The organism is Njordella aestuarii (genome assembly GCF_056494165.1).
Genome location: NZ_CM151397.1, coordinates 1,672,468 through 1,787,810, shown reverse-complemented (window position 1 = coordinate 1,787,810; position 115,343 = coordinate 1,672,468). Strand labels below are relative to the sequence as shown.

At 51.0% G+C, this 115,343-nt stretch carries 76 protein-coding genes (1 of these 76 running past the window's edge); 43 read left to right on the top strand and 33 right to left on the bottom strand.

What is annotated here, in order from left to right:
• Positions 1 to 70: the 3' portion of a hypothetical protein gene (locus SH451x_RS06780; RefSeq protein WP_479361688.1), read on the top strand. Its footprint begins 893 nt before the window's first position; the window shows 70 of its 963 coding nt (coding positions 894-963); its start codon lies beyond the left edge, outside the window; the stop codon is at positions 68 to 70.
• A 249-nt stretch (positions 71 to 319) separates the two neighbouring features.
• Positions 320 to 1,972 carry a sigma 54-interacting transcriptional regulator gene (locus SH451x_RS06775; RefSeq protein WP_479361687.1) on the top strand — a complete coding sequence of 551 codons (1,653 nt, stop codon included), beginning with the start codon at positions 320 to 322 and terminating at the stop codon, positions 1,970 to 1,972.
• Between the two features lie 35 nt (positions 1,973 to 2,007).
• Here SH451x_RS06775 and SH451x_RS06770 read toward each other — a convergent pair whose 3' ends face one another.
• The 7 genes from SH451x_RS06770 to SH451x_RS06740 form a co-directional block, all read right to left on the bottom strand.
• Positions 2,008 to 3,051: a tail fiber domain-containing protein gene (locus tag SH451x_RS06770; protein ID WP_479361686.1), complete on the bottom strand. Its 1,044-nt coding sequence runs from the start codon at positions 3,049 to 3,051 to the stop codon at positions 2,008 to 2,010.
• 251 nt (positions 3,052 to 3,302) lie between these two features.
• On the bottom strand, positions 3,303 to 4,091 hold the full coding sequence (locus SH451x_RS06765) for a hypothetical protein (protein WP_479361685.1): 789 nt from the start codon (positions 4,089 to 4,091) through the stop codon (positions 3,303 to 3,305).
• Complete coding sequence (locus SH451x_RS06760) at positions 4,088 to 5,020, bottom strand: ABC transporter ATP-binding protein (RefSeq protein ID WP_479361684.1); 933 nt, start codon at positions 5,018 to 5,020, stop codon at positions 4,088 to 4,090. Before SH451x_RS06760 ends, SH451x_RS06765 begins: the two co-directional genes overlap by 4 nt.
• A 19-nt stretch (positions 5,021 to 5,039) precedes the next feature.
• A complete protein-coding gene (locus tag SH451x_RS06755) occupies positions 5,040 to 6,023 on the bottom strand; it encodes an ABC transporter permease subunit (RefSeq protein ID WP_479361683.1) in 984 nt (327 codons plus the stop codon).
• Positions 6,010 to 7,014 (bottom strand): ABC transporter ATP-binding protein, encoded by a 1,005-nt coding sequence (locus SH451x_RS06750; RefSeq protein WP_479361682.1) that lies wholly within the window; start codon positions 7,012 to 7,014, stop codon positions 6,010 to 6,012. The genes SH451x_RS06755 and SH451x_RS06750 overlap by 14 nt, the downstream gene beginning before the upstream one ends.
• A 229-nt stretch (positions 7,015 to 7,243) precedes the next feature.
• Positions 7,244 to 8,626, bottom strand: a complete 1,383-nt coding sequence (locus tag SH451x_RS06745) for an outer membrane protein assembly factor BamB family protein (RefSeq protein ID WP_479361681.1) — start codon at positions 8,624 to 8,626, stop codon at positions 7,244 to 7,246.
• Positions 8,627 to 8,783: 157 nt separating this feature from the next.
• Positions 8,784 to 10,460: a trypsin-like peptidase domain-containing protein gene (locus SH451x_RS06740; RefSeq protein ID WP_479361680.1), complete on the bottom strand. Its 1,677-nt coding sequence runs from the start codon at positions 10,458 to 10,460 to the stop codon at positions 8,784 to 8,786.
• Between the two features lie 510 nt (positions 10,461 to 10,970).
• Between SH451x_RS06740 and SH451x_RS06735 the strand changes: the two genes are divergently transcribed.
• Positions 10,971 to 11,936 carry an AAA family ATPase gene (locus tag SH451x_RS06735; RefSeq protein WP_479362891.1) on the top strand — a complete coding sequence of 322 codons (966 nt, stop codon included), beginning with the start codon at positions 10,971 to 10,973 and terminating at the stop codon, positions 11,934 to 11,936.
• A 3-nt stretch (positions 11,937 to 11,939) separates the two neighbouring features.
• Positions 11,940 to 13,253, top strand: coding sequence for a DUF58 domain-containing protein (locus SH451x_RS06730; protein WP_479361679.1), 1,314 nt, complete (start codon positions 11,940 to 11,942; stop codon positions 13,251 to 13,253).
• 47 nt (positions 13,254 to 13,300) lie between these two features.
• On the opposite strand, the gene SH451x_RS06725 is transcribed toward SH451x_RS06730, so the two are convergent.
• Positions 13,301 to 13,741: a hypothetical protein gene (locus tag SH451x_RS06725; protein WP_479361678.1), complete on the bottom strand. Its 441-nt coding sequence runs from the start codon at positions 13,739 to 13,741 to the stop codon at positions 13,301 to 13,303.
• Between the two features lie 109 nt (positions 13,742 to 13,850).
• Here SH451x_RS06725 and SH451x_RS06720 point away from each other — a divergent pair, with 109 nt between their 5' ends.
• Together SH451x_RS06720 and SH451x_RS06715 are read left to right on the top strand one after the other, a co-directional pair.
• The gene (locus tag SH451x_RS06720; protein ID WP_479361677.1) at positions 13,851 to 14,576 is read left to right on the top strand and encodes a sugar-binding protein; all 726 of its coding nucleotides are present in this window, start codon (positions 13,851 to 13,853) and stop codon (positions 14,574 to 14,576) included.
• 61 nt (positions 14,577 to 14,637) lie between these two features.
• Positions 14,638 to 15,258 (top strand): 3-keto-disaccharide hydrolase, encoded by a 621-nt coding sequence (locus SH451x_RS06715; RefSeq protein ID WP_479361676.1) that lies wholly within the window; start codon positions 14,638 to 14,640, stop codon positions 15,256 to 15,258.
• A gap of 47 nt (positions 15,259 to 15,305) precedes the next feature.
• Here the strand turns inward: SH451x_RS06715 and SH451x_RS06710 are convergent, their stop codons facing one another.
• Positions 15,306 to 16,679, bottom strand: a complete 1,374-nt coding sequence (locus SH451x_RS06710) for a glycoside hydrolase family 183 protein (RefSeq protein ID WP_479361675.1) — start codon at positions 16,677 to 16,679, stop codon at positions 15,306 to 15,308.
• Positions 16,680 to 17,152: 473 nt separating this feature from the next.
• Positions 17,153 to 17,743 (bottom strand): hypothetical protein, encoded by a 591-nt coding sequence (locus SH451x_RS06705; RefSeq protein WP_479361674.1) that lies wholly within the window; start codon positions 17,741 to 17,743, stop codon positions 17,153 to 17,155.
• A gap of 638 nt (positions 17,744 to 18,381) precedes the next feature.
• Between SH451x_RS06705 and SH451x_RS06700 the strand changes: the two genes are divergently transcribed.
• Entirely contained in the window at positions 18,382 to 19,818 is a 1,437-nt protein-coding gene (locus tag SH451x_RS06700; RefSeq protein ID WP_479358038.1) for an IS4 family transposase, read from the top strand.
• On the opposite strand, the gene SH451x_RS06695 is transcribed toward SH451x_RS06700, so the two are convergent.
• Together SH451x_RS06695 and SH451x_RS06690 are read right to left on the bottom strand one after the other, a co-directional pair.
• Positions 19,815 to 20,384 carry a transposase gene (locus tag SH451x_RS06695; RefSeq protein ID WP_479361673.1) on the bottom strand — a complete coding sequence of 190 codons (570 nt, stop codon included), beginning with the start codon at positions 20,382 to 20,384 and terminating at the stop codon, positions 19,815 to 19,817. The two genes, SH451x_RS06700 and SH451x_RS06695, sit on opposite strands and share 4 nt — an antisense overlap.
• Before the next feature lie 328 nt (positions 20,385 to 20,712).
• Positions 20,713 to 21,654, bottom strand: coding sequence for a PEP-CTERM sorting domain-containing protein (locus SH451x_RS06690; protein WP_479361672.1), 942 nt, complete (start codon positions 21,652 to 21,654; stop codon positions 20,713 to 20,715).
• Positions 21,655 to 22,196: 542 nt separating this feature from the next.
• On the opposite strand from SH451x_RS06690, the gene SH451x_RS06685 reads away from it, so the two are divergent.
• Positions 22,197 to 22,421 carry a hypothetical protein gene (locus SH451x_RS06685; RefSeq protein ID WP_479361671.1) on the top strand — a complete coding sequence of 75 codons (225 nt, stop codon included), beginning with the start codon at positions 22,197 to 22,199 and terminating at the stop codon, positions 22,419 to 22,421.
• A 297-nt stretch (positions 22,422 to 22,718) separates the two neighbouring features.
• On the opposite strand, the gene SH451x_RS06680 is transcribed toward SH451x_RS06685, so the two are convergent.
• The 6 genes from SH451x_RS06680 to purN form a co-directional block, all read right to left on the bottom strand.
• Entirely contained in the window at positions 22,719 to 23,162 is a 444-nt protein-coding gene (locus tag SH451x_RS06680; protein WP_479361670.1) for a hypothetical protein, read from the bottom strand.
• A 62-nt stretch (positions 23,163 to 23,224) separates the two neighbouring features.
• The gene (locus tag SH451x_RS06675; protein ID WP_479362890.1) at positions 23,225 to 23,443 is read right to left on the bottom strand and encodes a zinc ribbon domain-containing protein; all 219 of its coding nucleotides are present in this window, start codon (positions 23,441 to 23,443) and stop codon (positions 23,225 to 23,227) included.
• Between the two features lie 348 nt (positions 23,444 to 23,791).
• A complete protein-coding gene (locus SH451x_RS06670; protein WP_479361669.1) occupies positions 23,792 to 24,133 on the bottom strand; it encodes a hypothetical protein in 342 nt (113 codons plus the stop codon).
• Positions 24,134 to 24,714: 581 nt separating this feature from the next.
• Entirely contained in the window at positions 24,715 to 25,500 is a 786-nt protein-coding gene (locus SH451x_RS06665) for a hypothetical protein (RefSeq protein WP_479361668.1), read from the bottom strand.
• A 492-nt stretch (positions 25,501 to 25,992) separates the two neighbouring features.
• Positions 25,993 to 27,801, bottom strand: coding sequence for an alpha-amylase family glycosyl hydrolase (locus SH451x_RS06660; RefSeq protein WP_479361667.1), 1,809 nt, complete (start codon positions 27,799 to 27,801; stop codon positions 25,993 to 25,995).
• Positions 27,802 to 27,990: 189 nt separating this feature from the next.
• Entirely contained in the window at positions 27,991 to 28,626 is a 636-nt protein-coding gene (gene purN / locus SH451x_RS06655) for a phosphoribosylglycinamide formyltransferase (RefSeq protein WP_479361666.1), read from the bottom strand.
• Between the two features lie 167 nt (positions 28,627 to 28,793).
• On the opposite strand from purN, the gene SH451x_RS06650 reads away from it, so the two are divergent.
• From SH451x_RS06650 to SH451x_RS06640, 3 genes are all read left to right on the top strand, one after another.
• The gene (locus SH451x_RS06650) at positions 28,794 to 30,122 is read left to right on the top strand and encodes an outer membrane protein assembly factor BamB family protein (RefSeq protein ID WP_479361665.1); all 1,329 of its coding nucleotides are present in this window, start codon (positions 28,794 to 28,796) and stop codon (positions 30,120 to 30,122) included.
• 412 nt (positions 30,123 to 30,534) lie between these two features.
• Positions 30,535 to 31,149 (top strand): DsrE/DsrF/DrsH-like family protein, encoded by a 615-nt coding sequence (locus SH451x_RS06645; protein WP_479361664.1) that lies wholly within the window; start codon positions 30,535 to 30,537, stop codon positions 31,147 to 31,149.
• 10 nt (positions 31,150 to 31,159) lie between these two features.
• Positions 31,160 to 33,961, top strand: a complete 2,802-nt coding sequence (locus SH451x_RS06640) for a sensor domain-containing protein (protein ID WP_479361663.1) — start codon at positions 31,160 to 31,162, stop codon at positions 33,959 to 33,961.
• A gap of 47 nt (positions 33,962 to 34,008) precedes the next feature.
• Here the strand turns inward: SH451x_RS06640 and SH451x_RS06635 are convergent, their stop codons facing one another.
• The 6 genes from SH451x_RS06635 to SH451x_RS06610 form a co-directional block, all read right to left on the bottom strand.
• Positions 34,009 to 34,395, bottom strand: a complete 387-nt coding sequence (locus SH451x_RS06635) for a DsrE family protein (RefSeq protein ID WP_479361662.1) — start codon at positions 34,393 to 34,395, stop codon at positions 34,009 to 34,011.
• Between the two features lie 28 nt (positions 34,396 to 34,423).
• The gene (locus SH451x_RS06630) at positions 34,424 to 34,645 is read right to left on the bottom strand and encodes a sulfurtransferase TusA family protein (protein ID WP_479361661.1); all 222 of its coding nucleotides are present in this window, start codon (positions 34,643 to 34,645) and stop codon (positions 34,424 to 34,426) included.
• A 184-nt stretch (positions 34,646 to 34,829) separates the two neighbouring features.
• Positions 34,830 to 37,304 carry a glycogen/starch/alpha-glucan phosphorylase gene (locus SH451x_RS06625; RefSeq protein WP_479361660.1) on the bottom strand — a complete coding sequence of 825 codons (2,475 nt, stop codon included), beginning with the start codon at positions 37,302 to 37,304 and terminating at the stop codon, positions 34,830 to 34,832.
• Between the two features lie 306 nt (positions 37,305 to 37,610).
• Positions 37,611 to 39,794: a S9 family peptidase gene (locus tag SH451x_RS06620; protein ID WP_479361659.1), complete on the bottom strand. Its 2,184-nt coding sequence runs from the start codon at positions 39,792 to 39,794 to the stop codon at positions 37,611 to 37,613.
• An 8-nt stretch (positions 39,795 to 39,802) separates the two neighbouring features.
• Positions 39,803 to 40,747, bottom strand: coding sequence for a putative 2-dehydropantoate 2-reductase (locus tag SH451x_RS06615; RefSeq protein ID WP_479361658.1), 945 nt, complete (start codon positions 40,745 to 40,747; stop codon positions 39,803 to 39,805).
• Positions 40,748 to 40,912: 165 nt separating this feature from the next.
• Complete coding sequence (locus SH451x_RS06610; RefSeq protein ID WP_479361657.1) at positions 40,913 to 43,633, bottom strand: DEAD/DEAH box helicase; 2,721 nt, start codon at positions 43,631 to 43,633, stop codon at positions 40,913 to 40,915.
• Positions 43,634 to 44,091: 458 nt separating this feature from the next.
• Here SH451x_RS06610 and SH451x_RS06605 point away from each other — a divergent pair, with 458 nt between their 5' ends.
• The 10 genes from SH451x_RS06605 to SH451x_RS06560 all read left to right on the top strand — a co-directional run bounded on the left by SH451x_RS06605 (position 44,092) and on the right by SH451x_RS06560 (position 60,834).
• Positions 44,092 to 45,114, top strand: a complete 1,023-nt coding sequence (locus tag SH451x_RS06605) for an AAA family ATPase (RefSeq protein WP_479361656.1) — start codon at positions 44,092 to 44,094, stop codon at positions 45,112 to 45,114.
• Positions 45,111 to 46,022, top strand: a complete 912-nt coding sequence (locus SH451x_RS06600) for a DUF58 domain-containing protein (RefSeq protein WP_479361655.1) — start codon at positions 45,111 to 45,113, stop codon at positions 46,020 to 46,022. Before SH451x_RS06605 ends, SH451x_RS06600 begins: the two co-directional genes overlap by 4 nt.
• Positions 46,019 to 48,043 carry a BatA domain-containing protein gene (locus tag SH451x_RS06595; RefSeq protein WP_479361654.1) on the top strand — a complete coding sequence of 675 codons (2,025 nt, stop codon included), beginning with the start codon at positions 46,019 to 46,021 and terminating at the stop codon, positions 48,041 to 48,043. The genes SH451x_RS06600 and SH451x_RS06595 overlap by 4 nt, the downstream gene beginning before the upstream one ends.
• Before the next feature lie 40 nt (positions 48,044 to 48,083).
• Positions 48,084 to 50,279 carry a hypothetical protein gene (locus tag SH451x_RS06590; RefSeq protein WP_479361653.1) on the top strand — a complete coding sequence of 732 codons (2,196 nt, stop codon included), beginning with the start codon at positions 48,084 to 48,086 and terminating at the stop codon, positions 50,277 to 50,279.
• 21 nt (positions 50,280 to 50,300) lie between these two features.
• Complete coding sequence (locus SH451x_RS06585) at positions 50,301 to 53,564, top strand: hypothetical protein (protein ID WP_479361652.1); 3,264 nt, start codon at positions 50,301 to 50,303, stop codon at positions 53,562 to 53,564.
• A 92-nt stretch (positions 53,565 to 53,656) separates the two neighbouring features.
• Positions 53,657 to 54,502, top strand: a complete 846-nt coding sequence (locus SH451x_RS06580) for a hypothetical protein (protein WP_479361651.1) — start codon at positions 53,657 to 53,659, stop codon at positions 54,500 to 54,502.
• A gap of 7 nt (positions 54,503 to 54,509) precedes the next feature.
• Complete coding sequence (locus SH451x_RS06575; protein WP_479361650.1) at positions 54,510 to 55,346, top strand: hypothetical protein; 837 nt, start codon at positions 54,510 to 54,512, stop codon at positions 55,344 to 55,346.
• Entirely contained in the window at positions 55,340 to 56,449 is a 1,110-nt protein-coding gene (locus SH451x_RS06570; protein WP_479361649.1) for a DUF6288 domain-containing protein, read from the top strand. Before SH451x_RS06575 ends, SH451x_RS06570 begins: the two co-directional genes overlap by 7 nt.
• A 4-nt stretch (positions 56,450 to 56,453) precedes the next feature.
• Positions 56,454 to 59,303 (top strand): TlpA family protein disulfide reductase, encoded by a 2,850-nt coding sequence (locus tag SH451x_RS06565; RefSeq protein ID WP_479361648.1) that lies wholly within the window; start codon positions 56,454 to 56,456, stop codon positions 59,301 to 59,303.
• 406 nt (positions 59,304 to 59,709) lie between these two features.
• Positions 59,710 to 60,834, top strand: a complete 1,125-nt coding sequence (locus SH451x_RS06560) for a hypothetical protein (RefSeq protein WP_479361647.1) — start codon at positions 59,710 to 59,712, stop codon at positions 60,832 to 60,834.
• Positions 60,835 to 61,374: 540 nt separating this feature from the next.
• Here SH451x_RS06560 and SH451x_RS06555 read toward each other — a convergent pair.
• The 3 genes from SH451x_RS06555 to SH451x_RS06545 all read right to left on the bottom strand — a co-directional run bounded on the left by SH451x_RS06555 (position 61,375) and on the right by SH451x_RS06545 (position 64,574).
• On the bottom strand, positions 61,375 to 62,367 hold the full coding sequence (locus SH451x_RS06555; RefSeq protein ID WP_479361646.1) for a hypothetical protein: 993 nt from the start codon (positions 62,365 to 62,367) through the stop codon (positions 61,375 to 61,377).
• 17 nt (positions 62,368 to 62,384) lie between these two features.
• Entirely contained in the window at positions 62,385 to 63,041 is a 657-nt protein-coding gene (locus SH451x_RS06550; RefSeq protein WP_479361645.1) for a hypothetical protein, read from the bottom strand.
• Between the two features lie 99 nt (positions 63,042 to 63,140).
• Complete coding sequence (locus tag SH451x_RS06545; protein ID WP_479361644.1) at positions 63,141 to 64,574, bottom strand: Gfo/Idh/MocA family protein; 1,434 nt, start codon at positions 64,572 to 64,574, stop codon at positions 63,141 to 63,143.
• A 311-nt stretch (positions 64,575 to 64,885) separates the two neighbouring features.
• Between SH451x_RS06545 and SH451x_RS06540 the strand changes: the two genes are divergently transcribed.
• The 4 genes from SH451x_RS06540 (at position 64,886) to glgB (ending at position 70,919) form a co-directional block, all read left to right on the top strand.
• A complete protein-coding gene (locus SH451x_RS06540; protein ID WP_479361643.1) occupies positions 64,886 to 65,899 on the top strand; it encodes a hypothetical protein in 1,014 nt (337 codons plus the stop codon).
• Between the two features lie 156 nt (positions 65,900 to 66,055).
• On the top strand, positions 66,056 to 67,516 hold the full coding sequence (locus tag SH451x_RS06535; protein ID WP_479361642.1) for a glycosyltransferase family 39 protein: 1,461 nt from the start codon (positions 66,056 to 66,058) through the stop codon (positions 67,514 to 67,516).
• A 242-nt stretch (positions 67,517 to 67,758) separates the two neighbouring features.
• On the top strand, positions 67,759 to 68,487 hold the full coding sequence (locus SH451x_RS06530; RefSeq protein ID WP_479361641.1) for an RNase H family protein: 729 nt from the start codon (positions 67,759 to 67,761) through the stop codon (positions 68,485 to 68,487).
• A gap of 170 nt (positions 68,488 to 68,657) precedes the next feature.
• Positions 68,658 to 70,919, top strand: coding sequence for a 1,4-alpha-glucan branching protein GlgB (glgB, locus tag SH451x_RS06525; RefSeq protein ID WP_479362889.1), 2,262 nt, complete (start codon positions 68,658 to 68,660; stop codon positions 70,917 to 70,919).
• Positions 70,920 to 71,026: 107 nt separating this feature from the next.
• Here the strand turns inward: glgB and SH451x_RS06520 are convergent, their stop codons facing one another.
• Both SH451x_RS06520 and SH451x_RS06515 read right to left on the bottom strand, forming a co-directional pair.
• Positions 71,027 to 73,117, bottom strand: a complete 2,091-nt coding sequence (locus tag SH451x_RS06520; RefSeq protein WP_479361640.1) for a hypothetical protein — start codon at positions 73,115 to 73,117, stop codon at positions 71,027 to 71,029.
• Positions 73,118 to 73,268: 151 nt separating this feature from the next.
• Positions 73,269 to 73,988, bottom strand: coding sequence for a hypothetical protein (locus SH451x_RS06515; protein ID WP_479361639.1), 720 nt, complete (start codon positions 73,986 to 73,988; stop codon positions 73,269 to 73,271).
• Between the two features lie 216 nt (positions 73,989 to 74,204).
• Between SH451x_RS06515 and SH451x_RS06510 the strand changes: the two genes are divergently transcribed.
• From SH451x_RS06510 to SH451x_RS06455, 12 genes are all read left to right on the top strand, one after another.
• Positions 74,205 to 75,179 (top strand): glycosyl hydrolase family 18 protein, encoded by a 975-nt coding sequence (locus SH451x_RS06510; protein WP_479361638.1) that lies wholly within the window; start codon positions 74,205 to 74,207, stop codon positions 75,177 to 75,179.
• A 743-nt stretch (positions 75,180 to 75,922) separates the two neighbouring features.
• On the top strand, positions 75,923 to 76,912 hold the full coding sequence (locus tag SH451x_RS06505; RefSeq protein ID WP_479361637.1) for an AAA family ATPase: 990 nt from the start codon (positions 75,923 to 75,925) through the stop codon (positions 76,910 to 76,912).
• Between the two features lie 40 nt (positions 76,913 to 76,952).
• Positions 76,953 to 77,858 carry a DUF58 domain-containing protein gene (locus SH451x_RS06500; RefSeq protein ID WP_479361636.1) on the top strand — a complete coding sequence of 302 codons (906 nt, stop codon included), beginning with the start codon at positions 76,953 to 76,955 and terminating at the stop codon, positions 77,856 to 77,858.
• Between the two features lie 3 nt (positions 77,859 to 77,861).
• Positions 77,862 to 79,982 carry a vWA domain-containing protein gene (locus SH451x_RS06495; RefSeq protein WP_479361635.1) on the top strand — a complete coding sequence of 707 codons (2,121 nt, stop codon included), beginning with the start codon at positions 77,862 to 77,864 and terminating at the stop codon, positions 79,980 to 79,982.
• A complete protein-coding gene (locus tag SH451x_RS06490; RefSeq protein ID WP_479361634.1) occupies positions 79,982 to 82,375 on the top strand; it encodes a hypothetical protein in 2,394 nt (797 codons plus the stop codon). Before SH451x_RS06495 ends, SH451x_RS06490 begins: the two co-directional genes overlap by 1 nt.
• A gap of 7 nt (positions 82,376 to 82,382) precedes the next feature.
• A complete protein-coding gene (locus SH451x_RS06485; protein ID WP_479361633.1) occupies positions 82,383 to 85,232 on the top strand; it encodes a coiled-coil domain-containing protein in 2,850 nt (949 codons plus the stop codon).
• 32 nt (positions 85,233 to 85,264) lie between these two features.
• A complete protein-coding gene (locus tag SH451x_RS06480; protein WP_479361632.1) occupies positions 85,265 to 86,032 on the top strand; it encodes a DUF4159 domain-containing protein in 768 nt (255 codons plus the stop codon).
• Complete coding sequence (locus SH451x_RS06475; RefSeq protein WP_479361631.1) at positions 86,029 to 87,450, top strand: multiheme c-type cytochrome; 1,422 nt, start codon at positions 86,029 to 86,031, stop codon at positions 87,448 to 87,450. The genes SH451x_RS06480 and SH451x_RS06475 overlap by 4 nt, the downstream gene beginning before the upstream one ends.
• Complete coding sequence (locus SH451x_RS06470; protein ID WP_479361630.1) at positions 87,440 to 91,279, top strand: HEAT repeat domain-containing protein; 3,840 nt, start codon at positions 87,440 to 87,442, stop codon at positions 91,277 to 91,279. Before SH451x_RS06475 ends, SH451x_RS06470 begins: the two co-directional genes overlap by 11 nt.
• A 48-nt stretch (positions 91,280 to 91,327) precedes the next feature.
• A complete protein-coding gene (locus SH451x_RS06465) occupies positions 91,328 to 92,341 on the top strand; it encodes a hypothetical protein (RefSeq protein WP_479361629.1) in 1,014 nt (337 codons plus the stop codon).
• A gap of 758 nt (positions 92,342 to 93,099) precedes the next feature.
• The gene (locus SH451x_RS06460; protein WP_479361628.1) at positions 93,100 to 93,378 is read left to right on the top strand and encodes a hypothetical protein; all 279 of its coding nucleotides are present in this window, start codon (positions 93,100 to 93,102) and stop codon (positions 93,376 to 93,378) included.
• A gap of 58 nt (positions 93,379 to 93,436) precedes the next feature.
• The gene (locus tag SH451x_RS06455) at positions 93,437 to 94,720 is read left to right on the top strand and encodes a DUF5722 domain-containing protein (protein WP_479361627.1); all 1,284 of its coding nucleotides are present in this window, start codon (positions 93,437 to 93,439) and stop codon (positions 94,718 to 94,720) included.
• Here SH451x_RS06455 and SH451x_RS06450 read toward each other — a convergent pair.
• The gene (locus SH451x_RS06450; protein ID WP_479361626.1) at positions 94,710 to 97,229 is read right to left on the bottom strand and encodes a U32 family peptidase; all 2,520 of its coding nucleotides are present in this window, start codon (positions 97,227 to 97,229) and stop codon (positions 94,710 to 94,712) included. The two genes, SH451x_RS06455 and SH451x_RS06450, sit on opposite strands and share 11 nt — an antisense overlap.
• 313 nt (positions 97,230 to 97,542) lie before the next feature.
• Here SH451x_RS06450 and SH451x_RS06445 point away from each other — a divergent pair, with 313 nt between their 5' ends.
• A complete protein-coding gene (locus SH451x_RS06445) occupies positions 97,543 to 100,521 on the top strand; it encodes a TolC family protein (RefSeq protein WP_479361625.1) in 2,979 nt (992 codons plus the stop codon).
• 569 nt (positions 100,522 to 101,090) lie between these two features.
• On the opposite strand, the gene SH451x_RS06440 is transcribed toward SH451x_RS06445, so the two are convergent.
• Positions 101,091 to 101,540, bottom strand: a complete 450-nt coding sequence (locus SH451x_RS06440; RefSeq protein WP_479361624.1) for a hypothetical protein — start codon at positions 101,538 to 101,540, stop codon at positions 101,091 to 101,093.
• A 267-nt stretch (positions 101,541 to 101,807) separates the two neighbouring features.
• On the opposite strand from SH451x_RS06440, the gene SH451x_RS06435 reads away from it, so the two are divergent.
• Complete coding sequence (locus SH451x_RS06435) at positions 101,808 to 102,146, top strand: hypothetical protein (protein WP_479361623.1); 339 nt, start codon at positions 101,808 to 101,810, stop codon at positions 102,144 to 102,146.
• A 474-nt stretch (positions 102,147 to 102,620) separates the two neighbouring features.
• Here the strand turns inward: SH451x_RS06435 and SH451x_RS06430 are convergent, their stop codons facing one another.
• The gene (locus tag SH451x_RS06430; RefSeq protein WP_479361622.1) at positions 102,621 to 104,447 is read right to left on the bottom strand and encodes a phospho-sugar mutase; all 1,827 of its coding nucleotides are present in this window, start codon (positions 104,445 to 104,447) and stop codon (positions 102,621 to 102,623) included.
• A 291-nt stretch (positions 104,448 to 104,738) separates the two neighbouring features.
• Here SH451x_RS06430 and SH451x_RS06425 point away from each other — a divergent pair, with 291 nt between their 5' ends.
• The 4 genes from SH451x_RS06425 (at position 104,739) to SH451x_RS06410 (ending at position 111,965) form a co-directional block, all read left to right on the top strand.
• On the top strand, positions 104,739 to 105,977 hold the full coding sequence (locus SH451x_RS06425; RefSeq protein ID WP_479361621.1) for a PQQ-binding-like beta-propeller repeat protein: 1,239 nt from the start codon (positions 104,739 to 104,741) through the stop codon (positions 105,975 to 105,977).
• A gap of 63 nt (positions 105,978 to 106,040) precedes the next feature.
• Positions 106,041 to 106,883: a DUF1559 domain-containing protein gene (locus tag SH451x_RS06420; protein WP_479361620.1), complete on the top strand. Its 843-nt coding sequence runs from the start codon at positions 106,041 to 106,043 to the stop codon at positions 106,881 to 106,883.
• A 534-nt stretch (positions 106,884 to 107,417) separates the two neighbouring features.
• Positions 107,418 to 110,552: a PSD1 and planctomycete cytochrome C domain-containing protein gene (locus tag SH451x_RS06415; RefSeq protein WP_479361619.1), complete on the top strand. Its 3,135-nt coding sequence runs from the start codon at positions 107,418 to 107,420 to the stop codon at positions 110,550 to 110,552.
• 15 nt (positions 110,553 to 110,567) lie between these two features.
• Positions 110,568 to 111,965, top strand: coding sequence for a DUF1501 domain-containing protein (locus SH451x_RS06410; RefSeq protein WP_479361618.1), 1,398 nt, complete (start codon positions 110,568 to 110,570; stop codon positions 111,963 to 111,965).
• A 1-nt stretch (position 111,966) separates the two neighbouring features.
• Here SH451x_RS06410 and SH451x_RS06405 read toward each other — a convergent pair whose 3' ends face one another.
• Positions 111,967 to 115,044, bottom strand: a complete 3,078-nt coding sequence (locus SH451x_RS06405) for a beta strand repeat-containing protein (RefSeq protein WP_479361617.1) — start codon at positions 115,042 to 115,044, stop codon at positions 111,967 to 111,969.
• Between the last annotated feature and the right edge of the window lie 299 nt (positions 115,045 to 115,343).

Here is a 115,343-nt window from a genome sequence, read left to right as displayed (position 1 = left end):
TTTTTTACAGACCAAGCCAAGCTGGCTCATCGCACTAACGGCCTTGAGTCGAGCGTTAGATCCCGACTGAGCCCGTTCATCTCGCATAACTTATGCGGCTTGCGTAAACCCGTACGTGGACAAGGGTTGCGGCAACCGACAACGGTCTTTTGGTGCGCCAATATGTGGATTTCCGCGTTCAGTGGCACGGGCTCTGCAATTGTAGTTGAAAGCGTGATATTCTTAATTGATCGATTATCGTACAGTTATTGGTCGTCCAGTCACCGCAGGACTGGTGCCTTTGCCTGTGCTCCCCCTCAAAATTTGAAGGATAGTATCGTTGCCAAATAAGGTCCTAGTTATTGACGACGATCGAAGCGCCCGGCTGCTCGTCGAATCCGCATTTCGCAATCAAGCCGATATTGAAGTGACAAGCGTCGGGACCGGTGAAGATGGTCTGCGGATTCTTGAACAACTCAATCCGAGCGTTGCACTACTCGATATCTACCTGCCTGGTTTAAATGGCCTCGAACTGTTTAAAAAGCTAAAGGCACTGGATCGTAAACTGCCGGTAATCTTCATGACGGGAGATACATCTAGCGAGACCGCCATCGAAGCGATGCGTGCGGGAGCGTTTGATTACATCGGAAAACCCTTCAAACTCGAACAACTTCGCAATCTAGTTCGCAGTGCAATTGCGTCTCGCCGCCTGATGGACGAACCGGTCGCATTGCACGTGAATGAGCAAGGGGCAATGGGCGAACAGTTCATTGGCCGATCGCCGACGATGATCGAAGTATTTAAACAGATTGGCCGCGTGGCTGCCCAAAATGTCACGGTACTCGTCCGCGGTGAAAGCGGATGCGGCAAGGAACTCGTGGCACGGGCATTGGTTCAACACAGCGACCGCTCCGACAAGCCTTTTATTGCCGTCAATTGCGCGGCGATACCAGACCAGCTTTTAGAAAGTGAATTGTTTGGGCATGAGAAAGGCGCTTTCACGGGTGCAGAAAAGCGTAGAATCGGAAAGTTCGAACAATGCGACGGCGGTACGATTTTCCTCGACGAAGTCGGCGATATGGCGTCGATGGTGCAAGGCAAAGTCCTGCGGCTCCTTCAGGAACAAAAGTTTGAGCGCGTCGGTGGTAACGAAGAGATATCAACCAACGTCCGTATCATAACCGCGACCAATCGCCCTCTCGAACAAATGGTTGAGACAGGGGACTTTCGCGAAGACTTGCTCTATCGTCTAAATGGTTTCACCATCCAGTTGCCGCCGCTTCGAAATCGCAAAGAAGATATCCCGTTGTTGCTTGAGTATTTCTTGCGACGTGCTCGAAGCGAGATGAAAAAGAACGATATCAAAGGCATTGCTCCCTCCGCGCTCGAAATGCTGACGAATTACAGCTGGCCAGGCAATGTCCGGCAGCTGCAGTCGGTTGTTCGGCAAGCGGTCTTGAAAGCAACTGGGACTGTTATTAGCCCTCAGACACTACCGGACTTTGTCCAAGGCTATTCGGCAACGCCACCCGATCTCCCAGAGAGCGGATTGAGCGAACCGCCGATTGCCCAGGACGCTGTGCCAACGAACCAAATTGATATTCTGGAGCCAGCGACCGATTTCGCGACAGTTCCCAATGGGTTCGACGCAGAAGCACCGCAGCCATTTAGTTACGGTGCAATTATCCCAGGTAGCGTGCTCCCATCAGAACCGGATCCAGAACTCCAGATTGAATCCGAGGACATGTCCCTGCGTTCAGCTATTCGAAGAATTGACCAGTTTATCGAAGAACGCTTGGGAGAAAACAGTACAGACCTTTATTCGGAGACTGTCGAATTGCTCGAGCGGTATCTCTTTACACGCGTTCTAGAACATACAGGTGGCAATCAATCGAAGACGGCCGAAATTCTCGGAATTACGCGAGGCAAGGTTCGAGACAGAATCGCTTCGTTTAATATTCAGGTGGACAAAACGGTAACTTTGGTCGACTAGGCATTCAGCGGCTTAGAAGGTTAGACTGCTCTTCATCATTGCTTGGTCGCTGCTTGACTGGTCAATGCCTCGAGCAGTTTGCTGTGCTTGGCAATCAGTTCAGCCTGCTCTTTCAGGACAGCTTGTTGTTCGGCAATAACATGCTCTTGCTCTTGGACTACTTTCGTCAAAACTGCGACGAAGTCCATGGGAGAAAGGTCGCGACGTTCATTGGTTGCGACTAGGTCGGGAACCTCTTCGGCAATAAAGCCAGCGTGCTGTTCATTCGGTTCGGCTCTATATTCATAGAGAACAGGTTGCAGCTTCGAAAGCGTTTCTTTCGCATCTTCGAGCGACAGTTCTTCAATGTTGTCCTTGAGTTTTCGACTGCTCGCGTTCGTCCAAACTCCACCAATAGTGCATCGCGCACCATTCTTCAAAACGAGTGGGCTGGTTGGGTTGTTAAGCCCAAGTCCGATGTTACCGTCCTTAATGACAATCGAACTAATATTCTTGTTGCTCGGAAAAATGATCATTGGAATAACTCCATTGACATTATCGCGAATCAAATAGCTGCTTCCAAGTGTGTGTGAAAAATCCGCTTTGGTAGTTGCCATCCGAATCGAAGTGCCGTGCGCAGGAGAGAAAGTCTCAAGATAAAGCTGCGTTTTGGTATTTGCGTTGACCGCGTGAATCGTCGCCGTGGCCGAAGGGTTGCCTGGATCGATCGTAACTTCACCTGGTTCAGTCGCGCTGAAAATCGTACCCACATGCAATTTTGCATCAGGAAAGCCTCCACCTCGTATGCTGACGCCCCCTTCATTGATTGATATGCTACCTGATTTAGCTGCCGCGGTGGTTACAATCACACCAGCGTTAATCGGACCATCCAGTTTCCATAGTACATTGTTGGCGGGCAACGACCACAAAAGGCTCCCCTGAGTATCACGGTAATTGAGCCTCGGCAGATTGCCTTGTACTGTGAGGACTTCTGTCTGAGCTGCAGCCCAACCAGAGAATAGGCCTGACGTGCAGATTGCGAGTGTGAGTACAAAATGGCAGCAAGCCTTGGATCTGCACGCTATTAAACCGGTAAACATACGACAGCCTCGACGCCAAAAACATTAAATCTGAAAAATCGACGAATATAGAGCATATGTCGCCAACCACATGCCAACAAGCTTTTTCGATTTAATTTGCTGTTTTCTGGACAACGCAACTCCTGTCCGTTGAATAAAAAACAGTGACAGAACGGAAGTCCAACATAGAGAACCGTCCGGTGCCACAAAACCGGCGGGCTCGCGTCCGACCGCTACAATTGCGTTGCGGAACTTATTTACAGGCCAATACCTCAGATGTCCGTTTCCGCGGCAGATGTAAACTCGCGATAACGAAGGAGGAATGCGGCTCCTGACAAGAAGAGCAGCGAAATCAAAAATAGCACCATGACATGGTAACTGGCAGGCGTATCACCAAAATAGATAGCCATCGGTTGATTCCCACCTCGCTCCGGAAAACTGATTCCAGCCCAATCCACCAGTAAGCATCGCAGGCGATATTGGATCGTCAGTAAATTGACAACGGCTGGCACTGACGAAAGAGCTACTTCAACAAAAATGGTGTACACAATTCCTAGCACCATGGCACGCTTGGGCACAACTACGCCAAGGAACAGGTAAAGCGCGGCGTAGGTCACACACGATAACACCACTAATTTGGCTTCAACGACAAAATTGAATAAGAACGAACTGCCCTGCAGGACGAACAAGCTGAGCCCTGATGAAACGATGCCTACGGGTATCGCCCAGCTTACTGCAACCAGGTATTTGCCTATCAACACTGCGAGTGGGCCGTAGGGACGAACAGACAAATAGGTCCAGCTGCGGCCTTCTAGTTCTGCAGCTACTGCCGGTGACGCGATTAAGAAAACGCTCATCATGCATGCAGCGCCGGGACATAAGACAAACACAACAACTGCGGATACGGCGTCAGGCGGACTCGTGACAGTCGACCATTTGACGACAAGCATCAGGATCGGAGGCAAAAAGCAAAGGACCAGCATCCAAGCCATGCGTGGAACCGTCATCGCACGGCGCCATTCGAATTCAAACACAGCGGGAACGCGTAAGAGCGTATTCAAGCGACACCTCGATGGATCTTCATGAGTGAATTGAATACATCCTGCAACGAATCATCAGACGAACGGAACTCATATATCATGAACCGCTCGCTCTTTACGGAATGAGCTAAGTATTCGTTGAGTTTTACTGAGTTTGAAGTTCGTACGCACAACTCGCTATTCTTCGTAAAACTCACAGTATCAACGAGTGCCTCCCGAATGAGTTCAGCTGCGAGCAATCGGTTGTTATCAGTCTTTAGAAAAATATCGGTCGGCATATTCCCAAGTAGAGGTGTTATATCATCCGTCGATCCAGAAGCTAACAACCGACCGCCGCTTAATAGAAGAAACGATCTAGTCAGACTTTCGATCTCATACAAAACGTGACTTGAAATAAGCAAATCTCGACCATCCGAAATCCATTGCTGCAAGAAAGTCGTCATGGAGTGCCGCGCAATAGGATCAAGACCACTGAACGGTTCGTCCAGAATCAAGAACTGGGGCTTGTGAGCAATGGCCTGAGCCAACCGCGTACGCTGTCGCATGCCTCGCGAAAAAGTTGAAATCTTGCGGTTCTGATGCTCGGCTAATTGGACACGCTCAAGTGCTTCAGTAGCCAGTCTCCCTGCTTCCGAGCGGGAGTACCCTTGAATTCGCGTGAGGTAAGTCACCCACTCAATCGCCGACACATCTGCATACATACCCTCTGTCCCAGGCAGGTATCCTATCTTTCGATACAAGTTCGGGTTTGCTCTAGGCGATTCTCCCAACACTTGCAGCTTACCGATCGTGGTCGTTAGCTGTCCGGTGATCAGATTCAGTAAAGTGGTCTTTCCAGCGCCATTGGGGCCTAACAAACCGTGCGCACCACTTGGAAGATCAAGAGTAATATCGTTGACCCCAATTACGGTTCCGTAAAGGCGCGTAACATTTTGCAGCTTGATTAACATTAGACTGAAAGTACTCCTCTCAAGCGCGCATAGGTGCTTGGACACGATTGAAGAGGACCGCGGTCGAGACGCCGCTTGCGACCACTAATGCGATGACGCTAGCCGCTAGCTTTGCGAACCCCACATCAAACCCGAAGATGTACGCTTGAACGACGCCTAGGATTTGGTACGGCGACACCAGGAATCGCATGCCGGGGTCTTGCAAATGCTGCAACGACTGGTTCGAAAAACTCATCGAAGCGTATAAAACGGAATACGTGATGTGACCGGCAATCCAAAGCGAGAACCATGCGAACGATGCATACCGACTTTCCAATGTCAACGAAGAAATCGCTAACGCAACGAGAGTTGTCGGAACAATCAAGGTTACGGCCGCGATGACGATGCGCACCGGCAAATCCCAAGTCTCAAAAATCTCACCGGTGTTGGGTGACAGCAATATCCCCATAACGTACAACAGCAGCGGAGGCAGCACGCTAATAATGGCAAGGAAGAAGCTGACTACGCCGAACTTCCCAATGATGTACTCAAAACGTGAAATGGGCCTAGAAAAATAGATCAAGTAAGCTCGCGTCCGTAAGTCCTGCGAGATTAAGGGTGGCGCTACAATTCCCACCAAAATAACCATCAACACTAACTGAGGCAGCCGTAGCAGACTCAAAAATAAAAACGACCAAATGTCGCGTCTAATCACAGACAGCTCTTGCGCATCGGGTGTATAAGACACGCTGCCCATTCGATCTTGCAACATCTGGCTTTGCGGCATTCTCTGGACAAACTGCATAACCCACAGAAATGATTCTTGATCGCGTGTCGATTGCTCGAAAAGCATAAAGGGAATCGCAAAAAACAGCAGCGGGATCGTTGAAACAGCAAGGAGTCGGCGCAGCCACTTAGACTGATACGCCCTGCGAACTCCTGTCGAACAAATCGTCGTCCAGCGTGTCAATCTGCTGACACGATTGCCCTCCCACGCGCGATAGCCTGTATCATGAATCGGCATGATTTGCTCCTTGCGTCGCGTTCTGGACTGCTTCGAGGAAGATTGTCTCCATAGAGTTCTTTGCAGGTGTCAAGGAACGGATGACAATCTGATTGGTGACAGCTATGTCCCAAATTTTTCGAATGCATCGCGCAGAATCATCAGCGACAATTACTCCCCCTAAAGCTCCGACCGACACATCAATCCCCTCCCCAATCAAACATTCTGCCAACTTCGCAGGGGAACCCAAAGTACGTACCATCAATGACGGGGATTGCGGCCGAGATAACTCGGCAAGCGTTTTTGCGACAGAAACGCGGCCCGCCGCCAAGATGACGACAAAATCACTCACGTGCTGAACATCAGGTAGGATATGAGTGCAAATTACGATGCTCTTCCCATGATTATCCGCCAGCGATCGAATACGATTGAGCATTGCATCACGCTCATCAGGATCAAGTCCTGACGTCGGCTCGTCCAGGATCAGAAGCGGTGGGTCATGCACGAGCGCTTGTGCAAACTTTAGCTTCTGACGCATGCCCGTAGAATAAGTCTCAACAGTACGGTAGCGTTCTTGCCCTGCTCCGCAAAAGTCTAAGATTTCGTGCGACCGACGAAGAGCTTCGATGGCGGGAATACAGTTCAGGCGAGCCGCGAACTGGACGCACTCAACGCCGCTGAGTGATGGTAGGTAACAATCATCTTCGGGCATATAACCGACTAGCTCGCGAATACGCGTATTTGTTCTGCCAATCGGTAGTTCAAGCAATGTACCTGAACCACTAGTTGCTCTCAGAAGTCCGAGCAAAATTTTTATCAGCGTACTTTTACCTGCACCGTTGGGGCCGAGCAACCCAGTAACTCCCTGCGGAATATCAACGGAGATATCGTGAAGCGCCTTGTAACCCGAATACGATTTCGAGATCGCTCGAAGTGAAATTACAGGACTATTCTGGAGACCAGATTTGCTAAATCGCTCGTGTGCTTGAATCGCGTTCAAAGCGTTGCTCAATGAGAATTCTTAACTAGGTTTCGTAGATGCACGTTGCGTCTCTTCAGATTCGTTCCAGGTCAACTAATCTTGGAACGACGACGTGTAACTTGTTTCGCTTTAATGCGATGCTACAACTCAGATCGGACGAACCACTATTCTGCTTAGATTCCGCTTGTCGGCTAGTCCGTGCCCGACATTTCAAACAAAGGTTTCGGCAATTGTGGTTTGATGCACTCGAAATGCAACGCTAATCGACTGCGGCATTGTCGTCGCTTACATCAGAAGCCGTAGAATTGCTCGATTCGCTAATGCAATATAGTTTGGAAGCGGTTCGAATTAACAGATTCCCTTGAGCGATCGCAGGCGTTGACAAACACAACTCGTCCAGCATATTCGTGCCACTAATCGCAAAATTGGAACCGGTCTCCACGACATAAGTTAGACCATCTTCATTCAAGCAAAAGATCTTTCCGTTGTAAGCCCACGGCGAGGCTGTGAACGTACCACTGGGACGGAATCGTGTCTTTCCGTAGACCTCTTCACCTGTCTTGGCATTATGGCACGTCATAAAGCCGAGATCATAAAGCGTGTACAGATAGTCTCCAAGGACAATTTGAGACGTATTGTAAGGCGCAGATTTAGGTTGATGCCATGCGACAAACTGATTCTTCGAGAAGTCGCCATTGCCAGTAATATCTCCTGAGGCTCCAGGCTTCATCGCAATCGTGGGGCGATTCGCATCGACGACGTAGCCTGACGCTATGTAACAAAATCCGTGAGCAGCGAAAGGCGACGGAATAACCAAATTGGACATCTTTCCATTCAGTTCCCACAAGACCTCGCCAGACAACGTATAAGAACGAATCTTCTTCTGACCAGGAACCACAATCTCCGTTCGCTCAGTATTCTTCCAGACGAACGGAGTGGACCACGAATGCGTTTCATCGCGATCCGTCTGCCACCGCCTTTCGCCCGTCGCGCAGTCGAATGCCGCCAGCCACGATGCTTCTAAATTGTCATACACTACAAAAACTTGATCGTCATGAACCACGGGAGAAGCAGCGGCACCGTAGTCCCAGAATGTCTTCTTGGACTCGATCTCCTGAGACCACAACAGATTGCCGTCAAAATCACAACAGTAGAGCCCCACGTCTCCGAACAAAACAAACAGTCGCTCGCCATCGGTCGTAGGCGTTTCCGAAGCGTAAGAACTCTTCGGATGTCGCGGCACTGGTGCTGGTCCAGATTTAGCCTCATATGACCAAAGCTGCTTTCCGGTTGCCAAATCAAGGCAGTAAATCATCCAGTGATGTATGCCCGCTGCCGGCGCTCGTACGCCTTCACCAAGATAAAGCCCCTTCTGCGGCTTTTGGCCATCCGCCTCACTTACTACCGAAGTGACGAATACTCGATCCTTACAAACAATTGGCGAAGACCATCCGTTGCCAGGCAGGTCGACGACCCATTTGACGTTCTTTTCTGGCCCCCACGTCAATGGCAACCGCGGGTCATCGTCAACCACACCTGTTGCGTCATCACCGCGAAAACGCGTCCAATTCTCCTGCGCTACGGCTTGGTTAAGCGACGCCAATACTGCTAGTATCCAACACGTACCCGCCAAGTACTTCATTTCTCAGTCCGCCTTGCCTAACTGTTGATCGGAGCCTGCCTGGTCCGAATTATATCAAATCTGACGTGCACAAGTTGCCACGAAAGATTTAGCTCCCAGCCGACGAACTAAAATTGTCCAACCACCACGCCGCGGTGGACTTGCGATTTTTCACCAGTTACTTGCCGGAAACAAATCGCTGATCGACGTCACATAAGGCTTTCAGAGGCACGTCAATAACTTTTCCATCGTCGATTTTCTTCAGCTTAACTTTTCCACTTTTGGCATCGTACGAGACCAAACTCGCGTTCACCGTGAACTTGCCGTCACGGGACATCCAGATTCGTCCAGCATCCGCCTCGGGTGCAAAAGCAGCCGCGAACGACGAGTCAGAAGAACTTCGCGATTCACCTGTTAAGCCATCTGTCGAACCCGATGCGCCACTACTTGCAACCGCACTCGAGGCACTCGGTGCCACTTTGGCCGCTCGCTGAATCTTTTCAATAGGAACAGAAGCCAGTAGCGTTACATTGATGCTCGATCCGCTGCGAGGCACGACCTGATTGCCCGCCACAAACACCGGCATCGGCGGGATTTCCGAACCTGGGAACAGCCCTGTTGTCGCATCTAGCTTCAGTAAGTAAGGCCGATCTTCATATTCGATGACTACGAGAAATTCATTTGCGACGTCGATCACTTGCACGTTGGACATAAATCCAACGCTACCTGCCTTGCGAGTATCAAGTGGCGGCCCAAAGCCTAACGCGAATTTGGCAACGACTTCATTCGTAGCACCTTGCGATTGCAGCTTGCCCAGTTCAATCAACTCATTGGCGCGAGTCTCACGCGCTCGCATATATCTCTGCCGCACTTCTTCGGTTCTAAATACAAACGAAGTAAAAGATCGCCCTGAACTGCGATCGGTATAGCGGACCAAGCCCGCATCACCTTCAATCGCACCGTTGATGGGAGCCTTGTTGTATTGAACGCGCGTCTCACGCTGCTTCTTAACTTCCGTACGAGTCGACTTCATTAGCGATTCGAGGTCACGACGTGTCGCATCGACGTATTGTTGAACGGCGCTGCTTGGAATCTCGAGTTCATCATCTTGCTGAGCATCGGGCATCTCGGACTTAGCTGCCCCGGCCGAGAGCGGAACGAGCGGCAAAGATTTCGCTGTGCGAATCGCCTGGTTAATGTCAATACAAGAAATCCCAAAGTTCATGTTCTGAGCTTTGTTGGCAATCATGAAAGTATTCATCGCCACAACTTCGCCAGCGCGATTCACCAATGGTCCACCACTGTTGCCAGGCGAAATGGATGCGTCGAACTGCAACCACTGACCTTCGTGATCGTTCCGACCGCCATTCACTTCTGCTGCCGAACGAACACCACTCACAATACCGTTTGAAACTGAAAAATTGAAACCGATCGGGCAACCAAGCGCCATCACGGATTCACCCTTCCGCGGAAGGGTCTGGGCGACTGGCAGCGACGTCAGATTTTGCCCTTCAATCTTCCCGATCACCAAATCCCTTTTTGGATCCATCAGGTATGTTCCAAGAATCTTAAACTTGCGGCCATCGTTGAAGATAGCGGTGCCTTCAGACGCACCAGCCATCACATGAAAGTTTGTGCAGAACGTGCCATTGCCGTCGACTACGAAACCACTGCCAAGCCCATCAGGAATGTCGATACGAACGACTGCCTTTTCACATCGTTCGATCAGATCCGCTAGCTCTTCACCATTCGTCGCATTTGCCAGGCATAGCACTAGAGCGACTGAGGCGAACCGAAACAGTCGGCCTGGGAGATCAAAAGAAAGACGCGCTGATATCTTGTTATCGTTTCGCATTCAGATCGCCTAACTCGTGAATGGTTGTTGATGCTGAGGAGTCCAAAATGGCTCGTACTCCGCCTCATACTTGAGGCCCAGCCAAGCCCAGCTGAAACTCGTCGTCCCCAGTCAGCAAGTATAATAGAGCCGGGAAAGGCAAAACAACTGGTTCGACTTGACTTTTGCAAAAAAGTCAACTTTCTCCAACGGAGCCGCTCGTATGTTCAGCGGCCAGGCGCAGACTCCCCAGCTTAACGCTCAGCGCTTCCGGCATAGGTCGCGGCGTAAGGAGTGTTGCCCAACTGCTTCACCCGGGCGTTTATTTGTAAATCGTAGAGCAAACCCGAAGGGTGTCCGCTCGGAAAATGGGCAAGCGTTTTTGATTAGGCCGATAATTCAAGCGCCATGGAACGTCCTGTGGCGTTGCATGTTGGTGCCTCGTTGTTCATCATGGTTAATCCGCTTATGGCGGTAGCCCTGTCGACAAAATCCGGAAACGTGAACAATGGTATCAGCATCGAGGCTCGAATGTCCGCGATCGTAAACGATGTTTCAAAACGAATTATTGCCAATGTTGAAAAAGCAATTGTCGGTAAACGCCGCCAAACAATCCTCGCATTGATCGCTTGGTTCTCCGAAGGTCACGTATTGCTGGAAGATGTGCCAGGTGTTGCTAAGACAATGCTGGCCCGCGCACTTGCTCGCAGCGTCGGCTGTAGTTTCAAACGCGTGCAATGTACACCCGATTTGCTACCAACCGATATTACAGGCGCTTCAATCTTCGACCCAAAACAAGTGGAATTCGTATTTCGGCCCGGGCCAGTCTTTTCAAACATTTTGCTTGCCGACGAAATCAATCGTGCGACTCCTCGAACACAATCAGCGTTTCTTGAGGCGATGGCTGAAGGCCGCGTCACGGTCGACGGGACCTCCCACACGCTCGCGAAACCGTTCTTGGTCATCGCAACTCAAAACCCAATCGACCATGAAGGTACTTTTCCTCTTCCGGAAGCACAACTCGACCGCTTTATCATGCGATTCTCATTGGGCTACCCAAGTTATGACGAAGAGCTGAAGATGCTCGAAGTATTGCAGCGCGGTGATCCGACTTCTTTCCTAGAGCCAGTGGTAAGCGCCCAAGAGCTCGTTGAATGCCAGACTGCGATTCGTTCGATTCATGTGGATCCGAAAGTAGCGCGGTACATTTTGGACATTATTCACGCAACGCGTAAGCACGAAGACCTTGCACTGGGAGGGGGGCCACGCGCTTCGATTGCTCTCTATCGTACTGCCCAGGCAATGGCTGCAATTCGTGGACATGATTTCGTTCAGCCCGATGATGTAAAACGCGTAGTTGCTCCCGTGCTTGGGCACCGGCTAATCCTTCGGCCTGAAAGTCGTTTGCGGAAGATGACTGCTGACAAGATCGTCGAGGACATCGTCGCCGAAATCGCAGTCCCCTTGCTTGAAGCCGCTACCTCAGGTGGAAGATAGCCCATGCAGATTGTTGCACTGATCGCTGCAATCCTGCTGGTGGGACTTCTGACGGGTGCCAACTTTTTTGCGTTTGGTGCTTGCATCCTCTTGCTCGTCTTCCAGCTTGCCAGGTTCTTTACGCAGCGCTGGACGGGGAACCTAACAGCTCGAAGATCAGTGAGTGCTCACGACATCGAGGCGGGAGAAACCTTCAACGTCGCTGTCGAGATCCATAATCAAGGCCGTTGGTACGTGCCTTGGACCATCGTCGAAGACATCTTGCCCCGCCGCGATATCTTTCTACCGCCAAAATCGCTGCAGTTGCACGGAAAGGCAGCCAAGCTCGAATCGATGGGGCGTGACCGCCGGACATTTATCAACTACAAGCTTGAGGCCAAGCGACGCGGCTACTTTCAAATAGGTCCTACCGTCTGCGAAACAGGTGACCTCCTCGGACTCCATCGACAGTATCGTATTTTACAATCACCGGAGTACGTTCTGGTTAGGCCAAAGATCGAGCCGATTTCCAGCTATCAGATCGCTTCAAGGAGGCCGGTCGGAGAAATCCGTGTCGCTTACAGAAGTGTCGAAGATCCAACTCTACTGGTCGGCATTCGAGAATACCAAAGCGGCGATCCAATCAATCGCGTGCACTGGGCAGCTACCGCAAGAACGGGGAAACTGCATACGAAGATCTTTCAGCCGACGACAGTGGCAGGAGCGATGCTGATACTTGATATGCACGCCGATAGCAATCCTGATCGACATGAGCCGATGCGCACGGATCTCGCCGCAACGTTGGCCGCGAGCATTGCAAACTATCTTTATCTTCAAAACCAGCAGTTTGGTTTAATTAGCAACGGTCGCGATGCAGCCGATCGCATCGCGTTTGAATCAGAACATAGCGTTGCATCTGAGGATCGCGAGTCGCTGCTGGAGGGCACTGAGATGCTTGCGAAGTCCGATCGCTTGCGTCCGATCGTGATTCCAGCCGATCGCGGCCCTGAGCATTTTGACGAGCTTCATCGGTTGTTAGGTCGGCTGGAACGGACCGACGGGCTGATGTTGCCCGACATGCTCAACGAGGTCCGCAGTCGATTGCCACGCGATACAAGCCTCATCTTTATTGTCCAAGCGGTCGACGAATCTGCGGCGATTGCCATGGGAATGCTAGTCCAATCCGGCTTCGCAGTCTCCGCCATCGTCAATGAACCTGACGATGTCCAAGCGTCCGAAACCGCTGGCATGCTGATCGCCCAGCGCGTTTCGACGCATATTCTGAGCGATCCACAACAATTGCAAGACGTCTGTCGATCTGCCGTGCGATTGAGATAGCCGCTCTTGCTCAGCAACGTGTACTGACCTCGATCGTAAACGTTTGTCTATTTGCCGCAACTCTCGAGCGAGTTGGTCGAGTCGCCAAGAGCCTTGTACTTTTTTGCGTAACGCTTTGAAAGTTTGACAACTTTGCTGCAACGCATGTCTATGACGCAGCGCTCGCCGCCGGTTTGACGCGTCAGAATAAAAGGCAAACAAATCGCTTTTACTTTTAGCGGCACTCCACTTGAATCCCGTTCCTGAACTTGGACAGAAGGCTGGGAAGGGAACGAACACGATCCGTACAACCACGCAGGATATTCCTGCGTGCAGCTGATGACCGCCAGCCAATCGCCAATTCCGATATCTTCAGGGGCAACTGTCGCGGCCAGTAACGTTGGGGCTTTCTGTTTTACCGTCGCTGGATTCATACTACGAGGGACAATCCGGACCAGTAGAGGTTCAGCGTCAGAATCTAAGGATGCAGAAAATTGCAGAAGCTTCACCTTTTACTGATCTACCCGTGATTGCTTTTCATCTTGTCACCCCTGACAATAGTTGACTTCGGCACAGTGCCGGAAAGCTCTTCAGTTTCTCGATTCTGGTAGGTTTAATATGAAGTTTCAATTTTCGCAGCAGCGTTTCCTCCGTCTTCTCGCAATCGTCGCGATGGGTTTAGCTCCCGCAACCCTGGTCCAGGCGGAAGATGAAAAGTCCGAAGGGGCAAGCACCGCCGAGGCTAAACACGACGTAGAGCCTGTTGCAATTCACGGTACGCCAAAGGTTGATGGCGAGATTGACGAAGCGTGGGAACACGCAGTTGAATTCGATGTCAGTAAACCTGCGACTAGCGAAACAACGATCGCTAAGGACAAGATGGCAACAGCCAAAGTAAAACTGATGTGGGACGCCGAGCATTTGTATGCTCTATTCCAAGTTAAAGATCCAAAGCTTTCCGATTCTTCCTTCGAAGATCACCAACAAGACTCCATTGAGTTTTTCGTCGACGAGTTGAACGAGAAAGCCGGTTCGTATCAGGACGACGATGCTCAGTATCGCGTATCCTACAAGGGCAAAGTATCTGGCGGCGAATCGACCAAGACTGAGAACCTAACGGCTGTTACCAAAACGACAGACGATGGCTACCTTGTCGAATTGTCGGTAAAACTCACTCATTTGAAACCTGAAGCTGGAAAAAAGGTCGGCATCGAGCTACAAGTGAATGATGATTCAGGTTCCGGAAGTCGCGGTGCAGTCGCAAAATGGCACCATGACGAAAACGATTCTTACTTGAGCACTTCGGATTTCGGCACCGTGACGCTGAAAGAAAAAGCAGAGTAGTCACTTGATACGTTAAGATCCTACCTCGCGTCGTCCAATCACTTAATCAAACAACGTAGCTATGAAAAAGTTTGCTCTCTTATTCTTTGTCTTCATGTTGTCGCCAGCAATCGCGCAGGAGCCAAACCGTTTCGATGCGGCTTGGCAACAGCTCTTTAACGGTAAAGACTTGACTGGCTGGACAGAAGTTGGAAAAGAAAAGTGGGTTGTTGAGGACGGCGCGATTTATGGTGAAGGCGTTACTCCCGAGTATGGCTATCTGGCCACGGAGAAAACTTACCGCAATTTCCATCTGTCTTTGCGTTTCAAATGCGAAGCAGATGGCAATAGCGGAGTCTACTTGCATACGACTTTTGAGCCAGGCACAGCGACGGTAACTGCCGGTCGCCAGATCGAAATCGACCGCACGATCGGTCACCATACTGGCGGCATCTATGGCGATGACAAAGCCTGGATTGCTTGGCCAGCGCCTCATCTTGAAACAGTTATCAAGCCGCATGATTGGAACGACATGCTGATTCGCGTAGAAGGCAAACGCTACGTTGTAGTGCTGAACGGTGTCCAAATTCTCGACTTTACGTATCCTTCGCCCGAATCCGAAGAAGGCGTCATTGCGCTGCAGCTCCACTCCGGCGGAGAAGGGCGGATGCGATTCAAAGACATCTGGATCCGCGAACTCTAATGATTCGTCGAGCGGCGTTTTGATGTAAAGTCTGCTCGGTTGACGATTTACTCGGTCGACTTTTGGGCGATGTCGTCCAAATCCAGGCGATAGAGGATTTGGTTGTAGTCGTAACGCGGAGTTGCTTGCGTAGCTGAAGAGAATGTCTTGGTATAGGTCGCTTCGAAAAGGATGAAGTCGGCGTCTGCATCGTTCATTTCTGGATGCAAGTGCGGGTTGTAGAAGGTGTAGTCGGCATGCGTCACTACCTTGACAGCGTCATGCCATGGCCCGGTCGGCGCGTCTGCTTCGGCATACCAAAGTTCTCCGAATGCAGATGGCTTTCCATACCGTTCGCAAAAAACTGAAATCCATTTTCCGCGGTACGCATTCCAAGCGATTGCGCCGCGATGCGGTTCGATTTGAAGGCCATCGCGTGTGGGCACTTTTGATTGCGGCTGCAATTTTTGCCATGCTTCTGGATTCGACCAAGCTTCATAGGTCGCTTCACATTTAAGAGATGGGAACGGGTCACCAAAAAGAGCCCATCGCTTTCCCTCTTCATCGACAATATTCACATGTCCTGTGGGAAACAGTTCAGGTTCTGGAAAGCCCGAACGTTCGTGCCACAATTCAACGGTCTTTTCGAACGTTTGCGTCTGTTCATTCCAAACGCACAACCCTAATTCATAAACAGCAAGTGGCGGAGATATTTTTGCATAGCTTGCCACAAGGATATGGTTGCCGTGCTGATCTGGCAGACTAACAAATCCACCTAACCACGTTGGTCCTTCTCCTTCAATGGGAGCAATAACTCGCGGATTCTGATGCTCGTCGTCGAAATAGTCGAATTTCAATTGTATGGGAGGCACAAACGACTGCAGCGGTTGACGCGCAGTCGTTGCACCAATCATATGATACAGCCCCAGCGGATACTTCGCGATCGCCGTGTCGCCCCAGCTCCAGAACAACCGCTCGTTATGCATTGCTGTTTGGACGCTATCGCAGCCCATAATCTTTGCATCTTGCCATTCCAAGTACTCGCCCAGTTTTTGACTCTCGGCGAATAGCCCAGTCCCAGTAAGCCGACCAAGACGTTTCGCAGCAAGTTGGCGATCCACCTGCACTGTCAGTGCCTCGCCTGGCTTGGGCACGAGGACCACACCTGCGTTGCCGAAGCCATCTTTTTCGACTCCGTACCCGTGCCCTTCGATTGTAAAAAAGGTCTCTCGCTCCATAAGTTCCGGCAGATCGAAAGCGATAACACCCGCATTGTCTGAAACAAAGGAAACGTTATGCGTTGTTCGCAACTCCACCATCGGAACCGGCCAGCCATTGGCAGCGTCAAGGACAGTGATTTTGCAAGGTTCGATGCACCAAGCACGCCCGGAAATAGCGAGCAACAATACTGCAGTTAAGGCACAATGAGCTTTGATCTGCATTGCCATTATCCAGCAATCTTAAAAAGGGCAAAGAAGGCAACCATTTTGGGACAACTGCCAAAGCTATAGCGATTCGCCTTGAAGTTGTTGTTGCCAGTATCGGCCTCTAGAGACCAAATTCAACCTAAACTCCACTCAATACTTGGTATTTACCGGAACTAAGTTTCAACAGAGCGACTTTTGATTTACCAGAACAAGCGGCATGACAACGAAGTAAGTTGACATTTTTACGTAAACTCAGCCTGCCATCATTCTTCTGCCATATATCTTCCGCTGCATCTCGAGCTACGAAGTAGCGGTATTTTCTAGCCTGGGGTGGAGCTGAGGGACGAAGCGGAACCCCAGGTTGCCAGTCGCCTCTAATCATGAGCTGCGAAGCTGCGCCATTCATTGATGCAAATTAAAAAGCGCGTCCAATCGAGTTCGTTCTGATTCGCGTTTAACCTCCTGCGTTACTGATTCGTAAACGCAAACTAACCGCCCGCAAAGCAACTGGCGGCGGCTCTTTGGCCGCGAACCCATGCACGACCACTTCTTTCGGCTTCGTTACGCATACTCGCTGGACGTCCAGCACTCTTGCCAAAGTACTTTTTAAAATTCCACACCAGATCGCACCACATCGATGACTCAATACCAAGCCGCTGCAAGATAGGCTTGAGCCCATCAGGAACCGAACCTCGCTTATCGAGCCGCCCTTGACGCCCAGTCCAGTCAAGCAGCGATAAGTAATCCGACAGCGACATCGGCAAGAAGCCTTTGTTACTCGCCCTCACTCCAGACTTGTTTGCATAGATTCCCGACGTCTTACGTTCATCGACAGTAAAGACCGCCAACCATGCATCACGCAGAATACGCCCCCCATTCTTTTTCCTCCCCTCGCCCCGTTTCGGGGAGAGGGGGCGGGGGTGAGGGGCATCCTCAAGCGCATCGCCTTGCACACGTATCACTGCCAGATCTGCTGCCGCCGAATCGATCTGTTCACCCTTCAAAGCCTGGATGCGATCATACGCCGACGTATGCACCGATTCCCAGGGTCGCGCAGCGCACCCTGGGAATCGGTGCATACGTCACGTGCGAACCCCAACGGGGTTCAACACGGCGACATGTTCAACCCCCTCGGGGTTGGCGCGGTGGTGTTGCGTCTTGACCCGGGGTGCGCTGCGCGACCCCGGGCTTAATTGTTCAACCCCTTCGGGATTGATGCGCCGGTTGCATGCGAACACCAATGAGGTTCAATATTTGCGAACCCCAACGGGGTTCAATATCAGAGCCCAGGGTCGCGCAGCGCACCCTGGGAATCGGGGCATGCGTCACGTGCGAACCCCAACGGGGTTCAACACTGCGACATGTTCAACCCCTTCGGGGTTGGTGCGATGGTGTTGCGTCTTGAACCGGGGTGCGCTGCGCGACCCCGGGCTTTGTTGTTAGACCCCTTCGGGGTTGATGCGCCGGTTGCGTGCGAACACCAATGAGGTTCAATATTTGCGAACCCCTGAAAACAAAAGGTGCGAAAACAAGAGGTGCCACCCACGAATGGCACTGTTGAAATTCCATCGGCGCAGAAGTCGTCTAGTGGCAGATCGAAATTTTCTGTAAAATCTCGATCGTCATTGCGAGTGATCTAGTCATAATCCCTTGCTTTGGCGTATTTTCTAAGAACCTTCTTTGGTGAGCTGCAACTACAACCAAGGAAGGTTTTTCTATGCGCACTATATCGCATCGACCTGTCTATCGCAGCTTCAGTTTTGCCGATGCACTGCAACCATTCTTGCTGCAGGATGGACTCCCGTTCTCGCAAGTACTCGCTCCCGAGCGGATCGCTACCGTGTTCCAAAAACACGGAAGCTTGTTTGGCGGTATCTATACCACCGCCATTACGCTGTGGGCTTTCATCGGGCAAGTCTTACGCGATGGGAAAGAAGCGGCCTGCCAAGCTGCCGTGGCGAACGTGGTCGCCTACTGCCAGCTTACTGGGAAACCGGCTCCCACCCACGATACCGGCGACTACTGCGTCGCACGTGCAAAGCTCTCCGAGCATGCACTGCGTGAGCTGAGCTGCGAAGTTGCAGCTGATGCACAAAGCGACGCAGATTCCGCTTGGCTTTGGCAAGGCCGCAACGTTTTTTTGATCGATGGCTTTACCTTCATGATGGCCGACACGCCTGAGAACCAAGCAGAGTATCCTCAGCATACCGCACAGAAGCCAGGTGTTGGCTTTCCTATCGCTCGCGTGCTAAGCATCCTCTCTTTAGCAACGGGATGTTTGGTAGATGCCGCAGTCGGTCCTTTTGCGGGCAAAGGCACTGGCGAAACGGCTTTACTAAGGAAGCTCTTGGATGTTTTCAAGCCAGGAGATGTCGTGGTTGCCGATCGCTACTTCTGCAACTACTGGCTGATCGCTATGCTCATGCAGCGAGGTGTGCATGTTTGCTTCCGCAAGCATCAGAAACGGCCTACGGACTTTCGCAAAGGAAAGCGATTGGGATGGGACGATCACTTGGTCAGTTGGGTACGACCGGCCCGACCATCGTGGATGTCGGCTGAGCAATACGCAAGCATGCCCGAGAGGATTGAGCTTCGAGAACTACGTTACGTGATAAGTGCACCGGGGCGCAAGCAAAGTTCGATTATTGTCATTTCGACGTTTGTGCAAGATCAAGGCGAGGAAGGCGTGAGCTTTGAAGAGATCGCCGAGTTATATTCCTTTCGTTGGAATGCCGAGTTGGATATCAGAAGTATCAAGACGTTTTTGAACTTGAATCATCTCCGCTGTAAAACCCCCGCGATGGTTCGTCGAGAATTCTGGACGACCATGCTGGCATACAATCTAATTCGCGTCGTGATAGCGGGAGCGGCAGCGCTGCATGAGCGTCGACCGCGAGAAATCAGTTTTACGACGGCATGTCAATATGTGCTTGTTGGTTGGCTCAACGCGATGCTAAACTTGAGCGAAGCCGAGAGGCTGTCATACAGCGTGAGATTGCTGGCGCAAATAGCAGCTTGTCGCATCGCCAATCGCCCGGATCGTTTGGAGCCGCGCGTCGTCAAGAAACGCCGGGACAGTTATCGCTTGATGATGGAGCCGCGACCGACCCTCCAGGCTAGACTACTAAAAGGCGATAACCTCTTCGAAACTTAACAGTTACGTACGCAACAGTGACATTCGTGCCACCCACCCATTGCGATAGGAAAGCCAACACCTGGCTTCTGTGCGGTATGCTGAGGATACTCTGCTTGGTTCTCAGGCGTGTCGGCCATCATGAAGGTAAAGCCATCGATCAAAAAAACGTTGCGGCCTTGCCAAAGCCAAGCGGAATCTGCGTCGCTTTGTGCATCAGCTGCAACTTCGCAGCTCAGCTCACGCAGTGCATGCTCGGAGAGCTTTGCACGTGCGACGCAGTAGTCGCCGGTATCGTGGGTGGGAGCCGGTTTCCCAGTAAGCTGGCAGTAGGCGACCACGTTCGCCACGGCAGCTTGGCAGGCCGCTTCTTTCCCATCGCGTAAGACTTGCCCGATGAAAGCCCACAGCGTAATGGCGGTGGTATAGATACCGCCAAACAAGCTTCCGTGTTTTTGGAACACGGTAGCGATCCGCTCGGGAGCGAGTACTTGCGAGAACGGGAGTCCATCCTGCAGCAAGAATGGTTGCAGTGCATCGGCAAAACTGAAGCTGCGATAGACAGGTCGATGCGATATAGTGCGCATAGAAAAACCTTCCTTGGTTGTAGTTGCAGCTCACCAAAGAAGGTTCTTAGAAAATACGCCAAAGCAAGGGATTATGACTAGATCACTCGCAATGACGATCGAGATTTTACAGAAAATTTCGATCTGCCACTAGACGACTTCTGCGCCGATGGAATTTCAACAGTGCCATTCGTGGGTGGCACCTTTTGTCGCACCTTTTGTCGCACCTTTTGTCCACGTTTTGTCCATTGAATCGTTCGATTGATTCGTAGCAAGACTCTATATCACGTGAGAACACGCTAGAAAATGGTAAATCCTGTACGAACGAAATTGCATATTCGTTCTCAATTCAGCTTTGGTGATTTCGTTTCGTTCGATGTCTTAAGAACATGGCTCCGAATGCGCAACCAAGGAGCACTGCAGATGACGGCTCGGGAACCGAACTAGTCGGGTAGACTGTTCCCGACGCGGAAGTTACCGACCAACTAGCGGTGGGAACCAAATTATTAAATTCATCGAATAAGTCAATTCGCTGCAGGACTGCAGTAGCCGAGAAATCAGAACTTCCGGCAAGATTCGAGCCATCTGGCACCTGAGTCAGATCTACGTCGAAAGAGGAAAGTGCCAATACGGTGATCTCCTGCGCAAACGATCCGTTGATCGCGTGCAATCCGGTCCCATATTGAGTAAAAAATGCCCCGGTGTATCCCGCTGGTGTATTAAAACGTTCGATAACACCATCAGGGAATTGTGCAGCTAGGGTAAAATTGCTGTTTGTACCTGACAAATTGCCGGATATACCAAACACGTAACGAGATTTGTAACCCGACTTTAACTCCCCATTAAATTGCAAGATGTCCTTGAATTGAGCCCGACCAAAAGTAGTTAAGTCACTGGGGGATCCGTCTGGGTTGAACGCGCCGTTCACATCGAATATCGAAACATTCGACGGATTGAAGTAGGTGTTACTCACCGATCCTTGTCCCGACACCTTAAGTCGACCAAAATCTGCCGACGCAGAACCATATCCACTATATGACATAGTTTGATCCACTTCACTGGAGTCCACGCCCGTAAAATCCATGCTTCCACTCGCAGAGACAAAACTGCCGACAGAGCTGCTATCAGATGCAAAGCCGACAATTGCGAGACTTGGTGCGGATTTAGCGCCGATGATTACGCTCGAATTCAAACTCGGCGCCGTCTGGCCGATGGCGTTAGAACAAAGAGATAGAATGATCGTCCCAAAAATCGTTGGACAAAATATTTGCCAAAAAAAACTTCGCAACATGATTGACCTCTAGTAGATATGTTTGCAAGGCAATTTATCCATACAAACCTTTGAGATGATATAAATCGTAACGCTTTTTTATAGATGTATGGTTGGCCAAAGTCAACAAAATCTTGGAGTGAGATACGTGGAAAGGGACACAGAGAAATATTGACAGCTGGTTCAACACGTGAAGAGGGGTCAGCGACGAATGGCACGAGGTTAAGACGTAAGCATTCCTTGGGTTTCGTTACGCTTCACCGTAACCGTAAACCAGAGCCATTTTCGCTCGGTGGTTGCGTCGCTGGTGGTCGGGTGGTAGGCGCGAAGATGCTTCGGTCGGGGACGGTAGGCTAGCCGCTACTTAGTAATCGCCTACGGGCGCGTTGTACTCGCTTGCGGTCGGCGGCCTGACGCCGCTCGTCCTGGCGATAAGTGCGAATTGCTTCAGGATGTGACTGCTTCCAATTGTGGGGGAGAAGCATGGGGACACAGCATATTACTGGCAGGTGGGTCAGATTCGCTAAACTTTGCAGGTCGTACTTGTATTGAGGAGGTGGAATGTGGCTCGGTTAGCTCGTGTCGAAAACTTTGCGCCCGATGAAATCGCTATCGTTCATGTCATGAATCGGACGGTTCGACGTTGCTTCTTGATAGGAATCGATCCGCTTACCGGGAAGAATTTCGATCACCGTAAAGCTTGGATGGAAATCGAACTCAAGCACCTCGCCGCCCACTTCGGATCGACCTTCTTTGCTATGCGATTCTCTCCAATCACTTTCATCTAGTGCTCAGATCGCGCCCCGATGTCGTGGCTGCTTGGGACGACACTTAAGTCGCTGGGCACTGGCTCTTGCTATGCCCTAAACGCAAGGATGCTGACAAGCGACCCGAAGAACCAAACGAATTTGAACTGAACGCAATCCGTAACGATCCAGCGAAACTCAAAGAGATCCGCTCTCGGTTAAGCGATGTTTCTTGGTGGATGCGATTGCTTAGCCAAAAGATTGCATAGAGAGCCAATCATGACGATGAAGAAGTCGGCAAGTTCTGGTGGTTGAAGCATGGTGCTACAACAGGCAGTCTCAGATTTGTTTGACGCGCCTAATTACAGACTCACGATCAGAAACCAAAAATATACTTCCACTGGAATGCATTGCGAATCCATAAGCCATAATCGCCGAGCCAGCAACAAAGCCTCGAATGCTCAGCGTTAGAAGAAAACCAACACCAATCAGGATGACAACGATTCCAGCAATCTGACTTGATCGCTTCATACGGTAGGCATCTAACAAAAGAGATCGCCGGATCGTAATCCTGGTGAGTAGATCGTCAACCTCTTGTTGGGACATACCAATCCCTAAACAATGAGCGTCAAACTTGGATGGATGCACGCGATCCAGAATAAGCTTGCGGATCTGATGCTTCTCGCTCACCGTAAGTTCACGCCCCAATCCGGAAGCGTTAGATACTTCGCTGCTTGATGATTCGGAAGAGAACGATGGTGGCTTATAAGGATCAATGTTCATGAGAGTCTTGTGTTAAAATTGTATCAATCACCTAGCCGAAGTGGTAACCATTGAATTTATCGTCAAAAAAACCTGTGTCCACAACGCGGGCAGATGCGTGACGATCTTGACAATTGACGATTGCATTTCGGACAACCATGAACATTTTGTTCTTCGAATTCCTTTTCAGCGATGTTACGTTTGCTGTTGCTCCAGATTATCGCGTAGATGATGGCAAAAGGCCAACCACAAGTAAAGAACACGAGACCGGTGACGCACCAAACGATTGCGCCAGTAAACATTTTTGATAAAGTCTTCCGCGGTCGTCGTTCGTCGTCGCCGGTTTCGGAGGTAGGTGGCGTATAGGGGGTGCTCATTTTATTATCCAATGGGAGGGACGCGGTAAAGTAAACGACCTCTCAGTATTGCCGATTGCTTTCGCTGATTGCTCACTTGAATCTTTGGCCTAGAGGCTTTTTTCAAGTCTCAGTTCCAACGCCAAGTTAGCAAACCCGGTCTTCAAGCTCTCGGAGGAGAGTGCTGAGAGTCGAGTTTCCAGCCAATCGGGCATCGGATTCGGTTATTGATCTCAGCGAAATCTTCTGGAGTCGCAGAATGCTGAACACACCCAAGCCGGTACCGCAATTCACTTAACAAATGAACAGTTTAGCGTTCTCCAAGCAAGAAGCACGGGGACATAGCAAAATGTTGACGGCGGGGGTAAATTTGCTAAATTTGGCAGGTCGTACTTGATTTTGAGAAGGTGGGATATGGCTCGATTGGCTCGTATCGAAATCTTTGCGCCTGATGAAATTGCTATCGTTCATGTCATGAATCGGACTGTTCGGCGTTGCTTCTTGTTGGGAATCGATCCACTCATCCGGAAGAATTTCGATCACCGTAAGGCTTGGATGGAATCCGAACTCAAGCACCTCGCCGCGCACTTTGGAATCGACCTTCTTTGCTATGCGATTCTCTCCAATCACTTTCATCTAGTGCTCCGATCGCGCCCCGATGTTGTTAGCGCAATAGGTGGCACCTTTTGTTTCCTTTTGTTTCCCTTTTGTCTTTTGTCATTCTAAAGAGTAGATGATGGCAGCTAGTGGCTTTTTATGGCAGCTACGCTCCCACGGGGCCAATAACAAGTGTCACTCTCGTGAGAGTTCGAGTTCACAGACAGAACTGGGCGAGAAACACAAGAAGAAAAAGGAAACCCGCCGCCAAGTACCCAGCGGCATCACCTCGAAAACGCGCTGGATCAAATATCTCTACAAATTCATTCTTCTCCACCAATCTCAAGTCTATCATACTCCCAATAGACAACTCTTTTTTCTCGTAAGGCAACTGCGACACAAACTGACGCAACTCGCCATCATTTCTGAATTCTATCCTTGGAAAGTAGGTCCACCCTGCCTCTGAATCTACTGCCTCGAGGGCAATTACTTTGCCCTGAAGCGGTTTCCCATGGATGTACCGACAGTACCGTATGTATTTCACCAATCCCATATGCATACTGAGAATTGATAAAATGATGGAAAAATAGCCGAACAAAATCATATTTGTATCAAACAACTTAAGGAAAGGCTGCGTCCGTGGCGAAGGTATTTAAGAGCGGACTACCGCCGCGATATCGGAGGCAGACACGATCTGCAAGATATAGCCAAACCGGTGCGAGATAAGCTATTATTTCGGCTAGTCTCTGCTGATCCTCGGGAGATAGCTGAATGATAAAGCGGCTCTCAATTGCGTGGGAAATTTCACGAAGGCGTCCTACGACCATCAGACGCTCGTAAACCGTGAGATTGCCGAGCATTATCGAAGCTTGAACATCTTTCCATTCCGCGAGGTACGGTGAGCTTATACTAGAAAGTTTCTCGCTGACCGCCGCATGATCGGCAAACATAGACTTATAAGCATGGTGACACAACTCGATGAACCCACCGCGACACAAGCAATACAAGCACAATTCGAGGTTGGACAAATCGCGCCGCCCGATTCCAAAAAACTCCGAACTAAATGCAATTGAGGCAAATCGACTTCCTTGCTCGCATTGAAATCCATTTTCTACTGATAACAGGAATCGTGCATCCAGCTTGGCAGACGCTTGCTCAAGACGTCTGCGAAATTCAACGTCATCTAATAGCCATGCTAACAAATGCAGTTCGGACGGTTTAAACTGTGCGATATCCCTATCAATGAACCAATTCAACGCCACATACGCACCCAGGAGATTGCTACTCGATGCATCTCCGCTTGCGCCAGAACAAAGAGCAGGAAATCCACTCAAAAACAACGTTGCTGTTGTACAGATCGTCACGCGGCGATTTGCAGCAATTTTCAGTTTCGATTCTTCCGGCATTTCGGGGTTCATCTCCTTAGACATCGTACAAAAAATAACTTCCGGCGCCAGACCGTTATTTACTCCGCCGCCTCGGCTTAGAGAAACCGCCGATTATCGATTACGAGCAATCAACAAAGGTCGCGTTGTCGAGTGGTGAAGCTTCTGGATCTCTACTAAGAGATTGGAAGAGACGGAAAATTGATTAACAAAAATCTTCGCTGAAATCACGCCATGTCGCAACGGTACTTTCGGGAATTCATTATAGGGTGCTCAATTGTTGGTTATTACTGATGCCCATTCATGGGAAGGAAGCATGGGGACACCGTAAAATGTTGACGGCGGGGCAGAGTTGCCAGACTTTGCAGGTCGTACTTGATTTTGATGAGGTGGAATATGGCTTGACTGGCTCGTGTCGAAATCTTTGCGCTCATGTTTTTCGCGATTTCGGTTAGTGGCGAGCATCAGAAAGCCGATCTGCGAAAATATGAGATCGCATCGAAATAGTGAACTCTATTGCTGAGCTGCCAATCCTGCTTTTGCCGAAGCGTTTTGTAAGTTTTCATGCGATCTTTCTAAACGAAAGATTGCAATTGAGTACGCCCCAAGTTCAATCGTATCGTTTTCTGGCGTCACATTTTCCGGGCTACAGTCCACGTTTGCGAAATCTTTACCGTAACGTTTGTTGTCAGAATTGAAGATGCATTTCCAACTGCCTTCCGACGGCAGCGGCAATTCCAGTTGCTCGCGAATCACGTTCGAAAAATTCACCACGACTAAGGATTCCAAGCCGTCCTCTTCATGCCAGCGTCTAAAAACACATAGGTTATCGCCGTTGTGGGTTTGAAGAATTTCAATGTTAGGTGTTTGGAGCTCTTTCAATCCATCTGTTTCGGACGCTCGAAGCCTTATGAGGTCACGGTAGAAGTTACCGACGCCAGGGAAACGCTCCCTCTTTTCCCAGTCCAATTCAACAGTGTCTTGAAACCAACCTTCTTCCAGAAACTCTTGACCTTGAAACAACATTGGAACTCCGGGGCAGAGCAATGCCATGCCTGCGGCCAGCGTGCTGCGTTTGCGGGCAAAATATCCATCCGGACCATTTTCGTCAATTTCGTAAGGTACTCGAGCTTTACCGTTTGCGACTTCATCATGTGATTCGGAATAGACGACTCTTTGGAAAGCATCGCCGTTGTAACGATGGCACAGCGAATGGGCAAGCGTGTCCATATTTCGTTCGTTATCGTGTACTGCGATAGCGATGTTGCGAATCGGATGGACGAATTTTGCATCCCATTGCATGGTAAATCCAGCTCCTCCCTCCTCAGGACTTTTGGTCATCCATTCGTTATTTTGCAAATCCTCTGCGATCGTAATGCGGCCTGGATACTCATCGCGGACTATGCGATTAATCTCTTGCGTCAACGACCAACCTTCCGGAATTTCCGCGCCAGGATCCGAATCGCCCCGAACGTGACGGATATAAAGCGTCATATCGAAACGAAGTCCGTCGGCATGAAACTCATCGAGAAAATATCTCGCGTTGTCGATGATGTAGTGCCGAACCTCTTCGCGGCCATAGTCTGGTCGTGTGTCGCCCCAAGGCGTTGAACTTCGCCAATCATTGAAGAAGTAGATCCCACCTTTGTCGTTTTGAGACCAACCGTCAAACTGCCAAAGCGACAAGTCACTCGGGCCAAAATGGTTGTAAACGACGTCGACAATGACAGCTAGAGATCGTTTGTGACACTCGCGCACGAAACGCTTTAGCCCCAGCGGTCCACCATACGCTTGTTCAATCGAAAAAGGATGAGCCGGGTTATATCCCCATGAAATATCGCCGGCGAATTCCGCACATGGCATAATCTCGATCGTATTGATCCCGAGCTTCACCAAGTGATCTAGACGTTCAATCGCATCGTCGAACGTCCCAGGCACGTCAGCAGACTTGCGATTGTAGGTCCCAATATGCATTTCATAGATGACCATTCTTTCGCGGGGAATCGCCACCGTAGTTGTCTGCTCCCAGTCAAATTCATGGTTGCTGATTATTCCATTTCCAACAGAATTGGTGACTTCCACCGCGTAGGGATCGACCCGCGTAAATTCGTTGTCGCCATTCTTGATCCAGTATCGATACTCATCCTCAAAGCTGGCACTCTCGATTTCTGCGTACCAGAAACCACCTTCATTGCGCATGGGATGAGCAGTCTTGTTCCATTCGTTAAAGGTGCCAACGACGCTGACTTCGTCGGCGTGCGGCGCCCAGACACCAAAAGCAAATCCCTTTTCGACCTTGCGACATCCCAGGTTTTTGTACATAGACTTCAACTACCTACGGCCATTAAAATTTCGGAGCGGACACGGTTCGATCCTCCGATTGAAGGATCTCGGGGGCCCACAAGAGCAAAAGGCGTGCGCAAAATTGTAAAGCAGCAATTTCGACCACGTTCGTAGTCGTCCAAATGGTCGATGCACCGCCCTAGCGTAGATGGATTTCAGTGACAATCGTCAAGGCATAACGCTGATCGTTCGCTGGTCAGCAAGGACTGTAATCCTATTTTCTGCGAATGCTTGTAAGACGTCCGGCAGCAATTCCCGTTCGAGCTCCCCAACGCGTTGTTGCAACGACTCTGCAGTATCCGCTGGTTCTACCGAACATACCTTTTGCGCGATGATTGGACCGTGGTCGTACTGATTGTCAACAAAATGGACGGTACATCCCGAAACTTTGACGCCATAGTCGATCGCAGCTTGATGAACAGCTAAACCGTAATAGCCCTTGCCACAGAACGACGGAATCAGTGACGGATGAATATTGATCACGCGAAACATAAAGTCATCGGGTATCAACAGATGTTGTAAGTATCCTCCCATGACGACCGCTTGCAGCTCGCACTTCCGCAGTTCCGCGAACATGGCGTCGCGAAACGTCTCGCTGTCGGGATAGCTGCGCCGCGAGATAACTTGAAAGGGAATCCCATTCTGTTCGGCATACTTGATTCCACCGGCGTCTGGGCGAGACGCGACCACAAGCCTGATTTCGACGTCCAAAAGACCTGCTGAAATGCGGTCGAGCAAGTTCTTGAGAGTACTGCCGCTGCCTGAAATTAAGACTGCGATTGGTAATTTTTTTCTACTATTCATTCTTAAACAGTCAATTTTCAGGCTCAAATACGTTGCTTCCGCTTTCTTTCCAGCGGCAAACTGCAGCGTGCCGAGCGGCGATTCGGTAGAATACCGAAGTGTTTTTCCGAACGCAAAACTAGCAATCGCTATTTTACGCTTATCAACAGATTACCAAAGGAGTCTATATGAGCTATCGGTATCTTCAATTGTCCCTGTTGTCCTTTGCTGCCCTTGCTGGCCAAACATGCTTCGCCGAAACGAACGACTGGAACCCATGGCGAGGTCCTGACGGCAGCGGCGCTGTGGAATCGGCCGATCTACCGACGGAGTGGAGCGAGACCAAGAATGTCGCATGGAAGTCTGAAATTCCGGGGAAGGGCTCTTCAACTCCGATTATCTTAGGCAATAAAGTTTTCGTTCTATCTGCCATTGAAACCGATCGCAAAGATCCTCAAGCAAGTCCGCCTGCAGACGCAGATGGCGGCGGAGGCCGTCGATTCTCCGGCCCGCCACCCAGCAATTTTTATCAGTTCGTCGTCCTTTGCTTTGATCGCACCAACGGCAAGCTCCTCTGGCAACAGGTTGCAACGGAGGAAGTTCCTCACGAAGGCGGGCACGCTACTAACACCTTCGCGTCATCTTCGCCCGTAACCGATGGCAAGTATTTGTACGTTGATTTTGGCTCGCGAGGCATATTTTGTTATGACCTTGATGGCAAAAAGATTTGGGAAGAAAAATTTGGCAAGATGCAAACCCGCGCCTCCTTTGGCGAAGGCTCATCTCCAGCCGTTTATAAAGATACTCTGATTGTCCCGTGGGATCACGAAGGCCAATCGTTTATCGCCGCTTTGGACACCGCGACCGGCAAGCAAAAATGGAAGGTTGATCGTGACGAACGAACAACTTGGAGCACGCCACTGATCGTTGAACACAAGGGCACGGTCCAAGTCATTACCAATGGTAACACCGTTCGAAGCTACGACCTGAAAGATGGCTCGCTGATCTGGCAATGCAGCGGACAGGTTCAGAATCCAATCCCGACACCTGTGTTGTATGGAGACCACGTGATCTGCATGACAGGATATCAAGGTGACGCGATTCAATCGATATCGCTTGACTCCAAAGGTGACGTCACCGGAAAATCGGAGATCGCTTGGTCGCGCACGGATGCAGCTCCATACGTGCCTTCTCCGGTGCTGTACAAAGGCGTGCTGTACTTTACCAAGCAAAACAATGCAGTAATCTCAGCAGTCGACGCTGCTACTGGCGAGGTTTTTATGAAACAGCAACGTCTTCAAGGGATTCAAAGCGTCTATTCATCTCCCATTGCTGCGTCAGACCGAATTTACTTTACCGGCCGTGATGGCACGACAGTTGTGATTCGCCATGCAGAAAATGTTGATATCATCGCGACAAATACTCTGAACGAAACTGTCGATTCTTCGATCGCCGTGTCGGGTAATCAGCTCTTTATTCGCGGCGAGAAACATCTCTTTTGCATCGCTAACCCGTAACGCTTGGCTCACGCCAACTCTTTTGCCGTCGCAATTCTTACTCGGCTCCGTCCACCTCCATTCGGATTGGACGGAGCCTACTGCGACGCTGCTCTACGCTTATTCTAAAGTACACTGCTTCTAAAGCACACTGCGTAATCATCTCGTTGGTTTCCAAAGAGGTGTCGTCTTCAAATCACTTTCAAACGCGGCGACCAAGCGACTTTAGGTACGTTGCTCGAATCGACAATGCAAAGTGTGCAACTGGCTTTACAAATGGCACAATCCGCAAACTTGATGCGGGGAATACGACGGTTTGAGGTTTCTACGATGCGAAGGCGCTTTCGAAGTGACTTAAGGCGTACATTCTTCAGACGCATCATTCCGCCCAGTCGGACAAACGCCAGTCGTGTAAAGCCCTACAAACATCAAAATGGTTGCAACTCCTATTAACGACGATTCCCAGACGTACGCAGGCGTCAAGACGGACGAAGTAGTTAGCGCTGCGGTGTTTGCTAGTTTGGAAACTCGGTTGAAGGCTGTTGAGAATCGTATAGCAAGCCTGCCTGACGCAAACAAAATCAATCTGCTCGTGTTCGATGGCAGTCTCGACAAATTGTTAGCTGCATTTGTTATGGCAACTGGTGCGGCAGCGACTGGTTTCGAAGTCAGCATGTTCTTCACCTTTTGGGGAACTTCTGCGTTACGTAAATCTCCGTCCAAGCCAACCGGGAAGACTTGGGTCGAGTCCGCATTCGGTTGGATGCTGCCAAAGGGCCCACATGCGGCCAAGCTTTCCAAGATGGATATGTGCGGACTTGGACGTTGGATGATGAAACGTGAGATGCGTCAAAAGAACGTCGCGGACTTAGAAAAACTGATTGAGACGGCCGCTGAACTGGGCGTACAAATCAGCGTCTGCGAAATGTCCATGAAGCTGATGGGAATACAGAGAGCCGAACTCATGGATTATCCCAACTTGACATTTTGTGGTGTTGCAAGTTTTGCTGAACTAGCATCCCAAGCCAACACTACGTTGTTTATCTAACTCGTTTCCAATGCCTGATCGCGATAACTTACTTGACGAACATACAGACGCCTCAGTCGTCGGAATCGAATGCGATTTCGAAGACTCGCTGGATGTTGCGCAGCGTTTATCGCAACAGCTTGAGGCCTTTCAAGAAGTACTGTCAAACGCGCCACTCGAAGACAAAAGCGATCTTGCCTACCAGCGTTTGTTTCAACAGTTTCAAGATCTGCGAGACAGCGCAGTAACCACTGCGGAAGAGTTGCATTCGATCAAAGCCAGATCGGAATCGCTTGCTCGGGCGCAAGCAGATGCGATCGTGCATTCTGCCGAAATAATTCAGGAATTGGAAGATACCAAACTGCAGCTCAGTAAGGCAACGGCTGCAGCAGAAAAGGCGGCGAACGACACGCAGTGCTTGGCCGATACGATTTTCTCGCGAACCAATGACGCAGTTCTAATCATGCGTAATCGCGAGTGTATCGCCTGCAATGATAATGTTTTCAAAATGTTCGGATGCGAGGAAAGCGATGTCGTCGGGCGGTGGCCGCTGCCGCTGTCAGCCGAACGCATTCAGGCCGACTCTACAGAAAAATGGCGACTGCAGTCTGCATACGAAGCCGCAGCAGATGGCGAAGCTCAAACGATCGAACTTGCGTTTTTGCATCCACATCAAGACTTGATCTGGTGCGAAATCAAATTCACTCGCTTCTACATGCAAGAAGTCCTGCATATCTTGCTGACAATCGTTGATATCACCGGTCGGAAAAGTTTCGAAGATGAATTGCGTCGCAATCGCGATTTTCTCCATAACGTTATCAACGCAGTTCCCGATCCGATTTTCGTCAGCGATGACCAACAAAAGTTACTCGTAGCCAATGATTCGTACTGTGCTTCATTCGCCGTCGATCGGAATAAAATACTCGGACAACATCTAGGTGTAGTCTTTCCTGAGTACAGTGTCGACGATGTCGTTGAACACGACGTGTGCTCGATCCGCGACGTTAGCACTTGCGAAGTCGAACGCATTCACGTCCGCGAGGATGGTAGCAAGCGTGTGCACTCGATTCGTCGCTCAACTTTCGGCGACACATCGACTGGAAAGTATACGGTCGGAATCGCCCGCGATGTCACGATCGAGCGAGAGCACCAAAAGCGCTTAAAAGTATTGGCAAACGTTTTCAATCATGCCGCAGAAGGAGTCGCAATCCTTTCCCGCAGCGGTGTAATTCTAGAGGCGAACCCGCGTCTCCGAGAAATGTTCAATTGCAGTGAGTTAATTGACACATTTCTGCTCGATGTTGTTGATCTGGGGATCAAAGATTTCCTGAATGAACTGACCGAAGTCCATCACGGAAAGTCTTGGTCGGGAAAGGTCGTAGCGAAAACCAACGATGGAAGCGAACATTGGTACTGGCTGTCCCTGAGTGCTAGCGAGACGTCAGAAGATGCGACGGCGCAAATTATCGCTCTCTTTTCCGATGTCACACAACTGGAAAATTCACAACAGCAGCTTCAACTTCAAGCTCTTCACGACAACCTAACCGGATTGCCGAATCGCCGTTTCTTCCGTCAATATGTTGACGAACTAGTCCTGAAGCAGCAAGGTAAGAACTCGTCCTTCTCGATCTGCTTTATGGATTTGGACGACTTTAAAATAGTAAACGACTCGTTGGGACACGGCGTAGGCGATCAGTTACTAATCGCCGTCGCACAGCGGCTGACGGCTACAATTGGCAGCCAAGCCTTCATCGCTCGTTTTGGCGGTGATGAATTTGCAGCCGTCTTTCCCCAACGCAGAAGTAGCGACGAGTCCGTAGAAAGCTGCGTTCAGCGCTTAATAACGGCTTTCCAAGAAACGTTCCAACTTGACAGTAATGAAGTCACCATTGGGCTCAGCATCGGACTGTCTACATACTCTCCCGAATGCAGTGACTCAGAAACGTTAATGGCTAACGCTGATATCGCGATGTACGCGGCCAAGGCGGCTGGCAAGAACCACGCTCGCGACTTCTCGCCCGAGATGCAAGAGCGTGCCGACCAACGCCATCTGTTGCTCGCAGAATTGCGTAAAGTATTGCAAGGTGGCGGTATCTCGCTCGCATTCCAGCCCAAAGCCTGTGCTATCACAGGAGCAACACGTGGTTGTGAAGCGCTCGCACGCTGGATTCGTCCAGACGGAACGACTGTTTCTCCAGCGGAATTCATCCCCATCGCAGAACAGTCTGGAGTCATTCTGGCGCTTGGCGAATATGTCTTCTGCAAAGCCTTAGAGACGTGCCGCGACTGGGCTGATCGAGGCATCGACCTTTTCCCACTCGCAGTCAATATCTCTCCACAACAGTTAAGATCGGTACGGTTCGTCGATACCCTTGTCGAACTGATGGAACAGTACGGCGCTAAACCGGAATGGTTGGATATCGAAATCACCGAAAATGCGATGGTCGATGACATCGAACATGCGATCGAAACGATTAACCGCTTGAAAAACCTTGGCTTCCGTGTGGCCATTGACGACTTCGGCACCGGCTACTCATCTCTGAACTACCTAAGATTTTTCCGGATCAGTACGCTAAAAATCGACCGGTCATTCGTATCAGAAATTGCAGACGACCGAAATTGCTTGGCTATCGCGAACTCCATCATTTCGCTGGGCCACGGGCTTGGTCTCACGATCGTTGCCGAAGGTGTTGAGACTCCGGAGCAAGTCAAAATTTTGGGTGAAATTGGTTGCGATCTAATCCAGGGCTACTATCTTGCCAAGCCGATGGGCAAAGATCAAATCGAGAACTGGGTTGCCGAAAGACAACTCAAATCAGGCTGGGGTTTCTAGCGCGAGCGATATTTCTCGCCCAGCACCTGAAACTTGCAAACTCGTGACTAGAACGAGATACATACGCCTTGCAACGCAAGTTCGACCATTGCTGTAAAGCCACCGATCGACACTTGCGGAATCTTCTGCGCCGAAGGAACAACCCCTGGCCCACCTGCACTACAAGTTCGGTGACAGACAGAACATAACATAATATTGCCACCAGATTCGATGTACTGCGAGATCAGCGTCTCAAGCGAATCGAAGCCCTGTACGGTTATACCACTGGCGCTCCCTTCGTATCCCCAGACAGCACCATCACTAGTCAGAAAGACAGTGACTTCTTGGCCAAGCGATAGGGCGGACAATGCGCAGCTGAACGCCAGTGTAGCGTTTTTGCCATTGTCGGACTTCCCAGTCGTCAGCGCTACGACAACAGTCTTGGCTCTTTCCAATTTCTACATCCTTGTATTAGATTCGCCTTTAGGAAACAACGATAACGGCCCGTTGCGTTTCTTCTCCTTCGAACGATTCAATTCGATGACCGGTCCGACGTGACCACGCTTCCAAGTCCAGCTTGAAGGCCAGATCCGTTGCAAAGACTTCCAGCCGTTGCCCACTGGTCATCGTCTTAACTGCTTTTGTAAGCTGCACGATTGGCATCGGACAGTTCATGCCCTTGCAGTCGAGTGTTTGGTCCGTCATATGAGTCCGCCTTCCTTGCAACCCGATGAGTCATTGCGATAAACCGCAAGTTCGTTGGCGACAGAATGCAAAATTCTGCCACAAGAATCAAGACGAATCGCGACGAACCACATACTTCCTACGCCTGAGCGTACAGCGCCGACTTAATCGACGCCGCAGTCCGACGGTATTTTAGCAGAGCGCGCTAGCTGATCGGTTTAGCGTTCCAGATTTCGTCTGCATACTGCTGGATTGTCCGATCACTGGAGAACCAACCGCTATTGGCAGCATTCAAAATGCTCATTCGCGTCCACGCGTCTTGATCCAAGTACGCTTCACTGACGCTCTGTTGGGCGTCGATAAAGCTGCGAAGATCAGCGATCGTCAGCCACTGGTCACGAGGATTGCGGAGGCCAGAGGTAAGTAAATCAAAGATGCCGGGCTCTTCGGCATTGAACATACCACCTTCGATATTTTCCATAATACGACGAATGTCCGCATCTGCAGCAATGATCGCGTTCGGATCATAGCTTTTCTTCGCTTCGTCAACCTGGTCCGCAGTCAAGCCGAACAAGAAGAAGTTTTCTGCTCCGGCTTTCTCACGAATCTCAATGTTAGCGCCATCTAACGTTCCAATCGTCAGTGCACCATTCATCATGAACTTCATGTTGCCTGTGCCGGACGCTTCCTTGCCCGCAGTAGAAATTTGCTCAGAAAGTTCCGTTCCCGGGCAGATGACTTCCATCGCCGAGACGCGATAGTTCGGAAAGAAAACGCATTTTAAAAGGTCATTGGCAAGTGGGTCGGCATTGATGACTTTCCCTACGTTATTGACCAACTTCACGATAAGCTTAGCCACATGATACCCCGGAGCCGCCTTGCCGCCGATCAGCACACAGCGAGGAACCAAACCTTTAGTATCGCCGCGTCGAATCCTATCATACAAATGCACAACGTGTAGCACGTTTAGGAGTTGTCGTTTGTACTCGTGAATACGTTTTACTTGGACGTCAAAGAGTGCGTTCTCGTTGAATTGAACGCCTGTATTTTTGAGAACGTACTCCGATAACCGTTTTTTATTGGCTAACTTGACGGCATGCCACTTCTTGCGGAATGCAGCATCTTCCGCATACGGAATCAACTTGCTGATCGACTCAAGGTTCGATTCCCAATCGTTTCCAATGGTTTCGTTGAGCAAGTCACGCTGTAGAGGATTGCAATGTGAAAGCCAGCGACGTTGTGTGACACCGTTTGTTTTGTTGTTGAACTTCTTTGGCCAAATTTTATAGAAATCGGCGAACAGGCCAGACTTGAGCAATTCGGTATGCAAGTGTGCTACACCGTTGACAGAGAAGCTGCCGACGATACAGAGGTAAGCCATCCGAACATGCGGTTGGTCGCCTTCTTCAATCAGCGAGACGCGTTTGCGTAAGTCCAAATCATCGGGCCACTTGCGAGCTACTTCGGCAAGAAATCTTGCGTTGATTTCGTAGATGATCTCCAACAATCTCGGGAGCAAGCGGCTGAACAACCGCACTGACCAACGCTCTAGTGCTTCGGGAAGCAATGTGTGGTTCGTGTAGGCCATGCAATCTTTGGTGATAGCCCATGCTTCGTCCCATTCCAAACCATGCTCATCGATAAGCAATCGCATAAGCTCGGGCACCGAACACGCAGGATGCGTATCATTCAGTTGGAAGCAATTCTTTTTTCCGAAATCGGCAAAGTTCTCGCCGTGTTGTTCGACCCATTTCGCGATCACATCCTGGAGGCTGGCCGACACTAGGAAATACTGCTGTTTTAGCCGCAGTTCTTTACCATTTTCACTGGCGTCATTTGGGTAAAGAACCATCGAAATCTGTTCAGCATTGTTCTTTTGGCGAACGGCCTCGGTATAGCTACCCGAATTGAACTCTTCGAGATCGAATACGTCGGTAGCTTCCGCTTTCCAAAGCCGCAACGTATTGACCGTTTCATTCTTGAAGCCCGGTATAGGCATGTCGTAGGGAACGGCTAACAAATCAGAACTGCCGACCCAGCGGATATGCATCGTACCTTCCGCATCAAAGTATCGTTCCGTGTGTCCCCAGAACTTGATTGTGCGTGTGTCTTCCGGACGTTCAATCTCCCAAGGATTTCCATCGCGCAACCAGTGGTCAGGTGCTTCGACTTGACGTCCTTGCTCAATAAATTGATGGAACATGCCGAACTCATAGCGAATGCCGTAACCAGCAACTGGTAACTTAAGATTCGCACAACTATCTAAGAAACACGCGGCAAGTCGTCCCAGACCACCGTTTCCTAAGCCAGCATCTAACTCTTCCTCAGCAATCTCTTCCAGCTTCAACCCGTAGCCATGCAACGCTTCGCGTACATCTTTGTCCAAGTCCAGGTTTTGTATGGCGTTGTTGAGCGATCGGCCTAGCAGAAACTCGAGTGAGAAGTAATGTACTTTGCGAGTGTCTGCGGTCGCAAATTTTTCGCGACTGGTCAACCATAGTTGGCTCACTCGATCTCGAACAGCATTGGCAAGTGCGCGGTAATGGTAGACTGGTTGAGTATTCTGATCGTGATGGCCAAGCGTGTAATATAGATGTCTTCTTAACTCGTCTGGCATTGGCCCCAAGAGGTCATACGCAGCACTTTTGACGGCTTCCGGTGTTTGTTCAAGCTTGTTCATCTTGTCAATCTTTTTGGGTGACTTACGATCTAAAACACTGGCAAACATTGTCGCCAATGTTCGCCAGTTTGTCGACGATCATATCGTTTGTCAGCCGCTGAAGGCGACGTCAATTTGCCTTCCGTTTGATGGCAATTTCCGGGCCCGAATCTGACGCTAATGGATTCACTATTTGCCACTATTGCGAAATTCGTGACAAAGACGACTTAAATTCGCAGCTCTTTTGAAAGCAAAAGCAAAAAGTTTTTTGCCAGGAAAAAGCGACGCGCGTGTTAACACACTGTTTCAACGTCAACTGCCAAGGACTCATCTGCCGGGAGCGTCTTTGCAGTGCTTGTCCAGCCACTGAAAAACTTCCGTGTGCCATCGATGCCCATTGGCGGCTTTGTTGACCCAATGACCTTCGTCGGGAAAGTTTACGAAACGGCTCGGGATGTTCAAACGCTGCAAAGTCGTGAACAGCTCGATGCCTTGGCCGATCGGGCAGCGAAAATCTTGATCGTTGTGAATCACCAGCATGGGCGTACGATACTTAGCAAGCTCGCCAGCCTTCGCCTGAGGTGAGAATTCTCGATAGCTCTCTGGTCTCTCCCAGGGCGTACCGCCATGCTCGTATTCGTCGAACCAGAGTTCTTCGGTAGTGCCCCACATGCTTTCGAAATTATAGACGCTGCAATGAGTCACCAGCGTGCAGAACCGTCCAGTGTTAACAGCGAACCAATTCATCATGTACCCACCAAAGCTCGCGCCGGCAGCGGCAATGCGGTCCTTGTCCACATACGGCAAAGTTTCAAGGTAGTCCGCTCCAGCCATCAAATCACGGTAGCACTTGCCGCCCCAATCACCAGAGATCTGATCTGTAAACTCCTGTCCAAACCCCGTCGATCCACGAGGATTTGGCAGAGCGACGACATAACCTTGCGATGCCCATAGCGCTGGATTCCAGCGATAACTCCATGCATCGTTCCAAGCTCCTTGCGGACCACCGTGAATCATATACACAGTTGGATATTTCTTTGACGGATCGAAACCTGGCGGTTTCAAGATCCACATCTGCAGCTTATAGTCGCCTTCAATCGGAATATCCTTAGTCCATTCGGGAACGATGCTCGCAAGGGATGAGACGAGATCGCTGTTCGCTTGGCTAAGATTCATCACATCGCCATCTGCTTTCTTAACAAACACTTCTGCCGGAGCGGTCAGTGTCGACTCGGTGTACACGAGAAGATTGTCGTTGTGCACAGACAAGTCATGAACGCCAGCCATTTCATCAACGGCCACTTTCCCCTTGTCTCCTGATTCAGTAACCTTTTGTCGGTAAATTCGACTGCGACCTTCCCACTCGGTTGTGAACAACACATCGTCGTTGTTGGCCCACGTAAATTCACCGACGGATATATCATCAGCCAGCTCCCATCGTTTGATATCACCTTGCACCATCCCTTCAGGGCTAATCTTGGCCGTTGAAATCAACCAACGGTCTGCTTCGGCTCCAGGCGTTTGTTGCGACCGCCACGCCAAATGCTTTCCATCGGGTGATATTTGTGGCCCACTATCGCCTGCTTTGTTCGACGACGTCATATTTTCCCAGTTTGTTTTGACATTGTCAGCCGAAACGCGACAAAGATCGTAGTTGGTGCTCCACGCCTCCAAACTGACCTTCTCCGGATCATGCGGAGGTGCAGTAAAGATTAGGTGAGAACCATTAGCACTAAAACAAAAGTCCCGGCCCGACGAAAAAGTTGATGAAGTCGGACTTGCGTCTCGGTCACCAGGCGTTGCGTCATGCGGAAGCCCCTTCGCTCGCAGCTCTCCGTCAACTACATCTAATTGCAGCACAAACAGGTGCTGTCGCTTTCCCTCGACATAAGAATCCCAATGTCGATAAAACAAGTGATCTGCAGTGCGAACTTTTACAATTGACTCCTCAACGCTCTTGAGTTTCTGTTCGTTTTGTTTCGCAATCTCTTCATCGGAACCATCTGTGAACTCGGGGAATACAGAACTTACAAAAGCGAGCTTGCTTCCATCGGCTGACCACACCGGTTGTGAAGCTTCGGTAGCGATCGTGGTCAACTGCTGTGCCTCGCCGCCATCCAGTCGCATCCACCACAACTGGGAACTGCCTGAGCGATTGGATTCAAACAAAACGAATTTGCCATCGGGAGAAAATTGTGGGTTGGTGTCGCGCTTTCCCGAGTTCGTTAGCTGACGCGGGACGCCACTCCCGTCAGCGTTTGCAAGGTACAGATTGGTAACAGTCTCGTTTGTCTCTGCATTGACCTTGGACACTTGATACACAACCAATGTGCCGTCGGGCGATAACTTTGGCGAAGCGACACGTGCAAAATTGTATAGATCGTCGATCTGCATAGAACGTTGCTTAGTAGATGGTTGAGCTTGAGACTTTGTCGGGACAATGAATATGCAAACAGCCAATGTGAATACTAAAAAAGCGGCCAGTTTGCTACGGTGTTTTATCAGTGGCATAGTTCAATCTACTTGGAACAGTGTTTTCGATTCAGGAAGCTGAGCTGTTGGAATAGCATTGTTGTCTTGAGCGGCGAGTAGCCCGCGTCAACCGCGGCGAGGATCGGGTTCTGAAAGATATATTGAATCTCCATCGGCCTGCCTGCCAGATAGTCTAATCGCATCGAGGAATCGTAGGGCACCATATGCTCTGTATGCTCCATCATTTTCTGAACATGATCGGCACCAAGTTCAAGTCCAATCGCTTTGGCACTCGATTCTACTTCCAGCATGAGGTCCAGCGCAAGTTGTCGCGAGTGCTCGTTCTCCATGATATCCGAAGTCGAAGCATTCAATGCAACAGACAAACCATTGAAGGGGATGTTCCACATCAATTTCCGCCAGCGCGCGGTCGAAAGATTCGGCGCGATCGTCGCAGGCACGTTTGCGGATTGGAAGAGAGCAGCCAGCGTTTCCACAACTTTGCTCGACACGGGCGTTCCTTTTTCATCGCGTCCTCGATACGCGGCCATCTCGATACGGCCGTAGTCCAAATGCTGGATATGTCCAGGACCTTTTTTATTGGAACAGAGAAAGCAACAACCGCCGATCGTTCGCTCTGGCCCAATTATGTGCGCAGTGGCTTCCTCCACAAATAATCCGTTCTGCAGCACCAAGGCGACGGTGTGAGGGCCAATAATTGGTGGTAGAAGCTTGGCAAGCGCCTCGTTGCTAGTTGACTTGATAGCCACGATCACAAAATCAACTTGAGGCATCTGCGATGTGTCATTGTACACATTCACGTCTGGCAAAACGAAGTCGCCCCATGTGCTTTCGACAATCCATCCTTGCTTGCGAATTTGTTCGAGATCATCGCGGACGTGAAAATGCACATCATGGCCGTGACGCGCCAAGCATCCGCCATAAAAACCTCCCAAGCCCCCTGAACCTATGATCGCAAAACTGCTCATCATTCCCTACTTTCACGAGCCACCAACGAGCAAACGAAACGCCATTCGCCGCTGCTACAGCGTTCAAATGTAAAGGATTAGCAGCAATCTTCTAGGGGCTTTTTGAGCTATCTTTACTGAACTCGGCATACCGAATTACCGCCTACGCTGATATTACCTCAGTGTATGTTAGATGTACCGCATCACTCGCTTCATCATCTCGACCGGATTTTTCTGCCACATTCGATACGACAGCGGCATAACGCGCAGTCCTGCACGTTCTAACATTCGATACTGCTCGAGAGACAAGGACTCAGCAAAACGGTCGTGATGACCTATCAAATCTATACCAATTGACCTTTCGCCTCTCGTTAGAATTAGATCGATCGTACAACCGGCGACCTCAAAGTCCCAGTAGCTCTGCACCGCTTCGTTGGAAAGACACGTCGTTATTACATTTCGAAATTGATCAATAGCTTTATCTGCTTGTTTAACAATCTTAGCAGTTGAAGGCTCAAGCAGTTGGCGCAACAATGAGCTAGCGGAATGCCTCGTAATATCGAATGAAAAGTAAAAGTACTGCTCATCGCGTGCGCGAGTGATTGCAACGTTCAATACATTACGTTGATTCAAAAACCGAATCGTCGCTGAATGCGCGTCATTGTCTGCAACTAGAGAAATATACATCACATCTCGCTCTTCGCCTTGAAAGCTATGCGCAGTGCCCACCAGTAGGTCATGTGCAACCAAGTCTTGGTACTGGAAACGCTTTTCCATTTGCGTTGTCAAATACTCGACTTGATCTCGAAACGGTGATAGAACGCCAATGGTTTGCTTGCAAGCAGTACTTGATTGCGATTGAATCCTAGCAGCGATGGCGTCAAGTATCATATTCGCCTCAATTTCATTACAACCGTTGTCGAGTCGTTTACCGCCGCAGTAAACAACGGAGACCGATTGGCGATTGGAGTGGTTGGGGTGTGAGCGCATGATTGCCAATGAGTTTTCATAAAATGCAGAATTGCTGAATCGAATAATGGAGGGCAAGCTGCGATAATGCTCATTCAGTAGCGACACTTGGCTTTGATCGGAGATCGCATCGCTCACGGCATCAAGTATCGATTTGTCTCGATAATGCCACCGTTCCAGCTCAAAACACGTCAACTCATTCTCGGATGCGATTGTTTGGAGGCGAGCCTCAGGAAGGAAGCAAACGTGTCGCAACTGATTGGGATCACCAACAATTACGCACCGTTTGGCTCGGTAGAGCAATGGCAAGCAACTTGCAATGTCACACTGACTTGCTTCGTCCAAAATTGCAACATCAAACATTTCCCGTCGCAACGGTAGCACATTGGAAAGGTCAGCAAGTTTGCATAACCAAATCGGAAATGCATGAAGCAACCTCGAAAAATTCACGTCCTCGAAAAGACTCTGTTGCTTACTATCGCTCCGAGAGCGGAGCGCTTGTAAAAAGCTTGATATGTTATTGCGATATTTGACTACCAACCGTTCCAGCCGAGTGCACATTACATGGCTTAGATAGTCCTTCGTCACGGCGCAACGTTGCTCACGTAGCAATGCAAGCTGCTCGGCAGTTCTCCATGGATCGCAATTCGCTACAGCCCACGCCGAATACGATCTAAACATAGGAAAAAGAAGTCGTTCTTTAAGCGTTACTGGTACTTCGTAAGAAAGTTTTCCCCAACGCGTTTCGCTTATGATTTCGCGCTCGAACAGTTTTTCAGTCGAGCGAATTCTCCGGTCTAACTTATTGATTTCCTTGAGCAATGACTTTGCACTCTTGCGCCCTTTGCGCGGCGAATATCCTTGCAGTAGACGTTCGAGCTTGGCCTTTAGTTCACGCATGAACTCCTTGCGACCAGCCCGAACCACCGAGAGACTACTTCCAACTTGATCTTCGATTTTCTCCGCCACAACATTCACTGCTTGATCCATGCGTGACGCGATCAGAACTGTTTCGCCTCGCGAGAGATGGTCGAGGGCAATACTCGCTATCGTATGCGATTTCCCCGTTCCCGGCGGACCTATCACCAGAGTTAACTCATTGTTCGAACTAGAGCGCAACATCTGCTCTTGAGCAGCACTCAAAATCGTTGGCGCAATATATCGCCGTGCTGGATTCCGCGTGCTCCTCTTGGTTTGGCATGGGTTGAGTAGTGCGCTAATGGTTTTGGATTGAGAACTTGAAGGTATGATCAAATCCAGCTCGTGCAGAACACCTCGAGTGTCAGGGGAGTTTGGGAGCAACGCAATTGCCGCAGAATTTATACACTCCCACCGACCTTCGCGTAAATTCTCGCAGCACGTATTCGCCTCTTTAGCATTTAGTAATTCTGGAAAAGCGGACAGCCCGCCAAAATCAACGCTGGGCAATACCATCGCCAAGCGAGCAGCAACCGTGTGTAATGTCTCCCGTTGCCACGGCAGTGGAGGGAGTTGGTTCAAACACAATTCCACTTCTTTGGCGTCAGCCCCAGTCGCATCGGCGATTGCCGCAAATGCTGAAAAATTGAAACGCACTGTCGCTGCACTTGGCTCGAGAAAGATAGCCTCACCTGACTCGCTGAATTCACAACTCATGAATAGCAGTGGAGCACATACTCTCTTTGGCAGCGCAGGGATCGATTGACCGCAACCGATTACTGGAAAGGCCGTGTACACAAGTGTCTTGTCGCGACGATAGCTGAACGTTTCCTTGCGAAGCTCTTCGGCGTACGCTTTCGGTAGTGCAAGTCTAGGAGAAGTCCCAGACACTATGAGCTCTTGACCATCTACGAACCGAATGTGACGATGCTTTGAGTCCTGCAGGTTGGATATAGCTGTCTCTCGATTATCCGCCTCGTAGCAACGGCGAGCATAACTGATCAGTTGTCTAATTGAGGCCATTGAAAAGTGCTATGCTGAAAAATCGCATCCGTCGAACATGGTATTCGTTCGAATCCCAAAGTTTCTGAAACCATAACCAAACAGTGCACTCATGTTCAGCTGGCAATTTTGAGCCAGCATACTGCAATAGCCCAAGCTCGCAGCATCGAACAATTCTCGAACGCAGGAATCTAATAGCTACCTTCATTTCCATACGTGATCTACTCGGAACTGCTGATATCCTACTTTCAGCTTAAAACTTCATCCAGTAATCAACGCCCTTCCAGCGTCAACTTTTTTGCAGAGTTTGAGCCCAAGGAGTATTTCTATCCCCTGGTCGCTCGTTAAATCGTGAAGCTTCCGCGTAAATCGTACAGCATGTATTCGGGTTCGGTGCAGAAATTTTTGTTTCTTTCCACCCGCTGGCAAGGAATCGGTATAATGCGTAGCGATATAGTTAACTTCAAGCAGGGGAATCTATGAGCCAACTGAATCCTACCGAAGTGCAAAAGCTGAGCGGCGATGATGTGCAAGCAATTGATAGGCTGCGTCAAGCCTATCGAGAATTGATCGCTGAGATCGGCAAAGTGATCGTCGGCCAAAAGGATACTGTGGAACAATTGGCTATTTGCCTGTTCGCTCGTAGGCATGCACTACTTATGGGCGTTCCAGGCTTGGCTAAAACACTGCTGGTTAGCAAATTAGCGGAAACGCTGTCTTTAAACTTCAGTCGCATCCAGTTTACGCCTGACTTGATGCCGATGGATATTACAGGCACCGACATTCTGCAGGAGACTCAATCGGGACGTCGCGAATTCCAGTTCGTGCATGGCCCAGTGTTTGCCAACATCGTCTTGGCCGATGAAATCAATCGTGCCCCGCCCAAGACACAAGCCGCGATGCTTGAGGCGATGCAAGAACAACGTGTAACGGTTCTTGGCAAATCGTTTGAACTGGAATCTCCGTTCATGGTCTTGGCCACGCAAAATCCCGTTGAGCAGGAAGGCACTTACCCGCTACCGGAAGCGCAACTTGATAGATTCATGTCGTTGATCGAGCTTGATTATCCCAGCGAGGAAGAAGAGATTCAGATCGCTCGTACGACGACTGGTGATGATGTTGTGACGCTCAAAGCACTGATGACGGCTGAGCAAATTATCGATCACCAACGCTTGGTACGTCGCGTCCCGGTGCCCGATCACATTTACACTTACGCAGCACGTTTAGTTCGTAAAACAAGGCCAACCGCCAGCACCGCTCCAACGTGGCTCAAGCCGTTGGTAGCTTGGGGCGGTGGTCCTCGAGCAGTGCAAAACTTGATTCTTGGAGCCAAAGCGCGTGCAGCGCTGTACGGCAGCTACATGGTACGTTTAGAAGATGTCAAAGCTGTCGCCGCTCCAGTTCTTACCCATCGTTTGATCACCACGTTTGCCGCGCAAGCTGAACGAGTCTCGGCAAAAGATATCGTAAAAAGGCTTATCGACGAAACATCGGATGCATGAGCACTGAACGCAAACAACGCAGCTTTGTCGATCCAGTCGTGCTAGCGCAGCTTGGCGCGTTGCCGTTACGATCGCGTAAACCCATGTTAGGCAGTGTTTCAGGCCGGCATGCCAGTCCGCATCGCGGGGCCAGCGTCGAGTTCGCTGAGTATCGCAAATACGTACCCGGCGATGATCTGCGCCGTCTCGACTGGCGAGCGTACGCACGCTCGGATCGTTTCTACATAAAAGAATTTGAAGCGGACACCAATCTGCGACTTGTCTTTGTCGTCGACTCCAGCGGTTCGATGAACTTTGGCTCGTCCGGTACGACAAAGCTGGAGTATGCCAAACGCGTGGCAGCGGCACTGAGCTATCTGGCAATCCAACAAGGCGATGCAGCTGGCTTGGCAAGTGTAGCGAAAGGCATCGTCCAGAGTATTCCGCCTCGTCGCAATCCGGCGCACCTAACAACAATTTACAACGCTCTGGAAGCGGTCAAAGCCCAAGGCGAAACCGGATTGGTGAACATTCTGCACGAATTAGCAGAAACAGTTCGACAACGCGCACTGATTATCGTTTTATCGGACTTGTTTATCGAAACAGAACTCTTGCGAGGCTGTTTTGAACACTTGCGTTTCCGTAAACATGACGTGTCAGTATTCCATTTGCTCGACCCCACCGAACTTAACTTTGCAGTCACCCGGCCAACTCGATTCCTCGACATGGAAGGTGGCACATCGATCTTTGCCGATCCGGCGGAAATTACAGATCGCTACCACCAAGCCCTAGACGAATACCTCGAAAGTTTGCACCGCGTTGTGCTTGAGACGGAAGTCGATTACCGTCGCGTCACTATCGATACGCCCTACGCGCAGGAACTTACGAAGTTTCTCGTCGATCGGGCATTTGCAAGGATCGCCCGGTGAGCTTTCTTCAGCCCTTGATGTTGATTGCACTTCCAGTGATCGGGTTGCCAATCCTGATTCATTTGATCAATCAACGTCGTTACCAAACGCGGCAGTGGGGAGCTATGATGTTTCTCCTAGCCGCAAATCGCATGAATCGTGGCTTTGCCCGAGTTCGTCAGTGGTTGATACTGGCGATGCGAACGCTTGCGATCGCTGCCCTGATATTCGCGATTGCGAGGCCGCTAGCCAGCGGTGTGTTAGGTGTTTCAGGCGCGAAAGCTGATACGACGATTATCTTGATGGATCGCTCGCCCAGCATGCAACAGGTTGGCGTTGGCGGGTTAACTAAACTTGAAACTGGCCGACAACAACTCTACCGTACTCTGGAAACGCTGGGTGCGGACCATTGGGTTGCAGTTGACGCTGCGACGCATCAAATTCAATCGTTCGATTCTCTGGATGACCTGATGAGCGCATCTGCTATGCAGCCTGCTACGGCAACTTCAGATCTAGTCGGCATGCTTACGAATGCATTAGAGTACTTGAAGGAAAACAAACCTGGGTCGACTGAAATTTGGATATGTTCGGATTTGAAGGAAGCAGACTGGAATGCGCAGAGTGGGACTTGGAACTTGATTCGTGAAGGGTTCCAACGTTTACCGCAAACCGTTCAGTTCCATTTATTGGCATATCCCGAGGTCGCGTCATCGAATCTAGCAGTCAGGGTTACTGAAGCGCGGATCGAAACGTCCGCTGACAATGGGCCTGCCGAAAGTAGCTTGGTGCTATCGATGCAAGTCAATCGCACCTCCACCGAGCCGGAGTCATTGGGTACCCAGGAAGTCCCGCTGCAAATCGAGATCGATGGGAAGCGGAGTATGCTCACAACAAGTTTGTCTGGTCAGAGCACTGAAATTCACGAACATCGAATTGCACTTACCAGCGAACAAAAAAGCGGCTGGGGGCGAGTTTCTTTGCCGGCGGATGCATCTAACGGAGACAATGAGTTCTATTTTGTGTATTCCGAACCACCGACGCCCCGTATCGTCGTCATTTCCGAGGATCGCGAGGCAACGTTGGCTCTCGAGATTGCCGCCGCTGTTTCTGCTGATGGAACCGCGACATCGCTGGTTGAAGTTTTGACTCCCACGCAACTCAGCTCCCTAGTACTCGACGACACATCGCTGCTGCTTTGGCAAACCGAGCTTCCGGACCCTGACCTTTCGCGAGCAATCGAGAAGTACATCGATCAAGGTGGACAGGTGGTCTTCTTCCCACCCTCGCGTATGTTCGATCAATCCGGTGAAGCATTAACCAACAGTTTTCTAGGAGTAGCCTGGGATGAGTGGTTCAGAAGCGATACTGCGGTACAAGTAGACAGTTGGCGCGGAGATCAGGATCTATTTGCGGCGACAAGCAGCGGTGCAGGTTTGCCAGTAGGTGAACTTGAGTTACAAGGCTATGCGAAACTCATTGACGACGGTGAAATGTCTCATTTGGCGACATTGACGACGGGTGACCCGTTACTCACTCGCGTGCCCACTGACAAAGGCGGAGTTTATTTTATGACCGCCTCTCCGGAACCCGGCAGATCTTCGCTGGCGAGCGACGGTGTGGTGCTGTTTGTTGCAATGCGGCGAGCGATTGAGCGGGGGCAGAATGCCATGGCCAACACCGCTCAACAGATCGCCGGCGAGGTCAGGGAAACTACTTCGAACTGGCGAAAGATTGCTGGTGCCGAAGACACTCTGTCGACTGAGTTTGGTTATCACGCGGGCGTTTATGAGACCGATCAACATTGGGCTGCTGTGAATCGTTCGCCGCAAGAGGACCTTGCCGTTCAACTAACGGACGCTCAGCTGAACAGCTTGTTTGCAGGCTTGCAGTTCACGAAAGTCAACGACTCGGCCGGAAATCTGTCTGGTATCGTCCGTGAAGTGTGGAGATTCTTCTTAGTTTCCATGATTGTTGCGTTATTGATTGAAGCATCTCTTTGTTTGCCGCGAGTACCGCACACAGCAAAAGTAACACCAGCGTAACTCCAAGAGCGTTTCGCTCCCTCAACTATTCGTCCATTTGATGACCCACACCAGCCTAACATTCCAGTGGTCAGCCATGTTGATCGTATTAGCGATCGCAGCGCTGGCGATTGTATGTACGCTAGGTCTTGTCGCATGGCGCCGCAGTGGTTACCGCAGATCCGTAGCACTGTTGGAGTTAATCCGCATTGCGATCGTCGGCTGCTGCATTTTGCTGTTGAGTCAGCCAGAAACGCAGGAGCTGTACAGGCCGACAGACAAACCTGTGGTTGTGGTCTTGGTCGATCAGTCGCTGAGCATGGATACTCAAGACGTTGTACAAGCAGAAGATCCCTCGGGTCCCTTGCTTTCGCGTCAAGCGGCCGTGGCACCGCTGTTAGATCAGTCAACATGGGAGCAGCTCGCGGACAAAGTAAACGTCGTCAAGACACCTTTTTCGTTCGAGAATAATCGAGCGAAAACAAATCTACACCAAGCTATTATGGACTCGCGAAATGAGCAGCCAAACTTGCGTGCGATCGTACTTGCCAGTGACGGTGATTGGAACGACGGGCCTCCTCCGGTGCAAGCCGCGATGCGATTGCGTCAGGACAAACTGCCTATTTTCAGCGTCGTCGCAGGGAGTCCTTCACGCCTACCCGATCTTGATTTAGTGGGCTTCGACGTGCCGACTTTTGGTATCGCAGGGAAGAATGTGCGGTTGCCATTCACGATCGAGAGTACACTGCCACGGGATCACGCAGCGGAGCTTGAGTTGAAGACTTCCGACGGCGAAGTAATCAAACACCAAATTCTAGTCGCTGCCATGGGTAGGACATCTGACGCCATCATGTGGAAGCCAGAGAAAGTCAGCGACTATACTTTAACTTTAACGCTACCGTCACATCCAGACGAAAGAATGTTGGAGAACAATCACAAAGAAACGCCGATTGCCATTCGCGAAGAAAAGCTCCGAGTCCTAGTCATCGAGTCTTATCCTCGCTGGGAGTATCGGTATTTGCGAAACGCATTGTCGCGTGACCCTGGTGTTGAAGTTCATTGTTTACTTTTTCATCCAGGGTTAGGCAAAGTTGGCGGAGGCAATCGTGATTACATTCCTGCTTTTCCGGATGCGCTCGAAGATCTTGCTCAATATGATGTTGTGTTCCTCGGCGATGTGGGCGTGCAAGAGGGACAACTGACCGAAGATCAATGTAAGCTGCTGAAAGGGTTAGTGGAACAACAGGCCAGCGGGTTGGTCTTCATGCCAGGCTTTAAAGGGAATGCACTATCGCTCACAGAGTCCCCGTTAGACGCGCTGTTGCCGGTGATTTTGGACGACTCGCAGCCTACTGGTTGGGGTTCGCGTACAGCGAGCCATTTTGCGTTAACAGAACTTGGGCGCCGCAGTCTGTTGACCAAACTCGCCGATACCTCCGATGACAATCTGCAGGTATGGGAAAACCTTCCCGGATTCCAATGGCATGCGCCCGTGATTCGTGCCAAGGCTGGTTCGGATATCTTGGCCGTCCACCAGGAAGCCAACAACGAGTTTGGACGAATTCCGTTGCTAGTGACCAAAACGTTTGGGACCGGGAAAGTCCTCTTTATGGGTACAGACGGCGCGTGGCGCTGGCGAAGAGGCGTTGAAGACTTATACCATTATCGATTCTGGAGCCAAGTCGTACGCTGGATGGCGTATCAACGCAACATGGCGGAAGGCGAAAGAATGCGTTTCTTTTACTCCCCCGAGCAACCAGAGGTTAAACAAACGGTTTCGATTAATGCCAATGTGATGCAAGCTAACGGAGAACCGTTGAATCAAGGGGAAGTGACCGCGCGAATCCTTGCACCCTCGGGCAGAATCGAAACAGTAAAGATGGCGAGCAGTGGGGCAGACTGGGGGGCTTTTGCGGGCTCATTTACTGTGGAAGAACCGGGGTCACACAAAGTTTTACTCCGCTGCGAACAAAATGACAGCGAACTGGAAACGTCTCTGTTTGTACAAGGGGCTACCAGCGAGCAGTTCGGAAAACCCGCACGCCCCGAAGTGCTAGAAGAGCTAGCTCGAGCGTCCGGTGGTAAGGTCTTGAAGGGGATTTCAACCGCCGAGATCCTTACAGAAATTTCTCGAATACCTGAGCCACAATTGGAGATTCGTCGAGTTCAACTGTGGAGTCACCCGCTCGTAGCCGGTATGCTTATTATTCTGCTGTCGACCTTTTGGATCGGCAGAAAGATCGCGGGACTGGTTTAATCAATGAGGTCGAACGACATTATGAGTACGTCACTTCAAGTTCCTGATTCGCTGACGCAACAACTCAAGGCCTATCGCGATCGCATTTGGACGACAAAAGTCGCAGAAGCGTTTCTATTTGGCGTAGTGGGATTGCTCATCTCTTTTCTCGCCGTTTATGCCTTGGATCGATTCTTCGACACATCACAAGGCATGCGTTTTACGATATATCTAACATCGCTTTGCATTTGGCTGATGGTACCTTGGGCAATGCACCGGTGGGTGTGGCGCAACCGACGACTTGACCAACTTGCACGGCTCCTGCGCATTCGTGAACCAAGTGTCGGCGATCAGCTATTAAGCGTCATCGAACTTTCACAGGACTATTCCGAACAAGCTAGATCACGAACGCTTTGCGCTGCAGCCATTGCACAAGTCGCTGAAGTCGCGAAGACCAAGAACTTCAACAATGCTGCACCACCTACTTATCTCAAAGGGCTCAGCATAACACTTGGTATTAGTGGAGTAATCGCGGTTGCTTTGATGCTCTTTTTCCCGGTCGCAGCGGCAAATGCGTGGTCTCGCTTCCTTGCACCTTGGAAGGAGACGCCTCGCTACACATTTACGGCCGTCGAATCATTGTCCGACCGGATGGTTGTGCCCCATGGTGAAACCACTGTTTTCAAAATCCAACTGCAGGAAGACTCGCGTTGGCAGCCCGAGACGGCCACGCTTCAGATCGATAGCCTTCCGCCATTGCAGACCAATTTGTCGGCTCGAGCGTATGCATTCGAATTGCCTCCTCAGACTGCGCCGCTGACGTTGACCCTTCGCGTGGGTGATTATGTAAAGTCGATCTACGTTGAACCAAAACTCCGTCCGGAATTGGTCGATTCAACCGCTCAGATTAAACTTCCCGGTTACTTGCGACGCTCAGGACTCATCGAACAAGATGTACGCGGCGGAAAGCTCAGTGCCGTTGAGGGTAGTACGGCTACGGTAGTGGCGAATGCTTCGCGTGAACTAGCCGAAGCGACTATCAACGGAAATCCGGCACCGATCGAACAAACCAAGTTTGCTTCTGAGAAACTGGCGTTGGGTGACGACGAACAGGCGCTCGAGTTGTGGTGGCAGGACCACGATGGTTTGGCGGGAAGGGAACCATTCAAGCTAGCGGTTCAACCTTCGAGAGATGAATCGCCCACTATATTGTCGCAAGATCTACCGCGACAAGCGGTTGTTCTGGAAAGCGAGCAACTTAACTTTCAAGCCCTAGCGGCGGATGACTTCGGCATCAAACAAATTGGTATTTCCTGGAGAGGTCTCGATGAAAATTCGTTGTCACTGCCAGCTAAAGGAGAAAAGTTGATTTCAATCGGCGGCCCGATGGAAACCTCGTTACAGGTCCCTGCAACATTCTCGGCGGCATCATTGGGAATCGAAGCTCAACCGATCGAAGTCCGATTGTGGGTGGAAGACTATCTTCCTGACCGTCCTCGAGTTTATGGCCCACCGCATGTTCTATTTGTATTGACCGCAGAAGAGCATGCGGTTTGGATCACGAATCAAATGAGCAAGTGGCATCGTGCGGCACTGGATGTGCGCGACAAAGAGCTACAATTGCACGAAGAGAACAAACGCTTACGTTCAATGGCCCCGTCTGAATTAAGCGACCGGCAGATGCAAGACGATTTGCGACGTCAAGCGGCTTCGGAGTCGTCCAACGCTCGACGGCTGGGGGCAATTGCGAAATCGGGTGAAAACCTTTTGCGTCAAGCTGCTCGGAATCCTGAAATCGGAGTCGGGCATCTAGATCAGTGGGCTGAGATGCTACAGATCTTAAACGATATCGGTACAAGTCGTATGCCGTCCGTTGCTGACCTTCTAGACAAGGCTTCGGTTCAACAAAAGCTTGCCTCTGGGGCGTCGTCTAAGCCTGGCGGCCCAAAGGCGGGTCAAAATCGCGGTAACGCCGCTGCGGCAAGCGATAGCAAATCAGACAAGCCGATAAAAAACGCGCCGACAATTCCATCAATCTCCGACATGGAATCTTCAGACCAACCGCAAGAGGGCGAATTCGCTGGCGGAAGCTCCAAGAAAAAGTATAGTGGCAAGAAATTAACGCTTCCCAAAACAACGCTCGCCGGTCCACCGCAAAAATCGGATGGACAACCGGAAGATGAAACGGAGGAAGAGGAAGAAGCCGTGATGGATCAGGCGATTCAAGAACAGGCAGACTTGCTTGCTGAATTTGAAAGAATCTCCGAGGAACTTAATACCATTCTAGCAAACCTCGAAGGCTCCACCTTGATGAAGCGACTGAAAGCTGCTTCGCGCGAACAGAACAAGATTGCTGAAAAAATTGGCTCGCGCATTCAGGACTTGTTCGGCGCAAAGGCCGCCGCTCCGGTCGACGCAAAGATCATGTTGAACGACCTTGCAGGCATTGAACAGGAGAGCAGCCAGAAGATTTCGTTCATTATGGATGATATGCAATCGTACTTCGAACGACGACGCATGAATCAGTTTAAAATCGTCTTGGACGAGATGAAAGAATTTCAAGTTGTGTCGGAGCTTCGCAAGCTTGGCGAGGATATTCCTAAAGAACAGGGAATTTCGATTGCTCAGGCAGAGTATTGGTCCGACACTTTGGATCGATGGGGCGATGACTTGGTGGATCCCGCGTGCAGCGGCGAATGTCCAGGCTGCAAGACATCGGACGCGTTGCCGCCTTCTCTGATTTTGGAAGTTATCAAAGTTTTGGAAAGCGAAGTCAACTTACGGGAAGAAACTCGCGTGGCTGAACAAGCTAAACCCGGTGTCGCGCAAGAGCTACATTTTGAAGAAGCTAAACGGCTGAGCAACACGCAATCCGAACTGAAACGCCGCGTTAATGCAGTGGTTGACAGTATCAAGGGTTTGCCCAACGGTGAGCAACGGTTCGGGAAAGAGATCAGCCTCTTGACTAATGTAAGCAGTGTTATGAATGATGCTGTTGAAATCTTGCGTTCCAACGACACCGGTTCAAAAGCCATCGCAGCCGAGACCGAAGCGATCGAACTGCTACTGCAATGTAAGCGCATTAATCCCAAAGGTGGTGGGGGAGGGGGCGATTCGCCTGGAGGCGGAGGGACGGGTACGACTCAAGATACTGCACTCGCCCTGCTTGGCAGCGGTCTGAACCAGCATGAACGTCGTGAAACGCGTGAGGTTAACCAAGCTACAGGCGAAACGGGAAACAAATTGCCGGAAGAGTTCCGCGCAGGATTAGATGAGTATTTCCGCCGCTGGGAAGAAAGCAAATAGCAGAGCTGTTCAGTAATTTCGTAATCGCTGTAGTTTGCAATCGCTGTGTTACAGCCCTGTAATTGATCAATAGAACATTTAGGAGAGAGTTCATGCTGGACAGAATGCCTTACCAAGTGCACCATCAGCTTCTTCCGTCAGCATTATACCGAACCGGTTTTTTTGCGTGCGCAATCGTCGGATTCAGCTTGGGCAAGTTCACTAGCGCTCAACAACCTCTCCCATTTCCCGCGCAGCCTTTTATTGAAGTCGAAGAAGCTCCTGTAGATCCTCTGGGGATCCCAGCGCCTTTCCATCAGCATGTCAAAGGACGCGTAGCAGTAGACTGCGCGTTGGCACGACGCATCTGCGAGTTGACAGAGGAGCAGGAGCAACAACTTTCAAGCATTAATAACGAATGGCTGACTCGCACTTATACCGACACCCGACGACGAGACGCGAAGATTGGAATGGTCCAAGCCGTCGGACAGGTACTGGGCGTTCGGCAGCTCCGAGCAATACCAGCAGAAAATCCCATCGATTCAATTCCGAAAGTCCTCTCGGCGATTGATGCAAAAGTAGAATCGATCCTTGAACCAGACCAAGCGAAATTATTTCGTACAGAACTCGATGCAAGAGAACGCTTCCGACGAGAAGCAGATGCGTCCGTGATGGTAGCAATTTTCGAACGCGATGTACTCATTACCGCCCAACAACGAGCGGCCCTGATTCAAGCGGTTGCTGACGATCTTAAAACAAATCTAGCATGGAGAATCTATGTCTTAAACGAACACATTCCTCCGCCAATTGCTGCATCGATCGTCGAAGAGATTCTTAATGACCGCCAACTTGCGCAGCGAGCAAAGGCAGCACGTCGTACCGATTCTGCAATGATCATAAACGATTTACAGCATCTTCAAGAACAGAACTTAAATGATGTCGAACACATCGAGAAGTGATTTTTCAATGCTTGACATCATCGTCAAATCCCTCACCCATTCTCGCTTTCCAGTGTCTGTTAGGCCGGCGCCCCATAACATTATAGGCCTACCAATACACCTGCTGTCACTTACAGTTCTGACGCTGATAGTTTTCTTGGCTTTCGACTCACAGCTAGCTCTGGCGCAAGTTATTAGAGCTCGACAAGTCCATTCTGAAATGGTCGACGTCTATGTGCTCAGTGGAGCGAATGACGAAAATTTCAGGGCGCAGATCTCGAACAACGCTATGCGCGAAATAGAAGGCATCTCACAAATCCTTGACCTTAATCCAGATCAACGTCGCAAACTGCAGCTCGCGGCAGAGGGTGACGTTTCTCGATTTATGGATGAAATAAGCATAGTACGCGAGAAAACCAAAGGACTCAACTTACGAAACGCTGCCGAAGTCCAAAAGGGATTGCCACTCGTAAATCCTCTTCGCGAACGGATCCAAATCGGAATTTTCGGCGACGGATCACTGTTAAACAAAGTGATTTCTTATAGCCTGACTCCGGAACAATTGGAAACGTATAATTCGGCCAAGCAAGAGAAAGATATCGCTTACTACCAAGCTATTGTTAAGGCCACGCTTGCAGACCTGGAGCAGAACATGCCACTTACAATCGTGCAAAGGACGGCAGTACTAGATTTGATTAATTACCCTAAGAAAGTCCCAAAAGGTAGTTTGTCCGTTCTCGGTCAGGTGCTACTGGCAGACATCAGTTCTACCGAAATTGACCAAATACTTGATGTGCATCAGCGCAAGGTATTTAACGATTTTGTTAAACGCTACAGAGGAATGCGAAACCAATTCCAATGGTAACTCCAGTAACAGATCACGGCCAAGCCGAAGAACAGCGGCTATCGGCGAAACGAGCGTGGAGGGTCGGGCTGCTGTTTGTCGCCAGCATCGCGTTTGGCCATCAAGCCTTTTCACAAGACAGCGCTCTCTTCATCCCTGCAACTCGTGCCCAAGGCGATGTAATTCCGCGCGACGTCCGAGAGATCTATGACCGTGGCTTGAATTTTTTGGTTCAATCGCAGGGCGCTGATGGACGCTGGATGGAAAGCCAGTCGGGCCCCGGACAAGATGGTTTAGCGCTGATGGCTCTGCTGGCCTCTGGTGAAGATCCTAACTTTGGTATCTACAGTCAGCCGATTCGCAAAGCTTTGCGTGCAATAATTCGTTCGCAAGATAGCTCGACGGGATATCTAGGCGATAGCATGTACCAACACGGCTTCGCTATGTTAGCACTGGCAGAATGTTATGGCGCTGTCGACGAAACAGATTTATGGGCCGAAGAGAAATCACGGTACAAGACGCGGAGCATTGGTGAAGCTCTTGAGCTTGCCGTTCGCTGCGCCGTTACCTCTCAAGCTCAAAACCCTCTGAATGCTTGGCGTTACTCGCCATCGGCCCGCGACGCAGACACTTCAGTGACCGGTGCAGTTCTGATGGGGCTGTTGGCGGCTAGAAATGCGGGGATCGAAGTACCTGACAAGGCGATTGACGGAGCTGTGAGCTATGTCGTGTCCTTGACTGGAGACGACGGTACCGTGGGTTACTCCGGAGGACTCGGCGGGATGGGCGAATCAATCGCGCGCAGCTCGATCGCTTGCCTCGTATTCAGCATAGCCAAACGCAAAGACTTGAAGCAATTCGAAGGGGTTAAGGATTACGTTTCCACGCAGATGAACGCGGAATCATCCTATCAGGAGTACGGCAGATACTATCAAGCCCAAGCACTTTTCCAGTCAGACTTGGACGCATGGGACCGTTGGAATCGATCGCTGGTGCGACAATTGAAATCGACGCAAAATAGAGATGGTAGTTTCGACGGTAACTTCGGGAAAACTCTCGGCACATCGATGAACTTGCTGGCAATAGCGTTAAACTTTCGCTTCCTTCCAATCTACGAACGATAAACACATGCTTGCCAATGTCGTATGGTTTGCAATAACAAAGCTGAGCATGAAACGGCTGAGCATCACATGCGTGCTCGCCGCTATCATGTCGACCGTTTGTTCTGCAGATGAGCCAGAAGTATTTGTCCGATTCAAAGATGGCAGTACGATCCAAGGCACGATCTCCCCGCGAGAAAATGTAAAAGAGTTTGCATTGCGATGCAGGGGCTTTCAAGAAGACTTGATATTCGATTGGCAGTCAGTCCATTCGCTGCTGCAGACCACCACAGGCACTGCCGAACCGAAATTGGGTGACACGACGCATTCTTTCCAGCTTGAATTGGCCAATGGCGAACAAGTGGTAGGACGCCTGCTGTCGATGGATCGTCAAATGATCACGATCCAATCTGCCTCGCTCGGAGAACTCCGACTGCTGCGCGACGACGTACAGTCAATCTTTCGCCTTAATACGGATGTCGAACTCTTGTATTCGACTCACCACGATGACAGTAAGTGGCACGCGGTACAAAACGAAGAGGATTGGGAAAAAACCGAAACCGATTTATCGACAAATGTACGCAGTGCTTCGATCTGCGGGCACGTCGATCTGCCAGAAAAGTCTCAGATCACTCTGCATCTTTCCTGGGAAGGACAACCAAATTTCACGCTTGCCTTTGGTACTGAACAATTTCCGAACGGCGAAGAGCCTCCCGATGCCTCCGAACCAAAAACTCAGTTTGAAGTTTGGGATTCGCGGTTGGTGCTGGTCCGTGAAGCAGACAAAGTAGCAGACGTTGCGTTCATATCGGAGCTAACAAGAGATATGACACAAATTGAACTGGCGATTTTTTTTGACCAAAAACGCGGCACCGTAGCTGCTAAAATGAATCGAGAAGCACGAGCAAAAGTGATTACGGTTGACTCCGGTCGAATCGGTTCCGCGATAACAATAACGAATCACGGAACTTCGCTCAAATTACATTCGCTTCAGGTTCACGACTGGGACGGAACAACTCCCGAAGTTCTAAACTCCGAGTCCCCGGCAATCGTTGATAATAACGGTAATGCGATTGCGGGCGTTGTCCAATCGTTCGACGAGGCAGCACAAGAATTCATCGTGCTCGGCGGCGACGAAAAGCCGACGAGGATTGCTGCGGCCAATTTAAGGGCTGCGAAGCTTGGTGATGCCGGTAACCGCTCTGCCGAGAACCATGCGGCGTCCAATAGCCAACAAAGTGTTGCTCTCGCTCTAACAGATGGCACATCATTGAGAGGCCAATGGCAAGAGAATTCGAGTGGCAGGTTTCACTTCAAGTCGGACCACTCCCCTGAACCGGTGTCATTCGCGCCCGAGTTTTTACGAGTTGTAAATGGTTCAGCCGAGATTTACCAACCTTCGAATCCGTCGACTAAAGTTGGCAAGCTCACCATCGGTGACTCACAGTTGAACGGATATTTTCTACCGGATAGTACCGCAAACGCTGTTACAGGTTTACTGTGGCAACCTTCGATTGGACGGAACGCCAGCGAAATTAGTTACTCAGCTAGTGGTAGAATTTTCTTCCAAGCAAATTCGAATGACTTTTATCGGACGCGGATAGCGATAGCGGCTGCGAAACAGCGACAATTGGCAAGGCGAAATCTCGTTGCTCCTGCCCTCGCTGAACCGCCGACTGCTTTAGGAACCAAGGTGCAGGATTGGACCGTTTCTGCTAATGAGATTCGTTTCAGAAATGGCGATTCCATCGAGGGGACCTTACAACGAATCAGTGAGAGCGGCATAAATTTTCAATCCGCACAGACCACATCAGGTTTCGCAACGCACGATCAAATCGAATCGATCACATTGGTACCGCTTGCCACTGCGGACCTCAGTGCCGATAAGCGAAAAAGATTGCTGGCGGTGCCTCGTTCGATGAAAAACGATCCGCCCACTCACCTGATTGTGTCGAAGAATGGTGACTATTTGCGCGGCCGCTTGGTTGGATTTGCTGGCGATAAGTTGACTTTAGAAGTGCGATCAGAGCCAAATGAGTTTCCGATTTCGGAAATCTCGCAAATAATCTGGCTCGATAGACCCGAATGGATAGCCAAGAGTAACCCGACTGCAAATGATAGCGGCGAAGGTATTGAAGGCGCTAGTTTGAAAGATGATGAATCATCTGCAGAGCCCAATCCATTCGAAGTTCACACGGTTGCAGGGGATGGCCGTCGTTTAACCATCGAACCCCGCCGCATGACTAATGGCAGACTCGAAGGTACAAGCCAACTGCTGGGTGAAACGTCGGTCGCCATTGCTGACATTGTCCAACTTCTTTTCGGCCGAAATATTGAAGAGCAAGTTTTGTCGCTGCAGACTAAACCTTGGGAACTAACGCTTGCACCTTATCCTCGTGTCTATCTTGAAGAGGACAACACCAGTGGCAGCTCGTCGTCATCCGTTTCGCCGATGGTAGGAACAGACGCGCCCGATTTCAAATTAACGACTGTTGATGGCGAGACGTTTCGGCTTAGCGAGAATCGAGACAAGATTATCGTTCTGGATTTCTGGGCCAGCTGGTGTGGACCATGTATCAGTTCGATGCCAAAACTTCATGCGGCAATCCAGGAGATAAACAACGACAGCGTCTTGATGTTGCCAGTGAATGTGCAGGAGACAAGTGAGCGAGTGCGTTTGGGTCTCGAACGAATGAAACTTGAGTGCGACAGCTTGCTCGATAAAGATGGCGAAGTCGGAGCTGCGTACAGTGCGGTTGCAATCCCTCAGACGGTTATTATTGATCGTAGCGGCAAGATTACGAATGTATTTATAGGTACCGGGCCTAAGTTCATCGAAGAATTCCGAGGAGCGATCATGGCGCTGCTTGAGAACTGAAACATCGTCAAGCCGATCGAGAACCGGATAGGCTTTTCCGATCACCCAAGAAGCGCGGCGCGTCTCCAACGCCGCCGATGATCCGCGTGCCCAACGGGCCGCGTCGCAGCCGCCGTACCCAACAATCGCGGGGCGATGCCCACGCGGTTAAACAAATCGCTCCAACATCTTCCTGCGATATGTGCGAACGATGCGCAACTTTGTTGGCAAAAGAATGAAGGCAGAACAATGAACTCTTGAATTATTCTCTTGCCTTCATTCTTTTGCCAGTCTTTCAAACGTTCAGCTTAAATGGCGGAAAGGCCTGACCAGTTCTGAATATGCATGGGAACGCATACGAGTCTCGACGAAGCGCGAACGCTGGCTGTCACACCATTGCCACAACCCAACTTCTGTATTGTAATACTTGACTGACCTTATCGACGGATCGTGGAAAACCACTTCGCTTGTATCACTTGGGGGAAAGATTTTGTTAAGAGTGTTCATCTCGCGCAGATTTGCTTTGGCACTCCTGCTCTGCTTGTTCCTGCAATCAACTACTCTGTTCGGAGCCGTGCCTTACTTCTCCGCCTTTTGCGTTTTTGTTAACGACGAGCTATGTGTTGCGAATCGTTTAGAAATTAGTGATATCACAGACACAGATGCCTTCTTTCGGGAAATCTTAATCAAAGAAGTTGATCGACTTTTCGAAGTGCAGCTACAAGAGTTCGCGGAAAGCCACATCGAAGTGAACGCCGACGGTGAAACCGGGGCAATCATTGGCAAAGGAGTCATAACGGGTGACAATCTATTGGTTACTGTCCCCGACTTAAAACTATCTGACCGGCAGGAAATCGCGGGACGAGTGTTTTGGCGCATCTCTCCTCAGGAAAAAGAACGAGTGCTAAAAGCAGCGCTTGATAAGATTGATAATGCCTTGGAGGTACCCAATCGCGACGGCCATTACTTAAATACGGAGTATTTTTTCTCTGAAATTGAACATGGTCCGGCATTGCAATACCAGTTTGATTCGCGTGACTATCAAAAGTTGTGTACATTAGTGCTTTATCAAGGAGATCTTCCCATCGCTCGTGGACAAAGCGAGATCAAAAGATTCACAGTCCCTTCTCGTCAGATTGAAGAATGTCTAAAAACTGAATTGAAGGTCGTCCACCAATTTGGCTATGATGTAACCATTCAAGTCGAACCTTTTAGAGACCATTTTTTGCTCAGTCCAAGCAGGCCGGAGTTTGGCGACTTGCGACTACTCATTGATGACCGCTGGTTAATTTCACTCAACGCTCTATCAATCAACAATACGGGAACTGACACATATACCATTGACGATTCACATTATGAATTGATTATTGATAAAGCGATTTTTCAATCAGAATCGCTGCATCTAATCGAATCTGACAAAGTGCCTAATGATGAACATCCCATTACTCAGAGTTTTTGGTGGGGCGTAATTCTGGGAGCGAGTGGCGTGGTTTTAATCGGAGGGAGCATTTTCATTTTGCGTTGGAAACGGCAAAGCTCACACGCAGGCTAGGCGTCCAACGGATTTGCTCAGCCGTTTTCGTTTCATGCAATCAACAGTAATGGGAGCTGCCAAGGCTGCTGATTCTCGACCTCCCGCACCTTTCTGTCAAAGCCAACAGAGGCACAGATAATTGTTTAACCGCGTGCCCATCGGGCCGCGTTACCGCCGCCGCCCCCAGGAATTGCGGGGCGATGCCCACGCGGTTATACGAATCGCTCCAACTTGTCCCTGCGTTATGTGCGAACGATTCGCAACTTTGTTGGCAAAAGAATGAAGGCAGAAGAATGAACTCTTGAATTATTCTCTTGCCTTCATTCTTTTGCCAGTCTTTCAAACGTTCAGCTTAAATGGCGGAAAGGCTTGATCAGTTCTCAAAAATCATCTGCCTGTGGCAGACGCGTTTCGGTGCTTCCATAACGAATGTTTGTGCACATTTCACATTATCCGTTCGCATCATTTGGTGCGCAGTGACCGCAGTTGTATTTCAAATCACGCTCATACAAACCCTCGAGTAAGTTTGATCGCTCTGACGCTTAATTTAACACCGCCTTAGCGGAGTGAGCCGGTGTAGGCGTCGCCTTCGGCGACTTGCTGAAAAAATGTGTCGACCTTGGCGGCGAGATTCTCACGATCAACGTCCTCGCTCGATACAGAAACGGCAGTTCCAAGGAAACTCGCTGCGAATGCATCCTGTTGAGCAGATCGCCGATCAAGCTCTCCGATCCAGTCAAATCCGTTAAGCACAAATGTATCAACCCCCAACGCTCGGTAAGCTGCTACTTCATATCCAGATTGCAAATGAGCCTGCAACACAACAGACATATCCTCTCTCCCAAGCTCGCGTTTTAATTGCACAATCTGTGAAACCACCTCTGGTAGATCATCATCAAACCATCGCGCAGCGGGATGGTCTTTTCCAAGAACCGAGATAGGATCGATTAGCGAGATGAAGTCGACCGGCAATTCTGCAATAAGACGCATGTTCGCCAGTCCGCCTGCTAAGGTGAAACCAAGTCCGATCGGAGTCTGAGCGTCCACGGACTGCCTGAGAATCGACAATCGCTGTTCCAACCGCTCGGGCGAATCAATATCGACCGGTACGTCTTGCCCGAAAACTCCCAGCGATCTGTCTGCGGGCGCAACTCCACTAAAGTTCACCATTAACCACTCGACTGCGCCAAAGCTACTGAGCGTACTTGCGACGAAACCAGATTGGCTCGCAATCGACTGGACAGGGCGGGGGAATAGCGACACCGAAGATTTGGATGATCGAGCCGATGCAAGCTGCTGGTGCGATGCGGCGACACTCAAAGCGTGCGTTTCGTCTTCGGCGGCCGTACCTAGATCTGCGGAAACTTGCGACGCAAGCACCGTTGCGCACGAGTATCGTTGTAGTTCGCCAATAAGCGCGATTTGTCGAGGATTCGGCTGGTCCGTCATGCGCAACCAATATTTGGCCAAGCCTTTAGTGCCCTTCGCGTCAGTCGCACCCTGGGGATTGCTGAATAAGGGCTTCTGGCAAAGTTTAATTCGACGGAACATACAGTATCGCCTAAAATCTATTCCGGCTTGTAAACTCGAAAATCCTTGGGGCTGAGCGACACGTTCGCTCGAACCAAAATCAAACTCAATCGCAATCGATCTGGTTCGCGCATCCGCGTTTCGTAAAGATTCTTTGCGACACTGCTAGCTTTGCCCCGCACATAGAACACACCGCCAGTCGCCCCATAACCAAGCTCGTCGCCACAATCGCCGCCGATGACTACGACACCAGAACGCAGCTTGTAACCTGCGCGAGCTCCAACGTTCTTAATGACAAAGATATCGGTATCGGCTGCATTCGCGCCACAACATGCACCCGCATCGGAGTCAATAATCGCAGCACCTCCGACCGAATTGGCCGCAAACATCGGCCCGACGGTCCCAGTTACATGCACAAAGCCGCTTCGCATCGCCTGCGCCGCCGCGTAGCCAACGTCCCCTCGAACAGTTATGTCAGTGTTCTCTAGATTGGACAACGCATAGTCGCCCAGGCTACCGTTCAAGATCAACCGACCCGCTGCACACAACGCCGGAGCGAAACAGTGGGAAGCTTCCGGAACATCGATTTCAAGAAGTTCTTGACTTTGCAACGTTTCGTAAAGCTGCTTGCGCCAGCGTGCATTCACCGGCCCCTGCGCCGCGATTTGAACAGCAAGCTCCTTTGCGTCAGTCATAGGTTTCTCAACAAACTCGAACAACAATAAAGAAGCGAGCCTGAAATCAGACTCGCCTCGTGTCATTTTAATTGTCTAGTATCGTCAGACAACAAAAGATTAGACCTGAATGTCGTATTCTGCACGACGCTTACGACCAATCATGGCGTTTGCTTCTTCGTCATTCTTAAACTGCATTGTGTCTGGGTTGTACTCAACCTTACGACCCGCAACGAGCGCAATATTTGCCAAATGGCATGCGTTCACAGCACGAACGTGATCGTTGACGTTGGCGACAGGCTGCTTGCCCGATGCAACGCAATCAAAGAAATTCTTCATGTGAGCGTTACCGCGGCCGGGCAATTCGCCACCGTACAAGTCAGCCATTCGCTCTTCGATGTCAGCTTTAGCCTTAGCATCGTTGTTCAACTCTTCGACAGGAGCTCCCGTTAGTCGACCGCGATTCACAAGAATGCGTCCACGCTCTCCTTCCAAGATCAATTGGTTGTCTCCACTTACAATCTTGATGGTGTTTCCAGTTGAAAGGCTAACATCAACATCGAACGCATAAGCGACGTTCCACGCATGCGGCATTTCAGTGATTGGGATCTTGCCGGTCAAGAAGGCCAAGTTCTTCTCACGATCGACGCCCATGAACTCACCGGTACCTTCCGCAGCGATCGCTTGGCCATCTTTGCCAGCCAGAGCCCAGAATGCAATGTCAGTGTGATGCACGCCCCAGTCAGTAACCTGACCACCGGAGTACTCGAACCACCAACGGAAGTTCCAACCCACGCGCTCCGAAACATAATCGGTCGCTTGAGCAGGACCTTGCCACATGTCCCAGTTCAATTGCTCAGGCGGAGCTTCAACAGGGAACGGACCAAATGGAGCGTCCTTGTTATTGCTGCGCGATGCAGCTTTACCGACCGAGCTGATCGCACTCAGCTTGTCACCCAGACGACCGCTCTGCGCCAGAGCGACTGCGGTTAGGAAGTTGCGATTGAACTCGCTGCGTTGTTGAGTACCGACTTGGAAGGTCTTACCGTATTTGGCGACCGCTTCCTTAATCAACTTGCCTTCTTCCAGAGTCAACGTTAGCGGCTTTTCGCAGTAAACATGCTTGCCGGCCTTCAATGCCTCAATTGCAATCTTAACGTGCCAGTGGTCAGGAGTTCCGATGGTTACCGCATCAACATCTTTTTCCTGCTCCAACATCTCGCGATAGTCGGTGTAGACCTTGATGTCGTCCCCTTTTTCCTTGCGACTGTTTGAAAAGCGTTCTGCGTTTTTGCGATCAACGTCGACGCAAGCAATGGTCTTGCCAAGATCTGCTGCTTGGTTACCAATATCCGATCCACGGCCGCCCACGCCGATGGATGCAATAGTCAACTTGTCATTGCTACCTTGAGCGTAAGACAGTCGGGGCAGAATCATTGGTACTGCCAAACCAGTCGCTGCAGCGCCTGCGGTTGTTCCCAAGAAACGGCGTCTGGAGGCTAAATGCGAAGATCGCGACGAAGAAGGACGCGAATTATTTTCGGCTTTGGACATGAAGCGTGGCCCTTAGCAAATAAGATGGATAGATAGGTTACACAATTTGAATAAACGTCAAATGTCGTTTGACGGCCCATTGTAACCCACTTACGGGAGATTAGTAGTCGGTACGCTCTTCGCCCAGACTTTTCCGACCACTTTTTCGCGTCGTCCGCAGCCTGGAGCCTGCAGCCTTTTTTCGGGTCTGCAGTACAAAAATGAAACGTAGGCTTAAAAAGTGCCGCCGAGCCCTCGCTTTCGAATACTGGCACGAAATAATTGCGACAGCCAAACACCCATTTTTGACTTCAACCCTGACAGTTCACAAAATGAAATCTCAAGCCCTACTGGCAGCCTTCCTGATGGTACTCTCGACGCCCAATATCGGGTTGTCGATTGACGAATTCAAGGATGTCAAAACGATTCGATCGATACCGATGACGAAATCGGAGGTCGACGAAGCTCATCGGCGCAGCCGCGTCGACGCTTGCGAAATCTTACCCGACGGCGAATCGCTCGAACAAACTTCGTTTTCGCTCTATTTAACCGACCGCGACCGCCGCCAGGCCCAGCGGGGCGGAATTACCGCGATTCCAACCGCTCGGCATAGCCTGCTGTCGGTCGGACTCGAAATCGATGCAGTCGACAGAATCTCCCTCCCAACGCTCAGCGGTCGCCAAATTCTCGATTACCTGGACGAAAATTTTGTCATCGTGCAAGCACGTGTGCGTCGAGACCTGCTCGATCGAAAGCTCTACTATCATCATCGCCCCATCGCCGTCACTGCCCAGTACCGCGGTTCCAAACTGACCCAAAAGTTTGAAGCCGTCGTGGCCAACAGCGTCCGTGACTTTCATTCCCTAGGCGTTTTCCGCAAGAGCGATAGTCGAATCGTTAAGCCTGAAGAACTTCGTACGCTCGTTTTGCTTTTCCGCAACACCGTACAGACCTCTAAATTTCGCTCCGAAGACCGCTTCGAATTCGCTTTTGTTCGTGGCCGCGAATCCAAGGATCCCAATCGCTTAGACAACCATGTTTTCATCACGGATAACGAACGAACAGAACTGGTCTATCTAGAATCGTATCTGCCACCTTCGTCGGTCCGAACCACGACCGTGCGAGGCAGCGTCCTGATCACGAGCTATGACAGCACCGGAATCTTCCCGAAGGAAAGCATCACAAAGTCGTACAATGTTACATCGAGAAAGCGATTCAAGGTCGACGAGATTGAGGACTTCGCTCGTGAGCAGTCCTTGGTTGGTGGTTGGTCGGAAAATCTTGACACGGTGCTCGACGCGATCATTGATGGTAAACTAACCTCTACCGATTCCGCACTTCCATAAGTCAGCAGACAATTCTTAAGCGTATGATGCGGCCTCAATTCTATTTGCCGCACAGAATGGATAATAATGGGGAGTTCGACTGCGGATGTAGCTGAGAGATCAGTCACTTCCACTCAAGCAAGCGACACGTGTATCGGCCGGGTTCGGTACGTTCTGATGCTTGGTCTTATTATCGCTGCATACCTTGCATTTCGAGTCCCCGTTGCTTGGATGCAAAACGGAGCCGTCGATGAAGACTGGTTCACAGTCCCCGGCTGGACAGTGCTTCAGGAAGGCATCCCGCGTATTCCATACGCTCCAGCACGAGATCCTGAAAGCGTTTTCTTTCGCGGCGATGAGATCTTGTTTGGTATGTCGCCCGGCTTCTTCTACTGGGAAGCGTTATTCTTTGCGGTATTACGACCGGGCTATGGAGCCGCACGGATGGCGTCGATCACTTCTGGAATCGTCGTGCTCTTGCTATTAGCTTGGTTAGGCAGACTGCTCTACAAAGATCCGCGAGTCGGCCTGATCGCCGCACTGTTCTATTCGTTGTCCCGAGTTTTTTTCTTCCCAGCCACAACAGTACGTCCCGACATGTTGTGCACTATGTTCGGCATCACCGCAGTCTGCAGCATCTTGCAATGGAACCAACGACAGCAGTACCGATGGCTGGCCGCGACGGGAGTATTCTGCGGGCTTGGGATTCTTGTGCATCCGTTTGCTATTGTATATTGCATTCAGATAGGTTTGTGGGTTCTACTGTGCAACTCTCGAACTTTTCGGAGTCGATTGCTAGACGCCACAGCTCTCACTTCAATCACCTTGTTCGTGGCTTCAGTGTGGGCGTTGCTCATCTTTCAGGACCGAGAGCTTTTCGTCACTCAGTTTTCCAACAACGTTCTTAATCGAACAAGCTCAGGACTACTTGCGCGTTTCTTGTGGATTTGGCCGTCACTGCAATACCATTTTCAACTTGTGGCAGACCGCGTCGGACCAATTCAACTGACGATCATGCTAACGGGCATAGTCGGCGGCACGCTGATCGACATTCGCCGCCAGCCCGCTCTGCGAACGAATGCGTTCTTCGGTTGGACATCGATCTACTTGTTGATCGCGTTGCAGGGAATGCACCCGACGGTCGGCTATTGGGCATATCCTGCACTTTTCATGTTCATCGGTCTGGCCCGCTGCATGACTTTTGCCATCGACGCGTTCAATGTATCTGTGGCTGCTCGCAGAACAGCACTCGTCAGCCTGACAGTGTTCGGCCTGGCGTGTTTGTCAATCGGTAGCGGCATTCGGGTCTGGCTGCAGACGGTTCAAAACTGGGGGCGACCTGGATTCAGCAGCCCCGCCATGGTCGCTCAGTTGCTACGCGACTTGCCGGCCGAGGGTCGTTATCTAGTCGATCGATCCTACGTATTTGATTTTTATTTAGCGGGTCGAGATACGACTTTAGCCTTGAACGACAAAGGCTTCTTTCAAGCAGAAGGCATCGCGTACGATTATCTGATTCTCAACCCCAAGACCTCACGAGCCGATCTGCCCGAGCAGTTGGACGCGGTTCATTTTCGAACTTATGGCGACCCATCGCATACCATCGCCGAAGTGTTTGTCCCACGAGCACTCCCATAGTTCAAGCTTCGGTAAGCTACTGCGAGGCGCCAAGCTAGGTCGGGATTCGACATGGTGCAAGCGTTGCAAAAAATTTTCTTGCCGATCCAACAGGACCTGTCGTCATATTCGGTAGAGTCCTGTTCTTTTTTGCAAGTGGCTGGGCAAACTTTGCTGGCTTGGCAAAGATTTTCGGGTATTCATTCGATAGCAAATTCGTTGCACATGGTTGTAGCAAAGCTTACTCGCAAGCAAATCGAAAAATGGCCGTACGGAAACCACACTTCTTGCTCTTTTGCGATTCCGCAGTCGCACAAAAAGCATCAGCCACTAGTGCCGCACCGGTTCGCTGTAAATGGCGATGCGTGTTGGACAATCTAGAGAACCGCGACCGGATCGAAATCGCCGATAGCGAACCAGAGCTAACACGCGAGCGAGGCTCGTTGATGGCCGTTGTTCGCGGGCTAGAAGCACTCGAGCAGCCCAGCAGCGTGACGCTGGTCACGTCCAGCGGCTATGTAAACAAAGGAATGCGATACGGTCTGAAAGAATGGCGCGAAAGCAACTACCGCTGGGAACATTTTGGCACAGAAAAACCTATTCGGAACGCTGACTTGTGGCAACGTATCGATGTCGCTATGGCGTTCCACGAAGTTGACTGTCGCCTCATCGAATCGAACAACAATGCAGCGGTTGCACTAACCGAGTCAGACGAAGAACTGTCGATCGATTTTGATGTCATTAATATTCAGCACCAGCCGCTTGAACGGTCCAAGCGCATTTTAGTTTCTTCCCTGTTGAAGTGTGTGGGCAGAAAGCTTAACAACCTGGGCCAAATCTCATTGGCTGCCTTGCGGTTCGTGCTACAAACGCCTGAGCGCATGGTATTTGCATGTGAGGCTGCTTTCGATGCCTTCTGCCAAGCATTTACAGGAGCATCTCGAATGCGGGTTGCCAATCATCATAACGATTTCCAACGCGGCATTTTTTGATTCAGATCAGCCGCGCGACAGACCCATCGAACACCCAATGCCAGCGTTTGCACTCGATCTCGCAAACGCCCAAACCAAGATTCATTTTTAAGAACCACTGATACTCGCAGTCGTGTCAGATTACGCGATTTAGAACGGAGCCATTTACAGTGTCTTTAATCTCCAGTGACATGTCGAACAACACCAGCATCGGTTCTCCACGATTAAGCTTGAATGATCTGGATGCAATCTTGCGCGGAGAATTGCGGAATCCCGCAGACGTGCTGGGGCCACGCAGAGTCAACATCGATGGTCGCGATGCCGTCAATGTGCGAGCGTTTTTGCCGCAGTTCGAGCAAGCTTGGTTGCTCGATACCAAGCGAAATATCACGCGTCCAATGCGAAAAATCCACCCGCAAGGAATTTTCGAAGGCTACCTCGACGGAACGGCAGTTGTGCAGAGTGGCGGCATGCCTGACAATGCTGGAAACGCTTTTGCGTATCGTCTACGCGCTGCGAACTCCGATGGAAAGATCACCGAGATGCACGATCCCTACGCGACGACACCACTGATAACGGATTTTGACAAGCACTTGTTCAACTCTGGCCGTCACTGGCAGATTTATAACAAACTGGGCGCTCATCTGCGCACCATCGATGGCGTCGAAGGCGTAAACTTCTCCGTGTGGGCCCCTAACGCACAAAGCGTCCAAGTTGTGGGTGACTTCAATTGTTGGGATGGTCGCTCCCACACAATGAACAAGCATGTCCCGGCTGGTATTTGGGAAATCTTTGTTCCTAACATCGGCGTGGGCATGAAATATAAGTTCCGCGTCCGCACGTGTGACGGCCAGACGATCGACAAAACCGACCCATATGGTTTCTTTGCCGAACTTCCTCCGCGAACTGCCTCGGTGGTGCAATCGCTTGATAAGTATGAGTGGCAGGATCAGAATTGGATCGAGCGTCGGACGCGAGAGAATCAACTTGAAAAACCGATCTCCGTTTATGAAGTCCACCTCGGCTCTTGGCGTAAACGGGAAGGTGGCGTTCATGGCTGGATGAACTACCGTGACCTTGCGCACGAGTTGGTCGCGTACTGCCAACAGATGGGGTTCACTCACCTCGAACTCCTGCCGATTTCGGAGCATCCGTTTACAGGCTCATGGGGCTACCAAACGGTCGGTTATTTCAGCGTCACCAGCCGCTATGGTACTCCCGAAGACTTCATGTATTTCGTCGACTACTGCCATCAGAATAACATTGGAGTAATCATCGACTGGGTTCCGGCTCACTTTCCGAAGGACGGACACGGCTTGCGTCGATTCGATGGAAGCGCTTTGTACGAACACGAAGATCCGCGGCAAGGCGAACACCCTGACTGGGGGACGATGATCTTCAATTTCGGACGAACAGAGATCCATAACTTCCTCATTTCCAACGCTCTGTTTTGGTTAGACAAGTATCATATCGACGGCCTCCGCGTCGACGCCGTTGCGTCCATGCTGTACCTTGACTACTCCCGCAAAGAGGGCGAGTGGATTCCGAACCAATACGGTGGCCGCGAAAACATTGAAGCGATCCATCTACTAAAAGAATTTAACGAACAAACTCACGCGCAGTACCCAGGTGTTCTAACAATCGCCGAAGAGTCCACGGCTTGGCCTGGCGTTTCGCGACCAACGTATGAGAATGGTCTCGGGTTTTCGCTCAAATGGAACATGGGCTGGATGAATGATACATTGCGATACATTCGCCATGAACCAATTCATCGCAAGTTCCATCACAACGAGTTGACCTTCAGCATGGTCTACGCGTTCACCGAGAACTTCACGTTGCCCCTTTCTCATGACGAAGTCGTACATGGTAAAGGTTCCTTGATCGCCCAAATGGCTGGCGATCTATGGCAGAAGTTCGCTAACCTACGATTGCTCTACTCGTATATGTGGACGCATCCTGGCAAGAAGCTGCTGTTCATGGGTTGCGAACTAGCGCAGTGGCATGAATGGAATTACGATGGCGAATTGCAGTGGGATCTGCTGCAATGGGATACTCATCGTGGAATTCAAAAGCTGATCTCGGACCTTAACAAGCTGATGTGCAACGAGCCTGCGTTGCACGAGAACGACTTCGGCGGCGACGGCTTTGAATGGATCGACTGCATGAGCGCTGAAGATAGCGTCCTTACGGCAATGCGAAAGTCTCGAACCGACGGCGACTTTGTCATCATCACGTCGAACTTTACGCCTGTAGTTAGAAAGTACCGCATGGGATTGCCAAAGGCAGGCTTCTACCGCGAAGTCTTCAATAGCGATTCTGCCCACTACGGTGGCAGCAATGTCGGCAACTTCCCTGGCGTGCATGCTGAAACCAATCATGCGTACCAAGGTCGTCCACATTCGATGGAAATAACGCTACCACCACTGGCAACGGTCGTGTTTAAGCCCGAGTAGCCTAACCACGTATCCGATATTCGCCCACACTCGCAATGTCTCAGTCTCCGAGAGGCTGAGTTTTTAGGGGCGAGATCGCGTAGTGCAAACACATTGCCTATATCTCATTAGGCAGCTCGGTTTTGCCCCTGCTGCCGACGGAGTCGTTTGCGTTCCGCTTTACTCATGTTGCGATACTCAGCCGAGTCTTCGATCTCGTCGAGATTCCCCATCGAAGCGCTTTGCATAGGTTCGTCATAATCGTCTCGCGAAGTTGAAACGCTGGACGTCGACGGGATGCTTATCTGTGGTTGCGTCGTAGGCTTCTTCAACTCCGGTTGTGATTTCGCTGCCGAAGTTGAGGGAGCAGCAGTTGCCGTGGGTGGCTTGAGTGTCAAACTATCCAGGAAGCCGAAAGGTCGGAACTTTTTCTTCGGCTTGTCTGCCTTGTCAATCGTTGGTTTAGCTTTCTCGGCCGCAACCGGCTTGGCAGACCTAGAGAACAAACGGCGGCCAGGCTTGCCTTCCGTTTCTGTTTTTGCTTTCGGTTCAGCGGCTGGTTTTCTGCGAAGTGAGAACGACCAATTACGTTTCGATTTCTCACCCACTTCGACATCAGTATTGCCTGACTTAATCAGATCAGGTTTAGCCGCGGTTTTAGCAACTGGTTTACCTTCAGAACCCTCAATCACAGTATTTCGTGAACGACTGAACGGATTCGAGAATCTTGATTTCGAAGGCTCTGAAGCTTCCTTGGTCGATTGAGATGCCTTCGTTGCAACCGCTGTAGTGCTCTCGGATACCGTTCCGACTTTCTCGAAGCCTGTTGCCAAGCCTCGATCACGGACGCGGGTCTCCTTGCCCAGGTCAGAGTAGTCTTCGCCTAACTCAGGTTTAGGTCGTGGCTGCAACCAACCAAACCAGCGACTCTTGCCAGCCGGATTTGCTTGCTTCTCATCCTGTTGTGGCCTTTCGGATTTAGTCGGCGCATTTGTGAATTTCGTCGGCGTCGTCACCCGAGGAGTCGTGAAATTCGGACGCGAAGACGTAGCTTGTTCTGTCTCATCTTCGTCGTCATCGTCCTCGTCCTCTAGTTCCTCTTGGGCGCGACTGAAGGCCTGCTTCTGCACAGCAACCCTTTCGGCATCAGCTCTCTCGTTAGCAACATTGCGTTTGGCTGAATGGACTTGCTCGCCGACGGTAACCGATTCGCCACGGCGGAATTTTGATTTCAGCCCGCTGGCAAAACGGCTTCCTGACAGGGCGGTAAGTGGATTCTGAAGCTTGGGCATTTGCCATGCAGCCCGTTCGGCTAGCCACTTGTTACGTAACGCGAATCGTTTCTGTGCTTGGATGTAGATGTGACGTAGGTACAACGTCGCTGCCAAAAAGACGCAGAATATGCCGCCCAACCAAGTGCTTCCGACTGCCAGGTCGATGGTCGGTGCATCCCAGGTGAGCTTAAACAGCCCCGTACCAACGACGGCACTAAAGGCCCACGAAAGCAATCCGAACAGCCATAACGTGACCGACCCCGGCGAACTTTTTAACTCGGTACAGAGTCGAAGCCCTAATACACCCACTAGAGACGCGTACGATGCAAGAACTACTGGCCAACCGTGGTAACCGAGCTCACGCTGCGTCCATGGATCAATTGTAAGTCCGATGATGTACAGAGCGGAGGTTTCAGCGTCAAAGCTGCTGAAGAAGCATCCGATCGCCAGAAAAATCCAAATGCGATACTTGGCTCGGTAATCGTCCAATTTGTGGCGGCGTAGCTGTAAAATCAATAACGAAGCTATGCCCGTGAGCAACCAGAACTGGCAGCCCAACCAATGGCTTAACCCGTGCGGCGATCGCAGGTCGAAAAAATGCTCAATGGGCAAACCTTCAAGCGGTCGGTAGGCAATCCGAAGAAGGTAATGAGCCAAGATAAGACATAGCCATACTCCACCTAGCACGCCGGCTAGTGTGGCCATGGCGACCTTACGGACCGGTATCAGCTGGACCAATCTCTGCTGGCATGCAAACCGGACTTCCTGACTGTAGCCAGGATCTCTGCGTTGCAATGAAGCTGCCTGATCTTCAGTCTCTTCGGCCGCTTGCCGTCGTCTTGAACGAGCGCGCACCGTCTCTACGGCGACACCGCTATCAGCAGCGACCGCTTCGCGCATCGTCCGCCGCCGGCGGTCATTTCTAGACGCACGTATGAGAGCCATTCGAACACCAACGAGAACTTAAACGCTAAGAGACGTGTGCGAGAAAGCGCAAACGTCTTGAACGTTAGCTCCTTCAACGGCCTCCTGCTTCCCATATTTTGAGGCGCTGCGTCAAGACTGATCGCAAACTAACCCGGAATGAGAGCATTTCTCAATCGTCGATGTTCATCTCACATTCGCAGTCGCACGAGATCATTTGCAAGCCACAAGCCGGGCATTCCTCTGTGTCACAACCCGGCACGTGCAGTTGCATCGGCAAGACGCCACAATCGCCACAATTCGAGGAATTCGGCCCCCCGTAGTCCTTTTCTTCGCCGAATCGAACACGCTTCATGAACTTGCCGTCAATTTCGACGTGTGTAATTTGCTGCGCCTTTGTAATTTTCTCAGGCCATCCCGCAGACATCCACATACCATTGAATTCGACTTCCTCGTCGTCGTCCTCGTCGTCGTCTTCGCAGACCAGATCGCTGTCATCTTCATCGCTACCAACGCTTGGCTCGCTGTCATCAGTCTCCCCCAAGTCATCCGAACTTTCATCGTCTTCAACGATAAGGTCGTCGGACAGATCAACTCTGGTCCATTGCCATTGGTCATGCCAACCGTCCACATCATTGATGTACGCGTCAAACGCTCTAAGCACATCATCAATGAAGGTCTTTGAAGTATTGGTGCCGAAGTGCTGCTGCTCCGATCCTTGTCGGAATTCCAACTGAAAAGTTCCGTCTTCGTTACAGAATGCTTGGATATATTCCTGGTCAGCGCGACTGAGAACAATAAAATGCTGCGGGGCAAGTTTTTCAATCTCACTGCGGATCGTCGCCGCATCTGGGAGTTCAAAAAAACGCTCGTCGTTAATGTTGAGCAGCATGGATACTTTCTTTTATCAGGACGCAGTTCGTAGCAAGCCAGAATTCGAGCCGGACTTGTTCTGAAGAATATAACCTTTTAATTCCGCGAACGCACCCACAGTTCGCTGCAGTTTCGGCAGCTGTCGACTAGGCGATAGATGATGGGAGCATTCCTTAAATTCGGGTACATTGAATTGCTCACCCCAATTCCCACCTCAATATTGCAGCATCGTCCTATGTTAATCTCAAAGATTCTCCCTTCGCTAGCGGCGCTCTTCGCATTCCTCTGCAGTAGTTCGCTGCTGCTTGCTCAAGATCGACTGGTCGTCGCGTATGTACCCAACTGGGTGAACTTGGGTGAGTTTTCGAAGCATATTGCCTATGAAAAGTTGACGCACATCAACATAGCGTTCGAAAACCCCACGGACGATTCTGGCAATTTATCCTTTCACGAAGGTAATCGCCAACTAATCGACGCGGCCCATGCGAACCACGTAAAGGTTCAAGTGTCGATCGGCGGCGGTGGTGTTTCAGGCAAAGGCGCCATGCAATCGCTATACTTTGATCTAATGAGTGCCACTCGACGAAAATCTTTTGCAGCCAGCTTGTATGCCTATGTAGTCGAACACAATCTTGACGGTATTGATATCGATATTGAAGGCCCATCGATCAATGAGGACTATGGACCATTCATCGAAGAACTTTCGTTGCTTTTCACGCCCAACCAAAAGCTACTCACGAGTGCATTATCAAAGGGCTATGGCGGTGACAAAGTACCGACCGAGACGCTTAACAAATTTGATTTTGTCAACATCATGGCGTACGACGGAGCAGGCTCGTGGGCACCTGATTCTCCGGGGCAACACTCTTCCTTCGAATTTTCAAAATCCAACACAGAGTACTGGCTCAAGCGCGGCCTACCGAAATCGAAAGCAGTTCTGGGGCTACCCTTTTACGGGTACGGTTTTGGGCAGGATTTTAAGAAAGGCGGCATCGGTTACGATACGATTCTTGCCGCTCATCCAGGTGCAGAAAAACTCGACAAAGTAGGCAACACCATCTGGTACAATGGAATACCGACCATCAACGCAAAATGCCAATACGTCGTCGACCAGGATCTAGCTGGCGTCATGATTTGGTCGCTCGACAATGACGTTGACGACGAACGATCATTGCTCAAAGCAGCCGACTCGGTCTTAAACCCTCGGTGAACCCAAGGCTCGTTTAGCCAACGACCGCAGGCTTACGCACCTAAACAGTAAAGTGGGACCGAGTACGTGTACTTCGAGGACACCAAGCTTTTTATAACCCCACATCTTTTTTGACCCCCACGAGCTCGTCTCGTGGGTGAATAAGTTTGGCAAGCTAGACACCTAAGCTCTCTCAACCTTCGGAGCTTTGCGAGCAAGACGTTTGCGGACCGACCCTACGATTAAGCTCTGACGCAGCACTTGATTGTTTCACCACCAAGCTTGACTTGATTAATTGACGATCCTAAACGCAACGATTGGATCATAGTTCGACTGGGACACGCCCAGTTGTAATTTTAGGGCAGTGCCGCGTTAGGCTGGTTATAATTTCGTTACAACCCAGGCGACCCCATTCGAGTGCTTGCTCCGTGAGTCGCGGCGCGGTTTGTTGCTATGTTTTTGCAAACCAAGCTGGTCGTCTACGAAAATCGTGCGTATCCGGTGCACAGGTGCCGACCTGCCACCGTGTTACGGTTGCTTGCACTCCGACCCAAACTTCCCTCCACCCCCTAACAAATCCTGGCTTTTCTCGCAGTTCGCTTTGATAAAACACACCCCAGGTAAGTAGACAGGTCTAGCAAAATCGCGACTTAAGGCAAAATTTCACCCCACTGCTGGATTTCTGTTTTGGAAACGAGTATCCTCGGAGTGCTCGCTGAACAACTCCTTTCTGGCTCGTCATTTTTATTTGTCTTGAGGTTGACGTGGTTACTCTTGATGCAAAATCGGTCAGTGAAACATTTGTGCGACAAGCTGTTGAAGTTCGCACCAAACTTAAAGAGTCGATCGTCGGTCAAGATGACGTACTCGACCAATTGTTAATCTGTGCATTAACTGGTTCGCATGCTCTGATCGTTGGCGCACCTGGACTTGCCAAGACCCTGATGGTCAAAACGCTCGCTCGGGCGCTAAACCTAAAATTCTCTCGAATCCAGTTTACACCCGATTTGATGCCCAGCGACATTACTGGTTATGAATTGCTGGCGCGCAATGCTGAAACAAATGACATGACGATGCAGTTTCGTCATGGACCGATATTTGCCAACCTTGTTTTGGCCGATGAAATTAATCGCGCCGCTCCAAAGACTCAATCGGCACTGCTTGAGGCAATGGCCGAGCGGCATGTGACCGTGGGCGGCATGACTTACAATCTTGATGATCCGTTTCTCGTCGTGGCAACGCAGAATCCAATTGAGCAAGAGGGAACTTACCCCTTGCCTGAAGCGCAGCTGGACCGCTTTATGATGGAGATTCGAGTTGGCTATCCTACGAAAGCTCAAGAGCGTGAAGTCGTATTGAGAACAACTGCGGAGCAAACCGATTTTACTTCGGGTGGACTTACGCAAGAGGATTTTCTCGAGCTTCGCAAGACGGTGCGAGCAGTACCTGTGCCCGATTCGGTCGTCGATCTCGCAGTGGCTATCTGCAGTGCAAGCCGGCCAGAATGTGACGATGCGCCGGAAGTTGTTCGCAACTACGTCGCCTTCGGAGCTGGTCCGCGCGGTTCGCAGAATCTGGTGCTAGCCGCGAAAGCTCGCGCTTTATTGGAAGGTCGCACGGCGCCGATAACAGGTGACGTGCAGGCTGTCGCTAGCGCTGTCCTACGACATCGAATCTTGATGAACCATCGTGCCATTGGAGATAACTTCAGCGTCGAGCAATTAATTGCTGCGCTGCTCAAAGAAGCAATCTGACGTCGGCTGTGAAGTTGTTTAATTCTAGGAGTTCGACGGCATGCAATCGCAAAGTACGTTTTTTGAACCGGGCCGTTTGTCTGGCCTCGAGAAGATGCGTTTCACGACATCGCGTCGTGTCGAAGGTTCTTATTCCGGCCGACATATCGCGAAACGTCGCGGCGGCTCAGGTGAATTCGTCGACTATCGCGAGTACTCTCCCGGCGATGATTTACGTCGCATCGACTGGAAGGCTTTCGGTAGAACAGGCCGCACTTATCTCAAGCTATTTCAAGACGAAACCGACTTGCGATGCACGCTGGTGTTGGACTGTAGCGGTTCGATGTCACAAGGCGGCAACTCTGCTTCCGATATACGCGGCTCCAAACTTGAGTGGATGAAGTACTTTGCAACGGCGCTTGCGCATTTGATTGTGCTTGGCCGCGATGCGGTTGGATTGTGCGCGATTAACTCGGCCATTGATCACTACGTTGCGCCGGCGGCTTCCATGCAGCAACGGGCTCTGGTGCATCAGGAGATCGAACGCATGAAATCGCACGGCGAAACAGATCTCGCTGCAGGTCTGGATTCTGCGCTACTGCAAACATCGCGTCGAGGTGTCTTGCTGGTGATGAGCGATTTTTTAGTGCCCAGTTTAGAGCCAGTCTTGTCCAGCTTTCGAAAGTTCCGAGCTCGTGGCTGGGAGATCGTCGTCTTGCATCTCGTTCATCCTAACGAAGAAAAGCTACCCGAGGGAAATGCCTTCCGCTTCACTGGCCTAGAAAACGATGGCTTCGTCAATTGCCAAGTTGCCGAGATTCGTCGCGCCTATGAAGAGCGTTTCGCGGCGCACTTAAAGCATACGCGGTCTGCGCTCTATGCTACAGGCTGCGATTACCATTTGGTCCGCACATCAGAAAACTACCTTGACGTATTGCGATCGTTCATGGTTATGCGAGGAGCATAAAGAATGGGCGTCTTAAATTTTTGGGCGATAGGAATGGGAATGATGGCGCTCGCCGCGCCGATTGCCGTCCACTTCCTCACCAAGCCAAAGCCTGTTCCCTTCGCGTTATCGACGATCCGCTTCTTGCAGGAAGTCATCGAGCAACGCAAAGCCCGCAGCCGATTTCGCGACTGGTTGGTACTACTGCTAAGAACGCTTTGTATCGGCTTACTGGCCCTTGCTCTAGCGCGACCGATGTTAAGTGCTCGGCCCGCTGTTCCCATGGAAGCATCCAAGAACACACAGCGTGTGCTGGTGATCGATGTAAGCCAAAGCATGGCTGCCGGAAGCGGCGGTGTAACCAGTTGGTCCGCGGCTCAGGCCAGCGCATTGCAGTATTTAGAAAGCGGATCGGGCTTGCAAGCCGCTGTCGTATTTGCCGGAGCCCGCGGCTATCCTGTTTTCGATCGTATGTCACCAAATTTAAACGCTTTACGGGAAGCGATTCGGCAAGCCAAACCGAGAGCAGAACGGGCAGACGCTCGAGCGGCAATGGAACAGGCCGCAATGATTCTCGGTAATGCGAGCGGCGAAACGAAAGAACTTGTCATCATCAGCGACTTCCAACGAAACAACTGGGGGCAATTGATGATCGATTTGATTCCCAGCGATACTCAAATTCAGTTTCACAGCGTTGCTCCTAAAGTTACCGACAACATCGCCGTCACTACCGTCCGTTTTCAGACCGAACCGATCATCAACCAGTCGACTCAACTCGAGATTGAACTGGCCAATTACTCCGACCGCGAGGTCGATGTTCGTTGCGTGATCGAAATGACAGATACGCAGCGCGTCATCGAAACTAAACTCGCAGCAAGCAGCACGCGCACTTTAGCCGATTCGATCACTTTCTCCGAAGTCGGTTGGAAGCATGGTTGGGTGCGGCTCGAAAACAATCTTGATGTGTTACCAGATGACGACCAACGCCCTGTCGCTGTTCGCGTTCGCCCTCCGGTGCAAGTCCTCATGGTGACGCGGCAGAACGTTCAAGAGGTCCCCTCGTCAAGCTTCTATCTTGAGCAAGTATTATCCGTTGCACTTGGTGGTAATGAACTCACCGATCCCGCTTCGAATCGAACAGTTCAACGAGTGCATCCCAGCCGCGATGCGCTGCGAAGCTGGCCAGCGAGCGATCTTTTCGTTTTAGATCATCCCGGTTCGCTATCAACCGAAACGCTGCAGTTTATCGCTTCCCAATTACGACGCGGTAAAGGCCTGTTGTATGTGACAACCGAACTTGCCGATGCAATGAATCTGAAGCAACTGCAAGAGTTGTTAGGCAGCGATTTCCAGCCGCCCGTGGAATTCGCGGCCGATCGAACCAGCGGTGAACGAAAGGACCTTTTTGTCCGGCAAGTCCAAAGTCGCGAATCCCCTTTCGCAGTGTTAGGCAGTAACAACGCGGCCAGCCTCTTCACGCCGGTACGCTTTTCAGGCGGTTTGACGACTAAGGCGACTTCGGAAGGACTCAAAGATCAAGTACTAGCGGAGTTGAGCGATACATCTGCGCTTCTTTATTCAACTTCCGTTGGGGCCGGTCAATTAGCGATCCTCAATACCGATTTGTCACGATCGAATTGGGCGATTCAACCGACCTATTTGCCTGTCATGGGCGAACTGGCTCAATCGCTGCTTGCTTCCCGCGGGCAGCGCGATGAAACGCACTGCGGCGAGCCAGTCGTACGTTTGCTGCCAGCAGATGTCGTCAGTACCGAACAAATGGTTGCCAGGACACTTGAAGGTCCGCCGCCTGCCGATGGCGAGTTTGGCAATTGGGAATGGGTAGCCAACCAGAGTTCTGTAATCTGGTCGTGGAACGCACCGCCCGGGGCCGGTGTGTATGCGCTAGAACAAAACGGTGCACCGAAAATGTTGCTTGCAACCAGTGCGTCTGCGATTGAATCTGATTTAGCATCTTTGTCCGAAGATATCTTGACGACACGCGTGAGCGGGACACGTAAAGTTGGCTTCGCCTCCAATGATGTCGATTCGACAAACTCAGATGACCTTTGGAAGTGGTTGATAGTTGGCTGCTTACTCGGCTTAGTTGCAGAAATTGCAACGCTTAGGTGGAATCGAATGTAATGTGGACGATTGATCCTAAAATCCCGATGACTTTGTGGTGGGGCTTGGCGGTCTTAGCCTTCGCGGCGGTCGCTTGGTATGCTATCCGGAAACAGTGGTCTGTCGCTCCGGCAAAACGCATCGTTATCACATTGCTGCTTGGACTGGGCATAACCGGACCGCTCTTGATTGCATTGAATCCAACTTGGGTCGAGGCCATTCCTCCTGTTCCCGGCAACCCTCTGCTTACGGTGCTGGTCGATGGTACGTTGAGTATGCAGACGGTCGACGCTGGCGATAGCGGGCGGCAATCGCGATGGGATTATGCAGCAGAATTAGCCAAATCAGTCCAGCAAGGTAAGTCCACGGTTGAAGTTCGTAAGCTTGCCTTTGGCGACAGCGGCATAAGCCCAATCACCGAAGAACAACTGAATCCCAGCACGTCAGATAAAGTCGAGCCCACTGCAACGGATCGATGGCCGCGAGGCTACAACAGTGATCTTGCCTCTTCACTTCGACAGACAACGCGCGCCGGTTCTCCGCTCGGGCATGCCGTGTTGATGATCAGCGACGGGGCACATAACGTCGGATCGGTGGAGAGCGTGCTACAGGCAGCAGTCGAATCCAACGCTCTAGCAACACCGATCCACACCGTGACTTTGGGGACTTCGATTGGCATGCTCAATATGTCGTTGACTGCCAAGTCATCGCGGATGATCGCGTTCCCTAACAACCCGATCGCGATCAGAGTTACAGTCGGGCATAGCGGGCTAGCAGGGCAAAGCACCAGACTTACGCTTTTACGCGACGATACGGTCGTTCAAGAGCAAACGGTTCGATTGACCAGCGAGCCATCGCAAGAAGTCAGGTTTGTGGTCAAGGAAGGCGTAACACAGGCCATGGAACGCTATCGAGTCATTGCGAGCGATGTCCCAGGTGAAGTGACCACCGCCGACAATCAAACGATGGTGCTCGTACAACGCTTGAGTGCTCCGATCGGCGTCTTGGTGCTGGAAGGAAAGCCGTACTGGGACTGCAAGTTTCTGACTCGTAACTTAGCACGCGATCCAGTTGTGAATTTGACAACGATCGTTCGACTGGGCGATGGTCGGTTTTTAAAACGCAAGGTCGAGCAAGAGCAAAAGTTGACCTTTAATCCGCTGAAGTCGAATCGTCTTCCAGTCGCCCTTTCAGGACTCGCTCCAACTCTTTTGACCGGAATACTTGCGGACGACCAGCCGGAAGCACTTAAGTCAGTCGATTGGTCGATTGTCGAAAAGCTATCGTCACCCCTGGAATCGCCAGAGCTATTGGACGAATATCGATTGATCATCTTGGGGCGGGATGCGGATGCGTTTTTAACCGAGGCGGGCATTGAGCATCTGCGAAGCTGGATCTCGGAACGAGGTGGTTGCTTACTGTGCTCGCGTGGTGCACCAACAGACCAAGTCGCATCCAAGTTGGGCGAGATACTTCCGGTCAGATGGTCTTCGTCGGCAGAGTCACGCTATCGCGCTAAAGTCAGCCGTCATGGAATCGATTCCTCAGTATTCGACTCATTGCTTACCGACGGTTCTGATCCACTGGGGACTTTGCCCAGCCTTGCACTCGGGGCCAAACCACGGCCGCGTGCCGGGCTGCCCCAAGTGTTGCTGGAAAGCGCAGTCGACACAAGTGGTACCGAAGTGCCCATTGTTACCTATCAGCCTTTCGGCAGTGGGCAAACGATTGTTGTGGAAGGCTCTGGGATGTGGCGTTGGGCCTTCTTGCCACCGCAGCATGCAGACAAAGAGAAAATCTATCCAGGGCTTTGGCAATCGATGGTCCAGTGGATTGTGTCTCAGCAGGACATGATGCCCGGACAAGACGTTGCGGTGCGAGCGGATCGCGCAACTTTCATTTCGGGAGACCAAGCGACCGCTTCGATAACTTTGCGTTCGGGCTCAAAGTGGTTAGAAACGGGTGCCGAAGCTGGAATCAGCCTGCTGCTACAATCATCGGAGATGGATTTGCCAGCGCGAAAATCTCTGACGCCATCAGGGCTGGAAAATAACCTGTTTCGCGCGGACCTCGGAACACTTGACGTCGGCTACTACACCTTAAAAGCAGTTACGGGCGAGCAAGACGAAGTGTTGGCGGTTACGGCTTTCGAAGTTCGCGACCCGTGGATGGAACGTTTGGAAGTGGATGCCCGGCCCGATGTAATGCGACAGATCGCTAGGCTCAGCGGCGGTCAAGTGTTAACGGCAGAGGACATTCCAAAGCTGGTCGAGCAATTTGAAGATAAAGTAAAAGCGCAACAAAAGCACGAAGAGATTCGCACCACCATGTGGGATCGTCCGTGGGTTTTGTTTCTAATTTTATGCGGTTGGATCGGGACTTGGATCGTTCGCCGTCAAAGCGGACTTGTGTGAGGGAATCATGTCAGCAGGCTCAATATATCAAGGCCCATCAGCCGACAGTTTTCTGGCGGTTCTCAACCCGTTTCGCCGGCGGATCATCGGCATCAATGTCGGCCGACTCGTGTTGCTGGCATGTGCGGCACTGCTGAGCGCGTTCATTGTATTGTTATGGGCAGATACAGTCTGGGAGATGTCATCTGCCGTTCGATGGTGGACCAGTCGTGGAGCGATTGTTATTGCGTTGGTCGCTTTAGTGGGCTTGGCAGCGTATCGTGTTCGCCGAACAACGCATACGTCTGTGGCGAAGGTCTTGGACCGCAGCAGTAACAGTGGCGGTGAAGTGCTGGCTGGGCTACAGCTAGCTACCAATCCTGTCGCGCCGAAACATGATCTCTCACGTGGGTTGGCACAGATCGCCACCGCGCGGGCAGCGAATCGAGTACAAACGTTCGCGCCTGACCTAGTGACCGATTGGATTGGCATTCGCAGCGCTGGATTTATGCTAGCCGCAGCACTTGCTGCCAGCCTCATGATCGCTGCCGTTGTGCCTTCGATCGCTTGGAATCAAGTCCAGCGGTTTCTTTACCCGGCAAGCGATATTCCTCCTTATACCGGCGTCTTGATCGAACTGGAACTTGAAAGCCCTTCGGTTCTCTATGGAGCTGACGCGTTTGCGAAAGCGATCATTCAGTCTGGCTCCGTGGACCGCGTACAGTTGGTGGTTAAAGCGGCGAGCGGACAAGAGCAGGTCTTGCCGATGCTGGCCCAAAACAGCCAGGAGTACCAAGCGATCTTGACTCGCGTTACCGAACCGCTGACCATCTACGCTCGCAGCGGATCAAGCCGCTCAACAGCTAAACAATTGGAAGTCCAACTGACACCGAAAATCGTGTCGTCCAGCGTGCGGATTACTCCTCCGGCTTACACCCGAGCGGCGGTCTATCGCGGTGCAATTCCGGAGAAAGGTATCGCTGGGCTCGTCGGTACCGAAGTCCAATGGGAGCTCACCAGCAACCGTCCGCTGGCGAAAGGGATCTTGCGAGTAACATATCGCGACGGCAATGAAGAGTCGTTTGAGCTAACTCCGTCCAGCAGCGATGGTGAGGCGACCACCGTAACGGCTACGGTTGCACTGTCGAAAGCGGGCACATTTGAGCTAAGCGTATTCGATATTGCCGGACTTCAGTCGCAGGATAATGTGACCGGCTCTCTTTTGATATTAGAAGATCGACGCCCCATAGTAAGGATCACTCAACCGCGACAGCTTTCACTTGCAACGCCTGATGTACGCTTGCCAGTCGTCGTGCTTGCCGAAGATGATTATGGCATCACGAACTTAACACTGTTTCGCTCACTGAATGGCTCACCAGCCACTCCGGTGCGAGGGGAAGTTGATGGAACCGCACGAGCTCAAGCATCGTGGGAGCTGCCGCTGGAAAGCTATGGCTTGGAAGAGGGAGACGAGATTCAGTTGTTCGCTCGGACGGAAGACAATGATCCCTCCGGTGCAAAGGGTGCAGAATCGCCAATTACAAGGATCCAAATCATCTCTGTAGCTCACTTCCAAGAGATGATGATGCAACAAAAAGGTGCTCAGAGCATGCAAGCCAAGTACCAAGCGGCGCGGCGATATTTTGAGCAACTGGACAACGCACTGCGAGAAGTAGAGGAAGCACAGAAGGAACTGGAAGCGAACCCTGATTCTGCAGAAGCGGCTGCGAAACTGCAGGAGAAATTAGAGGCCGCCCGGCAAGCTGCTGCCCAGGCCGCCGAGCAACTAGATAAGCTTAGCCGCCAAGCGATGCCGATCGATATCGATCAGGAACTGGCGAAAGAACTCGCTGAAATGGCCAAACAAGCTCAGAAGATGAGCGAACAACTTGGTGACATGCAGGCGGGTGCCAAAAATGGACTGGAGCAATCGCAGCAAGAACAAATTGAACAAATGCGTCAGCAAGCAGGCGGATTGCAGAAGGACCTAAAAGAGAACGCCATCGACCCGATGAATCAGATGCAGGCGATGCTGCCTTTGATGACCGACCAAGCTGCCTTCAGTCGGCTTGTTGAACAGCAGCGTGATTTATCAGAACGCTTGAGAGGCTTGCAAAATGCGGACGCGTCGACCCCAGAAACCGCCAGACGTATAGCAGATCTAGAAGCCGAACAAGAACAGCTCAAGCAGAGCTTAAGTGAACTGCTCGATAATATTGAACAGCATGCGGAAGCGCTGCCTGAAAATGAAGACACACGCGAGCTGAAAGCGACTGCGCTGGAGTTTGTTGAAGCTGTTCGTCAAAGCGAAGCTTCCACGGAGATGAGTAAGGCGCAAGAGAACTTGCTTGGCAATCAGTTCTCTGACTCGCAGGCCAACGCTCAGAAGGCCGCGGAGATTTTGGAAAGCTTTCTCAGCCAGTGCAACGGCATGGGCGATCAGGCGTCGCAAGCCTGCAAGGCTAAATTCAGTCCAGGTAAGTTCGGTAGTTCAATGCAGCAAATGATGGAAATGATGGGCATGAAGCCCGGCTCGAGTGGAATGAAACCAGGCGGAAAACCAGGCATGGGGCTGGCAAGGGGGGGGGGCGGCTACTCCCAACGAATGCCCGGCCCGCAAAATGTGGGCATGTATGGATCGCTACCAATGCCTCAGGCCGCGCCAAGCAGCGGTAGTGGTGATCGCGAATCGATGTCAGGTGCCGCTTCAAGCCATCAGATTGGTCAATCAAGTGATTCAGAAAACGCAAGTGAGTTGCAAGCTCGTGGCGAGGCAGCGGGGCAAGGTATGAACGCGGTGCCTGCCAACTATCGCTCTAAAGTCTCCGAATACTTCCGAGTGCTAAACGAACAGTTGAACCGCGAGACCGCAGAATAATTCTCTTTTCCCATTCGTATGAGGGTATGGTCATGGAACAAGATACAATGCCAGTGTGGTACCGAATGCTAAGGCAGACAGTATGTTCGGCAATCCTGAGAACGGCTTGCTTTTGTGCAATGTTCTACTGCAGCTTAGGGATCGTTGCAATCGCGGCCGATGCAAGTGCGCCGGAATCGGGCGTGATATCCGAACCAGCGTCGGCTGGCGGTGAAGCTGATAGTGTCGTGCAAGTTGCAAACCTTATTTACGCTGGCACGAAAACGAGCGAGTGTTTTGCCGATCACTTTTTACGTCGCGCCGAACAAAGCTCTTCGATTACAACCAGTCGTCGACTGCATTCGGTCAAGCTGAGCAGCGAGGAAATTTATAGCTTTCCAATGTTAATCATGACGGGCGAAGGAGAGTTCACGCTGCTGCCCGAGGAACGCGAGAACCTGCGACAGTTCATTGAACGGGGCGGTTTCTTGCTGGCTTCCTCGGGGTGCTCTTCCGAGGATTGGGATCGCTCTTTCCGAAGCGAAATGGCCAAGGTCTTCCCAGCTTTAGAACTGCAAGCGTTGGGACTGGAACATCTTGTCTTCCACACGGCTTATGACATCGGAGAGTTGCAAGCGAAACATGGGACGCCCAAACCATTGGTTGGCCTGCATTTTGGAACGCGACTAGGCGTACTGTATTCGCAAGATGGACTTAACGATACATCCAACACGCATGGTTGCTGTTGCTGCGGCGGAAACGAAATCACGAACGCTGAAGAGATCAATGTTAACATTCTCGTCTACAGTCTTCTGCAATGAAACAAGCTCTGAGCGACCAAGCTACCCACACGCAAAAAGCGACCGCTATGACATGCCGTCGGAATGTTTCAACAAGCATTCACGCTCGTGCCGTGCTGCGTTCCTTATCGCGGTTTTCGGTGCTGGTCGCTGCCTTGCTGAGCTTGGGTTGTACTTCAAAACCGACGTCGCTGACTATCTATGTCGCAGGAGACACGCAAGGTTGGATTACGCCCTGCGGTTGCGCCTCGAATCAGTCTGGTGGCCTTGCGCGTCGCGCCGAACTGATTGACTTTGACAAGCAAAAGAGAGATGTCTTGCTGTTGGACGTTGGAGGTTCAGCGATTGGCACGACCGCCTATCAACGGCTCAAGTTCGAAGCATTGCTTGACGGTCTTCAGTTGATGGGGCTCGCGGCGATGAACGTCGGCGCAGCAGAAACAAAATTCACTCCGCAAGAGCTCAACGAAATTGGCCTCAAGACAGGGACTAGATGGCTGGCGTCCAACCTCCAAGACAGCTCTGGGGCAGCGTTTGGTTCCAACAAGCTCGAGTTCGAGCTTGCGAAATTGAAAATTGCGGTTGTCGGCGTGATCGATCCAAACTTGGTCAGCGGCAATGCTTGGCAAGCAACCGACGCTGTGCCCGCTATCCTCAGGTCGTTTGGCCAATCGTCAGCTGATGTCAAAATCGTGCTAGCGTACTTTGACGAGCCGGGTTTGCGTGCTCTCGCACAGGCCCTGCCAGAAGTTGACTACGTGATCGGTGGTCCCACAGGCCAAACCGTGATGCCTTCTCGGGTTGGCTCAACGACGATTATGTCGACCACGAACAAAGGGAAATTTCTGGCGCGGATTGAACTTAAGAAGTCAGGTGATTTAAAGCAAGAAACCGACGCAAGGATCACGGAAGTATCCAGCACTCTTAGCGAGTCGGACGTGCAGTTGAAGAACCTGGCGGCTTATTATGAAGCGTTATCGAAGAAAGATTTTCGATCGGACGAAGCGGGCTTACTCACAAGCTTGGCGGTGAATCAGCCCGACTATGCGATCGCCGGTTCTGCGTCGTGTGTTTCCTGCCACCAAGTGGATGACAATATTTGGCATCAATCCAAGCATAGCTACGCGTGGAATGTGCTTGAGAATAAAAATGCACACTTTGATCCGCACTGCCAGCAGTGCCATACAACGGGTTACGGTTTGCCAGGCGGTTTTGTAAACGTTGCGCTTTCGCGAAATCTTGTTCATGTAGGTTGCGAGAACTGCCATGGGCCTTCTCAGGCGCATGTCATCAATCCGAAAAAGAAGACTCCGTTCAAAGCGATGGAGCAATGCGTTCGTTGTCACGATCATGAGAATAGCCCTTCATTTTCTCTGGATGCCTATTGGCCGAAGATTGCACACGGAAAGACGACTATAGGTAATCAAGATGCCAAATAACCGCATATCGCTGAGTGTTTTACATCGACTCCTCTTGTGCATCGCCTTGTTTATAGGCGGAAGCACTTCGTTGCGGGCACAAGATACAGTCGAATCGGACGGCGGTATCTTAGGTTGGCTTTTCGGTTCAGGTTCTTCGCAAGTTGAATCGACGGCAGAGACAGACGCAGACGCAGAACCCGAAGACTACTATGAAGTTTTCGATAATTCAGAAAATTTATCGACAGGTGAACTTCGTATCGACGCTTCCGTTGACGCCCGCGAGTCGTATGAGTTCGATTCAACCGATAACGAAACAGCACCACCACGCAGCGACGAACGAATAGAAATCACAGATAGCTATAGTGAAGCGATTTCGCTCGCCCAATTGAATCAGCGTCCACTGCTGGTCGTCTTTGGCGCAGACTGGTGTACATGGTGCAGGAAGCTGGAAAAGGAACTGGCGTTACCAGAGGCAGAATCCGTCTTAAAACAGTGGGTGATTGCCAAAGTTGACGTGGATGCGAATCCCGACGTAGCTCAGCAACTGGGTGCTTCGGCCCTTCCGTCGCTTCGCATACTCGCCACAAATAAAGCGGTCGTGGCTGGACGAGAAGGGTATCTGCCGCTGGATGAGTTGAAAGGTTGGCTGGATGAGAATATCAGTCAAGCCGATCCGGCGATTCAAAAGATTCTGTACGATTCGGGCAACGTGTCGTCGGAGGAGTTGCCAAAGTTGGTCGAGTTCTTGGCCAATCGTTCGCCCGATCTTCGGCAGGCGGCAGTGCAGCGCATGCTGAAGGCAAAATCAGATTGTTCCGATGCAGTCGTCGACGTACTACGTGTCGGCAAGCTTTCGCAACGGTTGGCTGCTATCGAGATTTTGACTTCGTGGCAAGCTCCCGTCAGCGCCATCGATCCGTGGCAACCGGAGTCGATGTCAGAACAAAGTTTTGCACCTGTGATCGATTGGTTGCGAGCGCAGACCAGCGATGAAGACGATTCTGATTCCGAAAGTGCGGCAGATGCTCGCGCATTAGATCCGGAAACGATCAGCCAAGCAGTCACCTCGCTGCTGACCGCTCCCACCGAGAGCGTCTTGGCCGCCATGTCGCAGGCTGTTCGCTACGGAGACCAATTACTCCCCGAACTTCGCAGTCGGCTGGCGAACGCAGAACTTGACGATTCCCAAAGGATTTTGCTGCGCGAATTAATGTACCGCGTCCTCGCGGGCGAACGATTGCGTCTAGAACATAGCTCACAGTTCTCTGCCATGGCCAGTTTGGATGGCAAGCAACACCGCGCCGCAGTCGAACGGATCCTAACCAAAGCAACGTCAAGAGACACTCCACTCATCGACGAGCTTTCTCAGGACACCGATCCTTTGGTGCGAGAACTTGCGATCCCAACACTGCAAAAGATCGGAGCGTTGCAGGAAAGCGAGCGATTGGAAAGGCTCTTAGCGGACAAAAGCCCCAGCGTCCGTACAGCAGTTTTGCGTCAATTGTCACTCAATCCAAAATCCAAGTCGACTAAGTCGTTGATCGATTACGTCACCAAGGAGTCAGACGAAGATCTGCTGGTTTATGCTGCGAAAAGTTTGGGAAGTTTAGGGAAGAAAGATGGCGTCGAAGAATGCCTGCTCAGTCTGCTGAACAGCGAGAGTTGGCGAGTTCGTGCTGCGGCACTTGATGCGATCGGCGAAATGCTTTCGAAAGTATCTTCCTACGACAACGACCGGTCAGCCTCTGACAGCGTGGCGGCTGCAATCCTTAAACTGACCTCCGACCCCGACTCATTCGTTGCACAAAGGGCCGCGACTCTTTTGCCGAAAACGGTAACTGAAAAGACTGCGAAGGAAACTGCGTTGTACTTAATTTCTAATCCTGACCGATTGAAAATTCTTAGTGAGGAATCATCAAATTATCGATCGGCAGGCAATCTGCAAGCACTTACATCTGTTGCACAAGAGTGGCTGAGTAGCGACGATGTTAGTCAAGTACGCGGAGCTGCTCAGATATTGTCAGGTCTCAGCCCCACGTTGCTTCAAGATGAACTGCCTCGATTGTTGAGTTCAGATGATGCGGGCATTCGGGAAGCCGCTTTGACGGCAACGGTAGCATCGCTGGAACTTTATCGAGACAATGCTATCGATAACCTGGAGGTAGATCCAGGAACCATCGTTGCGCTGGAGCCTTGGTTCTCTGTACCAGAGCAATTGTTGCCAAAGAAAAAACGCGCAAGATCGTCCAGTAACGAATCAGCAGCGAGTGAATCCGCTGAAAGCGACGAAGATATTGAAGCCGCAATCGCTGAGGCCGGTCTGAACGAATTAGATGGTTTGTTTGGTGACAACCCGTTTGGTGAGGAAGAACCGACGCCAGCGAGCGACGACAGCCAAACGGAGAGCGCTTCGGCAGCCAACGAAACAAAGGATAGTTCGCTCGCTGCATTCGATCTACTCGATGGTTTTTTCGGCGCAACTCCGGAAGTAGCGATACCTGATAATACGCCTTCGCAAGATGACTTGGAACATATGGAAAATGAAGACGAACTGTTGGAAAGCGAGGATGATGAACTCGTTGCTAGCATATCATCGGAATGGCTGGCCAAATGGCATTCCGAACCAACGACGGAAACCTGGATTAAGGACTCTCTAACAGCACTGCGAACTTTGCCCGCTTCGAAAGAAGAGTCAACTTCAAAAGCGGCACGATGGCAGAATCTCGCTGCATTGGCCGCCGGCGACTCAAGCTTCACTGCGCCCGTTATCTCTGACCTTTTACAAACACCCGCACCTGAGGCCAAATCGTCGTCTCCCACGAAAGCCGAAGTACTGCCGTGGCTGCCCGCCGCTGATCGCTTGCAAGTGTTGCAGTCAACCGCAATTGATTGGAACAATCTTGAAGATTCACAGCTTGGAGAATTACTGCGCGCTGCGACTTGGATTGATGACCTTGCAATCGCTGACTGGTTTATTGAATCGATTGAAACTTCCGGATCGATTCGAGAAGATCGCGTTTTGATGGTTCAGCGCATCATTTTACGTGGGCTCATCGGCCATCGCGCTGACGAAATGTCGCCGTATCTTTATCCTGCATCGCGGGGGTACTCGCGTGACGAGGACTTCGTTCCCAAGGCGGATCGCGCGTGGCAATGGCTGCAGCAACGCTTTGATCAAGCCAAATCGCCTGAGTTGAAAGCTGCATTATTGACCGCTGCTTGCTACATCGATTATGAGACAGCGGTGAGTACCGCTACGGGATTTGTCGCTCAAGCAGAATCCTATGACAAATGCGTCCCGCTCGCTACCATTCTCGCGTTATGCCATGAAAGCTCGGCAGCAATTCCGAAAGCCCGAGTTTGGTTAGAACATTCCCTCCCAGAGGTTCGCGAACTGGCAGTTCGTCGGCTGTTGAGCGCACCAACTAGTTTTTCAGAGGGTTATTTGAGCAAGGGAGTCCGAATTATCTACGACTATGAAGAACGAATGCCTGCTTTTTGGACCGACACCGAACCGCTTCCTGTCGAAGCAATCAAGCAGGCATTGAGCAGTGCAACGTCGCTTGAAGCCAAACGTGATTTTAGTCTCCTATTGCTTGCGGCCGGCGAAGAAGTTTCGCAAAACGATTTGCTATTGGAGGGGGATAACAACCGCTTGCTCGTTGCCGCTGCACTAGCTAAGAACAAGCGTCTGGACGATTCCTCCGTTGCTTTCTACAAGCAACTTGCAGAAGAGGTCGCAGAGGAGAAAGGTACATTGTTGCTCGAGTTCTTGAAGCCCCTCAAAGATCCTCGGCTCGTTGCGATCCGAAAGGACCTTCGCAAACGTTTGGATTCTGCTGATTGATAGGTTTTGATTTTCTTAAGTTCTGTTTAGGTTGCTTTGGAGTTAAGTATGATTCGTCCAGGTCTAGATTTTCATCATGACATTTTTTCAAACCGGTTCGCGTGCGTAGTATCACGCACTTCGCATAGTCGATTTGGTAAGGCCCTTGTCATCGCTTCGGCTTTTGGCTTCTTGTTGCTCGGCTCAAGTGCGCGGGCTCAGTTTCCTTCGACGAGTGAGGGACCGGGACTATCTGTTTCCGCAACCGAATCGATCGACCTCAAGCCGCAAAAAATTCGCCTCACTATGTGGATTCAGGCCCAGGGAAAAGACGCGAAATCAGCAATATTGGCTTTAAACAAACATAAAGACAAAGTCTCGAAAGACCTAGAAGCCATGAAGTCGGTTAAAGAGAGCGTAACTTTCTCGGCGTCAAGACTCGCCACTGCTGGCGATAGCGACGAACAACGCATGATGCAGATGCGGATGAGAGCAATGCGGTCGAGTGGACAAGATGGAGCAGATATCAAGATGCCGCAAGTAGTCACGGCGAAGTGTGCTGTGAAAGCCGAATGGCCGCTTCCAGTCCAAGAGGGCGATGCACTTACTATTTTGCCGGCCGCGCTTCGGGAACAAGTCGAAGCTCGTGATCTTGCCGGAAAAGAAAATCGCGCTGAGCTGAGCGACGAAGAGAAAGAACAAATGGATGAACTTGACGAGATGATGAGCGAATCGTATGGCTACATGAGTTCCAGCGACGACGAAAACACTCCCCAGATTCAGTTCGTAGGTGTGCCGACGTCCGAAGAGACGACAGCGATTACCAAGAAGACCTTTGACGCGGCGGCCGCGAAAGCTAAAACGATTAGCGACGCGGCAGGAATCAAGACAGGCAAACTTCTGTCCGTTGCAATGCGATTTAACGACGCAAGTGAGTATCTTGATATGGCCAGAGCGTATGCCGTCTATGGTTCAAGAAGCCCAACACCAATGGCTGCAGGTTCGGGCAACGAAGTCCTTTCGGATCATGTGGATGAACTCAAGTATTACGCTAATGTTGCTTTGGTTTACACGATCGAATGATGCGCGGCGATTGCGCCGAGCGGGGAAGGTTACCCCCAAGCGACGTCAAAGAAGGGGCTGTAATTTGAATTGTATCGTTGTCTGATCGAGTGCGCCTGGAAAATCTGATTCACGAATGGCAATGGCTCAGTCTGGGCAATGCGATTAACCAATCTCTTTTGCTCCCTTCGCCCCTGTCTTCAGGGGAGAAGGGTTGGGGATGAGGGGCTACCCTCCATCAAGAAGCATCGCCAGACGGTCCGATTCATAACGCACGACCGCAATTTTATCGGACGCAGTGATTTTGACACGAGCTAACCGAGCTATATCCATCCTGGAAATCAAAGAGACCATCAAAAATCGGCAAATCAGTCTCGGCCGTCAACAAAAGTCCTGTATCCGTACATTCCGCGGTTCCAACACTATTTTGATTTTAGAATCCGGCATTGATAATGCAGTGTCGTAGATGCCACCTTACGTTCTTCGGGCAAAGCTCGAGCACGAAGCGGCCTCGGAAAATATCTTCGAATTGGCAGGAGAATGAGGGCAGAAGAATAGATCCCTGCCTTCATTCTTTTGTCATCATCCTTCGCTGCATCTCGAGCTACGAAGTAGCAGAATTCACTAGCCTGGGGTGGAGCTGAGGTACGAAGCGGAACCCCAGGTTGCCAGGCACCACGAACCTGAGCTGCGAAGCTGCGCCATTAATTGATGTAAATCAAAAAGCGAATTCAGGCGAGGTCGCTCCGGTTCGCGATTAACTTACCGCACAACTGCGCTTGAACAATTCAATTCTCGCTCGCATTCCCGAAAACGAATGGCGCTGCTTCGCAGCTCAACCCGATGCCCGGGCATCGATACCTTGGGTTGGCACCCAAGGCTCGAAAATGCCGCTGCGTTCGCAGCTCAGTACAAACCAGCCGATCGAAGTAGTCGCATGGTCTCGCGGTCAAAGTCCCGCCGCCATTGAATCTGAATCAGGCAATAAAGTCCTTTCTGATCATCTTGATCAACTCAAATATTACGCCTATGTTGCTTTAGTCTACGCGTTCGTTTGATATGCTTTAAGTTCGCGAGGCCATTGGTGAAGGCTTCCCCTCAAACTGAAATCGTCGAATGACCAAGTTATATACGCGTCTAGCGTTGTTCCTCTGTACTATTTATGTTCCGCAAGCAGCGATTGCGCAGAGCGACGAAGAATACCCGCAAGCGACCTCGAAGAAAGGGTTGCAAGTTGAACTGGTCGACGACGCGTTGGAGCTGGGCATCAAACATGCCGCGTTAAACATCGACCTCTGCCGCTTGGTCGACGTTGAATTCCAAGAAACGACAACACGCTGGGAGATGGATGGCGTCCAATATTCGTTTCGGCAAGACTACCTGAAATCGCTAGACGATCGCGTCAAAGTGCTTACAGACCAGGGCGTCCTTGTAAATGTGATCCTCTTAACATACTTGTCGCCAAATCCGCACGTGAACGGCGTCATGATTCATCCGAATTGTGATGCGAATGCACCCAATCGATTAGGAGCTTTCAACACAGTTTCCGAAGAAGGCAGAAATTGGCTCCGTGCTACGCTCCAGTTCCTTGCCAATCGATGGTCACGTGAAGATCGCCAGTACGGTCGTGTCGTCGGCTGGATTGTAGGCAACGAAGTCAACTCTCATTGGTGGTGGTCCAATATGGGGCACGTAACCATGCAAGAGTTCGCCACAGAGTACCTCAAAGCAGTCAGAATAGTCCACGACGCCGTGACTTCACAAGCTCGTCACGATCGCGTCTATATTTCGCTCGAACACCACTGGGGAATCCGATATCCAACTGGCGACGACTCACAGAGCTTTCCGGCGAACGAGTTCTTGACCTATTTTGCTCAGAAGGCTCGAGAAGGTGGCGATTTCGCTTGGCATCTTGCTTTCCACCCATATCCTGAAAATCTCTTTGAACCTCGCTTTTGGAACGACACCTCGGCTACAAACAGCATCGACAGTCCACGTATTACCTTTAAGAATATCGATGTGCTGCCACGTGCTTTAAAACAAAGCGAATTTCTTTATCAAGGTCAACCGCGAAGAATCATATTAAGCGAACAGGGATTTCATACGCCCGACACCGGCGATGGTGAATCTGTGCAAGCCGCGGCTTATTGTTATGCCTATAAGAAGATTGAAGCAATCACCGAAATTGACGCCTTCATCTTGCACCGCCATGTTGATCATCCCCACGAGGGCGGTCTAATGTTAGGTCTTCGCAAGTTTACACCTGCTGGTAATGAAGATCGGCCAAAGAAAAGAATCTACGATTGCTTCAAAAATGCTGACACGCCGCAGTGGGAAGAAGCGTTTGAGTTCGCTCTTCCAATCGTGGGGCTCGATTCTTGGGATGAAGCTATAAAATAGCCAGTGGGTTTCGTGGCTGTTCCATCGTGCCACGAGTAACTCCGATGCGGTTATCCGCCTTCAGGACCTTCCACACTTCCGCGGCAGCGAGTTCGCCGTTCAGAAGAGCGAGGTAAAGCGGGACAAGCTTGTCGATTTCCGCAGTGCTAGAATTCGGTAGCAATTCAACGCGAAAGTGTTTGACACCACGTTGCACCAAAGTTGGCACTGCCTCTGCTCCACTTTGTGCCCTTCCGTTGTAAAGCGTATTTCGACAACCGATATCTGCATCCAAGACATGTTCTGTGCCAACACGGTCCCGCAACTGGACTTGATGGCGATCGCAAGGACGCCCACAATTGCTCTTGTTAAATCCTGGCGAAAGAACTGTACAGAAAACGCAGTGCTCCATATGAAACATCGGCATATGCTGGTGAATCACAACTTCCAATCGATCGGCTGGCAACCATTGCACCAACTCTAAAAGCTGATCTCGATTCAAGTCATAGGACGCGGTGACTCGTGCCAAACCTTTTGACAAGAACCACCCGGCGGTGATCGGGTTCGTTATGTTGAGCGAAAAGTCGCCAACCATTGGAATTGAATGCTCACGAGCAAAATCCACCGTTGCAAGATTCCGCGCGAGCCAACCGTCAGCTTCGCGTTTGAGCAAGGATCGCAACAAGCCCATTTCGCCTGGCTTTTGTATTCGTAGAGGCACAAGGGTGATTTTCGCACCAGCAGCATGTGCCATGTCGACCGCCTGTGCATATTCCCGAATGTCATGGAATTCAGCGTACACATTCTTGATACCCTGGCCAAGCACAACGGGCAGTTGCTTGAGTGATCGGCAAAGAACATGCAGCGTCGGCACTTCGTCTTTTGCAGCAGAAGTTAGATTGCCGTCACCAAACGCATCTCGCACACGCACTTTCCATAGATCGGCACCGTAACAAGCATGTGCTCTTAAAAAATCAACTGAGGTTTCAAGCTCAGCTACCATTCGCTTCCGCAATTCCCCAAGGACGCTGAGAGGCACCATTGGCTCCCCTTCGATCTGCCCCTGGACAGTTCCTATTCGAAAAGGCGTGCCCCCGAGTCGGCCAAATTGTTCGGTGAATAATTCGATCGTAGCTGGATGCTTCCGTGCAGCTTGCAATTCCGCTTCACTTTGAAGCTCAAAGACATCTTCTCCGCACCGCACTTCGATTTGAAGTGGCTTCCCGACAATCGCCGATACCTTGAGATCGACTGGTGTGGAGTTCTCGGTCACAGCCACTCCATCGCGGCGACGCCATTTCTTTGAATGCGCAGGAGAATGCGTCAAGTAGATCTTCCGCCCAGCTAAATCTTCAAACGGTGGCACGGTCCCTCGCTGAAGTTGGATGGCGACCTTTCCTGCTAATGGCAGATCGGATAGTTGCCGCGATTTCGAAATCCCATAGATGCGTCCACCAATCTCACTCCCAGAGCTCCGGTCGCCTTCGATTACTATACCGTCCCCCTTGGTCAAAGAGTGCACAAGATCGGCATAGATCCATTCACCACGGACTTCTTCGACAGTACCGACCAGAACGCCTCGTTTGCTGCTGGATAGGCCTGGGACAAGTCGCTTGTGATTGCAGCCCTCCAGCCACCCGGGCGAAAATCCTCTTGAAAAGCTCAACTCCATCTCCAGGCGATCCGATTCAGTCGCAGGCTTGAACGCATTTCGCAAGGCGGCATCGATCGCTTGGCGATAGTGCGACACTATGTTCGCCACGTACTCAGGCGACTTGAGTCGGCCTTCGATCTTGAATGAACTCACGCCAGCGGCAATAAGGTCCGGTACATGGTCATAGGCAGCTAAATCCAACGGCGATAGCAGATACTTATTCGCCTCAAGGTCAATCTGTTTGCCATCGCATATTAAGTCGTAGTTGAGCCGACAGGCTTGAGCGCACTGACCGCGGTTGGCCGATCGACCTCCCAACGATTCGCTTGTTAAGCACTGTCCGCTGTAGGCAACACAGAGAGCTCCATGTACAAACACTTCCACAGGAACCTCCGACACTGCAGTGATTTTGCGGATCTCCTGCAACGAGAGCTCTCGCGCAAGCACTATTCGTTCAAGCTGCAGATCCTTCAATCCTGCCAACGTTTCCGCCGAAGTGATTGTCATCTGCGTGCTGCCGTGGATCGCGAGTGTTGGGGCAATTTCTCGGATCAGTTTTACCGCCCCGATATCTTGGACGATGACAGCATCAACACCCGCTTCCGCAATGCGACGCACGTTCTCTTCAAGTGCCGCCAGTTCGTCGGTGAATACTAACGTATTTAATGTCACAAACCCGCGCACATGGTTCTGATGCAGCTCGCGGATCAGGCCCGGTAAATCATCGAGATGGAAATTCTTTGCGCGAGCCCGAGCGTTAAAGCCGACGTCGAGACCAAAATAGATGGCGTTCGCACCATATTCAATCGCTGCTCGCGCACACTCCCAGTCGCCGGCTGGAGCTAGCAATTCAGGAGCGGAAATTTTTTCAAGCATTTTTGTTTGGTTTTATTCGGTTGCCGAGCAGAACTCGCGGGCTTCGACGGTGATGTCGCATTCGATTCGCCATGCATTGTTTCTGCAACCGTTAAAGTTGTCCAGCGATTTCACATCTACCACGTTAGGATTGGCAAACTTGGTAAGTATGGAAAGACACGCAGTCGCGGAAGAATCGTAATCGAAAGTACAACCCGACCAACCGATACAGGAACGTAGTACGAATGGGTTGCAGGGTGAAAACTCGCGCAGCCAGAGGCACCGCATGGGTCGGCAGCGCCTCACCGCAAATCGTAACAGGGAAAGTTACACGATGTATAGCAACAAAGTATCGAGTTTACCGCCGCGCACAACTTCGATCGAAAAAAGACGCCATCGCATTGCGTCGAAGTCGATCCAGGTAAAACGAAGACTTCTTGCTCTCGCCGTCGCGACTGGCTTCGCCGTCTTCTCTAGTGGTTGTACAAGAACCTATCATCGAACTCGAGCTGATGCCGAGACAGGCGTTTTGATCTCGCAGAAAGTTGACGCCGCTCAAGTCGACACCATCCGCAATGTACAAGTCGATCGCGCGTCGCGTATGTTCGATCCGTTCAATCCCGATCGTCCGCCGATGCCTGAGGACGATCCGACTGCGCATCGTTACATGCGAATCATTGATGGCAAGAAACATTATCCATTGTGGTATGTAAACGGACGGACCAATTTGGCCGAATCGCCCGATTGGTGGCAGTTCTTGCCGTTGGACGAACGAGGCGTATTGGTCCTGGACATGGATCAATCAGTACGCATTGCTCTGTTAAACTCACCTGACTACCAGGAAAACCTGGAAACGCTTTACCTCTCCGCGTTGGACGTTAGTACAGAACGCTTCTTGCTGGACAATCAGTTCTTCGGCGGATACAGCGCGTCGATCGACTCATCGGGACCAGCACGTCGCGGCAATGGCGGCGAAAGCAGTACCGTAGTTAGCACCGGAGTGTTCAGCCGCGGTGACCGCCCACTCGGTTTCTCACGCAGTCTGTCAACCGGAGCGACCTTTGCCGCTGGACTAGCGAACTCACTGACATGGCAGCTGAGCGGTCCAGACACACAAAGCGCGAATACAATCTTGGATTTTTCACTGTTCCAGCCATTGCTGCGAGGTGCTGGTCGTGACGTAGTACTCGAACGTTTGACACTTGCCGAACGTACGCTACTGGCCAACGTTCGAGCCTATGAGCGATACCGCGTCGGTTTCGCTCTGACAGTGACAGCTGGCCGAGCTGAAGAAACAGGCCCCAATCGCCGCGGTGGTTTGTTCGGTGGTGCTGGTCTCCAAGGATTCACGGGGTTAGGTGGGGGATTCGGCACCGTGGGAAATGCTGGCGGCGGAGGTGGCGGTGGCTTTGGCGCCGCAGCTCAAGTTCCATCGGCTGGCGGTTACCTTGGCTTGCTTCAAGACCAATTGGAAATTCGAAACACGCTCGAAAACACAGCCCGCCTTCGCGATGTTCTATTACAATTCGAAGATCAGCTAAACGAACAGTTGACCAAGATCCCCGAGACTCAGCAAACGATTCCGCAACAAGAGTTGCAGGTCGCACAAGCACGGCAAGCTCTGATCAATGCGCAAAACACGCTTTTGAACCTGCAAACTGCCTACGAACTAACGCTTGACCAATTTAAGCGAACGCTGGGATTGCCGCCTTATATCTGTGTGGAGATTCGCGATCCATTGCTAGATCAGTTCAACATCGTCTCGACCGAGATGCTTACTCGACGAAACGAGATCTCAACGTTACGTGAGACCGTTGGACGAAATAACTCTGAGCTCTTGGGCTTGAGCGAAATAGTCAATGATGACGATGGAATTGGATCGTATCGGATTCTGCCGATCGACGAAGAAGTCCAGGATCTTCTCACGCAGCAGTACAACAACGTCAAACGGACTAAGACAATCCTAAACTCCCTCAAAGAAAATGATATTCCGCAAATCCGGGGGGACTTGAAACGATTGGAAGGTCAGCTTGGTGAACGTTCTACACAGCTAGCGAGATTGCGACAGATCCTTAACGAGGAGCGAGATGCAATCTGTGCAATCCTACCGACCAAAGGTTTGGATGCTGCTCTGCTACAAGACGAGGAGCTTGTTAAGTTGCCCGCAATTCTTGAGCTCGAGATCGGACGTGTCGAACAAAGACTGAAGAAGTACACCGACCAGTACGAAAAACTGTTGGTTGACATCGAAAAACTCGCTTCCGAAAAAGTTGCACCGCCTCTTGAACAACCCGATCGCAAGCTTCCAGCGAACAACAAGGCTCGGTTGCAGTTCGAAGAAATTCGTGACAATGCAATTTTGCAAAGCCAAGAAATTCTTGCTGCAATCAGCGATGAAATCCTGGCGTTACAAGTAATCCAAGCTCGTGCTCGCACCGAAAGCATTGTGCTTCCCGAAGTCGATATTACTCCCCGCGAGGCCGTTGACATCGCTCGAGTAAACCGATTGGACTGGATCAATAACCGAGCGGCGTTGGTCGACCAATGGCGATCTATCGAAGTAGTAGCGGACCAATTGGAAAGCTTCCTGGACGTGACCTTCAGTGGTGACATTCAGAACAGCAACGACAATCCGTTCTCCTTCCGTAACAACACAGGTCGCTTGCGAGCTGGCCTGCAATGGGACTCGCCACTAACACGGCTTCAAGAACGAAACCAATATCGTCAGGTGTTGATCGAGTATCAACAAGCGAAGCGAACGTTCTATCGCTATGAAGATAGTGTGTGGACGACCCTGCGGAACGAGCTACGCTCGATTCGTTTGAACCAGTTCAATTTTGAATTGCAACGCTACGCGGTTCGCATCGCGGCTCAACAGATCACGCTGAACGGCGACATTCGAGCAATCGGCGAAGCACTTCAACAACCAGCTGGTCCAACGGCAGCCCGTGACTCGATTCAAGCTCTGGGCGCTCTGCTCGATGCGCAGAATACCTTGATCGGCGTTTGGGTTAACTACGAAGCTCAACGGCGCAACTTGAACCAAGACCTTGGAACGGCACGCGTGGACGGAGAAGGCATGTGGGTTGATCCAGGTCCAATCACGTCCACCAATATCTCACCAGCGATGATGATGGGTGGAATGGTTGAAGGAACACCGTTCGACTTGGAGCCAGTTGTGCCCGGTATTGAAGGCACTACAATGCCTGAAGTATCCGTTGCACCGATGGACCCAACCAACATCGAACCGCTTAACTTAGACCAACGCGGTCCAGTCGTACCAGAAGCAGTTCTGCCGGCGGAACCCAATTAGTAAAAAGTCGAGCATTGCGTTCAACACGAACCGGAGGCCGCGAGCGACAATCAGCCGCCTTCGGAATTCACCTCATGTGCATCATTTGTTGCTGCGTTCGAAAACGTGTACGGCGGTTTGCCAGCCAGCGATCCGCTTCTCAGGCATTGCGTACGCAGCGTCTCGATCTCTAGCGACATTTGACAATTTTGAGCAGCACTCGATCATCGGCGAGGCTCACGCGCATTCTCGCGCCACACTCAGAACCGGTCAAGCATTTCCGTCGTTCAAGCTGCGGGTCTGAGAAACGGGTAAAATAATGAAGGCAAGGGAATAGTGCAAAAACTCATTCTTCTGCCTTCATTCTTCTGCCTTCATCTGCAGGAAAGTTTATCCTGCTTGCCTTAGGGATAAATGTACAGGAGCTGCGGCGTACGAACACCAGCAAGTCATTCGCACACAAGCGGCGTTTTCAACTCCGAGCTATTGCTTGGTTATGCACAGATTGTGCATCGAAGAATTGAAGACTTCGGCTGGGCGCCTGAATCGGGGCTTCTTTGCGATTCGGACAACAAAGGTGCGAGAAAAACCTAATCTTTCAAACGCTTAATTGCGGGACTTTCAGCCAGCTTTCCATACTCAAGCACATCAAAGCTGACATCAAAATTAAAGCCTATCGTTGCGACTTCTTTCAAGTATCGTTCGCCCATTCCGCGATCTATCATAAATTCAGAAGGCCACTTTTCTCCACTCTCATGTAACCTCGTAGTTCCAATAACGTAATACAGCTCGTTTGGCTCCAACAAGTCAACTGGCTTCGAACATGGGTAGATTGCCTCAAACGGTTCTCCATCCAAACTATAGAAACGAAAAGCCTGCATTGTTAACGTTTGTTTCCCGCCAATTGAGATGCTTTCGAACTTGCCTTCCCCGTAGTGAACGAGAGACGCGTCCATTCCGAGCTCTCGGGTTAACTTCGCAGCATCAATACTCGTATATAGCTGAGTATCGCGTTCGTGGATGATGCTTGATCTGGTCACTTTCTCGCTGCAACCGGATGTCCCGATACTGATTGCTAGAAAACTGCAACTCGTCAAGAAGCTCCGCGACCTGTTTCTGACACGTATCGCAACACATTCAGTCATAGAGTTCAGCCTAACTTCCTGCAATCTTCGACAGTGGTTGCATGCTAGCGTGACGCATCAAATAAACCAAGATTACGACAGACGCCGCACTCGTGGATTGGCCGGGTCTTCCTCAAGTTACATGATCTCTCATTGTGGCTTTGCCACTACATCGAGTTTGTCATGATCATGGCTAACCCTGCAAGTATATTCGTCGGTATTCAAATCTTCAGTGAAGCGGACATAGCTAAACTGACAACTGTGAGAACGCGCTCTCTCGCCATGGAAATCATCAAGTATCACTACCCGCTTCCAACGGTATCAATATTCCATTCGGCAAAAATCATAGCTGCGAGCATAGCAACAGATTTGCACTTTGCTGTCTTAACGCAGCCTCGGATACCTTTTCGTTCAGAAAAGTACGTGGCAACTCGTATGTATTTCCCGTCAAATTTAACAACATCAATGCCGATTGGACAATTGAATCTGGATTTGGAATTGTATCTTGGTAACAATTCGTAACTCTCACAGTCGATGGAAAGTCTCAAGGGTAGCCTGTGAACTTGTTCAGCAAAATTCATCATCCCTTCTCGTCTAGCAAATCCGCGAACTCCCTTATTGGATTCGTAACATAACACGCCATCATGTTTTGAAATCGAGATTCGCTCATCGACAAATAACATACTTGCGACTTCACCTTTAATCTGCTGCAGGACGCCAGGCCGAGACACTGTCCCACTCTCATTCCCAATAGTTATTCGACCGTGAAGAGGGGCGTTGCGTATCGCAAATCTAATAGTATTCATACCAGAGTCGAGTCTTCAGTTGGCGCTACCGGGAGAACTATGCGACAAATACTCAGCAAGTTTGAATCTGCGACAACTAGATTCAAGCTGCTTCCTTTTTCGTCGCACCTTGCAAATAAGCGGGCGAGACGCCCACGCTCCGCAAGTTTTTCGCATGATCAGCCAGCCCTTTGAATCTACTTTACGTGCATCATTTGATGCTACGGGCAAAATCTTGTACGGCGGTTTGCAAGCCGGCGATCCGCTTTTCGAGCTTTGTCGTGGCAGCGTCTAAGTCATGCGACTCGGCCGGTGGCAATGAGCTGAAGAAATAGAATTTTACTTTTGGCTCCGTACCGCTCGGACGGACTGCGACGTAGTTACCCGGTAAATCCAAATCCATGATGATCATATTACCCTTGGGTGCATCAATTGGTTTAGAAACACCGTCGCTGCCACGAACCGTCAGCGATTCATAGTCGCGGATCTGAGCTATTCCAATATCACCCAGCTTTTCTGGCGGATTGGTTCTGAAAGTTGCCATGAGCTTCTTCATTAGTTCCATGCCCTGCGAGCCTTCCATCTGCACATTGATCAGTTCTTCGCGATGCAGCCCGTGCTTCTTGTACAAATTGTCTAACTGCTGATGCAGTGAAATTCCCTTGGCCTTTAAATCTGCAATCAACTGAGTCATCAAAAGGCAAGCTACCGCGCCATCTTTGTCGCGACAGTATGTACCGATCAAATAACCATGGGACTCCTCGGTGCCGAACGCAAAATGCTCCGGCCCGCGATCGTCCATCAGGCCGGCAATCCACTTAAAACCAACATGGATATTGTTCTCACTACGAGCTCCATACGACTCAGCTATCTTGCCGGTGAGCATCGAAGTGACGAGCGTCGTGATCACATAATCGCCAGGCTTGCTCAGTCCCAACTCTTGTCGTTTGCGCAGTACAAAGTCGGCGAGCAATGCACCTATCTGATTGCCGTTGATTGTCTTCCACTCACCGCTAACATCGGTCGTGACCGGAGCGGCAACTCCCAGCCTATCGCAATCGGGATCTGTCGCGAGGATGACGTCATAACCGTCTTTACGTGCCAGCTTGATGGGTTCATCAAACACGACGACATTTTCAGGGTTACTTACGTGCCCCGGAACATTTGGAAAGTCTCCGCTGGGTTCCGAATGAGGACCGTAGACGGTCACATTCTTGAAGCCTGCATCGTCGAGCACCGGAAGAACTGCGAATGAACCTACACCGTGCAATGGAGTGTAGAGTACTTTACAGTCGCGAGGGCCTGGCCAAGCATAGTCACTCAAGGCTTTCCTGAACTTTGTATCGATCTCTTCGGTAACCATGTGTACTTTGCCTTGGTCGACCGCATCGGCAAAGGGGGTTGTCAGGATGGTTTGGACGTTCATCACGCGATCAATAATTTGCTTGTCATACGGTGGCAGCACTTGACCACCTGTCGACCAATAAACCTTCACCGCGTTATCGCTAGGAGGGTTATGCGATGCTGTGACCATAATGCCACAATCGCATTGTTTCTCACGAACAGCGAATGACAACTGCGGGGTAGCGCGATAGCCGTCCAGGAAGAAAACTTCGAAACCGTTTGCAACCATGATCGAAGCGCACAATTCCGCAAAATGTCGTGAGCGGTGACGCGTATCGTAAGCGATCGCACAACGCAGCCCAGCATCCTTGCCTTTGTATTCGAGTACAACTTCGGCGAGCCCCTGAGCACTTTCACCGATCGTTCGATCGTTGATCGCGTTCGAGCCAATCGGATACATACGACCGCGACGTCCCCCCGTTCCGAACGGGATGACTGTCCAGAAAGCGTCATCCAGTTGCTTCCATTTTCCCGACTCAATATGTTCCAGCACTTCGGGCAAGTACGTTTCGTATCTCGATTCGGTAAGCCAGCGTTCGATGTTTGCGACCGCTGCAGGCGTTAACTGGCCATCATTTTGAGCTGTTTTTAGTCGACTAATCGCAGTTTCGATCTCGGCTTTAGGCTGATTCATTATTGGGCGTCGCAGATGTGTTTGGTAAAGAAGTTGGTCTACTTGATCGCAGAGTTCATTTATAACGATCTCGCGTCAAATGTGGAGCCTAGGAACGTCATCTAATTAGGGTTGCAACTCAGCTAGTAACTCGATTTTTAGCCTCATCGCAACTCTGGTCGCATTACGGTAGAAGATTTTTGCGGTCGATACGCGGAACGGCAGATTTTCGGCTACGATAAAGCTTTACGTTTTTGCTAAGCTAGCGGGAAAACTCCGCAAACTTTTGCCATTTTAAATACTGGGATAGCTATGAAGATGAATCGTATTCTGTTTGCATGTGCCTTGGCGTTAAGCTCTTCCACCCTGAATGCAGATGATTGGACGCAGTGGCGCGGCAATGACCGCGATGGAAAGTCTGCGGAAAAAGGTCTCGCCGACAGTTGGCCAGCTAGTGGTCCTAAACAACTTTGGCGAGTCGACGGCCTGGGTGGCGGCTTCTCAACGCCCGCAGCAGCAGATGGAACGTTATACCTCTTGATTAACCAAGGGATGGACCACGAGGAAATTGTTGCTCTTTCAGTCGACAAGGGCTCAAAGCTTTGGACCACCAAGATCGGTGCTGTCGGCAAGAATGACGGCCCGCAATACCCTGGCGCGCGTTCAACGCCCACAATCGACGGAGACTCGCTTTACATTCTTGGTTCTGCCGGTGATCTTGTCAGCCTCGATACGAAATCTGGTGCTCGCAAATGGGCCAAGAACCTGCCAGCTGACTTCAAAGGCAAGCCGGGCCAGTGGGCGTATACAGAATCGCCATTGATCGATGGCGATGCACTGATCTGCTCGCCGGGTGGCGCGGAAGCAACCGTTGTAGCGCTCAACAAGAAAGATGGCTCGCTGATTTGGAAAAGTGCTCTGCCAGATGCCGATGACGCGAGTTATTCTTCTCCGGTCAAAACTGAAGTTAATGGAGTCAAGCAGTACGTGCTTTACCTTGCTAAAGGCGTGGTTGGACTAGAAGCAGATAGTGGCAAGTTATTATGGCGATATGAAAACACCGCCGACAAAAACGCGAATGTCCAGACTCCCGTCGCCAGCTCAAACTTTGTGTATACCGCTGCGGGACGTGTCGGAGGCGGGCTGGTCGATATCTCGGGCGGCACGAAACAGCCCAAAGAAGTTTACTTTGCCAAAGCGATGCCGTCAGGAATGGGTGGCAGTATCTTAGTCGATGGTAGCCTTTACGGATCATCGGGCGAAACGCTAATGTCGATCGACTATGTCACCGGAAAGACGAATTGGCAAGTTCGCAGCATCGGCGCCGCAGCACTTTGTTTCGCCGATGGCAAGCTGTATTTGCACGGCGAGAACAATGATGTTGCGATGGTGGCTGCCACGCCGGAAAAATATACGGAGCTTGGCAAATTCACACCAGAAAACGCACCAGACCGTGGGAACTCGAAAGCTTGGGTTCACCCCATCATCGTCGATGGCAAACTGATCATTCGCGATGTGGGCACAATTTGGTGTTATGACATCAGGGGCTAAGAGCGTACCTGTTAGTTCACATCACAAGAATTGTTTGCGACAAGTTTTTGCGGAGGAAGAGAGATGTCCAACGATTCGGGCAACACAGGAAACCAGCCGGTCAATACGACAACGCCATACGATACGACCCCATATGGAACTAACGAAGCAAGGCCGCCCAAACGAGGCAATGCGGCGATTGTTGTGATCTTGTTAACGGTGTTTGCCACGTTGGGTGTCGTAGTGATTTGTTGTGGTGCACTCTTGTTGCCAGCGATCTTGCAGGCCCGTGAATCAGCACGCAAAATGTCTTGCTCGAGTAACCTTCGCCAAATCGGAATTGCCTTAGCAACCTATGAACAGGCCTTTGGGAGCTACCCTCCAGCGTACACGGTTGACAGCGATGGTAACCGCTTACACAGCTGGCGGACTCTGCTGCTGCCATTCTTAGATCAGAAGAGGCTGTACGATTCTATTGATCTGGAAAAGCCGTGGAACGATCCCGCCAACGCAGCGGCGCTAAATACCCAGTTAGCACTGTATCGGTGCCCTTCGTCAACAGGCGATAAAAACTTGACCAGTTATGTTATCGTCGAGGATCCAATTGGAGTATTTTCAGGACCGAATCCGACCAGGATAAGTGCCATCAGCGATGGGCTGAGCAACACTGTTTTGGTTGTTGAACATTCTGCAAATTCGGATATCGTGTGGATGGAGCCGAGAGACTTGACGACCGATGAGTTTATTTCGATGGCAACACAGCGAGCGGGACTTTCGATGCATGCTGGAGGATTCCACGTAGTCTTCGGAGATTCGTCGGTCAGGTTCATTGCTCAAGAGGAGCTTGACGTTGAAATGCTCCAGAGCTTTGTGACTGCCAGCGAGAGCGAAGTGATCAACCTCCCGGATGATGAACGTTTGGAATGAATTGGGTTAGGTTGTAATTGCATCTACGTAAATATATCGTCCATATGCATCGCTCAAGCGCATCGTAGCTGGCTTCGCCCAGAAGCCGGGGATGTATTGGAAAGCTCTGCCGTTTCGTCACGAGCACTACTGGGCAAGCAAGCAGTGGCACCCGTTTTCAGGAACTGTTCGTAGTACCGCCTTTAGGCGGCGGCACGCGCAAATCAAGCGCATCGTAGCTGACTCCGCCTAGAAGCCGGGGATGTATTGGAAAGCTCTGCCGTTTCGCCACGAGCACTGCTGGGCAAGCCAGCAGTGGCACACTTTTCAGGAATCCGCATCCAAATGGAAGCCGCACCCAACTTCAACCGCGTTCTGGGCGAACGCAGCTACGGAAGTAGGGAGACTTGGCTAATGCAGCTACGGAAGAAGGTGACTTCGTTTTTAGCCGAAGTCGCTGTCAAAACGGGTTCACTGGCTTATACTTGAATACTCGAAGCGATTTGTTTTCGATCCCCTCGCTCGATCCCTCCCCTTTTTCAGTCGACCTGCCTCATGCGACTTGATCTACCAATACGACTGTACATTTGCCTGGCAAGTTTCGCGTTGACCACTGTTGCAAGAGCGACAGCGGAAGATTCAACGCATAAACTGCAATTCAGCCGCGACATTCGGCCATTACTGTCCGACAACTGTTTTCTTTGTCATGGCCCGGACGAAAGCACGCGGAAAGCAGACCTGCGGCTCGATGACCGCGATGAAGCCATCGACTTTGGTGCCTTTTCGCCGGAGCACTGGAGTGAAAGTGAAGTTCTCGCACGGATCAGCTCGACCGACCCAGACCTGCAGATGCCGCCTCCAGATTCAGGTAAGGCGTTAAACGAGTCTCAGATTGCAAAACTTACCAAGTGGATTTCCGACGGAGCAGAGTACGAGCAGCATTGGGCGTTTCTACCGCCGCAGCGGCCAACCCTCCCGAAACTTGCTAGCTCCAATGCATTTGTCGGCTGGAAGACTCCGATTGATCTATTTGTTCGCAACCGGCTGGAACGCGAGAATCTGACAGCGACGCAGTCTGCTGACAAAGCAACCTTGACCCGACGACTCTACCTCGACATCACCGGTCTACCGCCGACTCCAATGCAGATTGATGATTTCTTGTCGAGCACTTCACCGAATGCGTATGAAGAACTCGCAGATAGGCTACTCGACTCACCACACTATGGCGAACGTTGGGCCCGTTGGTGGCTCGATGCAGCCCGGTACGCCGACAGTGATGGATATGAAAAGGACAAGCAACGCGAAGTCTGGTTTTACCGCGATTGGGTCATTCATTCGCTCAATAGCGACATGCCATACGACAAGTTTATCATTCACCAAATCGCGGGTGACTTGCTTCCGAATGCCGGTCAAAATGAAATCGTCGCCACCGGCTTCCTTCGAAATTCCATGGTGAACGAAGAAGGCGGAGCTGACCCGGAACAGTTTCGAATCGAAGGCATGTTCGATCGCGTCGACGCCATCGGCAAATCGATCTTGGGTATAACCACACAATGCGCACAATGCCATACGCACAAGTATGACCCGTTAACTCAGCACGAATACTACCAAATGTTCGCTTCATTGAACGATTTTCATGAAGCGATCGTGACAGTTTACACGCCCCAGCAGAACGCTCAACGAGCCGAACTAAAAGAAAAAGTTGCAGCTATCGAAAATGAGCTGCAAAGTGCCCACGCCGACTGGTCCGCTCAAATGCAGCAGTGGTGCGAAACGACTGCATCTCAGTTGCCTCGCTGGACGACGGTCACACCGACAAGCGTACCGTTTGACGGGCAGAAGTTTCGCATACTTGACGACGGTTCGGTCATCGGCGAAAGCTATGCCCCGACGTATACAACCGTCGTACTGCCAACAGAGGTTACAAAGGAACAAGTACCGTCCGGGCAGATTACTGCCCTGCGTTTGGATGCGTTAACACATGCTCAACTGCCTCACAACGGCCCGGGTCGGTCGATCTATGGGACTGGCGCTCTTACAGAGTTCGAATGCTCGTACGCGCCCGTCAATGATCCAGCGAAGAAATCGAAAGTTAAGATTATTCGCGCGTTCTCAGACGTGAACCCGGACCAAGTACCACTGCCAGCAGTCTATCGCGAACGTGAACCAGAGAAAGATGAACGCATTACTGGACCAATCGATTTCGCGATCGACGGTGATTCCAAAACAGCGTGGAGTACCGACTGCGGGCCGACGTTTCGAAATCAAAACCGACACGCTATCTTTATTCCAGAAACGCCCATCGAAGTGGGGGATGGAATCACTCTTGAGTTTTCCTTGGCTATGAATCACGGCGGCTGGAATTCGGACGACAACCAGAACTATTTGCTCGGGCGTTATCGTTTGTCCGTAACTGATGCTGCCGAAGTTGAATCGACAGCCGCCGTCCCTTCGATAGTCGAAACTGTCCTTCAGCAGGAAGCTAGCGATTGGACGGATGAACATAAACGTCTAATCTTCGCATATTGGCGAACGCAGAAGAGCGAATTTGCCGAGGCAAACGCTGCAATTGCTGAACTTTGGAAGTCCCATCCTGAACCGGCCAGCCAGCTTGCCGTTCAACAGCTGGAAGAACCGCGGGAAACGTTTGTCATGCTGCGTGGCGATTTTCTGCAAGCGGGCGACCGCGTCAAACCTGCAACGCCAGCGTTCTTGAATTCCATGCTAAGCGACGACGAACCAGACCGGCTGCGTTTTGCGCGCTGGCTAGTCGCTCGCGATTCGCCGACCGCGGCGAGAGTTGTCATCAATCGCCTCTGGCAGTCGTATTTTGGACAAGGGATCGTCACAACACCTGAAGACTTTGGTTACCAATCACCGGCTCCCGCGCACCCTGAGGTACTCGATTGGCTGGCTGTTGAACTTATGGAAAACGACTGGAGTTTGAAACACATCCATCGACTAATAGTCAATTCCGCCGTCTATCAGCAGTCTTCGCACACAACCGATTCTTTGCTTGAAAAGGATCCAAGTAACACTTTATTAGCCAGGGGGCCTCGCTTTCGAGTCAATGCCGAAGTTGTCCGCGATATCGCTTTGTCAGCCAGTGGACTGCTGAATGATTCGTTAGGCGGACCAAGCGTTTATCCTCCAGCGCCAAGCTTCCTTTTTGAGCCTCCCGCTAGTTACGGCCCCAAGATTTGGGCGTACCGGCCAGACGACTCACAATACCGCCGCAGTTTGTATGTTCATACGTATCGTTCAGTGCAGCATCCGCCACTACAAGTTTTCGATGCTCCCAAAGGAGACGCCGCTTGTGTTCGACGTGAACGCAGCAACACTCCGTTGCAGGCGCTTGTTTTACTGAATGAGCCTCAGTTCATGGAATGTGCTCGAGCACTTGCGACACGCACGTTGCGCGAAGGCGGGGCAGAGGATGAAAGCAAGCTAGTCTATGCACATCGACTTTGCACGAGCCGAACTCCTGATGCAGTTGAGCTAGAAGTACTTCAAAAACTTCTTGATCAGCAACGCGAGCGTATTAGCAATGGTGAAATCGACCTTCAAGGAATCGTTGGGGTCTCAACGCAAGTCTGCTATCAATTAACCGGCCAGCCAGCCGATGAAGTGGCACCGTGGATTGTGGTCGCTCGCGCGCTGTTGAACTTAGATGAGACAATTACCAAGTAACATTGGATCGGAACTATGAATACAATCGGTCGTCGTTGGTTTATTCAACAGTGTGGGTTCGGACTAGGGCATGTCGCGCTGGCTAGCCTGATGGCACGAGAGTCTTTTGGAGCGAAGGAGATCCTAAACCCACTTGCGGTCAAGGAGCCTCATTTCCCTGCGAAGGCCAAGAATGTAATCTTGCTATTCATGGGTGGTGGTCCCAGCCAATTTGAAATGTTCGACTACAAACCGACACTCGAGAAGCTGGATGGAACATTGCCGCCACCCGATTTGCTAAACGGCTATCGAGCGGCGTTTATCAATCCGAATTCAAAACTCTTGGGACCTAAGTACAAATTCGCGCGGCATGGTCAGTCGGGGGCCGAAACTTCGGAACTCTTGCCACACTTGGCCACCGTCGTCGATGAACTGTGCATTGTGCGGTCCATGAAAACAGATGCGTTCAATCATGCTCCAGCCCAACTGCAGATGAGCACCGGTTCACAGCAGTTCGGACGCCCTAGCATGGGCTCGTGGGTAACTTATGGTTTAGGCAGCGAAGCCAGTGACTTGCCGGCTTATATTGTAATGAACAGCGGCAATAAAGGACCGAGTGCGGGCAGCGGCAACTGGAACAGCGGTTTTCTGCCCACTATGCATTCAGGAGTCGAATTTCGGAGTGCTGGCGATCCCGTACTGTATCTCTCGAACCCTGCTGGGATCGATAGCCTGATGCAACGACAGACGCTTGACGCAATCAATCAGCTAAATCGCAGTCGATTAGACGTTGTGAATGATCCTGAGATTGCAACGCGCGTTGAGTCCTATGAAATGGCTTTTCGAATGCAAACAAGCGCACCTGACGTAATGGCGATAGAAAAAGAGCCACAACATGTACTGGACATGTACGGTGCCGAGCCTGGGAAATCATCCTTTGCAAACAATTGTTTGCTTGCGAGAAGGTTGGTGCAAAGGGGCGTACGATTCGTGCAACTCTTTCACGAGTCTTGGGACCAACATGGTTCACTTAAGGCCGATATTAAACAAAATTGTGAAGTCACCGACCAAGCAACTGCAGCGTTGATCAAGGATCTCAAACAGCAAGGTATGCTGGATGACACGTTGGTAATTTGGGGCGGCGAGTTTGGTCGCACGCCTATGGTTCAAGGCGGCAGTGACGGACGAGACCATCATCCAAATAGCTTTACTGTATGGATGGCTGGCGGCGGCATGAAGCCTGGCATAACCTATGGTTCCACCGACGAGCTTGGTTTCAACGTGGCCGAGAACCCAGTTCACGTGCATGACTTGCACGCGACTATCCTTCATCAGTTGGGCTTCGACCACAAAAAACTTACCTATCGCTTCCAAGGCCGTGACTATCGACTAACCGACGTGCACGGCAATGTAATTCACGACCTGCTAGGTTAGCTTAAATTGGCTGCTGGTCTATCTCGTTGATCAGCGTTTCGATTTCGGTAAAGACGACATCACCGCGATCGTCGAAGGCAAAGCTTCCACCGTCGGGACCGTCCTCTTCGAACTGCGGATTAGTAGTGCCGACGGTTTGAACGACCAGCGAATCGCCAACTGCGCCTACGTTATCTCCTCCACGGATACTGATGCGAGTGTCCACTTGCGGCGTGACGTCAAAGATGTCGTCGCCTCCCAGCGAATGAAACTCGAGGCTGCGGAGGGCATTGTCAAAGGAGAATGCTCTCGTCGGACCTCCCGACACTGTGAACGCTACGAGATTGGGAGAAACCGTAATCGTGTCGTTTCCCTCGCCGCCAACCATTCGTACGTCGAATGCATCGCCGCTGAACGTGTTATCGGAGACAGTTCCTCCAGCCCCCAATAGAACGATCATTGCGCCTTCATTGTTGGTAAAGGACGAACCGCTAACGTTGATTCCACCGCCATCGCTAAAGATTTCCGAGCCTCGCCCTTCATTAGCGATATTGTTGGCAAAGGTCGAGCCCTGCGAGACAAGTAACGCTCCGCCGTTATTAAAGATAGCTCCACCGCCTTGATCAATTCCGGTCCCGAATGCCACATTGTCGGTAAAATCTGAACGTACAACAGTCATCACTCCAGAGCCATTCCAGAGAGCTCCGCCTTCAGCGGCGGCCACGTTACCCTGGAAGATCGAGTCACCGATGCGAGTACGTCCGCTTCCTGTTACATGGATACCACCGCCGTTACCGGGATTGCCGGTGACCCCGTCGACCGATCCAGTGACGTTCGAGAGGAATTGGACACTGCTAATTACTAGCGCATTGCTTGAATTCGAGTTGTCCTCGATGCCGCCACCTGCGCGCGATGCAAAATTGTTCGAGATAGTCGTATCGAACACAGTTACGGAGCCACCTTGATCGTTAAAAATCCCGCCACCACTTCCAGAAGTCCCGTTGGCAGTGTTGTTATCGATCGTCGAGCGAGTGACGCGCAGAATTCCGCTAAGATTGAAGATTCCGCCGCCCCCCTCCGTTGCTGTGTTTCCCGCAGCAGTATTACCACTTACATCAGATTGATTGACAATCATCGTACCGGATCCGTTCCAAAGTCCACCACCTTCCGAGGCGGCGAAATTGTCCACGATATTCGATCTATCGATCATTACATTGCCGCTACCCGTCACATGAATCGCGCCTCCACTACCAGGATTTGCCACAGAGCCAGGGCCGCCAGCGGAGTTTTGCGACAGGGTTGCTCCGGCAATCGTAATCGCATTGGCAGAGCCCGAATTATCTTCGATGGCCCCACCAGCTCGGTTTGCAGTGTTCATTGCGAGCACACTATTTCCAATAATGATCGAGCCACCGACATCGTTGAGAATCCCGCCTCCACTCCCCTGCAAGCCGGATGCAACATTGCCAGAAACAACGGCGTTCTGTATCTGAACAATTCCGCTTAGGTTGTATATCCCGCCACCGCCTTGTGTCGATTCGTCGCCTTGTGCTTCGTTCTGCAAAATTTCGCTTGATTGGATGGTCATCTTGCCGCTACCGTTCCAAAGACCGCCACCTTCGGCAGCCGCGAAATTCTCTGAGACAAGTGAATTCTGAATTAAAATGTCACCAGCACCCGTTACGTGCAAGCCGCCACCATTGCCAGGCGCTGCGTCTGTGCCAGCGGCGGTGTTGCCGACCAGTTCGACGTCAACAAGCCGTACCGACGTGACGCCTTCAACGTCGCCCACGTCTTCAATTCCGCCTCCCGCTCGTTCGGCATAGTTCGATTGAATTCGTGCTCCGATCACCAAAACAACACCGTTGGTAGCATTGAAAATACCGCCTCCGCTGCCTGCTGCACCTGAGGCAGAATTTTCAGAGATCAAGACTGGCGCGGTGTTCCCACGAACGGTCAACTGACCGCCGTTGTTGAAGATACCTCCACCACCATCATCGGCGGCATCACCGAGAGCGACGTTTTGTGAGATGATAGTTCCGTCGGCGACGACCATCGTTCCAGTCGCTGAGTTCCACAAACCACCACCTTCGCGGGCCGCAGTATTACCGAGAATGTTGGAATTGATGAACCGGGTTCTTGCTGCGCCGCTTACATGTACTGCACCGCCGTTTCCAGGATTCGCAGCCCCAGCGCCGCCATTGACATCGTTGTTGACCAACCGACTCGAAGACATTTGCAAAGAACCTGTGACGATTTCAATTCCGCCACCCGCGCGATTCGCACTATTTTCGGCGATCGTAACATCTGCAAGGTTTGCCGCCCCAGCGTTGATGAAGATCCCACCGCCGTTCCCAGACGCTCCACTAGCGATGTTCTGACTTATGCCTACTGCAAGGCCATTGTCGTATGTTCGCAGCAGCCCAGCGTTCTGATAGATGCCTCCACCACCGTCAGTTACCGCGTCGCCAGTCGCTTCGTTGGCAACGATTGAGGTTCCTTGTGTTAGGACCAAGATGCCTCCGTTGTTAAAGATCCCACCGCCTCGTTCGGCAGTGTTGTTGATAATTGTCGAAGAACGGAGGACGACTCGGGTTCCTGCATCCATGTAGATGCCACCGCCTTCATCGGCTGCCCCGTTCTGCATGTACATGTTGATTAGAGCAACGCTATCAGCTCCTTCCGTGATATTAAAGATTCTGCTGCTCGCACCCCCGTCAATAACGACAGGCGAATTGGTATGATTTTGAATGGTGAGTGAGTCAGAGATTTCCAGCTCGCCGCCTGTCAACACGATTGTCTGACCTGCGAGCGTTGGCGCAAAGCGAATTCCATCCACTCCATCCGAGCCAGCAGTGCCCGCCGCAGCATCACCCACTGCGGTGTTTGAGTTGGACGCCATGACGGCTTCACGAAGGCTGATCAGTCCATCTTCCGCAACGGTATCATCAAGAGTGTCAACGATATATGACGTCAGCAAAACACGAGTCTCGAGTGGCTCGGCCAACAACATTCGCCTTGATCGCTTGATGGCACGTGAATCGCGCCGGACACTTGTGGAACTTTTTCGGATCGATCGTTTGATCAGATTCAACTTCATCGTTTGACTCGCTTCTAGCAAGGAGAGAAATACTTGGTGACGTAGTTGGTACGCATCGCGAACCTGTTTTGGATGCCACTTTTGCAATTGCTAGACCAGGAAAAACCTTTCGTACGGCGAACCACAAGCACGAGCTTACCGAAGTTCTCGTATTGAACCGCCTCTCAGTTCCTATTACATGAAGAACAGAGCCTATTTGCAGGTCTGCAGTGACTGGACAGTTGGTTCACACAACAGCGCCTTTGGCGGAAACTTTTATCCGCGCAGCCGGCAATTTTTAGTGAGCAGCCTGTGCATCC

Bases quoted from the DNA above. Each gene is read 5' to 3' on its own strand.
- SH451x_RS06620 (WP_479361659.1), bottom strand. From the start codon at position 39,794: ATGCCACTGATAAAACACCGTAGCAAACTGGCCGCTTTTTTAGTATTC.
- purN (WP_479361666.1), bottom strand. From the start codon at position 28,626: ATGAATAGTAGAAAAAAATTACCAATCGCAGTCTTAATTTCAGGCAGC.
- SH451x_RS06470 (WP_479361630.1), top strand. From the start codon at position 87,440: ATGCCAAATAACCGCATATCGCTGAGTGTTTTACATCGACTCCTCTTG.
- SH451x_RS06745 (WP_479361681.1), bottom strand. From the start codon at position 8,626: ATGAAGTACTTGGCGGGTACGTGTTGGATACTAGCAGTATTGGCGTCG.
- SH451x_RS06700 (WP_479358038.1), top strand. From the start codon at position 18,382: ATGCGCACTATATCGCATCGACCTGTCTATCGCAGCTTCAGTTTTGCC.
- SH451x_RS06690 (WP_479361672.1), bottom strand. From the start codon at position 21,654: ATGTTGCGAAGTTTTTTTTGGCAAATATTTTGTCCAACGATTTTTGGG.
- SH451x_RS06415 (WP_479361619.1), top strand. From the start codon at position 107,418: ATGCGACTTGATCTACCAATACGACTGTACATTTGCCTGGCAAGTTTC.
- SH451x_RS06605 (WP_479361656.1), top strand. From the start codon at position 44,092: ATGAGCCAACTGAATCCTACCGAAGTGCAAAAGCTGAGCGGCGATGAT.
- SH451x_RS06485 (WP_479361633.1), top strand. From the start codon at position 82,383: ATGTCAGCAGGCTCAATATATCAAGGCCCATCAGCCGACAGTTTTCTG.
- SH451x_RS06755 (WP_479361683.1), bottom strand. From the start codon at position 6,023: ATGCCGATTCATGATACAGGCTATCGCGCGTGGGAGGGCAATCGTGTC.
- SH451x_RS06490 (WP_479361634.1), top strand. From the start codon at position 79,982: ATGTGGACGATTGATCCTAAAATCCCGATGACTTTGTGGTGGGGCTTG.
- SH451x_RS06675 (WP_479362890.1), bottom strand. From the start codon at position 23,443: ATGTTTACTGGCGCAATCGTTTGGTGCGTCACCGGTCTCGTGTTCTTT.
- SH451x_RS06730 (WP_479361679.1), top strand. From the start codon at position 11,940: ATGCAGATTGTTGCACTGATCGCTGCAATCCTGCTGGTGGGACTTCTG.
- SH451x_RS06625 (WP_479361660.1), bottom strand. From the start codon at position 37,304: ATGAACAAGCTTGAACAAACACCGGAAGCCGTCAAAAGTGCTGCGTAT.
- SH451x_RS06555 (WP_479361646.1), bottom strand. From the start codon at position 62,367: ATGTTCCGTCGAATTAAACTTTGCCAGAAGCCCTTATTCAGCAATCCC.
- SH451x_RS06660 (WP_479361667.1), bottom strand. From the start codon at position 27,801: ATGTACAAAAACCTGGGATGTCGCAAGGTCGAAAAGGGATTTGCTTTT.
- SH451x_RS06760 (WP_479361684.1), bottom strand. From the start codon at position 5,020: ATGTTAATCAAGCTGCAAAATGTTACGCGCCTTTACGGAACCGTAATT.
- SH451x_RS06535 (WP_479361642.1), top strand. From the start codon at position 66,056: ATGCTTGGTCTTATTATCGCTGCATACCTTGCATTTCGAGTCCCCGTT.
- SH451x_RS06735 (WP_479362891.1), top strand. From the start codon at position 10,971: ATGTCCGCGATCGTAAACGATGTTTCAAAACGAATTATTGCCAATGTT.
- SH451x_RS06610 (WP_479361657.1), bottom strand. From the start codon at position 43,633: ATGGCCTCAATTAGACAACTGATCAGTTATGCTCGCCGTTGCTACGAG.
- SH451x_RS06475 (WP_479361631.1), top strand. From the start codon at position 86,029: ATGAAACAAGCTCTGAGCGACCAAGCTACCCACACGCAAAAAGCGACC.
- SH451x_RS06680 (WP_479361670.1), bottom strand. From the start codon at position 23,162: ATGAACATTGATCCTTATAAGCCACCATCGTTCTCTTCCGAATCATCA.
- SH451x_RS06450 (WP_479361626.1), bottom strand. From the start codon at position 97,229: ATGCTTGAAAAAATTTCCGCTCCTGAATTGCTAGCTCCAGCCGGCGAC.
- SH451x_RS06580 (WP_479361651.1), top strand. From the start codon at position 53,657: ATGCTGGACAGAATGCCTTACCAAGTGCACCATCAGCTTCTTCCGTCA.
- SH451x_RS06445 (WP_479361625.1), top strand. From the start codon at position 97,543: ATGTATAGCAACAAAGTATCGAGTTTACCGCCGCGCACAACTTCGATC.
- SH451x_RS06695 (WP_479361673.1), bottom strand. From the start codon at position 20,384: ATGCGCACTATATCGCATCGACCTGTCTATCGCAGCTTCAGTTTTGCC.
- SH451x_RS06500 (WP_479361636.1), top strand. From the start codon at position 76,953: ATGCAATCGCAAAGTACGTTTTTTGAACCGGGCCGTTTGTCTGGCCTC.
- SH451x_RS06520 (WP_479361640.1), bottom strand. From the start codon at position 73,117: ATGGCTCTCATACGTGCGTCTAGAAATGACCGCCGGCGGCGGACGATG.
- SH451x_RS06565 (WP_479361648.1), top strand. From the start codon at position 56,454: ATGCTTGCCAATGTCGTATGGTTTGCAATAACAAAGCTGAGCATGAAA.
- SH451x_RS06570 (WP_479361649.1), top strand. From the start codon at position 55,340: ATGGTAACTCCAGTAACAGATCACGGCCAAGCCGAAGAACAGCGGCTA.
- SH451x_RS06670 (WP_479361669.1), bottom strand. From the start codon at position 24,133: ATGAAAGTGATTGGAGAGAATCGCATAGCAAAGAAGGTCGATTCCAAA.
- SH451x_RS06550 (WP_479361645.1), bottom strand. From the start codon at position 63,041: ATGACTGACGCAAAGGAGCTTGCTGTTCAAATCGCGGCGCAGGGGCCG.
- SH451x_RS06495 (WP_479361635.1), top strand. From the start codon at position 77,862: ATGGGCGTCTTAAATTTTTGGGCGATAGGAATGGGAATGATGGCGCTC.
- SH451x_RS06430 (WP_479361622.1), bottom strand. From the start codon at position 104,447: ATGAATCAGCCTAAAGCCGAGATCGAAACTGCGATTAGTCGACTAAAA.
- SH451x_RS06545 (WP_479361644.1), bottom strand. From the start codon at position 64,574: ATGTCCAAAGCCGAAAATAATTCGCGTCCTTCTTCGTCGCGATCTTCG.
- SH451x_RS06455 (WP_479361627.1), top strand. From the start codon at position 93,437: ATGACCAAGTTATATACGCGTCTAGCGTTGTTCCTCTGTACTATTTAT.
- SH451x_RS06600 (WP_479361655.1), top strand. From the start codon at position 45,111: ATGAGCACTGAACGCAAACAACGCAGCTTTGTCGATCCAGTCGTGCTA.
- SH451x_RS06665 (WP_479361668.1), bottom strand. From the start codon at position 25,500: ATGCCGGAAGAATCGAAACTGAAAATTGCTGCAAATCGCCGCGTGACG.
- SH451x_RS06435 (WP_479361623.1), top strand. From the start codon at position 101,808: ATGATCATGGCTAACCCTGCAAGTATATTCGTCGGTATTCAAATCTTC.
- SH451x_RS06770 (WP_479361686.1), bottom strand. From the start codon at position 3,051: ATGTTTACCGGTTTAATAGCGTGCAGATCCAAGGCTTGCTGCCATTTT.
- SH451x_RS06465 (WP_479361629.1), top strand. From the start codon at position 91,328: ATGATTCGTCCAGGTCTAGATTTTCATCATGACATTTTTTCAAACCGG.
- SH451x_RS06705 (WP_479361674.1), bottom strand. From the start codon at position 17,743: ATGCACCGATTCCCAGGGTGCGCTGCGCGACCCTGGGAATCGGTGCAT.
- SH451x_RS06590 (WP_479361653.1), top strand. From the start codon at position 48,084: ATGACCCACACCAGCCTAACATTCCAGTGGTCAGCCATGTTGATCGTA.
- SH451x_RS06530 (WP_479361641.1), top strand. From the start codon at position 67,759: ATGGCCGTACGGAAACCACACTTCTTGCTCTTTTGCGATTCCGCAGTC.
- glgB (WP_479362889.1), top strand. From the start codon at position 68,658: ATGTCGAACAACACCAGCATCGGTTCTCCACGATTAAGCTTGAATGAT.
- SH451x_RS06510 (WP_479361638.1), top strand. From the start codon at position 74,205: ATGTTAATCTCAAAGATTCTCCCTTCGCTAGCGGCGCTCTTCGCATTC.
- SH451x_RS06515 (WP_479361639.1), bottom strand. From the start codon at position 73,988: ATGCTGCTCAACATTAACGACGAGCGTTTTTTTGAACTCCCAGATGCG.
- SH451x_RS06585 (WP_479361652.1), top strand. From the start codon at position 50,301: ATGAGTACGTCACTTCAAGTTCCTGATTCGCTGACGCAACAACTCAAG.
- SH451x_RS06650 (WP_479361665.1), top strand. From the start codon at position 28,794: ATGAGCTATCGGTATCTTCAATTGTCCCTGTTGTCCTTTGCTGCCCTT.
- SH451x_RS06645 (WP_479361664.1), top strand. From the start codon at position 30,535: ATGGTTGCAACTCCTATTAACGACGATTCCCAGACGTACGCAGGCGTC.
- SH451x_RS06715 (WP_479361676.1), top strand. From the start codon at position 14,638: ATGAAAAAGTTTGCTCTCTTATTCTTTGTCTTCATGTTGTCGCCAGCA.
- SH451x_RS06615 (WP_479361658.1), bottom strand. From the start codon at position 40,747: ATGATGAGCAGTTTTGCGATCATAGGTTCAGGGGGCTTGGGAGGTTTT.
- SH451x_RS06480 (WP_479361632.1), top strand. From the start codon at position 85,265: ATGGAACAAGATACAATGCCAGTGTGGTACCGAATGCTAAGGCAGACA.
- SH451x_RS06405 (WP_479361617.1), bottom strand. From the start codon at position 115,044: ATGAAGTTGAATCTGATCAAACGATCGATCCGAAAAAGTTCCACAAGT.
- SH451x_RS06710 (WP_479361675.1), bottom strand. From the start codon at position 16,679: ATGCAGATCAAAGCTCATTGTGCCTTAACTGCAGTATTGTTGCTCGCT.
- SH451x_RS06720 (WP_479361677.1), top strand. From the start codon at position 13,851: ATGAAGTTTCAATTTTCGCAGCAGCGTTTCCTCCGTCTTCTCGCAATC.
- SH451x_RS06630 (WP_479361661.1), bottom strand. From the start codon at position 34,645: ATGACGGACCAAACACTCGACTGCAAGGGCATGAACTGTCCGATGCCA.
- SH451x_RS06640 (WP_479361663.1), top strand. From the start codon at position 31,160: ATGCCTGATCGCGATAACTTACTTGACGAACATACAGACGCCTCAGTC.
- SH451x_RS06410 (WP_479361618.1), top strand. From the start codon at position 110,568: ATGAATACAATCGGTCGTCGTTGGTTTATTCAACAGTGTGGGTTCGGA.
- SH451x_RS06420 (WP_479361620.1), top strand. From the start codon at position 106,041: ATGTCCAACGATTCGGGCAACACAGGAAACCAGCCGGTCAATACGACA.
- SH451x_RS06575 (WP_479361650.1), top strand. From the start codon at position 54,510: ATGCTTGACATCATCGTCAAATCCCTCACCCATTCTCGCTTTCCAGTG.
- SH451x_RS06425 (WP_479361621.1), top strand. From the start codon at position 104,739: ATGAAGATGAATCGTATTCTGTTTGCATGTGCCTTGGCGTTAAGCTCT.
- SH451x_RS06740 (WP_479361680.1), bottom strand. From the start codon at position 10,460: ATGCGAAACGATAACAAGATATCAGCGCGTCTTTCTTTTGATCTCCCA.
- SH451x_RS06540 (WP_479361643.1), top strand. From the start codon at position 64,886: ATGAAATCTCAAGCCCTACTGGCAGCCTTCCTGATGGTACTCTCGACG.